The organism is Idiomarina sp. UBA3176, from assembly GCF_002364295.1.
In the GTDB taxonomy this organism is placed as follows: Bacteria; Pseudomonadota; Gammaproteobacteria; order Enterobacterales; family Alteromonadaceae; genus Idiomarina; species Idiomarina loihiensis.
Window position 1 is genome coordinate 1 of the sequence record NZ_DEXU01000023.1, and the last position, 114,586, is coordinate 114,586.

The window sequence follows — 114,586 nt, forward strand, 5'->3', positions numbered from 1 at the left end:
CCTAGATTCAACTAATAACTGCAACACTCGCTCATAGTTTGTTGCAATTGCTCTTTAAAAATTATGTCTGGTTGAATAAAACCCAGAGTTTTCCTGGGTCTTAAATTCAAACGTTGCTGATATTTATCCATCAGCTTGCTGGTTATAGTGCGTAAGTCAGCGCCTTTTGGCACATATTGACGCAATAACCCGTTCGCATTTTCGTTCGCGCCGCGCTGATAGGAAGCGTACGGATCAGCAAAATAAACGTCGGTATCCAGCTCTTTTGCAATTCGCTCATGGTCTGCGAATTCTAAACCGTTGTCGGCCGTGATGCTGTGAACCAACGCCTTAAAAGGCTGAAGCATTTCAATGGTCGCATCGGCAACGGCATCTGCTCGCTTAGTTGTGACTTTTCTCACAAGATAAAAACGGCTTTTACGCTCTAAAAGCGTAACGATAGCTCCGGTTCCGCGTTTACCAATAACGGTATCGATTTCCCAGTCGCCATAGCGTGCCCGGTCATCGATAATTGCTGGCCGGTCGTGTATCGAACGACGCCCTAAAATGCGACCGCGCTGCTTATGCAGACGCTTTCTATAGCGTCTTAACCGATGGCGAAGGTGAGTAAATAAACCACCACCGCCGTAAAAATCAGCCAGTACATAATTGTAAATCCACTCGTGACTGACTGGATAACCTAAGCGTTTGCAGATAGCTGATATCTGCTCCGGGCTCCAGTCCATCTCGAGCATAAGCTCTACGGCGTTTCGAGTATTTTCGCAAACCCTTTTAGGCTTTGGCTTAGAGCGCCGTTTTAACGTACGCTCTTGCGCCTTGTGAGGGTCATAAGACCCACACAAATTGTTATTACGTCGCAACTCTCGATGAACGGTCGAGGGAGCAATATTCAGTTTTCTAGCTATCTCTCGTTGTGAAAATTCTTCTGAGAGCAACACAGAAATCTGGTATCGTTGCCCCTCGGTCAGCTGCCGATAACTCATGTTGGAACTCACTTTTTTTGGTCGAAAAGTAAGACTACCACATGTTGGTAGCTGACCTCCTTCCGACCTATCCCATTACATGAGTGTTGCGGTTATTATCTGAATTCAGGAAGAATTATAAGTATTGAAGACGCGGCTGAGCTGCAATTAGATCATAATAATTTGATAAGTCTTGAAGCCAGACCCAAAAATCAGGAGGGAACGGGCGCTATTAATATTCGCGAGCTCGTTATCAATGCACTGCGAATGCGCCCTGATCGACTTATTGTAGGCGAGTGCCGTGGGTCGGAAGCTTTAGATATGTTACAGGCTATGAACACTGGTCACGCGGGATCTCTGAGCACGGTTCATGCGAACAGCGCTCGCGATGCTTTAAGACGTTTGGAAATTATGGTCTTGATGGGAGGAATAGAGCTTCCTATTTCTGCGTTACGACAACAAATAGCCAGTGCAGTTAATATTGTCGTTCAGATAGCGCGTCTTTCTGATGGAAGAAGATCAGTGCTTAGTATCAGTGAAGTTACGGGTATAGACGATAATGTTTTACAGCTGTCGCCACTATTTGAAAGAAGCAATATGACTCAATCATTAGTAAGCAATAAGACGTTATGTAAGTTCGCAGATGAGCAAGGTGACGATGTTCGCCAAGAGGTCTGGGAGTCACTTATGGGAGATGGATTATGTTTATCTTCGGATTAGCGCTCTTAATCGTTTGCAGTGGACTCTGCTGGCTATGGATCTTTTCGCATTTAACACCAAAACGATATCAGAAACTTGAAGAGAAACTAACGCTATCGACAGTGCGCTCTCTAGAAGAATTTTTCTTGAGAATGCCGGTAACAATTTTGGTTAGAAGTTATCTGGTAGTCACACTCTTATCGCCTCTAATCGTATGGTTTTATGTTAATAGAACCTGGGCAGTAGCGACGTTTATTCTGACTTTGTTGGCTCCGCCATTTGTTTATCGTCATTTTAAAAAGCAACGTTACATAAAAATTGAAAAACAGTTGCCCGGTATGTTGATTGGGCTCAGTAACCAGTTAAGAAGCGGTACGAGTGTCGGAGCAGCTTTGAAGAATTTAAAAGGAACGTTATTACCTCCGTTAGGACAAGAGGTGGACGAGCTATTGAGACAGGAAAAAGTGGGTAAGCCCTTAACAGATTGCCTGGAAGACTGGCAGCGTAGAGTTCCTGTTTTCCCCATTAAACTCGTGGTTCAATCTTTAGTTTTAGGTTTGAAAAGTGGAGGGCAACAGTCGGATTTATTTCTACGGTTGGCTGATAACCTCCAACAACAGCAGCACATTAAAGAGCGGCAGATAACGCTGACTTCACAAGCCAGAATGCAGGCTAAAATTCTCGTTATGATGCCAGTTGGATTGTATTTTCTTTTAAGTTCGATGAAACCAGAACATACAGCGCTTTTCACTGAGTCACGGGTTGGTATTTTTATGCTTATAGTCGCCCTTATATTGATGATTATTGGTGGATGGATGGTTAAGCGAATTATGCATCCGGAAGATGAAAAATGATTATAGTTGCCGTCTTAACATTTCTAGCTACTCTTAGTTTTTCATTTTTAGTCGTCGCGGTTTGGCAGATACTGGCGCTTGGGGAAAAGCTTGATTATGCAATATCAAAAATTTGGTCCGTGTTACCGGAAAATGTCAAAAGGTTGACTGTTCGTTATCTGGAAGTAGAGCTCCTAAAGGGAGCCGCGCGATCATTTTGCTTCTGGGTTTTTATGGCATGTGTATCTGTCTCTATCTCTCTGCTTTCTGGGGTTTGGCTTTTAAGTATTGCTTATGTTCTCTTACTACTAATGGTAATAAATAAGAGAAGACAGTTAGTTCTAAAGAATAACAAAGCGATAGTTCGCCAACTTCCTGATTTTTGTGATCTAATTTCTATGATGATTGCTTCAGGTATTCCGTTAGTTTCCGCTTTAGAAAAGGTATCTACGTCGTGTAGCGATCTTTTGCTGGCGCAGGAGATCACATCGATGCTCAGTCGGTTGCGACGAGGGACAAGTTTTGCTCAGTCAATGTATGAACTATCTGAACGGTATGATGCGAAGCAGATCCATGAGTGGAGTTCGATGCTAATAAAAGGATATCAGCAAGGAACTAGCCTAACCAAGTCGTTAAGGTTTTATGCTAACCAATTAAGACAGGATCTACTAAACTCAGCGGAGAAGAGAGCGCAAGAAGCGCCCGTAAAGCTCCTTTTTCCACTAGTAACTTGTTTTTTTCCCGTAAACTTTCTGGTTATTCTCGGGCCAGTTATTGTTCAAATAAGCCAAGGAGGGTTTGGATGACGAGTGAGAAAGAAATTATTGCATGGCCCAAGGTGAAGGCCATGAAAAAGTTTCATCAAAGGTTAATTGGCATGCTGGGCGAGCAGCAACCAACGCCAGAGATGGCCTTTTGGTTTCCATTTTGTAGGTCAATACACACTTGGGGAATGAAAGAGCCAATTGATGTTGTGGCCCTCGACAAAGGAAATCAAATTATAGAGGTTCGTCGATTCATTTGTCCCAATGAAATCGCTCGCTTTAAAGGAGCTCACGGATTAATTGAAATGGCTGCTGGAAACTTTTGGCCTTTAGAAAAATGGGTTGGAAAGAGATTAAAGTTTATAAACAAGCATGGAGAGCTAAATGAAAACAAGCATTTTGATTGCTGTATTGCTATTGAGCTTAATTAATCAAGGCTGTAGCGCGACAGTAGAAGAGAGGCAAGTTAGGGAACAGAGCCTGGATACCGCCATTAACTGGTATAAAAATGGCGATCTCTTATCAGCGGAACAGCATTTGCAATGGTTACACCGTAAGGGGTTAGGGACGGATAAAAGTTGGGCGCTACTCGGTAACATTTACTTTAGACAGTATCGTTTTAAAGCTAGCGAATCAGCTTACGGGCAATCCCTGAGACTTAATTCTTCTGATCGGAATGTGTGGTTCAATCTGGCATTACTTAATTTACGTCAGACCACCAACATTCTTATGGATGCCCGGGTTGAGCTGGATACCTTTGACGGAGAGCTCGAAAGGTTGCTCAATCAACTATTGAAACTTCAACAGGCACGCCTGAATGACGCACCTGAAGTTCCAACTAACGCACCGAATGCTTCATTATCCGAGCCTTCTGGCGTTGCCAGTCGCGCTCTTTAATGGTGTCGCGTTTGTCGTGTGACTTTTTACCCTGGGCTAAAAATATTTCCAGTTTTGCCCATGGGCCTTTCCAGTACATGGTTGTGGCAACAATGGAATAGCCCTCACGCTCTGAGGCGCCAATAAGCTTATCCAGCTCGCGGCGCTTCAGCAGCAGTTTACGGCTGCGGTCTGGCTCGCAATAAACATGGCTTGAGGCTTGGTTAAGAGGCTGAATTTCGGCACCCAAAAGGTAAGCCTCGCCATTTTTAATAATGACGTAGCTGTCGCTAATGTTGACCTTGCCAGCCCGTATGCTCTTAATTTCCCAGCCTTGCAAACTAACACCTGCCTCGAACTTGTCTTCAAGGAAGTATTCATGCCGCGCTTTTTTATTACGAGCTATGGTATTGGATGATTGTTGTGGTTTCTTTTTACTCATAGCCCCATTATACCTATGCGCACTGAAAAGAAAATTGCTTTAAGGGCTTCAAAGAGCTTCTGGTTGCGTTATTATTGCGCAGTTGATTTTAGTCGTAGGTAAAAAAATGCCGAGTATCGAGAAAAGTGCTTTAGTTTCGTACAGCGCCAAACAAATGTTCGACCTCGTTAACCACGTTGAAGCGTACCCGGAGTTTGTGCCCGGATGTGCTGCCGCGCGGGTGCTGGAGTCCTCCAGCCAACAAAAAGTGGCTGCGTTAGACATAAGCAAGGCGGGTATCAGCAAAACCTTTACTACCCGCAATACGCTGCACGAACCCGAACGTATAGATATGGATCTGGTAGACGGACCATTTAAAAAATTAACTGGTGGTTGGGTATTTACGCCACTGGCCGAAGACGCCTGTAAAGTTGAGCTTAAGCTGGACTTTGAGTTTTCCAGTCGCTTGCTGGGCATGGCCTTTGGTAAAATATTCAAAGAAGTCACGTCACGTATGGTCGATGCCTTTGTGAAAAGGGCGGAGCAGGTGTATGGAAACCAGCATGGGCAATAAATTAACCATTGAAGTGGCTTACGCTACCCCTGACAAGCAAGTGCTGTTAACCGTGCATCCGCAAGAAGGCGCAACGGTGGAAGAGTGCATACGCATGTCGGATGTGCTCGAGCAGTTTCCGGAAATTGATCTTGAACAGCAAAAAGTGGGTATCTGGAATAAGACGGTGAAATTAAATGCACAACCGCGAGACGGTGACCGCATTGAAATTTATCGTCCGCTAATTGCCGATCCAAAAGCCGTACGTAAACGTCGTGCGGAAGAAGCTAAGCAGTCCGGCCGGGCAGACCGGGTAACCGGTGGCCGACCAGACGCAAAACGTCGAGCGCAGGCTGAGGAGTCCAAGCCAGAATGAAGCTGTATATTATGCGTCACGGTGAAGCAAACTACCCCAAGGGCAGTTACTCCGATCGCGAGCGTCGCTTAACAACAAATGGCGAGCGCGAAGTTATAACCACAACCAATTGGCTCATAGACAAGCAACCGAAAGTAGACTGTGTTTACGTCAGCCCGTATTTGCGTGCTCAGCAAACGGCTTCTATTTTATTGTCGCATCTGAAAACCGGGCAGAAGCAAAATTGCGATGACATTACGCCCGATGGTCATGCCGGTTCGGTTGTTAGTTGGCTTGCTGCAGAAATTCAACAGCACGGCTACGAGAGTGTGGTGTTGGTGTCGCACATGCCGCTAGTGAGTTATTTAGTGCATGAGCTGGATGCCAGCGTGCAGCCTCCTATTTTTCCGACAGCGGGTATTGCGGTTGTCGACTTTTCGCCGGAAACCTTACGCGGCAAGTTTCAGCAACTATTAATAGCAGAGCGGTGTGCTGGCTAACTGCTAGCTCGCTACTTTTAACAGTACCAGTAAAGAGGCTGCGCCACCCCATTCCAGCGGAGCCTGATGAAACGCCCGAACATGCGGATGCTGTACCAGCCAGTGTGGCAACTGCTGCTTTAATTTACCACTGCCGTGCCCGTGCATAATGCAGCAACAGTCTATGTGTTCGCGCTCACATGCCAGTAATAACGCCGCTAACTCCTGGCGCGCCGTGGCTAACGTCATGCCGTGTAAGTCCAGTAGTAACTCGGGCGTGTAGTCTCCCCGGCGTAATTGCTTAACCAAATACCCCGACTCACCCTCCGCGGAAAAACGTACCGGGCCGTCGGCAAAGTGCGCTTCAAAATCATCGGAAAAATAATGACTGGCCGAGCGACTGGCGTCGGCAATTTGCTGGGCGCTGGGGTCTTGCGATAGCTGTCGGCGCTTCCGTAATTCAGCAATTTTTGGTGGTTCCGGCGGCAGTTTGTCCTGCTTTATGCGGGCAGCACCTTTCGCGGCTTCACGAAAAAGCTCGATATCGTCTTCAGAAAGTGATGATGACTGACGTTTGTTTGCAACCATGATTGATGAAAACCGCGCTGAATTAAGGTATCTTTAAGGCATTAAGTTTATTCAGTATAAAACATTCAGTGGTCGGGAGACAGCCTTTGCAAGTGCGTAATCTGGAACAAGCCATTCAAGAGTTAGTAAGCATTGATGACATTACCCGCTGGAGCGTAACTCAGCTCAACCAGTCTGACGTGTATTATGGTCATGGCACCGACAACCCAATTGATGAAACCCGGGCTTTATTAAGCTTCGTGCTACAGCTAACAACGGCTCAGTTAGCCGCTATGGGTCATTGCCGTATGCTCAACTCAGAGAAACAAGAATTTGTTGAGTTATTAAAGCAACGCGTTGAGCAACACATTCCGGCTGCGTATCTGACTCATCAGGCCTGGTTTGCCGGATTACCATTTTATGTCGACGAACGGGTTCTGGTGCCACGCTCTCCAATAGCCGAGCTTATTGAAAATGGCTTTCAGACTTGGTTAGTCGAAGCCCCGCACCGTGTTCTGGACTTATGCACCGGCGGTGGCTGTATTGCCATAGCCTGTGCCTATGCGTTTCCCGAAGCCGAAGTCGATGCGCTGGATATTTCCACCGAAGCGCTGGAAGTGGCTGAGTTCAACATTGAACAGCACGGTTTAACTCATAGAGTGACGCCCATTCAGTCGGACTTATTCGATGCGGTAAAAGCCGAAAAATACGATTTAATTGTTACCAATCCTCCGTATGTCGATGCCGAAGATATGACTGATTTACCACCTGAGTATCACCACGAACCGGAACTTGGGTTGGCGGCCGGCGAAGATGGCTTGATTTTGGTAGACAAAATGCTGATGCAGGCGTCGGATTTACTGAACGACGGCGGCCTGTTTGTTTGTGAGGTGGGCAATTCAATGCCGGCTTTAGCTGAAAAGTATCCGAAAACGCCGTTTATGTGGCTTGAGTTTGCCAATGGCGGCGACGGGGTATTTTTGCTGACAAAACAGCAATTAATTGAACATAAACAACGGGAAACTAAGGCCAGCTAATGCCAGGAAACAGTTTTGGTCAGTTATTCAAAATTACCACCTTTGGTGAAAGCCACGGGCCTTCGCTGGGTGCAGTTGTTGACGGTTGTCCTGCGGGGTTAGAGTTAACCGAAGCCGATTTACAGGAAGCTTTAGACCGGCGTAAGCCAGGACAAAACCGCTATACCACAGCACGTCGTGAGGCCGATCAGGTCAAGATCCTCTCCGGGGTATTTGAAGGCGTGACAACCGGCACCTCTATTGGTTTGCTGATTGAAAACACTGACCAGCGCAGCCAGGATTACTCTGACATAAAAGATACCTTCCGACCCGGCCATGCCGATTACACCTACCAACATAAGTACGGTGTACGGGATTATCGCGGTGGCGGTCGTTCTTCAGCGCGTGAAACCGCAATGCGGGTGGCGGCTGGTGCTATAGCCGATAAATTACTACGGCAGCAGGGCATACAGGTTCAGGCGGCATTAACGCAAATGGGCGATGTTGTTGCTAGTAATATTGACTGGCAGCAGGTACGCGAGAATGAACTGTTTTGCGGAGACGCCAATGCGGTTGAAGCTATGCAGGAGCTTATTCGTCAGCTGAAAAAAGAAGGCGACTCAATTGGTGCAAAAATTCGGGTGCAGGCTACTGGTGTGCCGCCGGGTTGGGGCGAACCGGTTTTTGACAGGCTGGATGCTGATTTAGCCAAAGCACTGATGAGCATTAATGCGGTAAAGGCGGTGAGTGTTGGCGATGGTTTCGAGGTGGTAAGCCAGCGTGGCAGCGAACACCGTGATGAAATGACGCCGGACGGTTTCTTATCGAACCACGCGGGCGGTGTCTTAGGCGGTATTAGCAGTGGGCAGCCAATTTTTGCTGATATCGCACTGAAACCAACCTCAAGTATTGCCATTAGCGGGCGTACAATTGACCGCTGGGGTAACGAACAAGCGATAGTGACGAAAGGCCGTCATGATCCTTGTGTTGGCATACGTGCGGTACCTATTGTTGAAGCTATGACCAGCCTGGTTTTAGCCGACCATTGGTTACGCCAGCGGGCGCATAATTTAACAGCGCAAACTGAAACGCCGGATATTAGTCGCTAGCGAATATGAGTCAGACGTCAGAACACCATTATGAGCGCTTAATTGAGATTTTTAAGCGTTGTTTCAGCGAAGATTACAACACAATACTGGTTGCCGGTGACGATGAGCCTTATTATCAGCCCTCAGCGGAAGAGGGTGAGCCACATAAGGTGGTGTTTGCTCATGGCTTTTTTGCCTCAGCGCTGCACGAGACCGCACATTGGTGTATAGCGGGTGAAGCGCGGCGCAAGTTGTTTGACTATGGCTACTGGTATGAACCTGACGGGCGCAACGAAGCCCAGCAGAAATCCTTTGAGCAGGTTGAGCAAAAGCCACAGGCTTTGGAGTGGCTGTTTTCTTTATGTTGTGGTTTTCCGTTCCAGGTAAGTGTGGATAATTTAAATGGCGTTGAAGTAGACAGGCAGGCATTTTCCTCGAAAGTGGCTGCGCAGTTAAGTCGTCTACTGGAAGAAAATACGATACCGCCACGCGCTGCAAAGTTTGCAAAAGCGCTCTGTGACGACTTTAATTGTAGCTGGCCTAATCCGCCAAACAGTTAATTTGTAATAGTAAATAAGGAGTTACCTATGTTTTTAAGAGCATTATTGGTTACCATCGCAATATTCGGTTTGAGTGCCTGTGAAACTATGGAAGGTGCGGGTGAAGATATAGAAAACGCCGGTGAAGCGATTCAAGATGAGGCTGATGACGAGTAGTAATGGAAACAAGCAGTAAACTCACCGTAGGTTTTATTATTAACCCATACGCAGGTATTGGCGGCGCCTTAGCTTTAAAGGGAAGCGATGGCGCCGACATTCGGGAAAAAGCATTAGCGGCCGGGGCTGAGAAAAAGGCCGCCAGAAGAGCTGAAACCGCATTAGAACTTTTGCAGCCATACAAACAGCTACTTCATTTTGTTACTGCCGACAATGAAATGGGAGCGAATAGTCTCGAAGCTCTGGGTTTTTCATTTGACTCGGTTTATAAAGCTGCTGAAACTCCATCCTCACCAGAAGACACCAAAAAAGCGGTGTCTGAAATTGTGACTCATAACATCGATATTCTTTTATTCGCCGGCGGTGACGGCACTGCGCGCGATATTTATCAGGTGGTTCCTGAGCAACAATTAGTTTTGGGTATACCGGCTGGCGTTAAAATTCATTCAGGCGTTTACGCTATTAGTCCAACTGGTGCCGGGCGGGTTATTGAGAAGATCCTGCAGGGTGAGTTATCCAGCATTCATAACGCCGATGTCATGGATATTGATGAAGACGCTTTCAGAAAAGGCACAGTAAAAGCCCGACGTTTTGGTGAAATGTCGGTACCGGCCGAACTTGAATATGTTCAGGCGGTAAAAATGGGCGGTAAAGAAAGCGACGAGATGGTACTGGATGATATTGCTGCTGAAGTAACAGAGCGCATTGACGACGAACTTTTAGTTATGGGGTCTGGCTCTACAGTAGAAGCTATTATGCAGTCCATGGGGCACGAGAATACTTTGCTCGGTGTCGACTTAGTCCAACAGAATAACCTGCTAGCCAGCGACGTAACCGAAAGCCGTTTATACGAAGAAGTGGCTCAGTGCGAAGCTGGAAGCGTTAAATTGGTTATAACCTTAATTGGCGGGCAGGGGCATTTATTTGGTCGTGGAAATCAGCAATTAAGTCCACGGGTTATTCGGCATATTGGTAAAGAGAACATTTGGGTGGTTGCCACTAAAACTAAGTTGCAGGCACTGAATAGCAAACCACTACGCGTCGATACCGGCGACTCGGAACTAGACCGTGAACTCTCAGGCACTATTCGGGTTATTACCGGCTACCACGACGAAGTTCTTATGCCGGTGGCAGCCGTAAATTAATTTCAGGCTTATTTAGAACTGAGTTTTCGGCATGTGCACAACTAAGCCGTCTAATTCGTCCGTTATTTCTATCTGACAGCTTAAGCGGCTATTGTCCTGCGGCTCTAAAACCATATCTATCATGTCTTCTTCCTGCTCCGATGGGGCAGGAATTTTGCTTTGCCATTCTGGCGGTATGTAACAATGGCAAGTTGCGCACGACATAACGCCGCCACATTCGCCAATAATGCCGTCAATAAAGTTTTCGACAGCGGCTTCCATAACGTTGGTTCCTGCATCGACAGTAGCTTCAAATTGGTTACCATCGGCATCAACAAAGTAAACGGTTGGCATGATAAATTCTGTGTCCTGTTAAAAAATAAAAAGTGAGCAACAAATTCTGTGGCGGTTAGGATAAAATACCTGTCCTTTAACCACAACGCTAAACTTTCAAGGTTGCTCATGCTGGAAAAGCTGTTTTCAATTAAAGCTAGTGGTAGTTCGGTTAAGTCTGAGGTTATTGGCGGGCTCACAACCTTTCTGACTATGGCTTACATTATCTTTGTTAACCCGTCCATTTTAAGTGAAACCGGTATGGATTACGGCGCCGTATTTGTCGCTACCTGTCTGGCTGCGGCTATTGGCTGTCTGGTCATGGGGCTGTGGGCAAATTATCCGGTAGCTCTGGCGCCGGGCATGGGGCTAAATGCTTTTTTCACCTACACCGTTGTTTTTAGCATGGGTTACACTTGGCAGACGGCTCTTGGAGCGGTGTTTTTTTCCGGTTGTTTATTTTTCTTGCTGTCGGCTTTGCGTGTTCGTGAATGGATAATAAGGTCCATTCCAACCACATTGCGTTTGGCTATTGCTGCGGGTATTGGGGCTTTTCTGGCGCTAATTGGTTTGCAGAACGCCAATATTATTGTTGCCAATGACGACACCATGGTGACTTTAGGCTCTTTGTCTGAGCCTTCAGTATTGCTTGCAGCCGCGGGCTTCTTTCTTATTATTGGGTTAGTTGCGCGACAAGTGCAGGGCGCGGCTTTAATCAGTATTTTGCTGGTAACCGTTATTGCCTGGGCAACCGGGCTGGTTGAATATAATGGTATTGTGTCTGCACCACCGAGCTTGCTGCCAACCTTTATGCAAATGGATTTAGCAGCGGCTTTTGATATTGGCATGTTGTCGGTTATTTTTGCTTTCTTGTTTGTAGATCTGTTTGATACGTCCGGCACTTTACTGGCAGTGGCGCAGAAAGCCGGGTTGGCAAAAGCCAATGGGGAAATGCCGCGCTTGAATAAAGCATTAATGGCAGACAGCACTGCAACCGTTGCTGGTTCCATGCTGGGTACCTCAACCACCACCAGCTATATTGAGTCAGCTGCTGGTGTGGCATCAGGTGGTAAAACCGGGCTTGCCGCGGTGGTTGTTGGTATTTTATTTTTATTGGCCATGTTCTTTGCGCCGTTGGCTGGTATGATCCCTGCTTACGCAACCGCAGGTGCAATTATTTACGTTGCGGTGCTAATGCTGTTTACGCTGAAAGACGTAGAATGGGACGACATTACTGAGGCCGCGCCGGTAACAGTGGTTTTACTGATGACGCCACTGACATTCTCGATAGCCGACGGCATTGCACTAGGGTTTATTAGTTACGTTGTGGTGAAATTACTGGGCGGACGCTATCAGGATTTAACACCAAGCGTCGTTTTCTTGGGCGCACTTTTTGTCGCTAAATTTATTTGGTTAGGGTAACGAAATTATGGGATGGCATTCAAACCGCGAGTTTTTTGTATCATGGGAAGAGTTGCACCGTGCAACGCGTGAACTAGCGCGTCGGCAATTACCGGCGGAGCAGTATAAAGGTATTATTGCGGTTAGCCGTGGTGGCTTGGTTCCGGCGGCAATTGTGTCGCGCGAGCTTAATATTCGAGTTGTCGACTGTGTTGCTGTCAGCTCATATGACCACACAGAACAGCGTGACGACTTGCAGGTAATGAAAGACGTAACGGCAACGGAAGACGGCGAAGGTTTTCTGGTCGTTGATGATTTAGTGGATACGGGCAATACACTGAAGTTTCTGCGGGAACGCTTGCCGAAAGCTAAGTTTGTGACCGTTTACGCGAAACCCAGTGGTATGGAAATGGTCGACGATTTCGTTGCCGACTTAGCCCAGGATACCTGGATCCACTTTCCGTGGGATATGCATTTACATTATATTGAGCCCTTGGCGGGTCAGGAGTCTTAAGACTCTCTCGTTAAAAAATTAAGGCAAAAAAATGGCCTGATAGCGAAAACTATCAGGCCATTTTTATTAATAACGTCAGTTAGAGTTGTTGCTGTATGAAGCTAATGCAGTCATCTAAATTGATTTTCTGCTTCTCTCCGCCTTTACGACTTTGGTACTCAACCTGGTTTTCATCAAGGTTACGCTCACCAACCACAACCTGATGAGGAATACCTATGAGCTCCATGTCGGTAAACATCACCCCAGGGCGTTCCTTACGGTCATCAAACAGCACATCAATACCTTGAGCCTTTAAGTCGGTATAAAGCTTCTCAGCGGCTTCCTGTACCCGTGCCGACTTGTGCATATTCATTGGCACTATAACAACCTGGAAAGGCGCTAAAGCTTCCGGCCAGCAAATACCGCGCTCGTCGTTATTTTGCTCTATGGCGGCAGCGACTATGCGCGAAACACCTATTCCATAGCAGCCCATGGTTAAAGTTTCGTGTTTACCGCTTTCAGACAACACACCAACTTTCATAGCGTCGCTGTATTTTTTGCCCAGCTGGAAAATATGACCAACTTCAATACCGCGAGCAATTTTTACTTTGCCCTGACCACAAGGACTCGGGTCACCGGCAACAACGTTACGAATATCGACAACGCTGAAATCAACTGTGTCACGCTTCCAATTAACACCGGTTAGCCACTGGCCGTTCTCATTTGCACCACAGGCAAAATCGGCGAGGTGAGCCGCACTGCTGTCAACTAACAGAGGCAATTTCGCGTTCACGACACCAATGTAAGGTGCTTCTACGCCGGTGGCTTTCTCTGTTTCAGTCAGTATTTCCAGCGGAGCCGCAACCTGAGCCAGTTTCTCAGCTTTTACTGTGTTCAGTTCATGGTCAGCGCGAAGAACTAGCTGAACGTATTCAGAATCCGTGTCGTCTGCTGCTTTAACAATAAAAGACTTGGTCGCCTGCTGGCTTTCTACAGACAAAGGCTGTAGTACAGCAGCGAGTTCGTCGTCTTGTACTTCATGCTTTTCTACTTTTTGATTCGGAGCAGGGCGCTCACCAGCAGGAGCCAGTGCTTCTGCCATTTCCACGTTCGCGGCGTAATCTGAAGAGTCAGAAAACGCGATGGCGTCCTCACCGGAGCTTGCCAGCACATGAAACTCATGCGAGTGGCTTCCGCCAATAGAGCCTGTATCGGCTATAACCGGACGATAATCTAAACCAAGACGCTCGAAAATACGACAGTAGGCCTTGTACATATCGTCGTATGTTTTTTGCAGCGATTCGTCGGTCAAATGGAAAGAGTAGGCGTCCTTCATCAGAAATTCGCGCGCACGCATCACGCCAAAACGAGGGCGTATTTCATCACGGAATTTGGTCTGGATTTGGAACAAGGTTAATGGCAGTTGTTTGTAGCTGCTAACTTCCTTACGTACCAGTTGACTGATAATTTCTTCGTGGGTTGGCCCCAGTAAAAAGTCACGTTGGTTGCGGTCTTTTATACGCAGTAATTCCGGGCCGTAGTCATCCCAGCGTCCTGACTCCTGCCAAAGATCGGCGGGTTGTACCATTGGCATTAAAATTTCCAATGCGTTAATGGCTTCCATTTCCTCGCGCACAACGTTTTCAACTTTGCGCAGTACACGCAAACCGGTTGGCGTCCAGGTATACAACCCAGCGGCGACTTTACGGATCATACCTGCCCGCAACATCAGCTGATGACTCACGATCTCAGCATCAGAAGGTGTCTCTTTAAGCGTTGATAATAAATATTTGCTGCTGCGCATAGTCCGGCATCTCTGCAAGTTATAGTGGTCAAAAATTAGAGCGAAGTTTAGCAGTGTCTGACGCCGCCCAAAAGCCTTTTACAGCTGTTTTAGTGAGATTTCTTCAACAAAAACGGTGTTTTGTTGTACATACCAGCGAATATTGTAGTTCAAAAGCGCTGTGCCGTAATTTCTCTGGTTTTCCTGTAACTTGTGGTAAGCGGGTCTGGGGTCCTGGCTGAGCACCTCGGTAATCAGTGTTTTAAGCTCAGGAGCGCGCTCTGACTCCCTGATAAGAGTCGACTCCGCCGCTTCCAAAAAAATCACCTCTAAGCTTTCTTCCGGTTTGTGCTGAGCAAATCCCGCACGAGCGTCACTAATGGCGTCGACGTAGGGAATATAAGGTTTTATATCGACAATAGGGGTGTTATCCACCAAGTCAGCTCCGCGAACCGTCAACACCACCTTAGGCTCGGTCTCTACTGCAACTAACTCAACCACAGATAAGCCTAATTGATTCGGCCGGAACGGGGAGCGGGTGGCAAAGACGCCTAGCTGTTCATTACCGCCAAGCCGGGGCGGGCGAACGCGCTCCTGCCACGAACTGTGCTGATGAAACTCGAAGGTTAGCCAAAGGTGAGAGAACTGTTCTATACCCTCTATGGCTTGTGCATGCTGGTAATTCCCAACGAGCTCAACCTGAGCCAATGCAGAGGGAGCCAGGCCGGGTTGCCGGGGAACACTAAACTTTTCAGGAAAAGGCGTACGAATGATAGCTATGGGTGTTAGTTGTTGCTGGCTTTTCATTCTGCCTCCGTTAGTGAATATCCAGAATTGTGGTAGCCAATTTGACCACATAGTTTGTTAATTCACTAACCTCGAAAATTAAAGATGGATTAACCCACTGATTTTATGTGACTTTTATTTTTGGCACAGGCGTTGCAAAAGCTAGTCATAAGCAACTTTTAGTGCTTTAGGGGTTAGCATGAATCGTTTTAATAACAATAGGAAAAGAAAAATGATGAAACACAAAATTTGGCCTTTAACTTTAGGTTTTATTGGTTTAGTTACAGTAAGTACAGCCGCGTTTTCTGCCGAAAGTGAACGCACGTTAACCAGTAGTTATATTGTTAGCAGTGATACAGAAATTCATTTAGACGCAACGGTGGGAACGGTTGAGTTAAGTGTAACAGAAGGCGATACGGTCGGAATTGAGCTTCGTGTAGAGTCGGATGATGACGGCTGGTTCGTCAGTGGCGGTGAGCTTGATAAAGTGATTATAAAAGGTGAACGAGACGGGAATCGCCTGGAAATTTCGGCAACACCCGATGACGATATGTCACAACATTGGATAGTGTCCGTGCCGCGCAGCCGATTGCTTGAGATAGATCTGGGTGTTGGTCAGATTGAAGGTGACGTACCATTCAACGACTTAAAAGTTGATTTAGGTGTTGGTGATGTCTCTTTGAATCTGGCCAAGGGCGACTACAAGCAAGTAGAAGCATCGGTAGGAGTTGGCGATACCAGTTTAAAGAACTTCGGCAACACTCAGGAAGACAGAATGATTGTGACATCTGAGTCGAGTTATCAGGGTAACGGCTCTGTCAGAGTTAAGGTTGAAGTTGGCGTTGGCGACGTTACCTTGAAACAAGGTTATTAATCACGCCATTGAATAGCGCGACCCACGCAGCTGACTTCACTGTAACAGATGGAGTCGGCTTCGGGTTTAAAAGAAAAGCATTGAGCGCCGATAATGGCATGAGCTTTAAATCGGGCAGCGTCTTCCCGCAGGGCTTGAACGGCATCGTTCGCCGACGCTTCTGCGCCTCTAAATTTTCGCTGGCAGCTTTCACCATTTACAATACTTATCAACTCGTATGCACGCGAGGGCTTGTTGTCACCGCGATAAACTTCAACATCACCTGAGTCGATCTGATTAAAGCCTCCTGACATCTGAGGTAAGATGCTACAGGCAGAAAGGCCGAATAATGGCGTTAATACGAATGCTATGAAACGATAGCGCAATGTCGATCCTTGCCAGTTTGAATTTTCTATAGCCTAATCAAGCTGAGCCTATTGTTCAACAAAAAGCGTAATCTCTACTCTTTATTATTGGTAGAGATTACGTTTGACTAACGCTACTTAATTAGAAATGCTTCTAATGATTTGCCATTATCGACCGCTGTTTTCATGGCTTTAGGCATGCGACCCTGACCAGTCCAGGTTTGTTTTTCGCCGTTTTCGTCGGTGTATTCGTATTTAGGAGGCTTAGGTGCCCGTTTTTTACGAGTGGTTTTAACGATAGGTTCGCCACCCAGCTCTTGCTCTAATATGTCGGACAATTCAATGCCTGCATCGGCCATCGCGCTTTTAAATTCTTCAATTTTTTTCTGCTTTGCTTGGTTCTGGCGTTGCTTTTCAGCTTCCTCTTCGCGACGCTGAGAAATTACCGAATCAAATTTAGATTTAACACTTTCCAGCTCGTTTAAATCCAGTTCTTTTAATGCTGCTTTTAAACGGCGTTCGTGACGAAGAATGTTAATGAATTCACTCATTTTTTGCTTACCTTATTTGATTGCTTAAATATTGGTTTGTTTGCATTATAGCTGTTATTACAGTTTAAGTTGAAACTTCTTTTTATTGAATAAGTACATAGAAATAGAGAAAGAGGATTAAAATCACCGTATAGCGTTACTTATTAACAATTACTTATAATTACTATCAATACTGCTCTCTTTTCACTTCATTTTTATATGACTCGTTTAAAAGTACATTTATGACTTAATAAGTCGACAAACTTATAATTTTTAGTTCCTAAAACGAAAAAACACCAAAACATTTAACATGCTTTGGTGTTTTTTGTTATTAACTTTACGAAGTGTTTACATATTAGGGTAGGTAGGTCCGCCGCCACCTTCGGGCACAACCCAGGTTATATTCTGGCTAGGATCTTTAATATCACAAGTTTTACAGTGTATGCAGTTTTGCGCATTAATTTGAAAAACTTGTTTGCCGTCTTCTTCAACCACTTCATAAACCCCGGCAGGGCAATAGCGTTGCGCAGGCTCTGCATACTTCGGTAAATTGACCTCTAATGGAATATTAGCGTCACTGAGCTTTAAATGGCAGGGTTGATCTTCTGCGTGATTGGTATTGGACAAAAATACCGATGACAGACGATCAAATGTCAGTTTATTATCTGCTTTTGGATAGTCGATTGCCGCATAGTTTTCGGCTTTACCTGTCGCTTTATAATCCGGTGTCCACTCTTTAAATTTAAAGGGTAATTTACCACCAAACCAATTTTGATCGACCATATTATAAGCGCCGCCAAGTATTGTGCCCAATTTATGCACAGCACCGCCGAAATTGCGTGAGCGATACAATTCATCAAATACCCAGGACTTTTCAAACGCCTCTTTGTAGCTGGTAATGTCGTCGTTGGCTTTACCATTTTTTAGCTGTTCAAATACACATTCAGCGGCCACCATACCCGACTTCATTGCGGTATGGTTTCCTTTGATCTTGGCAAAGTTTAAGGTGCCTGCGTTACAGCCAACCAGCAAACCTCCGGGGAAGGTCATTTTCGGTAACGAATAATAGCCACCTTTAGCAATAGCGCGTGCGCCGTAGGACACCCGCTTACCATTTTCAATGATTTGCTTAATAGCCGGGTGAGTTTTGAACCGCTGAAACTCCTGAAATGGATTCAGGTAAGGGTTAGCGTAGTTAAGATCAACAATAAGGCCTAAGTACACTTGTCCGTCTTCGGCATGATATAGATAACCGCCGCCAGTAGCATCACTGTCGGTTAGCGGCCAGCCTGCGGTGTGAACCACTTTGCCGGGCTCGTGCATGTCCTCTGGTACATCCCAAATTTCTTTAAAGCCTAGACCATAATGTTGCGGGGTGCTGTCTTTATCCAGTTCAAACCTGCTAATCAGCTCTTTGCCTAAATGACCGCGACAACCTTCTGCGAATAAGGTGTATTTAGCACGCAGTTCCATTCCCGGCATATAGCCGTCTTTTTCGCTACCGTCTTTAGCCACACCCATGTCACCGGTTTGAATACCCGCAACGCTGCCATCGTCGTTATACAGAATTTCAGAGGCCGCAAAACCAGGAAATATTTCGATGCCCAGTTGTTCGGCTTGTTCTGCCATCCAACGACACAGGTTACCCATACTGGCAATGTAATTGCCTTTATTGTGAAAGGTTTTAGGCACACTAAAGTCAGGCAGGCGACTGTGATTATTTTCGTCTTTTAGCAATAAAACATCATCGCCGGTAACTTCGGTATTGAGCGGGGCGCCGCGATCTTTCCAGTCAGGGAAAAGTTCGTTCAGGGCTCGTGGTTCGAACACCGCGCCGGATAAAATATGAGCGCCAATATCAGCGCCTTTCTCAACTACGCATATCATGAGTTCTTGCTCATTTTCCTGTGCGAGTTGGCCGAGTCGACAGGCGGTTGCCAACCCTGACGGGCCTGCACCAACTATGACGACATCAAATTCCATGCTTTCGCGTTCCACGTTAACCTCCACTATATTCAGGCTATCTGGATAGGGATAAGCCCTTTATACTGCTGTAATAGTTCAGTGATTTGCCGTGCCGGAACCGGTTTACTGAAAAGAAAGCCTTGTCCGGTACTGCATTCACGTTGTAATAAAAATTCGACTTGTTCTTCGGTTTCGATACCCTCGGCAACCAATTGCAGGTTTAAATTACGCGCCAGACTAATAATGGTCTGCGTAATGGTTGCGTCGTCTTCGTTGTGTGGTAAATCCCTGACAAAAGAGCGATCTATTTTTAACGAAGTAACCGGGAAATTCTTCAAATATGAAAGCGAAGAGTATCCCACACCAAAGTCGTCTATAGCCAGTGACATTCCCTGTTCACGCACCGAGTGCATAAAGCGGGTATGGGACTGAATATTTTCGATAAATACTTGCTCAGTTAGCTCTAGCTCTACTTTGTTTGGCGGTATTTGGGCTTCGTTCACCCGTTCCATAATGTCATCGACCAAATCAGCTAAGTGTAGCTGCTTTCCTGAGATATTGATGGCAATGCTCAATTCTTCGAAGCCAAGTTCGTGCCATTGCTTTAATTGTAGAAAGGCTTCTTCCATCACGTATTCCGATATTGGAATAATGAGACCGGTGTCTTCAGCCAGTGGAATAAACTCATCCGGAGGAATGATACTGCCATCGTCATCAACCCAGCGAACCAGAGCCTCTAGACCACTGATACGGCGGCTACCGAGCTCAACTTTAGGTTGGTAATAAACCGTTAGTTGCTGCTTGGAAACGGCGTGGCGCAGCCGTTTAACCAGTTCCAGCTTTTTGGTCAAGTCGCGGTGAATGGCTTTATCGTAAACTTTATAGGTATTGCGGCCATGTTCTTTTGCCTGATATAGCGCGGTGTCTGCGTTACGAATAAAGTATTCAGCGTTAAAATCGGCATCATCCGCGAAAGTGACACCAATAGAAGCACTGATAAAGAGCTCATAGACGTCGACGAAAAAGTGCGTGTCCAAAGCCTGGAGCATTTGCTCAGACAATTTGATAATACTTTCGCGACTATCAGGTTTTGCTATTGCCAGCAAAAACTCGTCACCACCAGCTCGTGCCAGAACACTACCTTTAGGTGCCAATTTTGTAATGCGTCGTGCAACCCGGCGTAGCAATTCGTCACCAACCGTATGGCCCAGCGCATCATTGACTTCCTTAAACCTATCTAAATCGATAAATAACAAAGCGGCTTTTTTATGCGGCGATTCGGTTTCCAGCCACTCACCCAAAATACGTTTCAAGGCGTTTCGGTTTACAAGGCCGGTAAGAGAATCATGCTCGGCAAGATAAGCCATCTGCTTTTCAATGCGCTCGCGTTCATCAATTTCACTATAAAGTTCAATATTTGAATCGGCCAGTTGCTGAGCTTTAAAACGGCTCTGGCCTAAAATATAAAGGACAAAAGTCAGCATGCTGGTTACGAGTAAACCGGCGATTAAAGCGGCTAGTGAAATTCCCCCGCGTAGTTGTTCCAGATGACCAGCGGTCGGCCAGACTGAAAGCTCCCAGCTATTTCCTACTAATTGTAGTGAATGAAAATGTGACCATTCTTCGCGTAATGAAGTATCGCCGGCAAATTGATACAGTATGTCGTTGTCACTGCGTACACTGAGTTGGAAACCTTCACTGATGTTACTGCGCACCACATTGTTAAACAGGCTTTGCAGGCTTATTACAAAACCCAGAAAGCCGTGAGTTTGATCTTGCTGCTCTACACGGACAAAAATAGCTATGTCGCTGCTAATACGGCCCAAATTCCCGGCAGGGCCCATCATTGCGTGACGGTTTCCTTCCGAAGCCTTCAGCTTTTCCAGTAATGGAGTTTTAGCAAAAGGCGTTCCCAGTAGTTCGGGTTGTTCGTTCTGAGGGTAGATAAGCTCAATATCCAGCTCATCATTGAGCCAGGTGATGCCTTGTACATTCTGATAGTACAAAGTAACGATATCGGCATTTTCCTTCCAGCGTTCCTCTATTGAAAGGTCACTACGTTCCCACTCGCGAGCTAACAATTCAGCGACGAACAAATGGGATACCAGACTTTGTCGAATGTCGCGTTGCAAGTTATAAGTTTCGGCTTCCAGGGCATCGTGGACAACTTGATTTTCCTGATAACGCAAATAGCTAAAAGCGGTAACAGTAATGACCAAACCAACAAGGGCTGCTATAACAGCCTGCCGTGATCCGTGCAGGAACATCATGGATTAACGCAACTCCTCTCTATCACGGAAGTAATCCAGTGCCTCTGGGTTTGCCAGAGCATCCGTGTTTTTCACGGGCTCGCCGTGAACCACATTACGTACCGCTAATTCGACTATCTTACCGCTTATAGTACGGGGTATGTCCTCAACCTGCAAAATTACGGCAGGTACGTGCCGCGGAGTCGCGTTGGCCCGAATGGTTTTTGCAATGGTTTGACGAAGTTCGTCGCTAAGCTCTATGCCATCTCTGAGTTTTACAAAAAGAATGACGCGCTCGTCATCTTCGTATTGCTGACCGATAGCAATACTTTCCAATACTTCCTCAACCTTTTCTACCTGACGGTAAATTTCAGCGGTGCCAATACGTACGCCGCCCGGGTTAAGAACGGCATCGGAACGGCCGTAAATAATAACGCCGTTGTTCTCGGTGAGCTCAGCAAAGTCACCATGTGCCCAGGTATTTTTAAATCTATCGAAATACGCGTTGAAGTAGCGTTCGCCATTCTCGTCGTTCCAGAAGCTTACGGGCATGCAGGGGAATGAGTTTTCACAAACCAGTTCGCCTTTTTCGCCTTTAACCGGCTTTCCGTTCTCGTCATAAACGTTAACGGCTAAACCAAGGCCCCGACATTGTAATTCGCCCCGGTAAACCGGCAGAATAGGGCAGCCAAGGGCAAAGCACGAGACAATGTCCGTACCGCCTGATATTGAGGACAGACACAGGTCTTTTTTAATGTCGCGGTAAACGTAGTCAAAGCTTTCTGGTGGTAGTACCGACCCCGTGGTTAAGATGCTGCGCAGCTTTTCCAGGTTATGGCTTTCTCCCGGTTTAACGCCTTCTTTTTCAAGCGCTGCTAAATATTTGGCGCTGGTACCAAATACGGTAATGCCTTCTTCGTCAGCCACATCCCATAAAAACTCAGGTTTAGGTGCAAAAGGTGAACCGTCGAATAAGGTCAGGGTTGCGCCCACTGCCAGTCCACTGACCAGCCAGTTCCACATCATCCAGCCACAGGTGGTGAAGTAAAACAGATTGTCGTCACGATCTAAATCGGTATGCAGACCGTGCTCTTTTAAGTGCTGCAATAAGGTACCACCCGTACCATGAACAATGCACTTAGGTACGCCCGTAGTACCTGATGAAAACATAATATAGAGCGGGTCATTAAAGTTGCGTGGAGCGAAATCTATCTGGGTCTTTTCAGCGTCGCCAAAATCACTCCATGAAAATATTTTGTCGCCTTTTATGCGATCTTTTTGTTCGCTGAAATTAACCAACACCGTGGCTTCAATGCTGGGAATTTGTTTAATGATATCGGCGGTTTTGCTCTTTATGTTGAGGTTTTTGCCGTTATAAAAATAACCATCAACAGTAATCAGAACTTTAGGTTCTATTTGACCGAAACGGTCAAGCACGCCCTGAACGCCAAAGTCTGGCGAGCAAGACGACCAGATAGCGCCGATACTGGTGGTTGCCAGCATACCAATTATGGTCTCAATGCAGTTAGGCATCATGGCGGCAACACGGTCACCGGCTTCAACTCCGCGTTGGCGTAAGCCTTCAGCAAAAGCCGCTACTTCGTGGTTGAGTTCGGCATAAGTTAACTGCTGGCGTGTGCCATTCTCACCGCGAAAAATTAGAGCAATATGGTCGTCTTTATGACGCAACAGGTTTTCGGCAAAATTCAGGCTGGCTTCAGGAAACCATTGGGCACCGGGCATTTTTTCTTTATCGGTAACTATCGTAGAGCCTTTTTCACCAATAACATCAAAGTAATCCCACACCATAGACCAGAAACTTTCGTCGTTCTCGACGGACCACTGATAAAGGTCGTGATAATTGGCCAGCGCAGCGGCTTCTTCTGTATTCACTTGTTGTAGAAAGTCTGTCATGCGGGCATTAGCAATGGTATCTGCTGACGGTTGCCATAAAGCTTCTGAAGTCATTTTAATCCCCTTATTTTGCTAATTAAGCTTTTGCCAATTCTGCTACTGCGACCTGAGAGCGGGGGCCATGCGCTAAATGCTGACAAATATCGGCTCCGGCCGCGATTAACTTGTTCAGGTCAATACCGGTTTTAATGCCCATACCATTTAACATGTAAACCACGTCTTCGGTGGCAACATTGCCACTGGCGCCTTTAGCGTATGGGCAACCACCCAGGCCAGCTACGGCCGAGTCAATGGTGGCTACACCTAGTGGCAGGCAGGCTATGATATTGGCCAAAGCTTGTCCGTAGGTATTGTGAAAATGCAGCGCCAGTTTGTCCATGGGGACTTTTTCCGCTACCGCAGCAAGCATTTCCTGAGCTTTTAACGGTGTACCGACGCCTATGGTGTCGCCCAGCGATACTTCATAACAGCCCATGTGGTATAAAGCTTCTGCAACCTTAACCACATTTTCTACCGGAACCTCACCCTGGTAAGGGCAACCCAAAACGCAGGAAACATAACCTCTGACGGGAATGCCTTTTTCTTTAGCCGCGGCAATAACTGGCTTAAAACGCTCCAGTGATTCGTCGATGCTGCAGTTAATATTTTTTTGGGCAAAGGCTTCCGATGCTGCACCGAACACTGCGACTTCGTCCATGTTGACTGCAACTGCCGCTTCAAACCCTTTCAAATTGGGCGTTAAAGCAGCGTAAGTCACTCCAGGACGACGCTTAATCTGCTCCATAACGGCAGTGCTGTCGGCCATTTGCGGCACCCATTTGGGGCTGACAAAGCTGGCACTTTCAATGTAAGAAACGCCGGCTTCTGCCAGTGCTTCAATTAAGGCAACTTTTGCATCGACAGAAACAGCTGCTTCATTTTGCAAGCCGTCACGAGGACCAACTTCGACGATTTTTATCTGTTCTGCAATTGCCATAATTACTCCTGGTTACTTCTAATAATGTCTTATTATTCGGCTTCGCTCACTGTAAGCAGTTCATCTCCGTCGCTGACCAAATCCCCCGCGGCGAAAAAGACGTCGGTGACTTCACCTTCATGGCCAGCTTTAATGGTGTACTCCATTTTCATGGCTTCCATAATGACCAGCGGTTGATCTTTCTTGACTGTATCGCCTTTTTTGACCAGTACTTCCATGATGGTCCCGTTCATTGGGGCAACGTGACCACCATGGGCCGCTTCATCCGACAGCGTATCAGTCACGCGGTGTCGATGGAAAGTCATAGGGCCGTTATCGGTGAATACGGTAATTTGCTGGTCGTCGGCACTGACATAGCGATGATAGCGCATACTACCGGCAGTCAGAGTGAGTTTGTCGTCGGTTAAAGATGCCTGCCATTGTATGCTTTCGTCATCAACTTGCTGCAGGAACTCTCCGTTAGCGGTTTCTATTAGTGAAATGGAGTAGGTTTCTTCGCCAAATTGCAGTGGAACCGTATGTGTCGCCGCTGAGTTCATTCTAAATGCATTACCACTTTGCCATGGTGAACTGCCACGCTGTTGTTGGCGCTGACAAATATCAAACAAAGCCGCTTCCGTTGCAATTTGCTGACAATTTACCGAGCTATTGGGCAGCAGCTCTTCCTGATGTTGCTGGATAAATTCGGTTGTTAGGTTTGTTTTCACAAACTCAGGATGCGAAGCCAAACGATGCAAAAAGTCGACGTTAGTCGTTAACCCAGTTAAACGATATTCACGCAAAGCCTTTTGCAGACGCAGCAGGGCACGGGTACGATCGGTGTCCCAGACAATCAGCTTAGCTATCATTGGGTCATAGAAAGCAGATATCTCATCGCCTTCTTCAATACCGGTGTCAATGCGGATGCCGTTTTCTTCTGCAGGCGTACGTAAATGCTTAATGGTACCGGTGCAAGGTAAGAAATCGTTGTCTGGGTCTTCGGCGTAAATCCGTGCCTCAAACGCGTGACCGTTTACCTGAATGTCATTTTGCGCCAGAGGTAATGGCTGACCCGAAGCGACCAGCAACTGCCATTCGACTAAATCCTGGCCGGTGATCATCTCCGTAACCGGATGCTCAACCTGTAAGCGAGTGTTCATCTCCATAAAGTAGAACTCGCCACTTTGGTCGAACAAAAACTCAACCGTACCGGCGCCAACGTAATCTATTGCCTGGGCTGCTCGAATGGCAGCTTCGCCCATTTCGGTACGTGTTTTCTCGGTTAGTGCCGGAGCAGGAGCCTCTTCAAGCACCTTCTGGTGACGGCGTTGCACTGAACAGTCGCGCTCTGCTAGATAAACGGCGTTACCGTGTTCATCGGTGAACACCTGAATCTCTACGTGGCGAGGGTTACGAATAAAACGTTCCATCAACATTTTATCATTGCCGAAAGAGGACTTAGCTTCGCGTTTGGCGGAATTCAGGGCGTCATCGAATTCGCCCATGTTTTCGACCACACGCATGCCTTTACCACCGCCGCCGTACGCCGCTTTCAGCAGTAACGGGAAACCCACTTTTTCAGCTTCTGCTTTTAGCGTTTTAATGTCCTGCTCGCTTCCGTGGTAACCCGGAACCAGAGGTACGCCGGCGTCCTGCATAATGGATTTAGCCGCGCTCTTCGAACCCATAGCAGCAATGGATGATACTGGCGGGCCAACAAAGATTATATCGTTAGCCTGACATTGGTCGGCAAAATCTTCGTTCTCTGAGAGAAAACCGTAACCAGGATGAATGGCTTCGGCATCAGTTTGTTTAGCGGCGGCGATAATTTTGTCCGCACGCAGGTAACTGTCCGTGCTCGCTGCAGGACCAATATGTACGGCCTGATCTGCCAGCTTAACGTGGCGTGAGTTACGGTCGGCATCGGAGAATACCGCTACGGTGCGAATTCCCATTTTTTTAGCTGTGGCAATAATACGACAGGCAATTTCACCACGGTTCGCAATCAATAATGTTTTGATCATAATGAGACCTGTTGTTAACTCTGTTTAAGCCAGGCGGCGGGGCGTTTTTCAAGAAACGCACTGAGTCCTTCCTGACCTTGTTCCGACACGCGAATTTCGGCAATGGCTTTAATGGTGTGTTCACGCACGTCTTTATCAATTGGACGTGAACCAACATCGCGAATCAGTTGCTTACAGGCGTCTACCGCTTGTGGACTATTGGCTAGAAGAGCTTCTAATAACTTATTCAGTGGCTCCTCGAAATCTTCTACAACTTCGTTAACCAGACCTAGCTCCTGTGCTTTGTCGGCAAAGAAGCGCTCGGCGGTGAGCATATAGCGACGCGACTGGCGCTCGCCAATAGTACGCACAACATAAGGGCTGATAACCGCAGGAATAAGCCCAATTTTGACTTCACTCAGGCAGAAGCTGCTGCGCGGCTGCGCTAGTACAATGTCACAGCAAGCGGCCAGGCCTACGGCACCGCCGAAAGCGGCTCCCTGGACTAAAGCAATGCTGGGCTTGCTGAGCAAGTCCAGACGCTCCATTAACAGCCCAAGCTCACCCGCGTCATCCACGTTTTGCTGGTAGTTTTTATCGGCCATGGAGCGCATCCATTTAAGATCCGCACCGGCAGAAAAGTTTTTACCTTCTGAGCGAAGCACCAGCACTCTCGCGCTGGCACTTTCTTCAACTTCTTTTAACGCCTGCAGCAGCTCTGCGATCATCACGTCGTCAAACGCGTTGTGAACGTCAGGCCGGTTCAATGTCAGCGTGGCAACGCCCTGGTCGTTAATATCAAGCTTGGTGTATTTTGCCATTATTAATAACCTCCGATTACATGCGGAAGACGCCGAAGCGGCTGTCTTCAATCGGTGCATTTAATGAAGCGGCAAGGCTCAATGCCAGAACTTCGCGCGTTTGTGCCGGGTCAATAATGCCATCGTCCCATAAGCGCGCTGACGCATAATAGGGGTGCCCCTGCTTATCGTACTGCTCAACAATGGGTTTTTTCAGCGCCTGTTCTTTCTCTTCACTTAAGCTTTCGCCTTTACGGGCTAAGTTGTCTTTAGTCACCTGCGCCATAACGCCTGCAGCTTGCTCACCGCCCATAACTGAGATACGGGCATTAGGCCACATGAACATCATGGTTGGGTCATAGGCGCGACCACACATGCCATAGTTACCGGCGCCGTAGCTGCCACCGATTAACACGGTAAACTTAGGTACTTTGGCACAGGAAACCGCCATCACCATTTTCGCGCCGTGCTTGGCAATGCCTTCGGCTTCGTATTTTTTACCGACCATAAAGCCGGTAATGTTTTGTAAGAACACCAGTGGAATTTTGCGCTGGGCGCAAAGCTCAATAAAGTGAGCGCCTTTTTGTGCCGATTCAGAGAACAAAATACCGTTGTTTGCGACAATGCCTACCGGGTAGCCGTCAATGCGGGCAAAGCCGGTCACCAATGTATTGCCATAATTGGCTTTAAATTCGTCAAAGTCTGAGTCATCGACAATGCGCGCAATCACTTCGTGTACATCATAAGGTTTACGCAAGTCAGTGCCGACAATGCCATACAGCTCTTTTGCGTCGTAACGCGGCGGTTTGGCTGGCTGGCGGTCGAGCTTAGTTGGTTCACCGCGGTTAAGGCGGGCTACTGAGCGACGCGCTAAGGCTAAAGCGTGTTCGTCGTTGTGAGCAAAATGATCCGCAACACCGGAGATGCGTGTGTGCACATCGGCACCGCCGAGCTCTTCGGCTGAGACTTCTTCACCTGTTGCAGCTTTAACTAACGGCGGACCCGCAAGGAAAATAGTGCCTTGCTCTTTTACAATGACGCTTTCATCGGCCATAGCCGGTACGTAAGCACCGCCTGCGGTACAAAGACCCATAACCACCGCAATTTGTGGAATGCCTTTGGCTGACATATTTGCCTGATTAAAGAAAATGCGACCAAAGTGTTCTTTGTCCGGGAATACTTCATCCTGACGGGGCAGATTAGCACCGCCAGAGTCCACCAGATAAATACAAGGCAGGTGGCAACGCTCGGCAATTTCCTGAGCGCGCAGGTGTTTTTTTACGGTTAGCGGGTAATAAGTACCGCCTTTAACGGTGGCGTCGTTGGCGATGATCATGCACTCAGTGCCTTCAACCTGACCAATACCGGCAACCACACCAGCAGAAGGAACGTAGTCTTCGTAACATTCCCAGGCCGCAAACTGACCTATTTCCAGAAACGGTGAACCCGCGTCCAGTAGTTTATTAATACGGTCGCGGGGCAATAACTTACCACGGGACAAATGGCGCTCCTGATACTTCGGACCGCCACCTTGATGAATTTTTGCCGCTTTTTCCTGCAGGTCGTTAACGACGGTCTGCATAGACTCGCTGTTAGCTGCAAATTGTGCATCGCGGGTGTTGATTTTACTGGATAAAATCGCCACGGCGTTGCCTCCTTATTATTTGGATTCAGTGAACAGTTCGCGGCCAATGAGCATACGGCGAATTTCTGACGTACCAGCACCGATTTCATAAAGCTTGGCGTCACGTAGCAGGCGTCCTGTGGGGTACTCGTTAATGTAGCCGTTACCGCCCAATAACTGAATAGCGTCCAGTGCTAGCTGAGTGGCTAATTCTGCGGCGTAAAGAATTGCTCCGGCGGCATCTTTACGAGTGGTCTCGCCACGGTCGCAAGATTGAGCCACGGCGTAAACGTAGGCACGCGCCGCATTGGTGCGAGTGTACATATCAGCAACTTTGCCCTGAATTAGCTGGAATTCGCCGATCTCTTTACCGAACTGTTTACGATCATGAATATAAGGTACGCATGTATCAAGGCAGGCCTGCATAATGCCTAAAGGACCCGCTGCAAGAACAGCGCGCTCGTAATCAAGGCCACTCATCAACACTTTAACGCCTTCGTTTAGCTCTCCCAGAATGTTTTCTTCGGGGACTTCGACGTCTTCGAAGACCAGTTCACAGGTATTTGAACCACGCATACCCAGTTTGTCGAGTTTTTGCGCCTGGCTGAATCCTGGTGTGTCTTTTTCAACGATAAAGGCCGTAATGCCCCGTGAGTTCTTCTCGGGTTCGGTTTTCGCGTAAATGACAAAGACATTAGCTTCCGGACCGTTAGTGATCCACATTTTATTACCGTTCAGAATGTACTTGTCGCCTTTCTTCTCTGCACGTAATTTCATGCTGACTACATCAGAACCGGCATTAGGTTCACTCATAGCTAAAGCACCAACGTGCTCACCGGTGCATAGTTTAGGCAAATACTTTTGTTTTTGTTCTTCGTTACCGTTGCGATGAATTTGGTTAACACAGAGGTTTGAATGGGCACCATAACTTAAGCCAACCGAGGCAGAAGCGCGGCTAATTTCTTCCATAGCAATAACATGTTCAAGGTAGCCCATGCCGGAACCACCATATTCTTCGGCAACGGTTAAGCCCAGCAGACCCATGTCGCCAAGTTTCTGCCATAAATCGCCGGGAAATTCATTTTTTTCATCAATTTCGGCGGCGCGTGGGGCTATTTCATCACGCGCGAAGGCATTAACCTGTTCACGGATCATATCGGCTGTTTCGCCGAGACCAAAGTTAAAGGTGGTATATTGACTGATCATAACGACTCCTGAGAATGAACTTCTGAAACTGACGACTGAATATTCTCGAGCTCGTCTTGGCAACGTTGCTCCAGACCACTGAGTTCGGTCAGTAACACATTAATATCTTCCATTTGTTGTTTGAGTGAGTGTTTTTTCTCACTGACCAGCTCAAGTACCTTTTCGAGCTGGGCCGCACTGCTATTATCCGCGTCGTAAAGTTCGAACAAACGACGGGTTTCGGCCAGTGAAAAACCGAGTCGTTTGCCGCGTAGAATCAGCTTTAAACGAACCCGGTCTTTGTTGGTATATATGCGCTGTTGCCCCTGGCGTCTGGGGGAAAGCAAGCCTTCGTCCTCATAAAAACGAATGCTGCGGGTGGTAATGTCAAATTCTTTTGCCAGTTCGCCAATACTGTAGGTCACTTTATTGTTCATCGGTACTTGCTTTTTGGTTGTCCTAAGATCTAAGCTTAGAGGAAGTTTACGTTAACGTAAAGTGCATTTGGAGGAAAAATGTCGAGCGATTCAATCGTTATAGTAGCGGCCAACCGTACGCCAATGGGCGGTTTTCAGGGCAGCTTAAGTGAAGTTACCGCCCCCAATTTGGGCGCAACCGCGATAAAAGCAGCGCTGAATAACAGCGGTTTAGCAGCCGATGATATTTCAGAAGTAATCATGGGCAATGTGTTACCTGCCGGTTTAGGTCAGGCACCAGCGCGTCAGGCAATGCTGCATGCGGATCTACCTCGCTCAACGGGCGCGACCACCATTAATAAAGTATGCGGCTCCGGATTGAAAGCTGCAATGATGGCGCACGATTTAATTAAAGCGGGCTCAGCAGACGTGGTACTGGCCGGTGGCATGGAAAGCATGTCGAATGCACCTTACATGCTGCCAAAAGGCCGCAGCGGTTATCGTATGGGGCACGGACAAGTGCTGGATCATATGATGCTGGACGGTTTGGAAGACGCCTACGAGCATAAAGCTATGGGGTGTTACGCACAGGACACCGCTGACGAATACGGTCTGGGTCGTGAAGCAATGGATGAGTTTGCCATTCATTCACTTACCAAAGCTCAGGCTGCTATTAAAGATGGCTTTTTTAAAGACGAAATCACCCCAGTTACATATTCTACTCGTAAAGGCGACGTCACTGTCGATACTGACGAGCAACCGGGTAAAGCGCGTCTGGACAAAATTCCTCAGTTGCGTGCGGCATTCAAAAAAGACGGCACCATTACTGCGGCTAATTCCAGTTCTATTTCTGATGGCGCAGCAGCACTTATTTTAATGCGTGAGAGCGATGCAAAGGCCAAAGGCCTGCAGCCGCTGGCGCGAGTTATGGGTCATACTACGCATTCTCAGGCGCCGTCTGAATTTACCGTTGCCCCAATTGGTGCAATGAATTCTTTGCTGAGTAAGCTGGACTGGACTAAAGACGACGTCGATTTATGGGAAATTAATGAAGCCTTTGCCATGGTTACCATGCTGGCTATTCAGCAAATGAAACTGGATCCGGCTAAAGTGAATGTGCATGGCGGAGCCTGTGCTTTAGGGCATCCTATTGGCGCAAGTGGTGCGCGGTTATTGGTTACTTTGCTGCATGCACTGAAACAAAAAGGCCAGAAACGGGGTATCACCTCACTGTGTATTGGTGGTGGTGAAGCCGTTGCTCTGGCCGTAGAAATGATCTAAAGCGTTGGTTAGCGGGCGGGTTTAAGTTTGTTAACCCGTCCTGCCAGCCATACGGCAAGAATAATAATAAGAGCGCCAATGCTTAACCGGGTATAGTCGAAAGACTGTTCCCAAAAAATGACATTAACCAAAATGCCCGCGGGAATTAACGCATTGTTCATGGTGGCCAGTTGCCCGGTATTGACTCGTTTACCGGAAAGGTTCCAACCAAGGTAACCAAGCCCGGAGGCAACAATACCGAGCCACAATAAAATGCCCCATTGAAGATTGGTGGTCGGCATTTTGGTTAAGTCGCCAAAGAATAAAACACCAAGGCCGGCGATAACACTGGCGCCAAAGAAAAAGGCGGCAAATTGCTGGCTTTGTTCTAAGGTTTTACCCGTGGGTAAACGTTTATAAGCAACTTGACCGGCGGCAAAGCACGCATTGGCTGCCTGAATTAAAAAGAAGCCGGTGATGAAATCATCGGACAAGGGTTGATAGCGAATGATGGCGGCGCCGCATACCGATACCGCAGCGGCTATCCACCATAACAGCGGCAGATGCTTGCGGTTAAGTATCAGCTCGTCAATTAGCGTTATGTAGAGTGGTGTAAAGATAGTGAACAAAAGCACTTCGGCAATGCTCAAATACAAAAACGCATGATAAAGAAACAAATACATGGCGCCAATTTGTACAGCGCCAATAACGGCCAGTTTAGCTAGTTGAGGTAGTTGCCCATTTTGTGGTGACAGATGCCTCCAGCGGAATAACGGCAAAACCGTTATTAAGGCTAAAACCATACGGATAAAGACAACAAGATAACCGTCAACCTGGCCGGCAAGATAAACGCCGATTAGCGAAAAGCTGGCGGCCCAAAGTAAAGTAATCAGAATTAAGAGGGTCACGTTAAGGCTCACTTAACTAAATTTAGCTCATCAATAGATGACAAAATAACACAATAAGAAGGTGAATTATGTCTAAGAAAGTGCCTCTGTATATAGATGGCGAATTTGTCGCCTCGAAGTCAGAACAGTGGATTCCTGTCACCAACCCGGCAACTCAGGAAGTTATCGCTCAAGTGCCAGTTGCTACTCAAAGCGAAATGGACGCAGCGGTTGAGAGTGCTCGTGAAGCTTTTAAAACCTGGAAAGAAGTGCCTGTTTCTGAGCGTGCTCGCGTAATGATGCGCTATCAGGCCTTGTTAAAAGAACATCAGGAAGAAATTGCAGAGACTCTGGCGCAAGAAACTGGTAAAACTTTTGAAGATGCCAAAGGTGATGTCTGGCGTGGTATAGAAGTGGTTGAACACGCAGCGAATATTCCTTCGTTATTAATGGGCGAGACAGTTGAAAACGTTGCTCGTAAAATTGATTCTTACAGCTACACTCAGCCATTAGGTGTTTGCGCTGGTATTACGCCGTTTAACTTTCCGGCGATGATCCCACTGTGGATGTTCCCGCTGGCCATTGCTTGTGGTAATACCTTCATTCTGAAGCCTTCCGAGCAAGATCCGTTAACGCCAACCCGTTTGGCTGAACTGTTCGAAGAAGCTGGCGCACCTAAAGGCGTACTGCAGGTATTGCACGGCAATAAAGAACAGGTCGATTTTCTGTTAGACCACCCGGACGTTCGTGCCTTGTCTTTTGTAGGCTCAGTGCCGGTTGCTGAATATATTTACCGCCGTGGTACGGAAAATGGTAAGCGTGTACAGGCTTTTGCTGGTGCGAAAAACCATTGCGTTATTATGCCTGACGCCAATAAACAGCAAGTCATCAATAATATGGTTGGCTCTTCTGTCGGTGCGGCGGGTCAACGTTGTATGGCTATTTCTGTCGCAGTATTTGTTGGCGCGGCAAAAGAGTGGATCCCTGAAATAGCGGAAGCTATTGCTAAGGTTCGTCCGGGCGCATGGAATGACGAAGGTGCCGCTTATGGCCCGGTTATTAGTCCACAAGCGAAAGAACGCGTTGAAGCTTTGATTACTCAGGGTGAGAAAGAAGGCGCTAAATTGCTGGTTGATGGTCGTAATTGCAAAGTTGACGGTCTGCCAAATGGTAACTGGGTTGGCCCAACAGTGTTCTCTAACGTAACGCCGGATATGGAAATCTATAAAACAGAAATTTTCGGTCCGGTATTGTGCGCCACAGAAGTGGACAGCCTTGAAGACGCTTTGGAATTGGTTAACAACAACCCTTACGGTAATGGTACTTCTATCTTTACCGCAAGTGGTGCCGCCGCGCGTAAATACCAGCACGAAGTTGAAGTGGGTCAGGTCGGTATCAACATTCCAATTCCGGTACCGCTGCCGTTCTTCTCATTTACTGGCTGGAAGCGTTCATTCTTTGGTGACCTTCACGCTTATGGTAAGCAGGGCGTTCGTTTCTACAGCGAAACTAAGACGGTAACGGCGCGTTGGTTTGAGAGCGACCTTGAAGATCCAGCAGGTCCGAACATGTCAATTAACCTGAGATAATAGGGGATAACGATGAATTTCGAATTGACAGAAGACCAGCAAGCCTTTGTGGATACTGCCAAAGCTTTTGCCGACAAAGAGCTGGCGCCTAATGCGGCTAAGTGGGACGAAGAGCATTATTTCCCCGTTGAAGTGTTCCGTAAAGCTGGTGAAATGGGCTTTATGGGCATGTATACGCCGGAAGAGGCTGGCGGCTTCGGAATGAGCCGTCTGGACTCAGCGCTTATTTTTGAGCAGCTGGCAGGTGGTTGTACCGCAACCACGGCCATGATGACCATTCATAACATGGTCACCTGGATGATTGGTTCTTTCGGCCAACAGTCAGTGATTGACCAGTGGGTGTCCGAGTTGGTTACCGGTGAGAAGCTTGGCTCTTACTGCCTGACCGAACCAGGCTCTGGTTCAGACGCTGCCAGCTTGCGTACCAGTGCGAAAAAAGACGGCGACGAGTACGTCTTAAATGGCTCTAAAATGTTCATCTCCGGTGCCGGTGAAACTGACGTTTTAGTGGTTATGGCTCGTACTGGCGAAGACGGACCTAAAGGCATTTCTGCCTTTGCTGTACCGGCGGACGCCAAAGGAGTTATTTACGGTAAAGCCGAAGATAAAATGGGCTGGAACGCCCAGCCAACCCGCTTAGTGACCTTTGAAGACGTTCGCATTCCGGCAGAAAACCTGCTGGGTAAAGAAGGCGAAGGCTTTAAGTTTGCCATGATGGGCTTAGACGGCGGACGCATTAACATTGCGGTATGTTCTGTGGGTACTGCGCAGGCGGCATTAAATACTGCCAAAGCTTATATGCAGGAACGTACGCAATTTGGTAAGCCCCTCGCGGCTTTTCAGGCGCTACAGTTTAAGTTAGCCGATATGGCGACTGAGCTGGTTGCAGCCCGTCAAATGGTGCGTCTGGCAGCCAGTAAAGTCGATAACAACGATGCTGATAAAACTACCTATTGTGCTATGGCAAAACAGTTTGCGACCGATGTTGGTTTTAAAGTGTGTAACGACGCACTGCAGCTGCACGGTGGTTATGGCTACATTAAAGAGTATCCGTTAGAGCGCCATGTGCGTGATGTTCGTGTGCACCAGATCCTGGAAGGCACAAACGAAGTTATGCGCATGATTATTGGACGTCGCATTCTGGCTGATAACGATCGCGAAATCTTGTAAGGAGATTCCATGCAAGACGTTGTACTTTTTGAAGAACTGAACGCCGGTGACAAAGTCATCGGCGTTGCTACGTTAAATTCCGAGAAATCATTGAATGCCCTAAGCCTGGCAATGGCTGAAAAGCTGTTACCGCAGCTGAAAAAATGGGCAGAAGATGACAAAGTTGCTTGTGTCTGGTTACAGGGTGCCGGTGAAAAAGCATTCTGTGCCGGTGGTGACATTGTGGCTATGTATAAAGCCATGCAGGCAGAGCCGGGCAAATTAGTGGAAGAAGTCGAAAACTTCTTCACCCAGGAATATCAACTGGACTACTTTATTCAGACCTTCCCTAAACCTCTTATTTGCTGGGGTGACGGCATTGTGATGGGCGGCGGTATGGGGCTAATGAATGGCGCCAGCCACCGTATTGTGACCGAACGTTCGTTACTGGCTATGCCAGAAGTGACTATTGGTTTGTACCCGGATGTTGGTGCGACCTACTTCCTTAATCGCATGCCACGAGGTTGCGGTTTGTTCTTAGGTATTACCGGCGCAACGATGAATGCGAACGATGCACTGTATCTGAACCTGGCCGATCACTTTGTTGGGCATGAGAGCAAAGAAAGCATTCTGAATAAGCTGAAAGAAGTTCAATGGGGCAATACCGAGGCTCTGAACAAACAAAAAGTGACGGACTTACTGAGTGACGTGGCAAGTAGTGACCCAACGGCATTACCCACGCCTCAGGTAGAACCGCATCAGAAGCTAATAACAGAGCTGACAACGGGCAATGATATCGGTGAAATTGTTGAACGTATTGTCAATGACGAAACTGATGATAAATGGCTAGCGCGGGCGCGTAAGAACCTGGCCAATGGTTGTCCGTTTACATCGCACCTGGTCTGGAACCAGTTGCAGCAAGGCTCTGACTTGTCTTTGGCTGACTGTTTCCGTTTAGAGCTAACCTTGTCCTGTAACTGTGCAGTTCGTGGTGACTTTGCGGAAGGTATTCGGGCACTGCTGATTGATAAAGATAAGAATCCACAATGGCAGCATAGCTCGGTAGCCGAAGTACCAGCGGAAGAGATTGATGCATTCTTTTTACCGCCCTGGGGCGAGCGAACGCATCCATTAGCCGATCTTGATAAATAAAACGAATTAACAAGAAGGAGTGCCTTTATGGCAACCGTAGGATTTATTGGACTGGGTAACATGGGTGGCCCAATGGCCAGCAATCTGGCAAAAGCCGGCCACAAGGTTAAGGCTTTTGACTTATCGGAAGAAGCACTTAAAGCGATAGTTGCTGACGGTGCACAGGCTGCGAAAACAGCAGCTGAAGCCATCGACGGAGCTGAATTTGTGGTGTCTATGCTGCCTGCAGACCGTCACGTAAAAGGCGTTTACCTTGGTGACGACGGCCTAATCAACAAGCTGAATAAAGATCAGCTCGTTATTGATTGCAGTACCATTTCTTCTGAAACCGCTATGTATGTGGGTGAACAGTTAGAGAAAGCTGGTATTGCCTTTATCGACGCTCCTGTTTCTGGCGGTGTTGGTGGCGCGAAAGCGGGTACCTTAACCTTTATTTGCGGTGGTACAGAAACTAACGTTGACCGGGCTCGTAGCGTGCTTAACGACATGGGCAAAAATGTTTTCCGCGCCGGTGATGTCGGTGCCGGACAGATTGCAAAAATCTGTAATAACATGTTGTTGTCAGTATTAATGGTGGGTACTTCTGAAGCTCTGCAATTAGGTAAGGCTAACGGGTTGGACCCGAAAGTTTTATCGGAAATTATGCTGGCAAGCTCGGGTAGTAATTGGACATTACAGGTATATAATCCGTGCCCAGGGGTAATGGACAACGTGCCTTCAAGTAACGACTACCAAGGCGGCTTTCTGGTTGACTTAATGGCTAAAGATTTAGGTCTGGCGCAACAAACCGCATTAGAAAGTGGTGCCGCAACGCCTATGGGATCACTGACTCGCAACCTTTACCACAGCTGGTCTGAGCAAGGCCATGGTCGCCAGGACTTTTCCAGTATTTTTAATTATGTGGCACCTAAGTCACAGAAGTAACCTAAGAATTGGGGAAACACATGCAAATTAAAGACAGTGTCATTGTTATTACCGGTGGTGCTCAGGGGCTGGGCCTTGCGATGGCTGAAGATTTCGCCAGACAAGGTGCCAAACTTGCGCTTATTGATATTAACGGCGACGTATTAGGTGAAGCTCAGGAGCAATGCGAAAAGCTGGGCGCAGCCAAAGTGGTTGGTTATGAAGTTGATATCACCGACGAAGAGTCGGTAGAAACCGTATTTGAGCAAATTCAGCAAGAGTTTGATGGCATTGATGTGCTGGTGAACAACGCAGGCCTATTGCGTGACGGCTTGCTGATCAAATTCAAAGACGGCGAACTGAAACAGAAAATGCCTTTACAACAGTTCCAGTCGGTACTGGATGTGAATCTCACCGGTACCTTCTTATGCGGCCGTGAAGCCGCGGCACAGATGGTAAAAGCCGGTAAGAAAGGCGTTATCATCAATATTTCCAGCGTCGCGCGTGCTGGCAACATGGGACAGACAAACTATTCCGCAACCAAAGCTGGTGTGGTTGCCATGACAGTCACCTGGGCTCGTGAATTGGGTCGTTACGGCATTCGCTGCGGTGCCATTGCGCCGGGTTTTATTGAAACTCCAATGACGGCACAGATGAAACCTGAAGCGGTTGATCGCGCGTTGTCTATGGTTCCGCTAAAACGCTGGGGCCAGCCCAATGAAATTGCCCACAGTGCGCGCTACATTATTGAAAATGACTTCTTCAGCGGCCGTGTGGTCGAAATTGACGGCGGCGTTCGGTTGTAAGTCACATTAGATAAAGTAATGATAAATAGCCGAACAAAGGGCGTCTCTGTTATAGTGGTGGTTATATACTAAACAGAGACGCTTTTTAGTTAATGGCATGCGGAAATTACCTCCCTTAAACGCACTTAAATCATTTGAAGTGGCAGCGCGTCACCTCAGTTTTACCAAAGCAGCCGAAGAGTTATTTGTGACCCAGGCGGCCGTCAGTCACCAGGTAAAAGCGTTAGAAGACTTTCTTGAGCTTAAGCTTTTTATTCGACGTAACCGCTCGCTGTTGCTGACCGAAGAAGGGCAGGAATACTACTTAGAATTACGGGATATTTTTGAGCAACTGGCGCAGGCTACCGATAAACTTCGGCTAGTGTCTGAGCGTGGGGCTTTGACCGTGTCGGTTCCGCCCAGTTTCGCTATTTTATGGTTTGTTCCGCGGCTCAGTAGTTTTCGCGAAGAACATCCGGATATGGACATTCGTATTAAAGCTGTGGATGAAATCAGTGGTTCGTTAACCGATGACGTGGATGTTGCTATTTACTATGGCGATGGCCGTTGGCCCGGCGTAAAGGCTTACCAGCTACACGAAGAGTATTTGTGGCCGGTTTGTTCGCCGTTGTTACTGAACAAAGCGAATATCAAAGAGCCGATAGATTTATTCAAGCAAACTTTGCTGCACGACGAAACCCGTAATGCCTGGAAGGACTGGTTTCAGTTGGTGGGATTACCTCAGTATAAAGGCGATAACGGACCGGTATTCAGTCATTCGAGCCTGGCTTTACAGGCGGCGGTCCACGGGCAGGGCATTGCATTAGCCAATAATGTGCTGGTGAAGTCTGAAATTGACAGTGGCCACCTGGTTCGTATTTTCCCTCAGGCTTTGCAGCGGAATAAAGCGTTTTATCTGGTTTGTCGTGACAATCAGGCGGAGATAGGTAAAATCGCGACCTTCCGTCAGTGGTTGCTAAACTTGGTTCAAAAAGAAGAGCAAGAGTTTAACCAATAATGCGTTATCAACAACAGAACCCGGAAGGAGCCTTCCGCATCGTGTTTTTGCACGGTTCAGGAGGCGGTCCCGACACAGCTTTTATGGATTTCTTTGCGGAGCAGGGCATAGCGCTTGGCGCAGAGCTTGTGCGTCCGGACTTTCCTTATTGGGAAAAGGTTCGAGAAACCGGGAAACCCCGGCCGCCGAATAAAATGCAGGCATTGCTCGATGCGATCGATGAACTATTGAGCGAATTACAGCAAGATAATAAGCCGTTAGTTTTGATGGGTAAGTCATTAGGAAGCCGGGTGATGTTGCGTTTAGCCGATAAATACGGCGCGAAAGCAGTAATTGCTTTGGGGTTTCCGTTCCATCCGCCGCAAAAACCTGAGAAGTCACGCCTTGAAGAATTAGAAATGACGCAGGCGCCCGGTCTTATTTTGCAGGGAACACGGGACCCGTTCAGTAAACCGCTTTTAAAAAGAGCGGAGCAGGGGCAAAGCGTGGAGTTGCCGCATAACTGGCAGTTGCAGTGGCTAGAGGGTGCCGATCACGGTTTTGCCGCCACAAAAGCCAAAGCGGAGAATACGCCTAAGCTTTGGCAACAGGCCGCAGATGCCATTAAGGAGTTTATTCAATGAGTCAGATATTTTTAATTGTGGCCGCCATTTTAGGCGGTACCGGCGTTATGTTGGGCGCTTTTGCTTCGCACGGTTTAAAATCGAAATTAAGCGAGAGTTTGCTGAGCGCTTTTGAGACCGGAGTCACTTATCAATTTTATCACGCGTTGGCACTGTTTGTTTTAGCGCTTTGGTTAAAGCAGTCACAGTCAGTCTGGTTTGTTGTCAGTGGTTATTTGTGGCTGGCGGGCGTGGTTTTATTTTCCGGCAGTTTGTATGCCTTAGCGCTTACCGGTGTTAAATGGTTTGGACCTATAACGCCCATTGGCGGGGTATTATTTATTGCTGGCTGGGTCAGTTTATTAGTTGGCGCAATAAAGTTAGGAGCAGGTAGTTAATGAGTGAAATTGTTAACGGCAGAGGTAGTGGCATTGTATTGCTGTGTCGTGCAGGGTTCGAAGGTGATTGCGCGGCTGAAATTCAGGATAAAACCGCGGAACTGGGTGTTTATGGTTATTGCCAGACACAACCCGAGCAAGCTTACGTTACCTATCATTGCCAGCACGAAGAAGCAGAGCATATTGCCCGTAAACTGACGCTGAAAGACCTGGTCTTTGCGCGCGAAATGTTTGCCTTGCTGGGGCCTGTTAAAGTGGCCGGTATTGAAGACCGTGCCAGCGAAGTCATTAAGGTATTAAAACCTCATCAGGAAACGTTCGGTTTAGCCGGTGAGTTACGGGTGGGAACTCCAGATACTAATGAAGCTAACCAGCTATCCAAATTCTGCCGAAAATTCAGCGTGCCGCTGCGTCAGGCGTTGCGTAAAGAAGAGCTTTTAAGTAATAAGCCGCTAGCTAAACGACCGATGCTGCATGTGTTATTCGTCAACCCGGCGCATGCCTTGGTGGGCTATTCATACAGCTATAACCAAACCTTACACAACGGTGGTATTGTGCGTTTGCGTATGTCAAAAGAGGCACCAAGCCGTTCAACGTTAAAACTGGATGAAGCCTTTCAGGTATTTGTACCTGAAAACGAACATGAAAAACGTGTTCACTCGGGCATGAAGGCGGTAGATCTTGGTGCAGCGCCGGGAGGCTGGACTTATCAGCTGGTTCGCCGCGGTATGATGGTGCAAGCGGTTGATAACGGCCCGATGGCTGAGTCCTTAATGGAAACCGGGCAGGTTAAGCACATTCAGGAAGACGGCTTTAAATTTCGTCCGAAACGCAAAAATGTTACCTGGCTGGTGTGCGATATGGTTGAAAAACCCGCACGTGTCGGCGAGCTGATGACCAGTTGGTTACTCGAAGGTGACTGTGAAGAAGCCATCTTTAACCTTAAGTTACCAATGCGTCAGCGCTATGCCGCAGTTAAAGGCTACCTGGATCAGATTAAAGAACAACTACAAACCGAGGGGACTAAGCCGTTTGAAATTCAGGCCAAGCACCTTTACCACGACCGTGAAGAAATTACCGTACACTTGCGCTGGCTGCCCCGCAGCTAGCTTTAATGGCATAGCCTGAGTTCATTCATGGCTATGCCTTTCGCCTTAAAGACGCTCAATAACTGCCTGAGTAAAATCAGTGGTACCGTGCGAACCGCCTAAATCACGAGTGGTACGGTCACCACTGGAAATCACGTCTTCTAGTGCTTTGGTGATTTTTTCGGCTTGCTCTTGCATGCCCAAGTATTCCAGCATCTGAATTGACGCTAAGATAACTGAGGTTGGGTTTGCCAGGTTTTTACCGGCAATATCCGGGGCTGAGCCGTGTACAGCTTCGAAAATGGCGCAGTCTTTACCAATGTTAGCGCCGGGTGCCATACCTAAGCCGCCGACCAAACCTGCGCACAGGTCTGACAGGATATCGCCAAACAGGTTGGTGGTAACAATAACGTCAAACTCTTCAGGGTTCATAACTAAGCGCATGCAGGCCGCATCAACAATCATTTCTGTTGATTCAATGTCCGGATACTCTTCCGCAATTTCACGCGCTACTTTTAAGAATAGACCAGAAGTGGACTTCAGAATATTGGCTTTATGCACTGCGGTGACTTTCTTACGGCCTTCGCGGCGTGCGGTTTCATAGGCGAAACGGACAATCCGCTCAGCGCCTTCACGGGTAATTTTGCTGACTGCTTCTGCTTCATTACCGTCTTCAGACACTTTTTGGCCTAAGCCGGAATACATACCTTCGGTATTTTCACGAATGGTAATAATATCAATGTTTTCGTAGCGCGCTTGGGTGCCGGTAAAAGACAAAACAGGGCGTACGTTAGCATATAGCGAAAAGTGTTTACGCAGGCTGACATTAATAGAGGTGAAGCCTTCGCCAACCGGAGTAGTCAGTGGACCTTTTAATGTAACACCGTTACGTTCAATCGCATCAAGAGTATTTTGAGGTAATAACTCTCCGGTTTTTTCCAAAGCAGTCAGACCAGCGTCGACGTATTCATATTCAAAGTCACAACCTGCTTTATCAAGAATGGCTGTTGCAGACTCGACAATATCCGGGCCGATGCCGTCACCTGGAATAACTGTGATAGTTCTACTCATGAATTGATTCCTTTAAACCGTGTTACAACAAAAACAGGAACGGTAATTCTACCATTGCCGCGCTAATACTGACTAGCAAAGCATTATTCAGCCAGTGAATATAGGTTATAACGGTGAGTAACAGTGACTTTCAAAAGCCGATTTAGCTTTAATTCGGGTCAGTTGCTCACTGTTTATTTGCAGTTGCTGACAATAAGACTTTAGCATCGATTTTACTGAACTGCTTAACGACACCTCTGGATAATAAGTGCTTAGCGTTAAATAGTGGGCTAAGAAAAATAGTGCACTTAATTTGCTGGTCTCGGCTTTATCGGGGTTTAATAAATTTTCGGTAGCCGGAGGCAATTGCCAGCGCTTAACTAATTGTCGACTGCGGCGAAAGTCACTGATATCCAGTGCAGAGCCAACCCAACTTGTGCTATAGCAGTGTTCTATTTCTCGCGGACGGGGCCACTTCGCTGATTTAAGCAGCTCTGGGTGACGAAAAAGATCGGAGCCTGAAAGTAGGGCAAGTAGCGGAGCCGGGGTTGGCAGGCTAACGCCGGTTTCTGCCGATAAGTGCTGTAGCGTTGTGGTCAGTAAGCCGAGCTTTTGCATCAATGCGTTATGCAGAGGAATTGTATTTAATGAAAATTGGTGTTGTAAAAAAGCGGTCGCAAGAATAACTGAAGCTCGTTTAGAGCCTAGCCATAAATAAGACTGTTTCAAGTCCATACGGCTGGCTTCGCTGTAGCCAATGCGTTCGCTCTGATGCACGGCGGCATGAAGGCTGCTGGCTAAAAAAGGCAGTTGGTTAATTTGCTGAATTACTGCGTTTAAGGCGCCACTGGCATTGGCGTAACGGTTTATTGCCCGTAACAGTTGTCTGGGCGTTTGTTGTGTTGTGCTTGTTTGCTCTTGTTTTAGCAACCGATGCTGAGCCAGTGCGCTCATTTGTTCCTGTGTCAGAGGTTTGTCGTTAACTTGCCAATTTTGTGTTTCGTCCGGGCTGACATAAAACGGGCTGTCCAGCTTATGTAATAGAGCCAGAACTTGGTGCTTTCCTTCATAACCTAAAAGTACCGCGGTCTGCTGGTTTTTGTGATGTGAAAACTTTTGACCAGTGAGTCTTACCGGAAGCGCATTCTGCTGATTTAAAAGCGTCCAGAAGCGATAGCGGAATTCGCTGTTCAATAAGGGGAAAAAAGCTTGAGTAGGCTCACAGCGTTGCAGCTGAACCTGAGTTAAGGCGTTAACCCAGTAGCGAAAAAAGACAATATCAGCGGATTTTAGGGTTAGAGGCTCTAAAGCCGAAAGCCACAGGGGCTGCCTTAAATGAAGTTGCTTCCAGTAGTTCGGGTCTGGGTTGAGCTTTTCACTGACGCAAGCGGCGGCCAGAATTCGGCGATAATGTGAGTGCAAAGACCATTGGTAACCGCAATGCAGCGCGTTCACACAAACCGCGAGTAACTCACTTATTAGCTGATTATTGTCCTGAGCATGTTGCTGAGCGTAAAGGGGAAGCAGTTCAGGCCAGCGGTTTTGCTGGTATTCTTCATCAATAAACTGAACCAGACGATAAAGCTGACGAACGTCGTGTTGTTTTAGTAAACTTGCCGCTTTTTCACAACACTCGGTCAGTTCTCTCATTCTCGCCTCTGATAATTCTGATAGTCACGATAAGAGTCGTTACCCCAGGCGATAAGCTTATTATCGCGAAAAACCAAAGGGGTACATTCATCTTTAGTCGTGATTCCGTCAGAAGTCACGTGATGAGTTCGATAAAACAGAACTTGCATGTCACCTTCAGATGACGCTTTCGCTTCAGTTATGTCTGGTGAGCCTAAAACTCGAATAACACTGTCTTTTGACATACCCAGATCAAATTGACCAATTTGTCTGGCGTTGTAGGTCTCTCGTTCCTGCCACTGTAAATCAGCAGGATCAGCCTGATAAAGCATCAGCACTGCTCCTACTATAGCTAGATAAGAAACAGCGCCAATGGCGAGTATGACAAAGACTTTATTTTTCATAAATCCTTCAGTCAGTAACAACCTTATAACAAGGATGATACACCGAACCTGGTAATTTCATACGCCCTTGTTCGACGAATGCTCTTAACAATACGTCCAGTCGTTTCATTAACTCTTTTTCACCGTGAATGGTAAATACGCCTTTTTCTCTAATTTGGCGAATGCCACCATCTTTCACATTGCCGGCAACAATAGCTGAGAATGCGCGGCGTAAGTCCGCTGCTAACTCTTCTTTAGGCTGTTCCGGGTGCAGGTTCAGTGACGCCACATTTTCGTGAGTCGGGTAGAACGGGCGTTGGAAGTTTTCATCAATAAACAAGGTCCAGTTAAAGTAGTAAGCGTCACCAGAATCACGGCGGTATTGTTTTACGGCTGCCATGCCTGCGTGCATGTGCTGCGCAACACCTGATGGATCAGCAATAATAATACGGTAAAAGCCGCGAGCCTCTTCACCCAGAGTTTCGACAATAAAGGTATCCAGCGCATCAAAGTAATCTTTAGACGCTTCAGGGCCCGTCAATATAACTGGTAAGCTTTGTTGTTGGTTTTTCGGGTGCATCAGTATGCCAAGAAGATACAGCAGTTCTTCAGCCGTACCCGCGCCACCTGGGAAAATAACGATGCCGTGCGCACAGCGAACAAAAGCTTCCAGGCGTTTTTCAATATCGGGCAAAATAACCAGTTCGTTAACGATAGGATTAGGTGGCTCGGCAGCGATAATGCCAGGCTCAGTAAGGCCCAGGTAACGACCACCACTAATACGCTGTTTAGCATGACCAATGGTCGCGCCTTTCATAGGGCCTTTCATGGCACCCGGACCACACCCGGTACAGATATTTAAGCCACGCAAACCCAACTGATAACCCACTTCTTTAGTGTATTTATACTCAGCTTCGTTAATCGAGTGACCACCCCAGCAAACAACCATATCGGGCTCTTGCATGGCCTGAATAGTACGGGCGTTGCGTAAAATATCGAACACCACGTGGGTTAGGGTAGCGCTGTCGGCGTCTTTCAGTTCTTCTTCTGAGTAGCGCTCTCCGGTAAAGAGAATATCGCGCAATACGGATTCCAGTAACTCACGAATACCGACAATGAGTTCGCCATCAACAAAAGCTTCCGCCGGCGGTTCAATCAACTCAATTTTAATACCGCGCTCTTTGCGGATAATATTAACGGAGAAATCTTTATACTTATCGTAAATTTCAGCGCTGCTGTCGGTATTACTTCCGGCATTTAGGACCGCGAGACAGCAGTTGCGAAATAATTTATAAAGTTGGCTGTTTGAGGATTGCTTTAAACGTTCTATTTCCAGTTGTGACAAAAGAGACATAGTGCCTCTTGGAGAAATGCTTGCTCTCATTATTTTTCCATACTCCTGTAATAACGATGACTCGGCGTCATCCTTGTGCCGGCGGTGATCCTCAGCGTTGGTTTCTATTTTGCTGTGATGACTTTGTTGCGCCCGCTATTTTTTGCTTCATAGAGCGCCTTATCGGCTCTTTCAAAAACCGCCAGCGGTGTATCTTCATTGTATTTAAATTCGGCTATTCCCGCGGAAATAGTAATGCGTATATCGTCGGTTTTAAATTTAAACGGGATATTAGCCACTTTCTCCCGCGTATTCTCGATATGTTGATAGGCACTTTGTCCATCAGAACAGAATATGATAGCAAACTCTTCGCCACCATAGCGACAAACAAAAGCTGATTCTCGTAACGATTTGCTAAGAGTACCTGCGATAACTTGTAAGGTCTTGTCGCCGGCAATGTGGCCGAAGCTATCATTAATATTCTTAAAATGATCAACATCGATAATGGCTATACTCAGCGGGGTTTCATCGTTGACCCAACGCTGGAATTCCAGGTTTAAGCGCTCATCAAAAGCAGAGCGGTTAGGCAGCTTGGTCAGGTTGTCCTGTAAGCTGCGGAACTTTTGTTTAGCCAGCTCCTGCTTGTAATGTAAAACCTGCTCTTCGGTTTCACGGAGTTTCTGCTCCATGGCCTGTGTGTTGCTATGGAAACTTTGACGTTCTTCGTCATGCAACTTTAGGTGCTGATTTAAAGTTTCACCTAAACGGTGTAGCTGCAAACCTACCGATTCTTTTAAATCGTTCAGTTCATACGCGTCAGTGACACAAGCTTTTATCTCGGAGACGCCACTTTTTAGTTGTTGGTTCAGGTGCAGTCGCTGGTCGGCAAAGTCCGCAGAATGACTTATGGTTTTACCTAATACACTTTGAACAGACTCTAAAGAAGCATTTAATTGTTGCAGAAATAGTTGTGCTGAGCGGCGTTCATCGTTGATGTTGTTAAACACCAGCCGCATAACCTTCAAGGTTATAGCTAACAAGGTTTCGTTAGTTTGCGGCTTTTGTAAAGCTACTTTTACTTGCTGCAAGGTGTCAGCAGCATTTCCCAGAAATTCGACTTCGCTGAGTAAATCAAGCAATTGACTTTGATATTGAGCTACTTGGGTTTCTGTCTGAGTACCTTGCTGCTGGTAGGAAAGTGCCAGTAATTGGTTTACTAATGGCAAATAATGAGAAACCGTCATTGTTGGTTGCTCGAATTCATTTGCTATTTTTTGTAGCTGGCTTCTGCCACTGCTATCACGTGGCTTAATAGACTGTAATGCCAGTTGGATACTTTCGTTGGTTTCTTTCAGCAGCGTTTGCATACGAACGGTATGCTGAGAAATTACCTCACCCACTTGTTGCATCATGGGCTCTAGAACCGCAGCGGACGCATTTTGCTGCAGGTGACCGCGTAATTTATGCAGTAAACCGTCTAACTCACTATCAACACCATTTAATGCCAGACAAAGGTCGTTCACAAAGTTTGAGTAACGTTGCGAATCGCGCAGATAGTCGTCTTCTATCTGTTTACGCGACTGGATGCTCTGTCGTAGCTTCTTGCTAAGGTGCTGAACCTGCTCTTGCGGTGTTTCCGGTATTGCCAATGCTCACCTACCAAATGTTGAAGTCAATACGCATAATACGAAAAATAATCCCATAAAGTCTAACCTATCTGAATTTATTTTCTATTGGTGAATTGTGGTAGTCTTTGAACAAGTTAACTAACAAATAAAGCGAAACTAACGGAGATAAACTGTGCGCAAGAGCTTATTAGCTGTTGGTGTTATGTTGGCACCTTCCATTGTATTGGCAAATACCGATTATAAAATTGATTTAACGCAACCTGAGCACCACAAAGGCGAAGTGTCTATAACCTTCCCGGCCAGTGACGCTAAGTTTCTGGATGTAAAAATGCCAGCCTGGAGAACAGGTTATTATCGCATTTTGAATCTCGCTAATGGCGTCCGTGACTTTGATGCTCAGAGCAACGGGGAAGAACTTCGCTGGGAAAAGGTCGATAAGAGCACCTGGCGCGTTTACTTACCTGAAGACAGCGGTGAAGTAACCGTTGACTACGAAATTTACGCCAATCAACTTGGGCGTCGCAGTCGGCATATCGATGATACTCATGCTTATTTAGATGCATCCGCTGTCTTTATGTATGCCGACGCCTGGCGTAATGAGCCGGTGTCCGTTTCTCTGGATGTCCCGGGCGAGTGGAAGAGTTACTCCGGTATGGAGAGAGACGGGGCACACCAGTTCTCTGCCGCAAACTGGGACGTCTTAGTTGATTCGCCCATAGAAACGGGCATTAACAAACACTATGAATTCACTCAGGATGATCGCGATTATGAAGTCGTATTCTGGGGCGAGGGTAACTACGACGCTGAAAAAACGGTCGAAGACTTACAAAAGTTGGTGACTACCGGTGACTCGATTTGGAGCAGTTATCCATTTGAGCGTTATGTTTTCATGATCCACGCGACGACTGGCGCGGGTGGTGCGACTGAGCACAAAAACTCGACGATTATCCAGCGCCCCAGATACAGCTTTGCCAGTCGCGATGATTATCTGTCGTTTATGTCCACAGCGTCACACGAGTTTGTGCATACATGGAACGTGAAGGCTTATCGTCCGGACGGGCTGGTGCCATACGATTACCAAAAAGAAAACTACACAGATTTGTTCTGGATTGCGGAAGGTTCCACCAGCTACTTCCAGAATCACTTGCTATTACAGGCAGGGATTATGGAGCCGTCTGAATATTTTGAACGAGTGGCAACGGGTATCGACCGTTATAGAGCCAAACCGGGTCGGGAGGTGATGTCAGTAGCAGAAGCCTCGTTCGAAGCCTGGATTGATCAATACGGAGACCGGGCGCATAACGATTCCGTTAATATTTATTCGGAAGGTGCTCTGGTGTCCTGGATGCTGGACAGCGAGCTGTTAAAAGCAACCGATGGGAAAGTTAGCTACCGCGACGTGCATAACGCGTTGTATCAGCGCTTCGATGCCGACGAGCAGGGCTTCACTTCAGCCGACGTGCTAACTATTTTGAAAGATTTAACCGGTGAGTCCTGGCAGGACTGGTGGCAAGAAAATGTTGAAAGTCCGGTTGCAGACATTCCGTTTGAGAGCATGCTGAAGCAGGTGGGTTTAGAGCTGGTTTACGAGCAGGGCAAGAAAGAAGACGAGGATGAATCCGAAGCTGAGAAAGTTTGGGCTGGCTGGAGTGCCAGTGAAGCCAGCGGTGGTATGGAGTTGACCCGGGTTAGTAAGGGCAGTCCCGCCTGGGAAGCGGGCTTTACGCCGGGCGATGTCATTGTTGCTTACGACGGACACACCGTAGTTGATGGTCGCTTTAAAGAAGCTTTTGCTGAATATAAAGCGGGTGATTCAATTGAAGTGACATTCTTCCGTCGCGACCAGTTGCACAAGAAAACCTTAACGGTGCAACCAACCCCTGCAACCGATGCGAAAATTGAACCATTAGACGAGCCTACGGCTGAACAGAAAGCTCGTTTTCTGCAATGGTTACAAATTCCGCACCCTAACGCTTAAAATCCGTTATTGTCGGGCCATGCGTTGCATTTGCAGCGCTGGCTCGAAGTCGGAACGAAATGGATTTATGTCCAGACCGCCACGACGTGTGTAACGGGCATAAACCGTCAACTTTTTCATTCCTAGTGCTTTCAAGTCCTGATAAATGCGCTCGACGCATTGCTCGTGGAATTCGTTATGACGTCTGAATGAGACCAGATAAGCCAGCAGCGCAGCGCGATCCAACTTCGGCCCCTGATAATGAATGTAAACCGAACCCCAATCGGGTTGATTGGTTATCAGGCAGTTCGATTTTAACAGATGACTGTGCAGTGCTTCTTCTGTTTCATGTTGTTCTGTAGCAAGCAGTGATGGCTGATAGTCGTAATGCGAAATACTGATGTTCTGATCATCTATGCAATGACCCGGGAAAGTCGCCACAGATTCACCTTCCAGCTCGGATAACTGTTTCAGCTTGACTTTAACCGGCGTTCCAGCACAAGCGGAAAGATCGGTTTCCATCAGTTGTTGCACATACTCCCAAGTGTCAAAACGCGAGTCATTGAAGCTGTTTAAATAAAGCTTAAAGGATTTGGATTCGATCAGGTTAGGGCTTTCAGCTGGCACTGCAAAATACCCCACCGCAACCTGTGGGAGTCCGTTTGCATTTAACCAGGAGATTTCATAACCGGTCCATAAATCAACACCCGAAAAAGGAAGCTTATCTTTAAGCCCTATAGGTTCCCGATTCAGTGAGCGGGGGACTGGCTGCAGCTGCTTCGGGTCATATTCATTCGGATAGTCGGTGTGCTGACCCAGTGATAAATGGTCTAGTGCGTCCTTCTTTGGCATTTAAGTCGCTCCGTAAGTACAATGGCCGTATTGTAAATTTTCTGAGGTGTAAGTACCAGATGAAGACGTTAGAAGAATCAATAGATGCACTAATGACACGCTATAAGGAAAATGTTCCTGTGCGCTATACCGAGTATGTAGAAGAGTGGAATAGCCCAATTTACGGAACTGTGATTGATGAGAATACGGTTGAGTGGACGCCGTGCCGGCAACCCGAAGCGTTAAACTTTGATGATCTTGAGAGTGCTCTGGAAATGAGTTTCCATCAGAGTATTAAAACTTTGTTTGGCCGCTGGTATGCAGGAGACCTTGCGCTTGATTATCAGGGGCACACAATTAGTTTGCTACAGACGCAGAGTGCAGAAGACGGTGAACGTTTATTAGAGAATATTACTGGTCACATTTTAATGAAGCGTCGTTTGAAACAGCCTGAAACGGTCTTTATTGGTTTAGGTAGCGAGGATGACGGCTTGTTGGTAACCATAGATAACCAAAGTGGTGCGGTTGGACTCGAATGGGTAGGTAAGGAACAACACGACGTTCTGTCTGATTCATTGGCGGCCTGGCTTGATAATTGTCAGCCTCAAGTTGAGACTGATAAAAACTCTTGATGAGAGTCTTGCCTGAATGGCGGATAAATGACTCTCGACAGAATTCCGAAAAATGGTTAAGTTGGTGTTATGAAAAACTAACAATTGGCTATTCATTATGCAGGGTCTGACAGAAAAAACGGAAAACGAAATTGATGAAGCAGGTGAAAACAGCAATGAGCATGTTCAGGGCGAGCTGGTTTACCTTGTTGCTGAAGATCTGAAATTAGCGGCCTCGCTTTTGTTCCAGACGTATTACGATGATGAATTACTGCAAAAGATTTTCCGGTCAGACAAACCTGACTACGATAAGCGTTTACGGGCGGCTATCCGCGAAGACTTAAACGCTTTCTGGGAAAGCGGACAGCCTATTATTGGTATTAGAGATGGTGGCACACTACTAGGTGTCGCGTGTCTTACCCGTCCTGGTAAAAGCTTTGGTCCCGGACGTTTCTGGCATTGGCGAATAAGCATGTTATTAACGGCTGGTTTTTTGAGTACTAAGCAGGTACTTGAAAAGGAACGCTTAATTCAGGAAGCGATGCCTGATGTGCCTTACCATATGCTGGCATTTATTGCGGTAGCACCACAGTATCAGTCGCAGGGAGTGGGGCATTTACTTGTTGAAGCTGCCAAAGCGGTTTTTGAGGAAGACCCGGAATCACAAGGGATAGCCGTTTACGTGACTCGTTCGGATTATCAGGCTTTCTTTAAAAAGCGCGGCTATCGCATTCAAGCTCAGATAGAAGTGGAAAAGCTGCCAGGTGAAGTTCTGTTCTACCAACGGCAGCCTGATTAAATTATTGCGCGGGAATTCGAAACGGCGGTAGCTCAACACCTACCAAACGCTGGTTATGAAGGGTTAAGTCGCCTTCATAACGAGTTTCGCCGTCGCTACTAAAGCCCATTTTAAAAGTACTACGCCAGCCCGGCTGGCTGCCTTTAAAAGACCAGCGCGTGTCCTCGCGACGAATATCTAAAAACTGAAGCCCCTGCTGCTTACAGTAAAATACTGCATGTTTTTGTGCGCTTTCTGACTGTTGGCGGTGTTGCCAAAACACCCATATTGCGGTTGCCAGCGCCAGTAAAACAATGACATCGAGTAAATTCATCAGCTTCCCTGAGTCTGTTGTTTTAATCGGTTTAATGCTTCATTAACCGCCGCAGACTGTTTTTGTTGAGCAATAATAGATAACAGTAACGGACGTATGTCCGGCAGGGCAATAATATCCTGGAATAAGGCATCAAACAGTGAATTATCAAGCTCTGCTATGGCGTCTAAGTAGCGCAACAAATTTTGCTCTTCGCAAAGCACGGGCCATAAACGCGCAGCAATAACAACGAGCTGATCGGCATTGGCATGTGGAACCAGCTTGTTTACTGCCTTTTTTACCCGAGGATGAGCTGAAGCGGAGGCCAGCGCACGCAAACTGTCAGTGCATAGTTGAGCATTACTGCTCTCGAGGTTTTGCAGAAGAGCGTCTCTTACCGGTGGCGTCAGGCTTTGTTGCTCAAGCGCAACCGCCAACGGCTGGCGCACCGCACTCGGATAATGAGAGAAATGCGTTGCTATGGCTTTGCTCAGTTCCGGCAATTGCTCTAACCGGGCAGCGCAGTCATGTAACCCCTGCAAGCCCATTTGTTGCCAGTCTATGCCGCTTTCAGGCTGCTTTAAATACGCTTCCGCCGTTTCAAAATGTATAGACGGCGACAACTTTTGCTGGCGCTGAACCCGGGCATGCAAAGCCGCGCGCTGTTGCTCATTCGGCGTTAATAAATACGGGTTTTGTTGCAGCTGCTTTTGCTGCTCTTCGGTCATTTCTCCGGTTATTTCATGGCCCAATGCATTGACCACATACTCCAGGTATTGATTACGTGCGGCTATATTTAAAAGACCGCGCTCGTCCAACGGAAATTGCAAAAACCAAATAAAAGGCTGTTGGTCATGTTGTTTATGCTGGAACAGTATTGCCAATTGAGCTTGCCGCGCAATGGGGTAGGGGTACGGACGCTGTTGTTGCTCAATGGCTGCAAACTCTTCTTGAGACAGCTCCGTCAGGCATCTGCCAATATCAAAAATTTTGTATTCGGCTTGGCCGGCTTGCAAAAACTCACCCAAGGTGGTGATGGTCGGTGCTGACACAGGCGCTCCCTTTTTGCTTGAATTTTAAGGCGTATTAAATCACTATGGCGCCATTATATCGGTTTATACAATGATGTGGTAACGGAGTCTGATATGGAGCAGTATCAGAAAGCCGCTCGATTGCTGGATAGAATAGAGCGTGAACTGAACAGTCTTGGCTTATGGCAGTCTCACCACCCGCCGGTGCAGGCGTTAGAGAGTCAGCAGCCTTTTGCTGTCGACACGCTGGAGTTTCATCAGTGGTTGCAGTTTATTATGCTTCCCCGAATGTGGGCCTTAGTGGATAGCAAGCGCCCTTTGCCTGAGGGTATTGCCGTTAGCCCCATGGCTGCGCATATCTACCGCAGCGAGCTGGAACAATACGAACAACTTATTGCACTGATACGTGAATTTGATGTGTTGCTCAGCGGAACTGACCCCTTGCAGGAAGATGTTTAACGGTGAGTCAGTTAGAAGTTGTTTATCTGGATGAGCACCTTGCCGTTATTAATAAGCCCAGTGGCTTATTGGTTCATCGAAGCCGTATAGCCAGCGGTGCCCGCGAGTTTGCAATGCAGATGCTGCGGAATCAACTTGGCTGCCACGTTTACCCTGTTCATCGTTTAGATCGCCCTACATCCGGTTTGTTGATCTTTGGCTTAAACAGCGATGTCGCCCGTACTCTGACAGAGCAACTGACCGCGCGCGAAGTGAGCAAAACATACCACGCTGTGGTCCGAGGCTACGTACCAGAAAACGGTACTATCGATTACGCGCTGAAAGAAGAACTGGATAAGCTTGCTGATAAAGACGCGGATCCGGATAAAGATAAGCAGCCGGCGGTAACGCATTATCAATGTTTAAAGCAGATTGAACTGCCTTATAAAGTCAGTAAAAAACATGACACCACACGGTATTCACTGGTTCAGATGCAACCGGAAACGGGGCGCAAGCATCAATTACGTAGACACATGGCACACATTAGGCATCCCATTGTTGGTGATACAAACCATGGTGATGGACGGCATAATAACTTTTTTCGCGAGCACTTTAATTGCCACCGTTTACTGCTGGCAGCGACTGGACTTAGCTTTAAACATCCGGTCAGTGGCGAGTCCATCAATTTGGAAATACCACTGCCGGATGAGTTTCACCAGCCATTTCTTAAGTAAAAGTTATTCCGCGCTACGTAGCAGGGCATTGATACCCACTTTGGCACGAGTTTTAGCATCAACCCGCTTAACAATGATGGCAGCGTAAAGGCTGTGCGTTCCGTTTGCAGAAGGCAATGAACCTGGTACAACAACGGAACCTGAAGGTACGCGACCATATAGAATGCGGTCATTTTCGCGGTCATAAATACGCGTGCTCTGGCCAATGTAAACGCCCATGGAAATCACCGCGCCTTCTTCAACAATAACGCCTTCAACAATTTCTGAGCGCGCACCAATGAAGCAGTTATCTTCAATAATAGTCGGATTAGCCTGCAATGGTTCTAAAACCCCACCGATACCAACCCCGCCGGATAAGTGAACATTTTTTCCAATTTGCGCACAAGAGCCCACGGTAGCCCAGGTATCCACCATAGTGCCTTCACCAACGTGTGCACCAATATTAACGTACGATGGCATTACGACAACGTTGCGGCCGATAAAGGCACCTTTACGAACCATCGCGGGTGGTACAACCCGCATGCCTTCGGCACGGAAACGGGCACTGTCATAGTCAGCAAATTTGGCCGGGACTTTGTCCCAGAAGCGGGTTTCTCCGCCTTCAATCAGGTCGTTGTCGTTTAAGCGAAATGACAACAGAACCGCTTTCTTAAGCCATTGATGAACAACCCATTCACCGGAAACTTTTTCTGCAACCCGTAACTCGCCGCGGTCAATCTCGTCGATAACGTAACGCACAGCTTCGCGTAGGTCGTCGTTTTCGGTTCGAGCATTGATTTGATCACGTTGTTCAAATGCATCAATGATGCGCTGTTTTATGTTTTCCATGATAAGAATTTAAAACTCCAGGTCTTTGATAATTTTTGCTTTCAATGTTTTTTTCTGTTTGTCGCTAAGGGCGGTTTGCTGCTCGGTAGTGACAATAAATAAATCTTCTGCCTGCTCGCCTATGGTGGTGATTTTTGCTGCCAGCAGGATAACGTTCTGTTGCTGCAAAATAGCGGCAAGTTTAGCAATAAGCCCCGGCCTGTCCAGTGTTACCAGTTCGAAGGTGGTACGGCCGTGGTGTTTACTGGGTATAAAGGTGACCTCAGTTGCCACCGAAAAGTTCTTCATGCGACGCGACAATGGCCGCTTAGTGCTGGGAACGGGTATCCGTTTATGCAGGACATCCAGCAATTGTTGTTTTACCTCCTCAATACGATGAGGTTCTGTTAACGGCTTGCCGTCCCGTTGCAGCACAACGAAAGTATCCATGACAAAGCCATCGCGGGTAGCCAGAATTTGTGCGTCCAGAATGTTGAGTTGCTGACTGTCCAGCACGCCCGCAACCGAGGCAAACAAATGCCCCTCTTCGTGGTGGTAGATAAACAACTCAGTTGTGCCGTAGTTGTTCTCATCCCCAATAAGAATGAGCGGCAACTGCTCGCTTGGCAGGTTCAGAATATGCTGTGAATGCCAACTGATTTGCTCTGCCGTATGGCGGAAGAAATAATCTGCGGTAAAACGCCCCCATAACGCCAGAATCTCAGCTTTTTCAAAGCCTGCGCTTAATAGTAATGCCATTGCACTGGCTTTATTTTCATTTATTTTTTGGCGAATATCCAGGGTAGGCTTATTGCTGTCCTGCTGCAGTAAGTACGAAGTGGCGTTATAAAGCTCTTCCAGTAAAGTTGCTTTCCAGTTGTTCCAAAGCGACTGGTTGGTTGCGCGAATATCTGCCACCGTAAGACAGTAAAGGTAGTCTAACCGCTCGGGCGTAGAAACTTGATTCGCAAAGTCCTGGATGACTTCGGGGTCATGGATATCCCGCTTTTGCGCGGTAACCGACATGGTTAAATGATGCCGCACCAGCCAGGCCACCAGCTCTGCGTCTTCTTCACTGTAACCGTGTTGATGGCAAAAATTACGCGCATCCATTTCGCCAAGCTCTGAATGATCGCCGCCGCGACCTTTAGCTATGTCATGGAAAATACCCGCCAGATACAGGCAATAGCGACGATCCATTTGTGCAACCAGCTTCTCGCATAGTGGAAACTGATCCTGATAATCTTCGTCGCTAAAGCGGTATAAGTTTCTCACTAAACGAAAGGTGTGTTCATCCACTGTGTAAGCGTGAAAAAGGTCAAATTGCATTTGCCCGACAATTTGTTGCCACTGCGACAGGTAGCTTGCCAGTACACTGTGGTGATGCATCAGTGCAAAGGACAAACCACAGCCTCTGGGATGCTGAATCAGCTGATTGAATAAGTCGCGGCATTCTGGGTCATGGCTTAACGGTTCGCTTAATTGGGCTCGGGCATTTCTGAGTAAACGTATGGTATTCGAGTGTATGCCCTGTATTTGCGGGTGTTCCGCAATGCAGACAAAAGCGCGGATAATATTGCAGTGATTATCAAATACATTGTCGTGGCGTGCTGTTAACAGTTTATTCGCAACCGCAAAGTCATCGCTAATATGTTCAGCGTGTTGTAAGTCCTGTGTTCCTAATATCGCCTGATGAAAAAACTGCAGAAGCATCTGGTTAAGCTCGCTGACGCGTAAGACCACTTTAAAGTAATCTTTCATCATGGTTTCAACGGATGCCTTACCGTCATTACCGTAGCCCAGACGAACAGCAACGCCTGGCTGAAAGTCAAAGAGTAAGCGGTCTTCGCGTTTACCTGCTTCCAGATGAAGGGCAAAGCGTATGCGCCATAGCCAGTTCATGCAGTCACGCAGTTCAACGAATTCATCGGCTGTCATATAACCGTACTCAACCAGGTTTTCATCTGAGTGAGTACGGAAATGACGTTTAGCAATCCAGCCTACGGTCTGAATATCACGTAGCCCTCCGGGGCTCGATTTAATATTCGGTTCCAGGTTATAAGATGTACTGTGGTATTGCTGGTGGCGCTGCTTTTGTTCATCCAGCTTGGCCTGATAGAAATCGCGGCTTGACCAGGGGAAGTCATTTAACAACTGTTGATGAAATTCATTGTAAAGCGATTCAGCTCCTGAGAGGTATCGGCTTTCAATAAGGTTTGTGGCTATCGTGATATCGTTTTCTGACTGAGCGAAGCAGTCTTCGATAGTACGTACCGAATGGCCGATATCCAGGTGCAGGTCCCATAAAAAGGTAACAAACTGTCCGAGTTTTTCAGACAACTTAGCTTCGGCTTCAGCATTTTCAGGGCCCACTAAAATGAGCAGGTCGATATCTGAACCCGGGTGCAGAGTCTCACGACCATAGCCACCCACAGCTAAAATACTTGCCGGCTCGTCTTCAAGCTGAAATTGCTGCCACAACTGGCTAATTAGCTGGTCAAAGAAGGTCGCACGGTGATGAACCAGCTCATCGATATCGGCGGTAACAAAACGTGCTGCAGACCAGTTTTGGTAACTTTCTAAAAGCGCTTTGTAGTCTTTTAGGCAAGGTTGCAGGGTTCGGTCAGGCCAGCGCCCGTGAAAGTCTTTATCTTCTTGAACGTTAGCCATAGGCTCCCCCTGCAAATGCGTTAGCTGTGCTCGATAACTCGCGCTAAGTCAGGCTCATCACTGCGCAGTGTCAGTACTTCAACACCGTTATCGGTAACTAATAATGTATGTTCCCACTGTGCACTTAAGCTGCGATCTTTAGTCAGTACGGTCCAGCCGTCTTTCATCAGTTTAGTGTGGCGCTTACCCACATTTACCATAGGTTCAATAGTGAAACACATACCGGCTTTTAGCTCTTCGCCAGTACCTGCCTCACCGTAATGCAGAATTTGTGGGTCTTCATGGAATACAGAGCCAATACCGTGACCGCAGTACTCTCTAACAATAGAATAGCCATGGCCTTCGGCGTGTTTCTGAATAACTTCAGCAAAGTCACCCAGCTTGATACCTGGCTTGACCATTTCTATGGCTTTATAAAGCGACTCCTGAGTTACCTTAATTAACCGCTCGGCCATTATTGAAGGTTTACCCACAACAAACATTTTCGAAGTGTCGCCATGGTAACCATCCAGTTTAACGGTAACGTCAATATTCATGATATCGCCGTCTTTCAGTTTTTTCGGGCCAGGAATACCATGACAGACACAATGGTTAACCGACGTACATATCGATTTAGGGAAACCGTGATAGTTTAATGGTGCTGGATAGGCGTTATGATCCGTGATGTACTTATGGCAGATATCATCCAGTTCTTCCGTGGTTACGCCGGGTTTGATGTGCTCACCAATCATTTCAAGCACACTGGCAGCGAGCTTGCCTGCGGCGCGCATTTTTTCGATTTCTTCGGGTGTCTTAATTGAGATGGTCATTCTCTTCCTGTCCATGACTGCTGGAAAAGCCGACAGTTTAACAGTGACTGATAAAATTCGCTATCTTTGAGGTGGGTCAAAGCAGAAGTTAGCGAAGGTTTTTTGTTGTGCAGGGCTCGGCTTTATGGTATAAAACGCACGCTTTTTTGGCCTTATGCCAACAAAGTACACTTGTATGTAAATTATAATCCACACATACATCGACACATAAGGCGGGGTGCTTGTCTAAGAACAGGTCGGCTTATGGGATGTATGGAGGCTTAACCCCCTAAAAAGGAAAATATTATGGCTAACGTGTCAATGCGTGACATGCTGAAAGCGGGTGTCCACTTCGGTCACCAAACTCGTTTCTGGAACCCAAAAATGAAACCTTACATTTTTGGTGCTCGTAACAAAATTCATATCATTAACCTCGAAAAAACTGTGCCTATGTTCAACGACGCGTTGAGCTATATGCAGCACGTTGCTTCTAACAAAGGCAAAATCCTGTTTGTTGGTACTAAGCGCGCAGCAGCTGAAGCGGTTAAAGAAGCAGCCATTAACTGTGGTCAGTACTATGTAAACCACCGTTGGTTAGGCGGCATGTTGACTAACTGGAAAACAGTTCGTCAATCAATCAAGCGTCTAAAAGACCTTGAAACAATGAGCCAGGACGGTACTTTCGAGAAACTGACCAAGAAAGAAGCTTTGGTTAATACTCGTGAAATGGAAAAGCTGGAAAAAGGCTTAGGCGGTATCAAAAACATGGGCGGCTTACCAGACGTTCTGTTTGTTATCGACGCAGATCACGAACACATCTCTATTAAAGAAGCAAATAACCTGGGCATTCCAGTTGTTTCTGTTGTGGATACAAACTCTAACCCTGACGGTGTGGACTACATTGTTCCAGGTAACGATGACGCAATCCGTGCGGTTCAATTATACTTGAACACTGCAGCTGAAGCGGTAAAAGAAGCACGTACAGCGCAAGTTGAAGCGAAAGACTCAGACGATTTCGTCGAAGCAACTGAATAATCGAGGAATAGAATCATGGCTATTACAGCAGCTCTAGTTAAAGAACTGCGCGAGCGCACAGGCGCTGGCATGATGGACTGCAAGAAAGCATTGCAGGAAGTCGACGGTGATATGGAAGCGGCAATTGAACTGATGCGTAAGAGCGGTCAGGCAAAAGCAGCTAAAAAAGCAGGCCGTGTTGCGGCTGAAGGCGTTATCTTAGTTAAATCTGAAGGTAATCAGGCAACTTTGGTTGAACTGAACTGTGAAACCGACTTTGTTGCTCGCGATGACAGCTTCCTGGAATTCGGTGATAAAGTTATCAACGCAGCATTTGCTAATAAAGAAAATGACGTTGAAGCATTAAAAACAACTGACATCGATGGTCAGACTGTTGAGAAAACTCGTGAAGATTTAGTGGCTAAAATTGGCGAGAACATGAACGTTCGTCGTGTTCAAACTCTTGAAGCTGGCGACGTTGTTGCGACTTATACTCACGGTGCCCGCATTGGTGTTGCTGTTGCTTTAACTGGCGGTGACGAAGATCTGGCTCGTGACCTGTGCATGCATGTTGCAGCAAGCAGCCCGCAATTCGTTAAGCCTGAAGACGTTGCAGCTGAAGTTGTAGAAAAAGAGCGTTCTATTCAGGTTGATATCGCAATGCAAAGCGGTAAGCCGAAAGAAATTGCTGAAAAAATGGTTGAAGGCCGTATGCGTAAGTTTACCGGCGAAATCAGCCTGACAGGTCAGCCTTTCGTTAAAGATCCATCAATGACTGTTGGTGAGTTATTGAAGAAAGCTGGTGCTGATGTTGTGACTTTCGTTCGCTTTGAAGTGGGTGAAGGTATTGAACGTAAAGAAGAAGATTTTGCTTCTGAAGTTCAGGCACAAGTGGCGGCAGCGAGTAAAGGCTAATAGCGTGGTCTCGACCAGCCCCATGAAATAGAAAATTATAAACCGCGTCTTGAGCGTTCAGGACGCGGTTTTTTTTAAACTAAAGGAAAGAGTAGAGGCAATGATGAGCACCCATCCGAAACCCAGTTATCGACGCATATTGTTAAAACTCAGTGGTGAAGCCCTTATGGGAGATGAGCCATTTGGTATTGACGCCAAAGTACTTGATCGTATGGCGCAGGAAATTAAAGAATTGGTTGAACTTGGGGTTCAGGTTGGTTTAGTCATTGGGGGCGGTAACTTATTCCGTGGAGAAGGCTTAGCAAAAGCGGGTATGAATCGGGTTGTGGGCGACCACATGGGCATGTTGGCCACTGTAATGAATGGCCTGGCTATGCGCGACGCTTTACACCGTGCCTTTGTTAACGCACGTTTAATGTCAGCTATTGAATTGACCGGTGTTTGTGACAGTTACAACTGGGCAGAAGCCATCAGTTTGCTAAAATCAGGACGTGTAGTGATATTTTCTGCGGGAACCGGTAATCCGTTCTTTACTACAGATTCTGCCGCTTGTTTGCGCGGTATCGAAATTGAAGCTGAAGTCGTACTTAAGGGAACCAAGGTTGACGGAGTATATTCTGATGACCCGGTGAGTAACCCGGATGCGACTTTGTATAAGCATATTAATTACGATGATATACTGGAAAAACAGTTAAAAGTAATGGATTTAGCGGCTTTTACTCTGGCGCGTGATCACGCTTTGCCTATCCGGGTGTTTAATATGAATAAGCCGGGTGCCTTACGAGCCGTGATAATGGGTGAAGAAGAAGGTACACTGATTAGCAAGAACGCAGAGTAAACGCAGTTATTGAATAAAAGGGTATAAGACAGTGATAAAAGAAACTATAGAAGACGCTAAAGATCGCATGGAAAAAAGTGTTGAGTCGCTGCGCAGTCAAATGTCAAAAGTGCGTACGGGTCGTGCTCATCCAAGCATACTGGACAGTGTTATGGTGAACTATTACGGTACTGACACGCCTCTTAAGCAGTTAGCTAATATCACCACGGAAGACTCCAGAACTCTGGCTCTGACAGTGTTTGATAAGTCAGCTTCAGCGGCAGTTGAAAAAGCCATTATTAATTCTGATTTGGGTCTGAATCCGGCCTCAGCAGGCGCAGTTATTCGTATTCCATTACCTCCGTTGACAGAAGAGCGTCGTCGCGACTTAGTTAAAATTGTTCGTGCCGAAGCTGAGAACGGGCGTATTGCGGTACGTAATATTCGTCGCGATGCAAATGGCGATATTAAAGATCTGCTGAAAGAGAAAGAAATTACTGAAGACGAAGAACGTAATGCTGAAGAAGAGATTCAAAAACTGACCGATAAATTCGTGAAGCAAATTGATGAAGCTCTGAAAGCAAAAGAAGCGGATTTGATGGAAATTTAACCATCAAACCGTCCCTACGTTGGTCTATGACGCCGTGTCAGGTATACTCGCACGGCGTTTTTTAATGTTTACGGCAGATTGAATGAAAGAATTACCGTCAATTGAGCAGTTAGTCCCCAAGCATGTTGCCATTATAATGGATGGTAACGGGCGCTGGGCGAAACAACGCGGTAAAATAAGAACCTTCGGGCATAAAGCCGGCGCGGAAGCAGTGCGCAAGGCAGTTGCTTTTGCTCGCCGTAACGGTATTGAGTCACTGACTTTGTTCGCATTCAGTAGTGAAAACTGGAAGCGTCCGGCAACTGAAGTCTCGGTATTGATGGAATTGTTTATGTCAGTACTGAAAAGCGAAATTAAAAAATTAGATGACAACGATATTCGCTTGCGCATAGTTGGTGACAAAGAGGCTTTTTCAAAGCGTTTGCAAAAGCGCATGAGTGAAGCAGAAGAGCAAACGCGCAGTAACAGCGGACTCAATCTAAACATAGCGGCGAACTACGGCGGTCAGTGGGATATTACACAAGCCAGTCGTAGATTAGCTGAGAGAGTGAAAGCGGGTGAAATAGAACCGGCGGAAATTACTGAACAGACAATAGCAGGCGAATTGATGATGGCAGACCAGCCTTTGCCGGATTTACTTATTCGTACAGGCGGTGAACATCGTATCAGTAACTTTCTTTTATGGCAGCTGGCTTATGCCGAACTGTATTTCACCTCAGTATTATGGCCTGATTTTGACGATACGGCCTTTGCTCAGGCAATTACAGATTTTGCGCAACGGGAACGCCGTTTTGGTTTAACGAGCGAACAATTAACCGTGCTAATGCAAGGCATAGAAACTCGGATAGAGGAATAACACTTGCTAAAACAACGTATTATTACAGCACTATTGCTGGTTCCGGTGGCACTGTACGGTGTTTTTATGCTGCCGTTGTGGGGCTTTGCTCTTTTCATTCAGGGGGTCCTTATGCTGGGCGCCTGGGAATGGTCTCCGCTAATGGGCGTGCGTCGCATTTCAGCGCGCATCGCTTACACCTTATTTGTCGGTGCCATAATTGGCGTGTTGTCCTGGCTGGCTCCCTACGAGCATTTGTGGGAGGGCGGTGAGCTCTCTAAACTCATCTACTACACTATTTTAGCTGGCGGTGTCTGGTGGGTCGTTGCGTTGGCAATGATCGTAAATTATCCCTCCAGCCGACGTATGTGGTCACGAACCCGAGCCATTGTCGGTGTATTTGGTTTGTTAATTTTTATTCCTACCTGGGCGGCATTAGTCACGGTTCGCTCAATTGATATTGATGAGTCGCGCTTCTTTGGTGGCTGGGTGGTTCTCTTTATTTTACTGCTGGTTTGGGCTGCTGATGTTGGTGCGTATTTTGCCGGCGTGCGTTATGGCCGTAATAAGATGATGCCAGCGGTAAGCCCGGGTAAAACAATGGAAGGCCTTTGTGGTGGTGTGACCTTAGCTTTTGTAGTGATGATGGTTGTGGCGCACTGGACTAAAGTGCCTGCCGATCAGTTTACCGGTTATTACTTAACCGGATTGTTTACTGTGGTTGCTTCAGTATTTGGTGATTTAAACGAAAGCATGTTTAAGCGTAGTGCAGGGGTTAAGGACAGCGGTTCAATTTTACCCGGGCACGGGGGAATTCTTGACCGTATTGACAGTCTTACCGCTGCAGTGCCTATTTTCACCTTAGCTTATCTGGAGTTTTTGCATTAAACCTATGCGTCGAATAACAGTTTTGGGAGCAACCGGCTCTATTGGTCAAAACACATTGAACGTTGTCTCACGGCATCCGGATGACTTTCAGGTTTTTGCCTTAACAGCCCATAGCCAGATTAGTGCTATGGCTGAGCTTTGTGTAAAGCATAATCCGCAATACGCGGTTATGGGTTCATACAATGCTGCTGCTGAGCTTAAAGCACTTCTCGGTCAACAGACTTCAACTCAGGTTATGTATGGAGATCAGGCTTTAGCTGAGGTCAGTTCGGACGCTGAGGTGGATGTGGTTATGGCGGCTATAGTCGGTGCGGCCGGACTATCACCGACACTAGCTGCGATTGACGCAGGTAAAGATGTACTGTTAGCCAATAAAGAAGCTCTGGTTATGAGCGGTCAGTTGTTTATTGATCATGCTCAACGTTCCGGCGCTAGAATTATTCCGGTCGACAGCGAACACAACGCTATTTTTCAGTGTTTACCCCAGGCTGCGCAGCAACAGGTTGGTACTATGGCGTTAGCGGAGCATGGCATTCAGTATTTACTGTTAACCGGCTCCGGCGGTCCGTTTCGCGATATACCTCTTGAGGAGTTGCCGCAACAAACCCCTGGTGCGGCATGCAATCACCCAAATTGGTCCATGGGTCGGAAAATTTCAGTGGATTCCGCCACCATGCTGAACAAGGGGCTGGAATACATTGAAGCCCGCTGGTTATTCAATTGTTCGCGTGACCAACTGAAAGTTGTTATTCACCCGCAGAGCGTTATTCATTCTATGGTGCAATACACCGACGGTTCCGTACTTGCTCAAATGGGTGAACCGGACATGCGCACGCCTATAGCCCATTCGTTGGGTTATCCAGAGCGTTTAGAAAGCGGTGTTGCGGGCTTAGATTTTACTCAAATAGCCGAACTGACCTTTAAGCAGCCCGAAGCACAACGTTATCCGTGTTTACAGTTGGCGATAGAAGCATGTTGGGAAGGGCAGTGGGCCACTACTGCTTTAAACGCGGCGAACGAAGTTGCCGTTGCTGCATTTTTACAAGAACAGGTTGGTTTTACTGATATTGCAAAAGTTTGTGATTCGGTATTGCAGTCAATACAAGCTGATGAGGCCGATAGCTTAGAGACGCTGTTAGCCATAGATAAACAAGCGCGTTTAGCAGCCAATAAATGGTTGCAGGAGTACGCACAGTGATAGACGCAATTTGGTATTTCTTTTCCTTCGTTGTAACTCTCGGTATTTTAGTTGCTTTTCACGAGTTTGGGCACTTTTGGGTTGCGCGCCGCTGCGGTGTAAAAGTGTTAACTTTCTCGGTAGGTTTTGGCAGGGCTATATGGAAACGTGAAGGCAAAGAAGGCACGGTTTATCAACTGGGGATTATTCCCCTTGGTGGCTACGTTCGCATGCTGGACGAACGTATTGATGATGTCAGCGAGGAAGAGCGAGATGTTAGCTTTAACGCGCAATCAGTATATAAACGTTTTGCGATAGTTGCTGCCGGTCCAATCGCGAACTTTGTTTTAGCGGTCGCTGTTTTATGGTTGATGTTTGGCATTGGTGTTCCCACGGTGAAACCGGTTATCGGCGATGTAAAAGCCGACTCTGTTGCAGCCGAAGCTCAGCTTGAAAGAGGTAGCGAAATTCTCTCAGTTGATAATGTTGAAGCCTATGACTGGCAACAGGTTCAGCTGGGGCTTATGTCGGCAATTGGCGACGATGAAACAGTACTCACATTAAGAACGCCGGACGGTGATGAAGTAAAACGCACACTGAATTTAAGTGGCTGGCAGTTTGATCCGGAAACGGAATCGACCTTTGGCAGTTTGGGAATTGAGGTTTATCAACCTGCTGTTTATACCGAACTTAGCCAGGTAGAAAGTGGCTCCCCAGCCGAGGCCGGCGGATTAAAAGAAGGTGACACAATCACCCGAATTGGTGATGAAAGTGTCGAAAGTTGGACTGAAATACGTAAAATAATCGCTGAATCGGCGGGACAGGACGTTTTATTTACGGTTCAGAGGAATCAGGTTGAGCAGCAAATTTCTGTTCAAATAGGGGAACGGGAAAGCCAAAATGGTGTCATAGGCTACCTTGGCGTAGTTCCGGTAACAGAGCCTTTGCCAGATGATTACGTTTTCACGCATCAATATGGTTTTTTTAGCGGCTTAGCGAAAGGCGCAGAAAAAACTTGGGAATTGATGGTTGTTAGCGTGAAAATGATAGGTAAACTGCTGACCGGAGATGTTTCTGTAAAGAACCTGGCAGGGCCTTTAAGTATTGCCGAAGGTGCTGGAGTTAGTGCCAGCAATGGGTTCGTTTATTTTTTAAGTTTTTTGGCGCTGTTAAGTGTCAATTTAGGGATAATTAATTTATTACCTTTACCGGTATTAGACGGCGGTCATTTGATGTTTTACAGCATTGAATGGGTGCGCGGTAAGCCGGTATCCGAAAGAGTGCAAGACGTTTGCTATAGGATTGGTGGGGTGCTGGTATTCGCGTTGATGGCGTTAGCAATATCAAATGACATCGCCCGTTTCGCATTCTGAGTCACGAATTAACAATAAGTAGCTAGTGATAATGACGTTTAAAAAGCTGTTAGTGAGTGCCATGATTGCAGGTGCAGTAGCACCAGCCTACGCACAAGATGAATTTGTTGTCGAAGATATTGAAGTAAAAGGATTACAACGTGTCGCTTTAGGTGCTGCGTTAACCTACATACCTGTGAGAGTCGGTGACGAAGTTAGCGAGTTGCAAATTCGCAGCGCTATTCGCTCACTTTATTCTTCTACTCATTTCGACTATATCGATGCGCGCAGAAGTGAAGACACTTTGATCTTCACTGTTAGTGAACGGCCAACCATTGCCGAAATCACCTTTGAAGGTAACAGCGATATTAAAGACGAGCAGCTTCAGGAAAGCTTAGTTGATAATAATATTGTTACTGGTGAACCTTTAGACAGAACCACTATTTCTGGCATTGAAAAAGGTCTGGAAGACTTTTATCACAGTGTGGGTAAATATAATGCGTCGGTGGAAGTTCAGGTTGTGGACTTGCCACGTAACCGTGTTGAGTTACGCATGAACTTTGAAGAAGGTGATGCGGCGGAAATTGCGCAAATTAATATTGTGGGCAATAAAGCTTTCGCTGATGAGCTATTACTGGATACTTTTGAACTTCGGGATAGCCTTCCATGGTGGAACTTTATAGGCGAAAAGCGTTACCAGAAACAACAATTAAGCGGTGACCTGGAAACCTTAGAGTCATTTTATCGTGACCGCGGCTATTTGCGCTTCCGGGTAGAGTCTGTACAGGTCTCTATGACGCCGGATCGCGAAGGCATTTATATCACTATAAATGTCAGTGAAGGTGATAAATATAAAATTAGCGAGACCGATGTCATTGGTGATTTAAAAGGCCATGACGAGTTGGTTGGAAAAATTGCTAAAATTGAGAAAGGCACGCTCTATAACGCGGCACAGGTTACTTATATTGAAGACATGATCAGCCGCTTTTATGGTCGCTATGGTTATGCGTATCCAGAAGTTAGAGCTATCCCTGAGCACGATGATGAAGATAAAACGGTTAAAATTACCTTTTCGATAAACCCAGGAAAACGCGTCTACGTTCGTCATATTAATTTTGAAGGCAATGGCGCGACCAAAGACCGGGTGTTACGCCGTGAAATGCGTCAACTTGAAGGCGCATGGTTGTCTGACAGCAACATTGAGCAAGGTAAAGTTCGTCTTGAGCGTCTGGGCTATTTCGAAACCGTAGAAACGTCCACTGAACGGGTTGAAGGCCGGGATGATCAGGTAGATGTGACTTATAAGGTTAAAGAGCAACCTTCAGGTTCCTTTAATGCGGGTATTGGTTACGGAGACTACTCAGGTCTGCAACTTAACGCAGGTGTTCAGCAAAACAACTTTTTAGGTACGGGTACCCGAGTCGGGTTCAATATCAGTACCAGTCGTTTTAATAAAAACGTCAGTGTGTCGTATTCCGACCCTTATTTCACTATGAATGGTGTTGGACTCTCAGGTCAGATTTATATGAGCGAGTTTGACGCAGGTAATGCACAAAACCTCGTTAACTATAATCAGAAAACCTATGGGTTATCCACGGGACTTAGCTTTCCAATAGATGAAATTAACCGCTTAAACTTTGGCGTGGGTTATAAAAATCAGGAAGTGAGTGTTAATTCGCAGAACCAGAGTATCGAGCAAATCCAGCAGTTTTACCGCTCTTATCTGGATGACCAGAATCCGGAGCGACCAATCAGTTTCGATATTTATGAATTAAATGCCGGTTGGTCTCGGGTGACGCTTAATCGTGGAACATTCCCGACTAGTGGATCCTCGCAGCGTGCTAGTGCCGAAATTTCGGCGCCATTTAGTGACGTAAAGTATTTTCGTTTAAACTATGAGTACAAGCACTATTATCCGTTAAGTCGTGACCAGCAGTGGTCATTTCTCACCAGACTGAATTTAGGTTATGGTAACGGTTACGGTGAAGACGATGCTGGAAATGATTACCTCTTACCGTTCTGGGAATACTTCCGTATTGGTGGCCAGGGCGATTTACGCGGTTTTGAACCGAATACTGTCGGTCCGAGAGCTGTTTATGTTGTACCTGAGTCGGTCAACTCTGAGGGTATTCCGGATTTCACCGGGTTGCCAACACCGAACTACAGTTCGGAAACGGGTAACCAACAGTTGTTTGTACAAAATAACTATTCTTTAGGCGGTAACGCTAAAGTCTCTGGTGGACTGGAACTGATTGTACCGACACCTTTTGTTGACGAAGGTATGCGTAATAGCATACGAACTAGTGTCTTTGTTGATTTTGGTATGGTTTGGGATACTGAATTCGACTACGATAGATACAAGGACTTGGAAAATACTAGTCCACAACCGTTAACTGACTATAGCTCACCGGGAGATTTCCGCGCATCGGCTGGTGTGTCTGTGCAATGGATATCTCCAATGGGTCCATTAACTTTCTCGTTAGGTCGGGCTTTAAAAGAAGTTGAGGGTGATGAAACCCAAGTGTTCTCATTTAATATCGGAACTACATTCTGATAATAATAATTACATAATAGTTACAAAAAATTTGAAGGAGTTTTACCTTGAAAAAGTTAATTAAATCTACAGCTGCAGCAGTTGCTGTTTCAACAGCGCTTTTTGCTGGTGCTGCACAGGCACAGCAAAAAATTGGTGTTGTCGATATGATGGAAGTATTCCAGCAGTTACCACAACGTGAGCAAATTTCCGAACAGCTGCAAACAGAGTTTCAGGATCGCTTTGAGGAAATGCGTCAGCTTGAACAGAAAGTTCAGGAACTGCGTCAAAAGCAAGAACGCGATGCATCAATCATGTCAGCTTCTGAGAAAACTCAGCTAGAGCGAGATCTTGAGCAGACTATCTCTGAAGCGCAGCTGAAAAGCAAAGCATTGCAAGAGGACACTCGTCGTCGTCAAAATGAAGAACGTAACAAGTTGCTTGGAAAAGTTCAGGACGCGATTACTGCTGTTGCAGAAGCTAAAGACTATGACATGGTTCTTGAAAGTAACGCGGTTACTTACATGAAAGCCGATAATGACTTGTCTGGTGCTGTTGTCGAGAAAATGACTTCAGGTAACTAATTTATGTCTGAGTACACATTGCAGCAGTTGGCTGACCATGTTGGTGGGGAGGTGCGAGGCAATTCGCAGCTCCCCATTTTGCGCGTGGCGACCTTGCAGTCTGCTACTGGTGACGCTATCGCTTTTTTGGCGAATAGCCGTTACAAAAGTCAGTTAGAAACAACCTCCGCCGGCGCTGTTATTGTCTCTGAAAAAGACGATAGCGATGCGATAGATAATGCAATCCGGGTAGTTAACCCTTATGCGGCTTTTGCGCGAATTGCTCAACTATTAGACACCACTCCAAAGCCAGCTCATGGTATCGCAGAGTCTGCGAAAATTGCACCGTCAGCTACTATCGGTAAGAACGTTAGCATTGGTGAATATACGGTGATTGACGAAGGCGCTATAATTGGTGATAACACCAGTATTGGCCCGCATTGCTATATTGGCCCGGAAACGCAAATTGGCGCTGGGTGCACACTTTGGTCAGGCGTTAAAATCTATCACCGTTGTGTTATTGGCGATGATTGCCTGTTTCATTCTGGCTCAATTATTGGTGCTGATGGTTTTGGTTGGGCTCCTGATAATGGCAAGTGGCTAAAAATCCCTCAGCTAGGCCGCGTTGTTATTAAAGACAATGTTGAAATTGGTGCCAGCACAACGGTCGATCGCGGAGCTCTGGACGACACGGTTATTTCGTCGGGCTGTATTATTGATAATCAATGTCAAATTGCGCATAACGTATTCATTGATGAAGATACGGCTATCGCAGGCTGTACTGTACTAGCAGGCAGTTGCCGCATTGGTAAGCGTTGTATGATTGGTGGGGCTTCGGCTATTAACGGTCATATCAGTGTGTGTGACGACGTGCAAATTATGGGATTTGCTATGGTGATAAAAGAAATCACCGAGCCAGGTGTTTATGCGTCAGGTATTCCTGCCAGTGGGCATCGTGAATGGCGACGTAATGGAGCGAGATTCCGTCAGCTGGATGATCTTTTTAAGCGTGTCAAAGAGTTAGAAAAACAAGCTGACGATAATAACTGAGTAAGGTGAAAGATTTGAAAATTACGGAATCAGGTTTTGATATTCAGGGCGTACTAGATTTACTGCCTCATCGTTATCCGTTTTTATTAATAGACAGAGTTATAGAAACAAACTCTAAAGACTCGTTACACGCGATAAAAAACGTGACTTTTAACGAGCCCATGTTCAATGGACATTTTCCGGCAAAGCCTATTTTCCCGGGAGTGTTGTTGCTTGAAGCTATAGCTCAGGCCTGTGGCTTATTAGGTTTTAAAATTACAGAAAGCAAAAAGAATGCAAACGATTTGTACCTTTTTGCCGGTATTGATAATGCCCGCTTTAAACGTCAGGTTATCCCGGGGGACACTGTTGATTTCTTTGTTACCTTCGAAAAAGAACGCCGTGGTATCTGGAAATTTACTGGTCGCGCGGAAGTTGACGGTGACGTTGCCTGTACTGCTGAAATTATTTGTGCAAGAAGAGAAGTTTAAGTGATTCACGAAACCGCAATTATCGACCCCAGCGCCAAACTCGGTACGAACGTTAGTGTCGGTCCTTGGACGGTTATTGGCCCCGATGTTGTTATCGGCGACAACTGCGATATCCGTTCACACGTTGTTTTAAAAGGCCCAACAACCATTGGTAAGAACAATACCATTTATCAATTTGCGTCGGTTGGTGAAGACTGCCAGGATAAAAAATACGACGGCGAACCGACTGAGCTTGAGATTGGCGACAACAACGTTATCCGCGAGTCGGTAACGATTCACCGTGGCACGGTGCAGGATAACTCGTTAACTAAAATTGGCGATAATAACCTGTTTATGGCCTACGTACATGTTGCGCATGATTGTGTCATAGGTAATGACAATATCTTTGCTAATCAGGTTACTCTGGCTGGCCATGTTCACGTAGGCGACTGGGTTATTCTGGGTGGCATGAGTGGTGTGCATCAATTTTGTCATATTGGTTCTCACTCTTTTGCCGCGGTTAACTCTATTATCGTTCAGGATATTCCTCCTTTTGTGATGGCGCAGGGTCATAACGCCAAACCCCGAACAATCAATTCCGAGGGTTTAAAGCGTCGCGGCTATACGCCCGAACAAATTCAAAATGTCCGTCGTGCCTATAAAATTTTGTATCGTTCCAGCCTGACTGTAGACGAAGCCCTGGAAGGTATTTCAGCATTAAATGAACCGGTATTGGATGGTTTTAAAGCTTTTGTTGAAAACAGTTCACGAGGCATTATTCGTCCGTAATGAGCCGCAATCAGCCGCCTAAAATAGCTATTGTTGCCGGTGAGCACTCGGGTGATCTTCTAGGCGCCGGGCTAATGCAGGCCATTGCCAAACGTCACCCCAATGCAACTTTTATTGGAGTCGGCGGGCCTTTAATGGCAGAACGGGGAATGGACTCGTTCTTTGCCATGGATGACTTGGCCGTTATGGGCATTGCTGAGGTCTTTCAGCAACTTCCTAAGCTGTTAAAACACAGAAAGAACCTGGTCAACTATCTCATTTCTGAGCAACCGGATGTGATGATAGGCATTGATGCTCCTGACTTTAATCTGACGGTTGAAGCTCGCCTTAAAAAAGCCGGTATCTCTACCATTCATTACGTCAGTCCATCTGTCTGGGCATGGCGAGAAGGGCGTATTAAAGGCATAAAAAAAGCAGTTGATCACGTACTGTGCTTATTGCCTTTTGAAAAAGATTTCTACGATAAACATCAATTGCCTGCAACTTTTGTTGGTCATCCGTTGGCAGATGATATTCCTATGCAATGGCAACAAACAGAAGCACGTAATGAGCTGGAACTTGAACCTGCTGTTACGTATCTGGCTATTTTACCTGGAAGTCGTAAGGGTGAGATTGCCCGTATGGCGCCGGTATTTTTGAAAGTAGCGAACAAACTAGCAGAAAGATACCCAGAACTTCGCTTTGTTGCGCCTATGATAAGCGAAGCTCGCGCCGCACAATTTCGGGAACTAGTTGACCAATACAGTCCCGAACTGAATATTGTGTTACCTGTTGGTGAAAGTCGAAAAGTTATGGCCGCAGCCAATTATTTACTGCTAACGTCAGGAACCGTTGCGCTTGAAGCCTTGCTGATAAAACGCCCTATGGTAGTAGCTTATCGTTTTCATTGGTTATCTTATCAAATCATTAAACGTTTATTTCACGCGCCTTTTTTCTCCTTACCTAACCTCTTAGCGGGTAAAGAAATTGTGCCGGAACTGGCTCAATCTGATGCTTCGGAAGAGGCAATCGAAGAAGCGCTAGTTCAGTTAATTGAGCAAGACAACCAGCCCTTATTGGAGCAATTCACAAATATTCACCAGCAATTACAGGTATCGGCGAGCGAAAAAGCTGCTGACGTGGTTGAACCCTTTCTATAGTTCTATTTTTTAGAAAAATAAATAGAAAATAATGCGCTAATAATTCCAAAAAATAGACTCTATTATAAAGCTATACCAACTTAAGGAGTTTATAATGGGTTTATTAGTTGATGGTCAATGGCACGACAAATGGTATGACACCAAAAAACACGGTGGGCGCTTTGTTCGTAGCGAATCACAGTTTCGTAATACCGTAGCGCAGGGCACTGAGTTTGAGCCTGAATCAGGGCGTTATCACCTTTACGTTTCTTACGCCTGTCCGTGGGCTCACCGGGCGCTTATCTTCCGTATATTAAAAGGTCTGGAAAGTCATATTGATGTTTCCGTTGTGCACCCGCTGATGCTGGAGAATGGCTGGGAGTTTTCAGACGCGCCGCTTAACGAGCCATTGTATGATGCCGACTTCCTTTATCAGCTGTATTTAAAAGCTGACCCGGAATACACCGGGCGAGTAACCGTTCCAGTACTGTGGGATAAGAAAAATCAGACCATAGTGAACAATGAATCGGCCGAAATTATCCGTATTTTCAATTCAGCGTTTAACGAGCTGACCGGGAATACATCGGACTTCTTTCCCGCAGGTAAGCAAAAGCAGATAGAAGAAGTTAATGAGTGGGTTTACAACGACATTAACAACGGTGTTTACCGTAGTGGCTTCGCGACCACGCAGCAGGCGTATGAAGAAGCGTACGAATCGCTATTTGCTGCCTTAGACAAAGTAGAGAACATTCTTAGTCAGAGCCGTTATTTAGCTGGTGACGTATTAACCGAGGCTGACTGGCGTTTATTTACTACTCTGGTCCGTTTCGATGCGGTTTATTTCGGGCACTTTAAAACCAACAAGAAGCGCATTGTCGATTACCCTAATATGTGGAATTACCTATTGGAGCTATACCAGCATCCCGGGGTAGAAGAGACCGTCGTGATGGACCACATTAAGACGCATTACTATGCCAGCCATAAAACCATTAATCCGACACAAATAGTGCCGAAGGGACCGGAAATCGATTTTCACCAGGCACATAACAGGGGTAGCAAGGGGAGTAGCCAGTCATGAGTGTTATTTTAGCCAAACACCGGGGAATGCCGGCGCAGGATGGCGCGGGAGTTAAACTCACTCGTATTATTAATCAGCCGGGGCTAAAACATCAGGACCCGTTTTTAATGCTGGATGAGTTTCGTTCCGATAACCCGGACGATTATATTGCGGGTTTTCCGCCCCATCCACACCGCGGTTTTTGTACGCTGACCTATATGTTAGCGGGCACTATGGAACATAAAGACTCTGTTGGTAATAGCGGTGAAGTTGATGCTGGCGGTGTGCAGTGGATGAAGGCGGCGAAAGGTATTATTCACGCCGAAATGCCGAAGCAAGTTGAAGGCCTTATGTGGGGTTTTCAGCTCTGGGTAAACTTGCCGGGCAATGAAAAAATGAGTGAACCTGAGTGGCACGACTATCCGGCAGCCAGCATTCCTGAAGTGAAAAATGGTGATGCCCTGATCCGAATTATTTCAGGGAAATACCAGCAGCAGGAGGGTCCAGTAAATGCGCCGGGACGAGACTTTCTAATGCTCGATGTTCACTTAGAAAGTGACAGCTTCAGTTTGCCGTCACAAGGGCAAAAACGACGCTTGGCTTATGTTTATCAGGGTGAGCTGACAGTGAATGGGGAGGGGGCAAAAGAGGGCGAGTTGATCTTGCTTGATCCTGCTGAAACCTTAGATTTTTCCGCTACTGAACATGCGCGCTTTATCTTGTTGGCCGCTAAACCTATTGAAGAACCGATTGCTCAATACGGTCCTTTTGTCATGAATTCGTCGGATCAGATTGAGCAGGCTATTAAGGATTATCAATCAGGTCAGTTAGCCGCTAACCAAAAGCTGAGCTAGCGCAGTTCCAACCCTTCAGTTTGCTCCAGTAACCGCTCATAGCGGTTACTGTGGCTACTGGATAATTGCAGCCCCTCTAAGACTTTAAAGCAATTATCGCATTCTTTCTTAAGCCGAACTCGCTCTCCACCTGGAGTTTCTTCAACATAACGGACGGCCGCCTGAATAAAGTTAAGTGCAGCACCACTATTCATTGGCGCGGCCTCCATGGCGTTACGAAACAGCTCCAGTGCACGAATATAGTTGCCTTGCTGATAAGCATCTAAGCCCGCCTTATGAACTTCAAAGAAGTTATCCTGCTGTTTTTGAGCTGCAGCTAAGCGTGCCTGTAAAATTTTAGTGGTATAACTGTCAAGAGTCGGGTTTTCATCCTGATTCGCTGCTAGCGCATTCGCTTTTTCATACTCCCCGACATCCAGTAAAATGGCGATAACGTCAGGTAGTAAGTCTTTATTGATAGGCTGGTTGTGCGCCAGTTTTTCGCCAACAACCTCGTTTAAGCGTTGCTGAGCTTCGCGTAAACGACCATTAAATGAATCAATACGCGATAATAAAATGGATTCCAAATCCTCAAACGAAATATCGGCATGCAACAGATGCTCGTCATAGCGGGCTCGTTGTAGCTCCATTGTTGCTTCTGTCTGATACTTACTGATTTGCTGCGGTGTATCGCTATTTTCGGCCGCATCTAAAATGCTGCGTAAATAGTTACATAAGTGATGTGCGTTACGAAAAACCGATTTACGAGCTATTTGCAAAACGTTGTTCATGGCTTGCTTGGCAATGTCAAAGTCGCCGTTGTCGCGGGCAATATGGGCCAGTTTGGTTTGCCTTTCAATTGAAAATGGCGCCATGGTGATGGCATCACGGGCGCTTTCCAAAGCGTCTTCCAGCTGCTGTTGTTGAAGGTAACATTCGGTTTTCAGGTCATAAGCTTCAACAGCATTAGGCATGCGCTTAATTAAATGATTAAGAATATTCAGGGCTTCTTCGGGAGAGTTTTGTAATAACCGCGTTTCAGCCAGTTTTAGAAAGACCCAACTGTGAGAGTTTTCCTCAAGTAGTTCTTTAATTGCCGTTTCCGCTTTATCTAATTGACCGGTTTTGTTGTACAACTCAATTTGCAGTTTGCGGCAGTAATTACTGTAGCGGCTGTTAGATTGAATATGTTTCTGGCAGGCACCAATACAGGTTTCATAATCATGATTTGTCAGCGCCTTGAATACGTCTTTTAACCACATGCGGCGTTTATAGGCTCGCACCAGGCGGGAGCGCAACACTCTATGTGAAAACGGTTTCATCAAATAATCATCGGGTTGAAGTTCCAGTGCGCTGAGAACCATAGGACGGGTGTTGTCGCCGGTAATAATAAAGAACAGAGTATGCTCTTTCATTAGCCCTCGAACTTGCAGTTCCTCTAAAACCTGACGACCATTGCGACCACGCCCAAGGTTATAGTCTACCAACAGAATATCGTGCGGGTTTTTAATGTAAGCGGCAATACCTGCTTCGCCGGTGGTCTTGACTTGTACGTCCTGCGCCCCCAAGTTTAACAGCAAGCCTTTGAGCATGACCTGAAAGGGCTTCTGGTCATCTATTAATAATACGCGTTTATTATTGAGCTCTAAGGTTTTGTCCATTTGCGTCAAACAGTATCCTGATCTTATTCATACCGACAGCATACTGGCTAATTTCAATAATGTTAAGCGGCAACAGAGGCTGATATGAAAGCAATTGCTATTTCCGAACAAAAAGTACACTGGAAGAACCATCCTGAGCTGGACGAGCCACAGGCTAATGAAGTTCAGCTGCGGGTACTGAGCGCCGGGCTTAATCGTGCCGACTTAATGCAAATAGCAGGGAAATACCCACCACCTAAAGGTGCCTCAACTATTCCTGGACTAGAAGTCTGTGGGGTTATAGAAAAAGTAGGTAGCGAAGTCAATGGCTGGCAAACCGGGCAACGTGTCAGCGCGTTATTGGCTGGCGGCGGTTTTGCTGAACAAGTGAATGTTTCTGCTGAACAAATACTGGAGGTGCCTGAAAGCTGGAGTAATGCAGAAGCTGCGGGTTGGCTGGAAACTTTTGCTACGGCCTATCTTAATGTCTATCAATTAGCTGACTTAAAACCCGGAGAGCGGGTATTAGCTCATGCGGGTGCCAGCGGTGTGGGTTCGTCACTGATCCAGTTGTGCCGGGAAAGTGGTAATGAGCTTACCGCCGTAGTGGGTAGTGGAGAGAAATCGGAGTTTTGCCTGAAACTGGGTGCGAAGAATGCGATAAACCGGCACAAACAGAACATTGTTGAAGAAGTTAAAGCTCTTGGCGAAGTCGACGTCATTCTGAATCCTGTCGCTGGTGAGTCTATAGCAAAAGACCAGCAGTATCTGGCACAGGATGGCCGTATTATTTTAATTGGTTTAATGGCTGGCGTGACTGGCGAAGTTGATTTCGGACGTATGCTGATGAAGCGCCAAAAGCTGATTGGCTCAACTCTGCGAGCATTATCACCGGAACGCAAAGGAAAAATTTTACAGGGTTTGTGGCGTGATTTTGGCGATAAGTTTAAAAGCAGCACCATAAAACCTATCATCGATGAGGTTTTTGCCGCTGACGATATTCAGCAAGCACTGGATTATGTTGCAGATAATAAAACTCAGGGTAAGGTGGTTATAACGCTTTCGGAAGAGTAATTCAGGCTGATAGCCAACTGCCGGTGCAGTAAAGAAATGGTGGAGGGGGCAGGATTCGAACCTGCGAAGGCTGAGCCGTCAGATTTACAGTCTGATCCCTTTGGCCACTCGGGAACCCCTCCACTCAAGAGGCGCGTATAATAACAGTCTTAGCTTAGCTGTAAAGAGAAAACTTAAACTTTTAGGACTTTGGCCGATACAGAAGTATCTGTAACCGATTATCCAGAGTCTTAATGAGTCAAGTTTCAGCTGTACAGAATAGTGCTGTCGAAAACCAGGCCGCTCATTTCTTTGAGCAACACGCGAGCGAAGCAGTTAATCACGGCTTCGCGGGCGAGTTTGCTTATTGGGTGTCTGCCTTGGGTGACGACCCGGTTATTTCTGAGCGCCCTGCGCAAGTTAACTGGCAAAGAACCATTGGTGCCGGCAGAACGCGGCCTTTAGATGTAAAGCCAGGCATGGTGCTGGCTAGTGGTGTCTATGCAACAGTTAGTCAGTTGTCAGACTTTAAACTACAGGACGCAACTCATCCTCAGCCGCTTATTCCCGATGCAACGCCTGATCGTTTGCCCCTGGAGCTTCTTCACAACCTGGACTGGCGGGTTCGCCAGCGGCTGGAAAAGAAGAAGCAGCCGCAAACGGACGAAAAAAACGAGTACAAATATAAAGGGCCCGCTGGCCTATACGATGTTCTGCAGAAACTAGGCATTACTCATTAGCGCTTAACTTGATTCTTTTCGGAGAGTTTTGCACAAGCAGTTTCAGCCGCTCTCGCTATGCGGCATAATAGCATTATCATTTCGCTAATTTCCAAAAACCATGAAGCAACTCCGCCCAGAGGACGAAGATCGTATTGATGCTTTTACTGAGCACCTCTGGCTGCATCATGGCTCCAGCAATAATACTCAAGCCGCGTACCGCAGTGACTTACGCCGTTATTGTGAATATTTGCTATCGCTTAAAAAATCCTTAATGGACACTGATGAAGTGGTGCTGCAGGACTACCTGTTGTGGCGGCGTATGCAAGGCTTATCGCCACGAAGCACCTCGCGATTTTTAAGTTCGACGAAGAAATTCTTCCAGTTTGCTGTAAAACAGCAGTGGGTGGCAGTAGACCCAACAGCGCGCCTGAAACGCCCTAAGTTACCGCAAAGCATCCCACATTCGTTAAGCGAAGAGGATGTGATTTCTTTATTGGAACAACCGGATACAGAAACTCCCATTGGTCTGCGTGACCGGACTATGCTGGAAGTTCTCTATGCCACCGGATTACGGGTAACCGAACTTATTCGTCTGCAATATGATCAGTTGAGCCGCCAGCAAGGCTTAGTTCGGGTTATCGGCAAAGGCAATAAGGAACGCTTAGTGCCTTTAGGGGAAGACGCGCTGGAGTGGCTGGACAATTATTTAAAGCATGGACGTCCGGCAATAACGGATAAAAGCAGCCCCTGGATATTTGTTACGCAACGTGGCTCGTTATTAACACGTCAGGCATTTTGGTACAGATTAAAGCATTACGCCGAAGAAGCCGGCATTTACGCACATTTGTCGCCGCACACTTTACGCCATGCTTTTGCCACGCATTTGCTGAACCATGGCGCCGACTTACGTGTCTTACAGCTACTGTTAGGTCACAGTGATTTATCTACCACACAAATTTATACCCAGGTTGCACGTGAACGTCTGCAGGCCTTACATGCTCAGCATCACCCGCGAGGCTAATTGCATTTTGGCTGGTAACAGGGTAGGGTTCGGACAGTTAATTTAAGAGGTATTTATGCGCAATTTAATGTCTGTAGTTGGATTAGTAGGGCTGGTCGGCGCAAGTTTCAGTGCGCCGGCTATTAGTGCGGAACAAAGTGAAGTCGACACCCGGCACCTGAATAAAATTGGTATTGAAGTGTTGTCCACAGAGCCCGGTGAAATTGACGGCTATGTCCGTGCGGTGACTAATCAGGGCATGTTTTATGTGTCAGATGACGGTGAACGGCTTATTAGCGGCAATGTGTTTGATATAACCGGGAGTGAACCGGAAAATTTAAGTGAAGCCGGCATGGCTAAAGTTCGCCTGAAAATGCTAAAAGGCTTTGCTGACGATATGATCGTGTACCCGGCTGAGGACGAGAAATATCAGGTAACGGTTTTTACTGACACTACCTGCGGTTATTGTCAGCGCCTGCACGAAAACATGGACAGCTATCACGCACAAGGCATTACCATAAAATACCTGGCCTTTCCCCGTGGTGGTATGAGTAGCAAAGGCGGGAAGCAGTTACAAACCGTTTGGTGTGCGGATGACAAAAAAGGGGCCATTACCGCCTTTAAAGAAGACGAAAATTACAGTGGCGACTCAAGCTGTTCCAATCCGGTTGCTGAGCACTACCAACTGGGCAAATCTTTTGGGGTAAGCGGTACGCCCGCTATCGTTCTGCCCGACGGTCGCTTAGTACCGGGGGCGTTACCTGCATCACGCTTAATTGCTGAAATTAAAAAAGGTGAGTCACAGTAATTCATGAGTGATTATGAAATACGTCGTTATCAACTGGTTGACGATGACTTTTTGCCGCAACAAATGCCACCTTTGTTGCGGCAAATTTATGCCCGCCGGGGTGTCCGTCGTGCTGACGAATTATCTTTGAAAGCTTCCGGTTTACTGCATTTCTCTTCGTTAAGAGACATCGGGAAAGCCGTTGAACTGCTGCAAAATGCGTTAAAAAATCAAGAAAAAGTTTGTATTTGCGGTGATTTTGATGCCGACGGTGCAACCAGTTCGGCATTAATGGTGTCGGCCTTGCAGGCCTTTGGTCTACAGCAGGTGGGGTATCGCGTACCAAACCGAATGACTGACGGCTACGGACTTTCTGTTGCCATGGTAGAACAACTAGCTGTCGAGAATGTGCAGTTAATTGTGACTGTCGATAACGGCATTGCAGCGCATGACGCTATTGTACTTGCTCGTGAAAAAGGCATACAAGTGCTGGTTACTGACCACCATTTACCACCTGAAGAACTGCCTCCGGCTAACGCGATAGTGAACCCGAATCAGCACGGCTGTGAGTTTTCCAGCAAAAATTTAGCGGGTGTGGGTGTGGCGTTTTACGTCCTGCTGGCGTTGCGTTCAGCGTTACGTGAACAAGGCGTTGAACCGTTACCTAACCTGGCTGACTGGCTGGATCTTGTTGCTCTTGGCACCGTAGCGGATGTTGTACCGCTGGATTATAACAATCGCGTATTAGTGCAGCAGGGGATAGCCCGTATTCGTAAAGGCATGAGCCGACCCGGAATTAAAGCGTTGCTGGAAGTTGCCAACCGTGATGCCAGTCAGCTGGCCGCCAGTGATTTAGGGTTTGCCCTTGGTCCGCGAATTAATGCTGCTGGCCGCTTAGACGATATCGGGCTGGGAATAGAGTGCTTATTAGCGGGTGAGACCCGGGCGCAGCAGTTAGCGCAGCAACTTAACGATTTAAACCAGCAACGTAAATCGATTGAAACGGAAATGCGCGAGCACGCCGAAAGCGCTGTTGCAAAGCTGTGTTTTGATCAAGGGCAGGTGCCTGATTTAGTCACCTTGTATCAGCCGGACTGGCATGCCGGGGTTATCGGTATTGTCGCGGGTAGAGTAAAAGAGCAAGTGAACCGACCGGTGATTGCGCTTGCCAACGATGACGATGAATTCCTAAAAGGCTCCGCACGTTCGGTTAGTGGTCTGCATATGCGGGATTTACTGGAACGTGTTCATAGTCTGCAGCCGGGCATTATGGAACGTTTCGGTGGACATGCTATGGCCGCCGGCTTAACCATGAAGAAAGAAAATCTGACGCGCTTTTCCGAACTGGCGGAGCAAGTTGCGTCGGAGTGGCTGTCAGAAGAACAGAAGCAGCGGGTATTCTGGTCTGATGGCGAACTCACAACAACACAACTCTCGCTGGACAGTGTGAATACGCTGCAAAGTGCCGGCCCCTGGGGACAGCAGTTTCCCGAACCTATGTTTGACGGCCAGTTTGAATTGGTGGATCAGCGCATTGTCGGAGAGCGACATCTAAAATTGGTGGTGCGTCATCCGCAAGGCGAATTATTAGATGCGATTGCCTTTAACGTCGATACACAACAATGGCCGGCGCGGCAGGCCTCCGTTGTTGAACTTTTATACAAGCCACAGCTTAATCACTTCCGCGGACGCACAAACGTTCAGTTGTTGGTGGAGCAAATCCGCGCAATACGTTAAACTACGCCCCTTTTAGAATTAACAGAATTAGGTAGTCGCATGTTTGAAACTAACGCAACCTACAACAACATCAAAGAAATGCGTGAGCGTAGTAATTCGCTTAGGGGGTATCTTTGACTACGATGCTAAGTTAGAGCGTCTGGAAGAAGTTACTCGTGAGATGGAACAGCCCAATGTGTGGGATGATCCACCCAAGGCGCAAGCTTTAGGTAAAGAGCGTGCGGCATTAGAGCAAGTGGTACAAACCCTGGATAAACTTCAGCAGGGGCTGGATGATGTCGAGGGTCTTGTTGATCTTGCGGTAGAAGCAGAAGACGAAGACACTTTTAACGAAGCTCATGAAGAGCTGTCCGGTTTAGTGAAACAGCTGGAAGCTTTAGAGTTTCGTCGTATGTTTTCAAAAGACAACGACTCGGCAGACTGCTACCTGGATATTCAGTCAGGCTCCGGCGGAACCGAAGCTCAGGACTGGGCTAATATGTTGCTACGCATGTATTTGCGCTGGGCAGAAGCGCATGACTTTAAAGCGGAAATTACTGAGCTGTCAGAAGGCGATGTCGCTGGTATAAAATCGGCCACGGTACGTGTGGTCGGAGAATACGCCTACGGCTGGCTGCGTACTGAAACCGGTGTGCACCGTTTAGTACGTAAATCCCCCTTCGACTCAGGTAATCGCCGCCATACATCGTTCGCGTCGGTTTTTGTTTACCCGGAAGTAGATGACGACATTGATATTGAGATTGATCCGTCTGACCTGCGGGTGGATACCTATCGGGCATCGGGTGCCGGTGGTCAGCACGTTAACCGTACCGATTCTGCGGTTCGTTTAACGCACGAACCAACAGGCATTGTGGTGCAATGTCAGAGTGACCGTTCGCAGCACAAGAACCGCGACTCAGCAATGAAACAGCTGAAAGCGAAATTGTACGAATTTGAATTACAGAAACAGAACGAAGAGAAACAGGCATTAGAAGACTCAAAAGCTGATATCGGCTGGGGCAGTCAAATTCGCTCTTATGTTCTGGACGATGCGCGTATCAAAGATTTACGTACGGGTATCGAAAACCGTAATACCCAGGCTGTGCTTGATGGCGCACTTGACCCGTTTATTGAAGCCAGCTTGAAAAGCGGGCTGTAAGTTTAATTTAAGTATCCCGACAGAGGAAAATCGATAATGACTGATAAATCGCAGGCACCTGAAGTAGACGTAAACGAACAGATCGCGCAGCGAAAGGCGAAACTGTCGGCGCTTCGCGATAAGGGTATCGCATTCCCGAACGATTTCCGTCGGGACTCGTTAGCTGCTGACTTACACGCTGAATACGATAATCTGAGCAAAGAAGAGCTGGCGGAAAAAGGCATTCGCGTGAAAGTTGCCGGCCGTATGATGACCCGCCGTATTATGGGGAAAGCCAGTTTCGCAACCATCCAGGATATGAGCGGCAAAATTCAACTGTATGTTGCCCGCGACAATCTGCCTGAAGGTTATTACAACACGGAATTTAAAAAATGGGATTTAGGCGATATTCTCGGCGCCTCTGGCACCTTGTTTATTACCGGAACCGGTGAGTTAAGCGTGCAAGTTGACGAAGTACGTTTGCTGACTAAAGCACTGCGTCCTTTGCCGGATAAATTCCATGGCTTGTCAGATCAGGAAATGCGCTATCGTCAGCGTTATCTGGACCTGATTACCAACGAAGAGTCTCGCAGTACTTTCATGGCTCGCTCTAAAATCATTGACTATATTCGTCGTTTTTTAAGTGACCGTCAGTTTCTGGAAGTTGAAACTCCTATGATGCAGGCGATTCCGGGCGGCGCCGCAGCTCGTCCTTTCAGCACGCACCATAACGCACTGGATATGGAACTGTTTTTACGTATTGCACCAGAACTTTACCTGAAACGTTTAGTCGTTGGTGGTTTTGAGAAGGTGTTCGAAATTAACCGTAATTTCCGTAATGAAGGCCTGTCAACGCGCCACAACCCTGAGTTCACTATGTTGGAGTTCTACTGGGCGTACGCGGATTATCACGACTTAATGGATTTAACCGAGCAGATGTTACGTGGTGCGGCTGAGTCGGTCTTAGGCTCTGCTCAGTTTACCAGCCAGGGCGTGGATTATGATTTCGGTAAGCCGTTTGAGCGCATGACAGTGTTGGAAGCTATTGTTAAGTACATGCCGGAAGTGAGCCTTGAGCAGCTTAATGACATGAATACAGCAACTGAAATTGCCGAGCAGGTTGGTGTCAGTGTTAAGCCGTCATGGGGCTTAGGTAAAGTTCAGATCGAAATTTTTGAGACTGTTGCTGAGCATCGTTTAATTCAGCCTACCTTTATTACTGCGTACCCGGCTGAAGTTTCACCGTTGGCTCGTCGTCACGACGACAATCCGTTTGTGACTGATCGTTTTGAATTTTTTGCCGGTGGTCGTGAGTTGGCGAATGGTTTCTCGGAGCTTAACGATGCTGAAGATCAGGCTGAACGTTTTCGCGAGCAAGTTGAACAGAAAGAAGCGGGCGATGATGAAGCCATGTTCTACGACGAAGATTATGTCACCGCACTGGAACACGGTATGCCGCCAACAGCCGGTCAGGGCATTGGTATTGACCGTCTGGTAATGTTGCTAACGGATTCTGCGTCTATTCGCGACGTATTATTGTTCCCGCATATGCGCCCAAAAGCGGATTAATTACCTCTCTGAAACAAAAAAACCCGGCTTATTAGCCGGGTTTCTTTTATCAAAAACAGCGCTTAGTGATCTTCGCCGTCAGTGTGAACGTGACCGTGCTCAAGTTCTTGCTCAGTCGCTTCACGAACTTCAATAACTTCTACGTCAAAGTTCAGGTTAACACCGGCCAGTGGGTGGTTACCGTCAACAGTCACTTCGTCGTCTTTTACTTCAACGATAACAACAGACTGTTCGCCTTGATCCGTGCTGGCACGGAACTGCATGCCAGGCTGTACTTCGTTTTCGCCGAACAGGTTACGTGGTACAGTCTGGATTAAGCCGTCATGACGTTCGCCATAAGCTTCTTCTGGTTTAACTTCTGCAGTGAAGCTATCGCCAACTTTTTTGCCTTCCAGTGCATTTTCCAGACCAGGAATCAGCATGCCACGACCGTGGATGAAGTTCAGTGGGCTGCCATCTTTAGACTGGTCCAGCGTCTGGCCATCTTCCGTTTTAACGGCATAGTTGATAGCCACGACTTTGTTTGGTGCAATGGTTTCGCTCATAAATTTAACCTAATTGATAAGGCAGTGAGTGTATTTCCAGAAGACTTGCGTCGTCATCCCGGACTCGTATAGCCGTGTCAGTGTCTATGTCACTGGGTAAAACAGCTAATAAGTCCACTTGGGTGTCGGTGCGGTTCACTGCCATAATGACCGTACCTGCACGACGCCAGTTCTCGCCAATGGCTTTCTCTAATTGCGTACCAGCAGTAACTTGAGCCGTTACTTTACCGGATAAGCGAAAGAGCGCCCGTTTCTGTTTGCCCAAATATTTCATCCGGGCAATAGTCTCCTGGCCGATATAACATCCTTTGTCAAAACTGATTCCATCCCACACCTGCAAATTCATCATTTGCGGGACAAACGCCTGGATGTTCTCAGACGTAAGTTGTGGACGAACCCGTTCAATTTCCAACGCATCCCAGTAAGGTTGCGGATAATCCGTAGAAATTGGCTGTTGGCTGAGTAACAGATATTGGTCGGGACTGGTCCCAACCTGCATTACCCGGCCATCAAATTCTGCTGCAACGCTGGCTGCTTTGCTACCGAAAACACCGGCTATGCTCCAGTCGTCGCTTACATCTTCAATAGTGACTTTACTAAAGACACCGAATTTCTTTAATTGTGCCAAAGAGCCTTCAATTGCACTGCGATGCATAATTAAAAAAACGGCGTCGTCTTCGCGATAAAGCCAGAAGATGCTAAACGCTTTTCCGGTTTGATCGCAATGTGCGCCATATAAGCAATTATCCTGGTCGAGTTTGCGTAAATCACATGTCAGCTGACCCTGTAAAAAACTGTCAGCATCTTCGCCAGAAACCGAGAGGATACCATAGTCCGTCAGTTGAACGGAAAGGTGATCCTGATTTGCGTCAGTAAAATGCTGCGTTAACTCAACCACAATGACTCCTTATTAAATGGCTTACGTGGTAATATTAGGGCACATTATCGAATTACAAGGGCAATTGCTGCGGAGATTTTATGTTGCCGTTAAAACAGTCAGAAGAAGCACTAAAAGACAAGCGTCGTTTACGTTGGGCGTGCCGCCGGGGCATGCTGGAGCTGGATGTATTATTTGAACCTTTTGTTGATCAGGCTTACGACGAACTAAGTGAAGAACAAAAAGCGGTATTTCGCCGTTTAATTACCTGCGATGACCCGGATCTTTTTGCCTGGTTTATGGGTCACCAGAAGTGTGAAGACGAAGAACTTGCTGAAATGATTCGGTTTATGTTGTCACGCGTTAAGGTATAGACTCGGGCGGTGAACCCTGACAGTTATTTTCGTTTACAGCGACCTATGCGCGTGTTGTCTGTGTCAGCGTGCGGACGTTACTGGTGGTGGCTGGGTGAACGTTGTCAATTATTCAGCAAAGCACTGGTCGTAGGCGGTATGTTGGTTTTACTGCCGCTTGCCTATAAAACAGAAAAAGGTCAGGAAAAGCGGCACTGGCTCCGGGTTTGGTGGTTTCAGTTGTCAAAGGCGCAGCAGATAAAACTGCGGCGCCAGTTACAACAGTTGTCAGAGCCTTAACTTTTCGGTGTCAGCACCGTAGGCTGAGGATCCGGCAATGTGTCAGGGTAGTCGAGAGTATAATGTAAGCCGCGACTTTCTTTACGACTAATAGCGCTTCGTACAATAAGCTCTGATACCTGCACTAAGTTACGTAACTCCAGTAAATTGTTACTCACGCGGAAGTTCGAGTAATACTCGTGAATTTCGCGCTGTAGCAACTGAATTCGGTGAAGGGCCCGTTCCAGACGCTTGGTGGTACGCACAATGCCAACGTAGTCCCACATGAACAGTCGTAGCTCATGCCAGTTATGTTGAATTATAACTTCCTCGTCGGAATTGCCTACCTGACTTTCATCCCAACCGGGAATATGATTTAAGGCCTTCTGATGAGGGCGTTTAGATAAAATATCTTTAGCCGCCGCACGGGCGAAAACCAGACATTCCAGCAGCGAGTTGCTAGCCATGCGATTGGCTCCGTGCAGACCTGTGCAGGCAACCTCACCAACAGCATACAAGTTGGGTAAATCGGTCGCTGCGTTCATATCGGTTTTAACACCGCCACAGGTGTAATGGGCCGCAGGAACAACCGGCATCGGCTGTTTGCTGATATCAATACCCAGCGACAAGCATTTTTCCATAATGGTAGGGAAGTGATGCTGAATAAAGTCTTTCGGTTTATGAGAAATATCCAGATACATGCAGTCAGCACCCAAACGCTTCATTTCAAAGTCGATAGCGCGGGCAACCACGTCGCGCGGAGCCAATTCAGCAGACTCATGAAAGTCCGGCATAAAACGAGTTCCGTCGGGCCGTTTCAGCAAAGCGCCTTCGCCACGCAAGGCTTCGCTTAATAGAAAACTCTGCGCGTTGGGGTGAAATAAACAGGTTGGATGGAACTGATTAAATTCCATATTGGCCACACTGCAGCCTGCGCGCCAGGCCATGGCAATACCGTCGCCGCTGGCAATATCTGGGTTACTGGTATACTGATATACCTTACTTGCACCGCCCGTAGCCAATACCACACAGCCTGCCGCAACGGTTTCCACTTGTTCTTTCTGACGGCTCCAGACATAAGCTCCATAGCAACCGTCAGGTTTACCGATACGAGAACCCGTGATCAAATCGACCGCGTTGTATCGTTCCAGCACCTGAATATTTGGATGCTCCATTGCTTTTTTCTGCAATGTTGTCTGTACCGCTTTGCCGGTGGCATCTGCTGCGTGCAGAATGCGACGATGACTGTGACCGCCTTCACGGTTCAGGTGGTACGCTGGGTTGCTGTCTTTAGACTCAACTTGATCAAAGCCTACTCCGGCATCAATCAGCCATTGCAGACTTGCGCGCGCGTTTTCTGTGGTAAACTTAACGGCTTCGGGATCGCAAAGGCCGGCACCGGCAATTAAGGTATCCTCGATGTGACTCTCAATACTGTCGTTTTCGTCGAATACTGCGGCAATGCCGCCTTGCGCGTAAAAGGTTGAGCCTTCAGTCAGCGGGCCTTTACTTAGTACCGTAACGTTTAAGTTATCGGCCAACTGTAAAGCGGTAGTTAATCCCGCGGCTCCCGAACCAATAATCAGTACATCGCATTGATAATTTGCAACAGGTTCCATAAAGTACTCAATGTGAATTTTGAACGATTTTACGCATTTGACGATATTTTTGCGAACTTTTTACATGCGGCTCTGTCACAGTCAGTAAGAAACAGGACGGGCCGCCAGTTCCAGCAGTTCCTGGGTTAAGGGAGAACAGGCTCGGATGAGCGAACAGGTGAGTGACCAACAGCTGGTCGAAAGAGTACAACAAGGTGATAACCGAGCTTTTGATCTGCTGGTAAAAAAGTATCAGCATAAAGTCATGAGTTTGATATCGCGTTATGTCAAACAACAGGGCGACGTAGCTGATGTTGCACAGGAAGCGTTTATAAAAGCGTATCGGGCGTTACCGAACTTCCGTGGCGACAGTGCCTTTTATACCTGGCTGTACCGAATTGCGGTGAATACGGCGAAAAATTATTTAGTTTCGCAAGGTAGAAAACCGCCCGCATCTGACATTGATGCAGAAGACGCAGAGTTTTATGAAGGAGCCGGTGCGCTAAGAGACAGCGCCTCTCCGGAAAGACAAATGCTCTCTGATGAGATTCGAGATGTGGTATTAAAAACAATTGATGAGTTGCCGGATGATTTACGCCGGGCAATTACATTAAGGGAAATTGAAGGTCTCGGTTACGAGGAAATTGCGCTAGAAATGGATTGTCCTATAGGTACTGTCCGCTCTCGCATCTTTCGCGCTCGGGAAGCAATAGATAATCAACTCCGACCGTTGCTGGAACGGTAAACTAACAGAGGGGCATCTATGTCTCGGAATAAATCAGAATCAACATCCGCGTTGTTTGATGAACAACTCATCAATGCCGATGAAATTGAAGCACTGTTGCAAGATGAACAGGCGCAGCAGGAGTGGCACCGTTACAGTGTTATTCGCGCGGCAATAAAAGGTGACTTAAACTCGGATATCAGCCTTGATATTAGCGAGCGTGTTCGTGTTAGCGTAAGCCAGGAGTCCAATGTCGTTAAGCCAGGTTTTGGTCGCTCTAAGAGCCAGAATAAAGCGGCTTCACGTTGGTTCCAGCCTTTCGCTAAAGTTGCCGTTGCAGCAAGTGTGGCCGTGGTTGCGGTGATGACAGTGCAAACTTATCAGCAACCCGCGACACCCGATGGTAGCAGCGCAGAACCTACTCTTCTGACCAGCCCTATTGGTGGTGGCCGTGAGCCGGTGAGTTTGAACCGTGTTGAGCCAATGTCGCAAATCAGTGACCAGCAAAGACGCCGTCAGGTTCAGTCATACCTGATTGATCATCAACAACAATTGATGTTGCAGCAAAAAACAGAGCAAACAGAAAAAGATGAGCAGTCAGAGCAGGAGCTCAACAAAGGTAATTAAGGCTATGATAACTCGGTTGTATCGGTCTATTTTATGTGGCGCTGTTTTATTCGCCGGCACCTTCTCGGTAAGCGCACAGCAGACTAACGAACAAGCAGAAAGTGGCGCTGACTGGTTCAACCGTATGGCAGAAGCTTTAACTGAACTGAATTTTGAGGCTTCTTTAGTTCATGTACATGGTGATCAGATTGAGCCTTATCAGTGGCTACAGGGCAACGATCCGGAGACAGGAAGTACCGAGCTGTTAATTCAAATGAATGGTCCGGACTTTCGCATCTTAAGAGTGAATAACAAGGTTGCCCACTTTAATACCTCATCCAGTAATTACGCGCTAGAGTCCGATACTATTACTGCTATCTTTCCGGCCGCATTTTCTCAACCCTTTGAGCGTCTTAGCCATAGTTATCAAGTTATGGTGGGTGGTGGCGCACGGGTTTTAGGTCGTAATGCCCAGCATATTCGTATTTTAAGCCGCGATAATCAGCGTTACAGCTATGCACTATGGATTGACCGCAAGCACGGTATGCCGCTTAAAATGATCATGATGAATCAGTCCGGCGATGTTGTGGAGCAAATGCAATTAACCAGTTTATCGGTTCGTGATACCGCTCCCGAAATAACCAAAGAAATAAGCAATATTGAAATGCCACCGCTGTTAAAAGATCTTCGGGTACAAAGTGCAACAAATTACAGTGTTGGGCCGCGGTGGGCACCGCGCGGATTCAAATTGTTAAGCCAGCAAAGCCATACTCTCGTTGTTGATGCAACGCCGGTTGACCATTATTTGTTTTCTGATGGTCTTGCTGAGTACTCGGTTTATGTGGCTGAGCTAACAGAAGGTATGGAAACCGATCTCGCTCTATCTTCTTCACACACTTTGTTCTCAAAGCGTTATAATAACTTTCTTGTGACAGTGGTGGGTCAGGTACCTTTAACCATGGCTCAACGCATAGCGGCGGAAGTTAAATAATGAAAGAAGTAGCAGAAGTAACCGCGGTTGATGGCAACCGCGTAACCGTTACCACTCAGTTAAAAACGGCCTGTTCGGGTTGCGCGCAGGTATCTAACTGTGGCGCTGGCATTTTAAGTAAAGTTTTTGCCGACCGAAATGCGCAGTTTACTGTGGTTACCGAACAAACGTTTAGTCCCGGCGACCAGGTGCAATTAGAAGTACCGGAAACCGCAGTAACACGTTTTGCTCTACTACTCTACGGTTTACCTATACTGACACTGTTGCTATTAGCTGTGCTACTGGAAAACACAGGCACGTTACCCGAAGGTTTTGTTATTTTATTGTCCTTTGCTGGCTTTGCTTTTACCTTCTGGGGACTAAAACGCTGGTTCCGTAAACGTGACATTCAAGTCAATGCAATGGTCAAACTGGAAACCGTCGCGGCTGAAGTTCAGCACTGAAACCCCTGAACTGTCATAAAGTCCTTTGTTCTTGCCGCTAACATGAGTATGATCGGGACTAATTTTTTAAGTTCCAGAATTCAGTTTTACAGAGGTATCATCAATGCCGAATAGGGCGTTCAAGCAAAGTAATATTCGTAACTTCTCGATCATCGCTCACATTGACCACGGTAAATCCACCTTGTCCGACCGCTTGATCCAGCATTGCGGTGGACTGACTGACCGTGAGATGGCTGAGCAAGTACTCGATTCCATGGATTTGGAGCGTGAGCGGGGTATTACGATTAAAGCGCAGAGCGTAACCCTTTATTACACGGCTAAAGATGGTGAAACCTATCAGTTAAACTTCATCGATACTCCAGGGCATGTTGACTTCTCTTATGAAGTCTCGCGTTCGTTGGCGGGTTGTGAAGGCGCACTGCTGGTTGTTGATGCAGCTCAGGGTGTTGAAGCGCAGACTTTGGCAAACTGTTATACCGCTATAGAAATGGACTTAGAAGTTGTTCCGGTGTTGAACAAAATTGACCTGCCGCAGGCCGATGCAATGGGCGTGGCGCAGGAAATAGAAGATATTGTCGGCATTGAAGCTGTGGATGCGGTTCAGTGTTCGGCTAAAACTGGTTTAGGTATTGACGACGTACTTGAGCGCATTGTCCGGCAAATACCGCCGCCTAAGGGCGAACCAGAAGAGCCATTACAGGCACTGATTATTGACTCCTGGTTTGATAATTATCAGGGGGTTGTTTCTTTGGTTCGCGTCCGCAACGGAACGTTGCGTGCCGGCGAGAAAATGACAGTAATGTCTACTGGTCAGTCGTATCAAATTGATAAAGTTGGTTATTTTGACCCGAAACCTCACGAAACCGGTATTTTACACACTGGTGAGGTGGGCTATGTTATTTCGGGTATTAAAGACATTCTGGGCGCACCGGTCGGTGATACTCTAACCAATACGAAGAGCCCGGCAAAAGAGCCGGTACCGGGCTTTAAAAAAGTCAAACCTCAGGTTTACGCAGGTATGTTCCCAATTAGCTCAGAGGACTATGAGTCGTTCCGGGATGCTTTGGGGAAATTGTCGTTAAATGACGCGTCGCTTTTTTATGAGCCGGAGAACTCTGCGGCACTTGGCTTTGGCTTTCGTTGTGGTTTCCTTGGCATGCTGCACATGGAAATTATTCAGGAACGCTTAGAGCGTGAGTACGACATAGACCTGATTACCACTGCACCGACGGTTGTTTACGAAGTTGAAAAAACCGATGGCAGCATAGTCAAAGTGGACAACCCGGTGAACTTGCCAGCGGTTAACGATATTGAAACCATTTACGAACCTATTGTGGAAGCCAATATTCTGGTTCCGCAAGAGTTTCTGGGTAATGTGATTACCTTGTGCGTTGATAAGCGCGGCGTACAAACGGCTATGGCTTACCATGGTAAACAAGTTGCGGTAACTTACGAGCTGCCCATGGCAGAAGTGGTTATGGATTTCTTCGACCGGTTAAAATCGACCAGTCGTGGTTATGCTTCACTGGATTATCAGTTCAAGAAATTTGAACCTGCGGACATGGTTCGTGTCGATATACTGATTAACGGCGACCGGGTAGATGCGCTGGCAATGATCACTCACCGTGATCACGCTGAAGGGCGCGGCCGCATGTTAGTTGATAAAATGCGTGAGTTAATTCCACGACAAATGTTTGATATTGCCATTCAGGCGACCATTGGCAACCATGTTATTGCGCGCTCGACGGTCAAGCAGTTGCGTAAAAACGTAACAGCGAAGTGTTATGGCGGCGACATTAGTCGTAAGAAGAAGCTTTTACAAAAACAAAAAGAGGGTAAAAAGCGCATGAAGAACCTGGGTAACGTAGAAGTACCTCAGGAAGCCTTTCTTGCGGTTTTAAAAGTAGGCAAATAGGAAATGGCCAATTATTTTTCAATTATCTTAACCGTTATTACCGTTCTGTCCGGGTTGTTATGGCTTTACGATGCGCGAGTACTGAAGCCAAAGCGTAAAGCGGTTATTGCTGAGGTTGAGACCAAAACAACCAAGGCTTTAACCGAACAGCAAATTGACACACTGGCACCTCAGCCTAAACTTATGGAGCTGAGCGAGTCTATTTTTCCAGTGATTGCTTTAGTACTGGTGGTTCGTACATTGTTATACGAGCCATTTCAGATACCGTCAGGCTCAATGATGCCAACCTTACTAAAGGGCGACTTTATTCTGGTAGAAAAGTTTTCCTACGGTATTAAAGATCCGCTTTTTCAAAAGACGTTGGTGGATACCTCGTTGCCTGAACGCGGCGATATCGCCGTATTTAAATATCCGGAAGAACCGAGCATAGATTACATAAAACGCGTTATTGGCTTGCCTGGCGACCGTATTATTTACCGAAACAAGTCACTTTATATTCAGCCTGCGTGTGCCGTTGGCGAGAAAGACTGTGAAGAAATGAAGGTGGTATCCACCTCATTAAAAGAAGATGGTGAGTATTTCTCTGGTTCGTCACCTTTACGCACTTATGAAGAACAGTTAGGCGATGTAAGCCACGAAATTCTTATCGACCCACGTGTTGCGCCACGGACTATGTCGTATTTTAATCAGCCGGGCACACAGAAAGACGAGTGGGTGGTGCCGGAAGGCCAGTATTTTGCTATGGGTGATAACCGCGATAATTCTCGTGACAGCCGCTATTGGGGCTTTGTTGACGAAGAGTTGCTGGTTGGCAGAGCGGTATTCATCTGGATGAGTTTTGAAATGGATCGCAGTAGCGATAGTTGGTTGCCGTCGTGGGTTCCTACGGGAGTTCGATTTGAAAGGCTAGGGAGTATTGAGTGAGTTTGCCCAAACCACCTTTAACGGAACTGGAAAAAATTGTTGGTTATAGCTTTGAACAGCAGGGTTTATTGCATCAGGCAATGACCCACCGTAGTGCTTCATCAACGCACAATGAACGCCTGGAGTTTTTGGGCGATTCTATTTTAGGTCTGGTGATAGCTGAAGCTTTGTATCAAAAATTCCCCAAAGTAGCAGAAGGCGATTTAAGCCGCATGCGCGCTGCCATAGTTTGTGGTCGTTCTTTGGCGAAGCTTGGAAAAAAAATGGGACTGGGCGATTTTTTGTCGCTGGGTCAGGGCGAGCTAAAAAGCGGCGGTTATCGTCGCGAGTCCATTCTTGCCGATGCAGTAGAAGCCATTATTGGTGCCATTTATCTGGACAGTGACATGGATACCATTCGACAGGTCATTCTTAACTGGTTCGAACCCCAGTTAACCTTGATTGAACCTGGTACCAGCCAGAAAGATCCGAAAACACGCTTGCAGGAGTTACTGCAGGCGCGTCAGAAGCCTTTACCTGAGTACGACGTGGTCGCTACGCAAGGGCAGGCGCATAATCAACAATTTACCGTAAACTGTTCTGTAGAAGGTATCGAAAGCCCTTTTAAAGGCACAGGTACCAGCCGCCGTAAAGCCGAACAGGCTGCAGCAACGGCCGCATTAGAACATTTGCAGGAGAGCGCATGACGCTGGATATAGAACTGGACGAGAATAAACACAGCGGCTTTGTCGCCATTGTTGGTCGTCCGAATGTGGGGAAATCCACACTGATTAACCGGTTGCTGGGGCAGAAAATCAGCATTACCTCGAATAAACCTCAGACCACCCGTCATCGTATTTTAGGCGTAGATACCGACGATGGCTGTCAGGCTATTTATGTCGACACGCCGGGTATGCACAAACAGGAACCTCGTGCGATAAACCGCGTGATGAACCAGACTGCATCCTCCGCCTTGAAAGACGTGGACCTAGTGCTTTTTGTGGTTGAAAACCTAAAGTGGTTAGAAGACGACAAAATGGTGCTGGAGAAAATTCAGCGCAGTAAAGTGCCAGTAGTGTTATTGGTTAATAAAGTTGACCAATTGAAAGACAAAGAGCGCTTATTACCGCATTTGCAGTGGCTGAATGAACAGCATAAGTTTGATGCCATTCTGCCCATATCGGCAACACACGGCGACAATGTTGACGAGCTGAGAAAAATTGTTCGCTCGCATTTGCAGCCAGGCTACCACTATTATCCTGAAGACTACGTAACCGACCGTTCTGTACGCTTTATGGCGGCAGAAATTGTGCGCGAAAAGCTTATGCGCTTTACCGGTGACGAACTGCCGTATGAAACCACAGTGGAAATTGAGCAGTTTGGTCAGTCTGAAAAAGGCACCACTCATATTCATGCCTTAATACTGGTTGAACGCGAAGCGCAGAAGCGGATGATTATCGGGCAAGGCGGTAGCAAACTGAAAACCATAGGCACCGAAGCCCGGCGCGATCTAGAAAAACTGCTGGACAACAAAGTCATGATGAAACTTTGGGTTAAGGTAAAATCTGGCTGGTCGGACGACGAACGAGCGTTAAAAAGTCTGGGCTACCGGGAAGATTAATCGGTGGCGCAGCGAGCACTGGTGTTGCATCGTTGGGACTATCAGGAAACCAGTCTTATTCTGGATCTGTTCACTGAAGATAAAGGACGGGTCCGGGTGGTGGCAAAAGGCGCTAAGCGCCCGAAAAGCCCCTGGCGCGGTTTAGCACAACCTTTTATGCCACTGTTGGCCGAGTTTCAGGGGCGCAGCGACTTAAAAACCTTAACCTTGCTGGAACCGCAGCAAACAACTCAAAAGCTGCTGTTGCAGGGTGATAAACTCTACAGTGGCTTTTACCTCAACGAGTTAATTCAACGGCTGGTGCCTACAGAAGCTGAAGCCCCCGAGCTTTTTGAAAGCTACTTGTCAGCCTTACAAAACATGACCAACAGCGAGCGCGTAGAGCCAGCTTTGCGTCAGTTTGAATGGCAGTTATTACAGCATTTGGGAGCGGCGTTTGACTGGCATTATGACGCCGACACCGGTAATGTGCTGTCCGGCTCGAAGTGGTGCTATTTTATTCCCGATCATGGCTTTGTGACCCAAGCCAGAGACAATCAACAACGAGCGTATTCGGTGGCGGATATTCAAAAACTGGCTGCGTGGGACGTTGACGACGAAAACCGCTTAAGACTGCTAAAATATATTATGCGTGACGCCTTAGCGGTTTACTTAGGTGATAAACCGCTGCGCAGTCGTGAATTGTTTCGGGGCACTAAGCGTCAGTGAATTACGAAGAACTAGCCGAAAGCGAGAGGAGCTGAATAATGAAAGGTTTACGCCTGGGCGTTAACATTGACCATGTGGCCACGTTGCGTAACGCACGTGGAGTTCGTTATCCCGACCCGGTAGCTGCGGCTGCTATTGCCGAACAAGCTGGTGCCGACGGCATTACCATTCATTTGCGTGAAGACCGCCGCCACATTACTGACCGCGACGTTGCTATGCTGAAGCAGACACTGAACGTTCCCATGAATCTGGAAATGGCGGTTACCGAGGAAATGCTCGATATAGCGATAAAAACGCAACCTACCTACAGTTGTCTGGTACCGGAAAAACGCCAGGAACTGACTACCGAAGGTGGCCTGAATGTTGCCGGTCAGTTAGAAACCATCACCGATGCCACTCGTCGCTTAAGTGACGCAGGTATTCAGGTATCGTTGTTTATCGACGCTGACCATGAGCAAATAGACGCCGCTAAAAAAGCCGGTGCGCCCATTGTGGAATTGCACACCGGGCAATACGCCGAGGCCGAAACTGAAGAGCAGCGTACCGTTGAACTGGCACGCTTAATGGAAGCGTCAGAATACGCGCATTCTATTGGTTTGCAGGTGAATGTAGGTCACGGTCTGCACTATCACAACACATTAGAGGTGGCGGAAATTCCACAAGTTTGTGAACTGAACATTGGTCATTCGATTATTGCCCGTGCGGTATTGGTTGGCTTGGATCAGGCTGTGCGCGATATGCGCAATATTTTAGATAAGGCACGCTAATGGCAATTTGGGGCTTAGGTACTGACATTGTTGAAGTAGCCCGTATAGAGCAGTCTTTAGCGCGTGGTAACAGTTTAGTGAAACGCGTGTTAACGCCAAAAGAACAGGAAGAAATGACAGCCTCGGTTGATGAAGCCGCTTTTCTGGCCAAACGTTTTGCTGCTAAAGAAGCCTGTTCCAAAGCCTTTGGCCGGGGTATTTCCGCCGGACTGTCGTTTCAGCATATGCAGGTAGTGCATAATGAATACGGTAAACCCGAGTGGCATTTCACCGAAACCGCGGCACAATGGGTAAAAGAGCAGGGCATCAGCGGTAGTCATTTATCCATTAGTGACGAAAAGCACTACGCGGTAGCAACGGTTATTTTAGAAACAGACTAGAAATAAATTAGGTAAAACAAAACCAACATGGCGCAATTTTTTAAGCCGCAGAAGCGCAATAAGTCCGTAAGTAAAACCCTAAAAGGTCAGGTGTCAGCACTTGACCATCAGGCGCGTGCGGTTGTCCGTGCAGCTGTAAAAGGTCAGTCTACCCGTTTTATCATGGGCGCCTTGCCGGGCGAAGTTATAGAGTACAAAACTGCCGGAAAACACAGTGGTCATTTAGAGCGCATTCTGGAACCCAGTAGCGACCGTCGTGAAGCTCCTTGCCAGTATTATGCTAGCTGTGGAGGCTGCGACTTTCAGCACATAGACGAGCAAAAACAACTGGCTCATAAACGGCAAGTGGTGGAAGAGCTGTTTCAGAAGTTCGGCGTATTTAATCCCCAAACCAGCAGTTTGCCGTGGCAGGAACCTCTTGTCAGCGAACCGATGCGTTACCGTCGCAGAGTGAGGCTGGCAACGCGCTGGTTGGGCAAAGAGCAAAAGCTGCTGATTGGTTTCAGAGAAGCGCAAAGCCACCATATTGTGCCCATAGAAGATTGCCTGGTAGCCGATGAAATTCTGCTGCAATGCGTAAATACCCTATACCCGTTATTAAATACATCGACTGTTGCCAGCAAGCTGGGCCATATTGAAGCAATAAACACCAACACGCCCATTATTTTGCTGCGTATCACGGAAGCGCTGCCGGGTGATGCTATGCAGGCGTTGCAGGAGTGGCAAACGGTCAATAAAACCAATATTTGGTTACAGAGCGAGAATGATCTGCAGCCTTTAGCCGGTGCTGCAATGCCTTTTGATACTAGCATCGACGGCGACAAGCTGTATTTTCAGCCGGGTGACTTCCTACAAGTTAACGGCGGTATTAACCAGCGCATGGTGCAACAGGCTATGGACTGGCTGAAGCCAGAAAAAACACAGCGCGTGTATGACTTTTTCGCCGGTATTGGTAACTTCAGTCTGCCGTTGGCGCGCCGGGCAAAGTCGGTACTGGCGGTAGAAGGTGTTTACCGTATGGCCGAGCAGACGCGCATTAACGCCGAAAGCAACGGTATGGATAACCTGAGTTCACTTAGCGCTGACTTAAACGAAATAACTGCTTCAGACTTAGGCGAACCCGCTGATTTGTGGTGTTTAGATCCTGCCAGACCGGGAGCTGAAGGTGTGGTGAAGTTGCTGCATAAGCTGAAGCCCGAACACAGACCACAACGCATTTTGTATGTTTCCTGCGCACCGGATACTTTGGCGCGGGATATTGCCGGCATGCTAACCGAAAGCAAGGGCTGTAATTACCGCATAATTGGCCTGAGTACAGTTGACATGTTTCCGCAAACGCATCACATTGAAACTATGGTTTGTCTGGAGAGAGCGTCGTAAATCATGGTCCATGTACGCAGTACCCACGTGGATGACCCCAAATACAAAGACAGTGAACAGCACTGGCTGAACGCTGTGAGTGATCCTGAGCCGTTAGAAAGTACTTTTCAGCAACTGAAGCAGCAGTTTCCTGAGGAAGCTGAAGCCTTGCTGAAAGGCCAGGAAATGGTCGAAATACTGGCACCGCTAAAGCTGGATGCAGAATCCTTGCTGGCGGCGTTATACGTGCCATTGCTGGAGGCAGGCAAGCTCGATTTAGACAAAATCACCGGTAAACAGTCGAAAACCCTGATTGTGCTGCTGCGTAACGTACAGCAAATGCAAAGTATAGATGACTTACAACACTTCCAACACGGTCAGCCAGACGGCAGCCAGATAGACAATGTGAGACGCATGTTACTGTCTATGGTGGAAGATGTGCGCGCGGTGCTGATAAAACTGGCCGAACGCATTTGCTACCTGCGCGAAGTGAAGAAAACCGACGAAGAAACCCGGGTACTGGCCGCTAAAGAGTGCGCGGAAATATACGCGCCGCTGGCTAACCGGTTAGGCATAGGGCAGCTGAAGTGGGAACTGGAGGACATTTCTTTCCGTTACCTGCATCCTAAAACCTACAAAACCATTGCTCAGCGTTTAGATGAGCGCCGTACCGACCGCGAACTCTACATAGATAACTTTGTGTCAGGTTTGCAGGAGTCACTGAAGCAGCAGGGTATTGATGCCGATGTCTATGGTCGCCCCAAACATATTTATTCTATTTGGCGCAAAATGCAGAAAAAGCATCTGCAGTTTGACCAGCTGTTCGACATTCGCGCCGTACGTATTCTGACGCATAACCTGAAAGACTGTTACGCCGCACTAGGCGTTGTGCATTCCAGTTGGCGCCATATTGCGTCCGAGTTTGACGACTACGTGGCAACGCCTAAACCGAACGGCTACCAGTCCATACATACCGTGGTTATTGGTCCTGAACACAAGAACGTTGAAATTCAGATACGCTCGCACGACATGCACGACGACGCCGAGTTGGGCGTGGCCGCTCACTGGATGTACAAAGAGGGCGCAGCCGCCGGTAAACGCCACGGTTTTGAAGACAAAATAGCCTGGCTGCGTAAGCTACTGGCCTGGCACGAAGACATGGCCGGCAGCGAAACGCTGGTAGATGAAATTCGCTCGCAGGTGTTTGAAGACCGTGTGTACGTGTTTACCCCGAAGGGCGAGGTGGTCGATTTGCCCATGGGCTCAACCCCGCTCGATTTTGCTTACTACATTCACAGTCAGGTAGGGCATAAGTGCATTGGCGCTAAAATCGACAGCCGCATTGTGCCTTTTACTTACCAGTTGCAAAACGGTGACCGGGTTGAAATTCTGACTCAGAAAAACGCCCAACCACGGCGCGACTGGTTAAATCCGCAACTGGGTTACCTGCATTCGTCACGGGCACGAGCCAAGGTTCACACCTACTTCAAAAAAGAAGACCGGGAAAAGAACCTGCAGGCCGGTAAAGAGTTACTGGAAAACGAACTGCAGAAGTATCAACTGCATGTGCAGGATGCCAACAAAGCGGTCGAGCGCTTTAACGTGCCGACGTTGGACGATTTGTTAGCCGCTATTGGCGCTGGCGACGTTCGCTTGCACCAGGTGGTGAACTTCCTGAAACCGCAGGAAACCGAAGCCGACAAAGTAGAGCGCTTAACTAAGCGTCGTAAAGCCAAGCAGTCACCAAAAACGCCGAAGTCGGACGTAACGGTAGAAGGCATCGGTAACCTGATGATGCACTTTGCTAACTGCTGCGAGCCGCTGCCGGGTGAGCCCATTACTGGGTTTATTACTCAGGGGCGTGGCGTATCCGTACACCACAGCGACTGCGATCAATTGAAGCATTTATTGCATCAGCACCCCGAGCGCGGTATTGAAGTGTCCTGGTCGGGGCATTCCAAACAGGAATACCGGGCAAGCCTGCGTGTGTCGGCTTTAGATCGTAACGGTTTGTTACATGACATTACCAGCGTGCTGTCGAATGAAAAGGCGGCGGTGGCGCAAATGGACAGCGAGAGCGATGCGCAGTCACAGTCGGCGACAGTAGTGTTAACTCTGACCGTAAAAGACAGCGACGCGCTCAGCCGCATTACAGACAGACTGCGCCAGGTTCATGGTGTTGAGCAAGTTCAGCGCATTACTTTAAAGCTTTAGTTGAAACAATAGAGGTACCTCAGTGAAAGGCATGCAACAACTGCAACAGGTTATGACTCAGTTACGCAACCCAGAAAGCGGCTGCCCCTGGGACTTAAAGCAGAACATGACCTCGTTAATTCCTTACACCATAGAGGAAACCTACGAAGTTGTGGATGCCATTCAGTCGGGTAACTGGCAGTCGATAAAAGATGAGCTGGGCGATTTACTGTTTCAGGTGGTGTTTTATGCTCAATTAGCGCGCGAAGAGCAGCAATTTGAGCTGGATGATATAGCTGTACATACCGCTGAAAAGTTGATAAACCGCCACCCGCATGTGTTCGGCACCGATGCGCAGCGCAATCTGTCTGACGCCGAAATTAAAGCCCAGTGGGAGCAGATAAAGCAGCAGGAACGTACAAAGAAAAATGCCAAAGGCTCTGTGTTTGACGACATACCCAGCCAACTGCCCAGTATTCTAAAAGCCGCCAAACTGCAAAAGCGTGCCGCGTCAGTAGGTTTTGACTGGACCGAAGCCGAACCGGTTTACGCCAAAGTTGATGAAGAGATTCAGGAAGTAAAAGAAGCCACCGACCAGGACCATATTGAAGAAGAAATTGGTGACTTATTGTTTGCCGTAGTTAACCTGGCCCGCCACAAACAAGTAAACCCCGAAGCCGCGCTGCAACGCGCTAACGACAAATTCAAAAGCCGTTTTCAGCATATAGAGCGAAGCCTGAGCGAGCAGGGTAAACACCCAACTGACTGCAACCTCGAGGAACTCGAAGCGCTCTGGCTGCAAGCTAAGAAGGCGTAAGGGCAAGCCTGCGATCGGAAATGCGGCTGAACCAGCGGTTCGGGTATTTCTATATTGAGTAAAAAAGTCTTACTACCCAGCCGGATACATATAAGCCGAGACCAAAAATTGTATGTGTTATTAAGCTCTGTAGTCGGGCAGAGGCTGGGTGTTGTGTTTTGGACGCTGCAATACCTGCTCCCATACCTGGCTGCATAATGAGAAAAGGGGCTAAAACGGTAGCTATACCGACTAGTAGTGCCGGGGTAATTGTCGGATTGTGAAGCCACGACTCTCCCCAAATAGTAATGAGTAACGCAGCAAAAATAGCGCCTATTATATAGTGCGCCGTCCATCCTATAAAATGCTCCCCGGTTACCTTACGGGACTTCGCAATGGCGTTATGTCTGAATTGACCGTGAGTCATGTGGGTAATCCAGCGCCCAACCATTCCATAGTTTGGAAGAGGGATACCAAGCAGCGATTTACGCACGATACTCCACAAATCCATCACTGCAGTTGCTCCAAACCCGATTAATACTATAACTAGAAAATTGCTCATAATTATCTCCTTTGTTCGTCTTGATTTTGAACCAATGACAGCGTACAACTTAAAGTTAACTTTAGGTCAAGAGGAATTTATGGATATTGCTAAGGTTGCCAAACTTTCTGGAGTTCCAGCTTCTACTTTGCGCTTCTATGAGGAGAAAGGACTGATCACTTCTGTCGGGCGGCAAGGGTTGCGTAGGGTTTTTAACGCGAACATACTCGATCAATTGGCATTGATCGCTCTTGGGCGGGCGGCAGGTTTTTCACTTGATGAAATTGCACGCATGATCGGCTCAAAGGGAAAACCCAATATAGATAGAGAGTTATTAGCGAATAAGGCCGATGAACTGGATAGAACGATTCAAAAGTTAACAGGAATGCGCGACGGCCTTCGACATGCTGCCGCTTGTTCCGCGCCAAGCCATATGGAGTGCCCGAAATTTCGTCGTCTGCTTGGATTAGCGGCAGATGGGGCATGGTCTAAATAACCGTTTCGCCAAAATAACAACCAACTTTCCGGTTCTTGCCTATCTTATCGGTGTTCACTGAAAATTAATTTCCTAAACCAAGATTGAAACTTTACTGCATAACCATAGTCAGTTATTTGCAGGAGTTACATTTTTTCAACAATATAAGATGTAATTCTACATTTGGTTTTTACAATTAGGATTCATTGTGAATAAAATAAAAATAATTTTACTAGCCAGCATTCTAACTCTGGCAACGGCATGCAGTAACATTCCACTTAGCACCATGATAAAACTGATGGATCTAAATCCTTTAGAGACTGATCCGAAGCAGTTGGTTGTTGCGGTAAAGGCCCCGGAAGGCGTTGACGTGCGCGATGGCGACGTGGTTATTGATTTTGATTTTCGAACTGACGATCCTGAATACAGTTTTAGTCATAATTTTCCGGTAATAATTAATGATGACTACCTCGTTCCTGATAACTTAAAAGAAGATATTGAGGACAACGAGAAAATAACGATCATGCAGTTATCAAAACAAGACGCACAGACAATGTATGAAGGGCAGAAAGCTGTAAAAGAGTATCGTAGTAAGAATGAGGCCGGAGGAGCTGGCAGTATGAACGTGAGACTAGTCTCTGCCTGCCGTGGCGATAACTTCTCATGGAGTAATTCAGAGTTGGATGTTTATTTAAAGACTCAAGACGATGAAGATTTTTTCTTGTTCCTTGAGGACATGGATATCACTAAATTAGACGGCGATATTCAGCGCAATATTAATGCTATTCCTAATTGTGGGGAGGCCGAGTAGGTGATCTGGATGTGTTCAAGAGTTATGAGTTAATGGGGAGGGTTAATGAACAGTATGGTTAAAAAGCCATGGTTTAAAATAGCTTTTATTGAGATTCTGGTTTGCTGTTTTCCGTTAGGAGTTTTTACCTTTATAAGCTTGGCGAAACGTGATTTTTCTTTGATGTTTTCGAGTTTTATTTTATTGATGATACTTTTCGCTGGCTATATTTTGTTTAAGAATTATCAGTTCGTGAGTCCATCAAGAAAATGAAATGGTTTACTTAGTTGGATTTATGGAGAAAACAGAATGACAAAAAGAGATATCTCAAAATTGATAAATAAACATAGCGTAAAACCAGCCATTGCCGTTATTTTACTAGTAGTTGCAAGCCAAATTCTAAACGGCTATCTTTTTGAAGGTGCTCCTGTTTCACCGATATTGATAGCGTTTTTCTCTATAGGTGCTTGTTTGTACACTTTTCAGAAAGTACTCGTAGAGCTATTTGTTAAAGAGAGCTTGTCTGAAAATACTGAGTCCCAGTAGTTGAATATAATGACCCTGTCAGTAAGAGGGAATGTCGTTAGACAGTTCCTTGCTGAATGGGTGACCAGAGTCACAAAATGAAAAGAGGCTTTTTATCAGCATTACGAGTTTATTGCGCGAGACGGCGAAAACCTCGGGAAAGGTATGTGTCGCTTTGTTCGAAAGTAGTCGATTTAACGAAAATACACATTCGGGTATTACGCTAACTCCGCTGCGGAGTATCGCCACGAGTATATGCAAGTTGTGATTTTAGCATTGACCGCGGCATTGCCTTGTTGGCTAGCCGCATCAGGCTTCCTGTGGCTAGTCAGGGAAGTAGTACCCAAAGTGGTGCTGTTTTCAGTTTATTTTGTGACACTGTGTCTGTGTGCTTTTTACCTTTTTACCAACTTGTACGCCTTTGTCATGTGGTTACTTGATAAATAAGCTTTGTGAAAAATGCTATGAAAACGGAAACTGTTACTTATTTAAAAGAAAATGCGAATTCGCTTCAGGTAGTTAAGCTGAGCGCTAACTACCCAAGGCTGTATCCAGCACAAACATCAGCACGAAACCCAGAATCAGACCATTCGTTGCAGACATTTCGTGGCCTTGTTTGTGTGACTCGGGAATCATTTCATGACTGATGACGAATAACATAGCACCCGCGGCCATAGCCAGCCCCCAGGGCAGCACAGCTGAGTTGCTTAATGCAATGGCGCCAATAACAGCCATTAATGGCTCCACCAAACCGGATAACATCCCGACACCAATTGCTATCTTACGGCTATAACCTGCGGCCAATAGAGCCATGGCTACGACAAAGCCCTCAGGTATGTCTTGCACAGAAATACCGGTTGCCAGAGTGGACGCTCCGACTGTGTCATCGCCGGCGTAAGCTACGCCTATTGCCAACCCTTCAGGAATATTGTGCAGAATAATTGCAAAAACAAACAACCAACTGCGTTTCAATATCAGTGCCTGGCGTCCTTCAGTGCCTTTAATAAAGTGCTCATGTGGGACACTGCGCTCCAGAGCCATCATTAAAAAAGAGCCCAAAAGTATAGCCGCAGACACTTTTAGCGGCGCATGCCAAGCGGTTTGTGTCGCTACTTCAAATAGATCTAACGCCGGTACAATGAGAGAAAAAATGCTGGCTGCCAGCATAACTCCGCCGCCAAACCCCAATATTGCAGCATGTAAACGAGTTGATAATCCACGAGAGAAAAGAGCGGGAAGGGTACCCGCAGCCGTGGCTCCAGCCGCTACCATTCCGGCATAAAACGCGTAGCGTACATGGTCCTGATTCTGCATTAACAGAATGAGCTGATATAAACCATAGCCAGCGCCCAAAACCAGGACGAACCAACCGACTAGCTTGCTTCCAAGACGCCAACCCGGTTGAAATAATTCCATTACCTTCATTCATGTTCCTCAAAACGCCTGGCAACTTCCGGCCAGTGAACCACTTCATAAAATGCTGCAATATAGTCTGCACGTTTGTTCTGATACTTTAAATAGTAAGCGTGTTCCCAAACATCCAGCCCGAGTATGGGAGTCAGTCCATCCATTAATGGACTATCTTGATTCGCTGTACTGGTTATTTCAAGTTGTCCGTTGGCATTAAGCACTAACCAGGCCCAGCCGCTACCAAACCGACTGACCGCAGCCTGAGTGAATTGTTCCTGAAAGGCCTTAAAGCCGCCAATGTCGGTCTCTATGGCTTTAGCCAGATTGCCTGTTGGTTCGCCGCCACCGTCAGGCGACATTACCTCCCAGAACAATGAGTGGTTAGCATGGCCACCACCATGATTACGCACAGCAGACTGCATATTACTAGGTATACTCTCAATTTGTCGTAACAGTTCAGATAAGTCCCATTTTTCGTAACGGGTTTCGGCCAGTGCCTGGTTCAGACCGTTGACATAGGTCTGGTGATGTCGCTGATGGTGAATTTCCATTGTCATGGCATCGACATGAGGCTCAAGTGCATCGTAGTTGTAGGGTAACGCAGGTAATTTAAAGCACATAGTTTACTCCTGATTAATTTGAAGTTAACGGTAATCATTATCATTTAATTAAATTGCAAGGCATGCTGATGAGTAACGCAGGAGGTTATTATGGAACTGATACAGAATTGGAAAATGTTACAGCGTATGGGGAATTATGAGTTTGAGCAGGGACAATGGCAAAATGCCAATCATTACTACATGAATAGTATTCTTCTGTTACGAGGACATTTGAGTGATATCCTGAAAAACCAGCATGAGCAGGCTGGCGAGGTTATTATTTGCTTGTCAATTGCGGTGCAGAATCTGTCTGAGACATATAATCGTCAAAATCGCGTGAATTGCTGCGTTTCTCTGTTAAGTCGGGCATTACACAATTTTCAGCAGTTACAGAATACGCTTTCGTCAGATCATCCGGCCGCTATAGCTATGCTTCGCGAAGGCTGCAAGTTGCGACAACTCATGTTTACGTACAAGGAAACAGAGGAACAAACTATGCCTATGAATGGGACTACCGTTGCTGGATATGATACATCAGCGTATTCGCGGCTACATTAATGTAGCCGCAGGTATAGGATTTTGTTAGCACAGTACAATAAACTTTAGCTATGTCCGATGTCGGACGGCCAAGCTTAAAAGACTCCGGTTAAAAAGCCGCTTTAAAAATAGTAACAATGTCTTCGTGACTGGGTTGAATTGGATTAGTCAGGCCACAAGCGTCTTTCATGGCATTGTCTGCCAATGTATTAAAGTCCTCTTCTTTTGCCCCTAATTCTTCCAAACCAGCCGGAATATTGACGCTTTGAGATAGTTTTACAATGGCGGCAATAGCAGCGTCAGCCCCTTCTTTTTCTGTTAATCCCTGTACTTCTGCGCCCAGTGCTTTACCAATGTCTTTCAGGCGCGGTGCGACAACCTGACTGTTGTAGCGTTGCACATGAGGCAATAAAACCGCGTTGCAGACGCCGTGCGGCAAGTCGTAGAATCCGCCGAGTTGGTGCGCCATGGCATGTACATAACCCAGGGACGCATTGTTAAACGCCATACCCGCCAGAAACTGTGCGTAAGCCATTTGCTCACGAGCTTCCATATTCGCTCCGTTATGAACCGCTTCGTGCAGATTGTCCCGGATAATCTCTATGGCTTTTATGGCACAGGCATCGGTAATCGGCGTAGCGTCGGTAGATACATAGGCTTCAACGGCATGGGTCAGCGCATCCATGCCTGTTGCTGCAGTCAAGCTGGCAGGCATACCGACCATTAACCTTGGGTCGTTAACCGACAGAATTGGTGTCACATTTTGGTCGACAATTGCCATTTTAATATGGCGTTCCGGATCGGTAATGATGCAAAAGCGGGTCATTTCGGACGCTGTGCCTGCGGTGGTATTAATACTAATGAGTGGCAGTTGTGGCTTTTTCGAGACATCAACGCCTTCATAGTCACTAATATGCCCGCCATTAGTGGCAACCAGGGCTATACCTTTGGCGCAGTCGTGAGCTGAACCTCCACCTAGTGAAATAACACAATCGCATTGATGTTTCTGCAGAACATCTAACCCGGCTTTCACGTTCGTTACTGTCGGGTTGGGTTGTACGCCATCGTAAATTAGGCTGTCTATTCCATGCTCTTTGAGCAGGGCTTCGATTTCGGCAGTAACGCCCAGTTTGGTCATGCCGGGGTCGGTGACTATCAAGGCTTGTTTAAATCCATAGTTGTCCATTTGCGTAGCCGCATCTTTAAGGGCGTTCTCGCCAATAATATTGACCGCTGGAATATAAAAAGTACTGCTCATGGCATTAGCCTTTTCTGTCAGTGAATTTATATTCTATTATTGTGTTCCTTTGTTTCGCCGAATAGCTTGATCTGAATCAATAATTTGGCGTAAAGATAAAATCAGCACACCAGAGAGTCTGCATATAGCCCCGCTATCATACGTAGTAGCAGGGCTATATCGATTTTTTAGATCATGAAAGGGCAATACCTTAGAAGTCCCAGCGCACACTGGCACTGATATTACGTGGTTCGCCATAAGAGCCGTAGTTGTACACGCCGACACTTTCAAAGTAATTCTTATCAAAAAGGTTGTTAATATTTAATGACGCAGTAAGGCTGTCAGAGATCTGATAGCGGGCAAACAGGTCGGCAACCGTATAACTTTCCTGGCGGGGGATTTCACCATTGGGGCCCACACCTTGGTTTCTTGAAGGGAATACTTCACTTTGCCAGCGAAGCCCACCACCGAGAGTAAGCTCCGGCAAATTCTCTGCAAAGCTATAAGAACTGGTTATTCTTACCATGTCTTCAGGCGCTTGTCGGCTGACTTTTTCGCCGTCATTGTTGCGGGCTACCCGATGTGTATAACCGGCGTAAACTTGAAGTCCGGTCATAAGTTCACCTGAGAGTTCAGCTTCATAACCTTTGGTTTCTACGCCGTCTTCAGCTTTATAACGCTGTTCTGGTTGGCCAGCGACAATCACTTCAATATCCGGAACCGCAACATTTCGCTGCTTAACCTGGAATACTGCAGTAGAGAAGTTCAGTCGCTGATTAAAGAATTCACCTTTAAGACCTATTTCATAGTTTTCGCCGTGCACAGGGTCAAGCAAATTACCATACCGGTCTTTTTGAGTTTGAATATTGTAGATATCGGTCATGCTTGCATAGGTAGAGAAATGGTCATTAATATCGTAAACAATGCCTGCGTATGGGGTAATAACACCGGAGTCAGATTCATCCACCGCGGTGACAGGGGAGCTCATAGCCTCAGGAGTGTAATTGTACTCTTCATGCGACCATGAACTGGTGCGAAGTCCTACAATTAGTGACAAAGGCTCCGCTAGGTCAAATTGCGCACCACTGTAAAATCCGCTTTGCTTAGTTTCCCAGCCCCAGATGTAGTCAGATTCCGATGCAAATTCTGGTTCAGGGACAGAATCCCATTCGTAAAAGCTCCATGGCTCAATTGCTGACAGTGCAGGTCGTCTGCTTCGGTCATTTTCTTCAAGGTTACTGTTCCAGCCAATAACCATTTGGTGCTGTCGACCTAATAGCTCGAATGGGCCGCTCAGCCTGAAGTCTAAGGTATACTGGTTCCAGTCACCCGTGGTTGAACTTGGGCTGGCTCCCAGTCCCAGTCCGGTATCCTGCTCTAGGAAACCGGTCACGTACATTCTTTTGTCGTCGTAGTGTCCGTCAATATGGCTGGCGTAGAAATCAAATTGCCAAAAGTTGGCAAAACGATGCTCCAGTGAGGCAAAAGTAATGTTGCGATTACGATCCCGGTAGGTCCAGTCACTTCCGGTATTGCTGGAGCGGGGGAGATCAGTGCGTGTTCCATCGTCATAATACATCGGAACCGGTTCGCCATAGCTGATACCGTCGGCGTGATGCTTTTGGTAATCGATGCCGAAGTTGGCCTGGGTATAAGGGGTTAAATCGGCTTCCAGAATGCCGTAAAGAACCGTTTTATCGCGTTCTACGCTATTTATATAGGAACCACTGTCCTGATAGGCACCCACGAAGCGTCCGCGCAACTTATCATCGAAACCAAGACTTGAAGAGATATCGGCTTCGGTGCGGGTTAAATCCCAGCGCCCGGCTTTTACGTTAATGGAAGAGCGCAGCTCTTCAGTTGGCTTTTTACGAATTAAATTGATAGCGGCAGAGGGGTTGCCCGCCCCCTGGAGTAAACCTGCAGCGCCCCGAATCACTTCTACACGCTCATAAACGGCCATGTCAGAGAGAAAGTCGCCTTCAACACCACCGTAAGCACCGCGCACATTAGCACCGTCAAATTGCACGTTATCAATAGAGAACCCGCGTGCGGTCGGAAAAATGCGATCTGTTTCGGCTCGGTTGACGTTAATGCCGGTGGTGTATCGGAGTGCCTGAGCAATTTCTGTTATTGCTAAATCGTCAATCTGCTGTTGGGTAATTACGGTCATTGACTGCGGGGTTTCTCTAAGTGAGAGGTTAAGCCCGGTGGAATAATTCATAACACGTGTTGTGTAAGAGTTTTTAATTTCAATTCTTTCCATTTCTTCGCTTTTGCTGCTTTCGTCCTGAGCGTAAGACGGCAAAGCAGCTGAGGCTGCGCCTATGCCCAGTAATACCGCTAAGTGAAGAGGGGATTTTTTTAAATGCTGAGTTATCACCTTTATATCCTCGCCTGTGTAAAGTGTAGAGAGGTTACTATAATGTTAATGATAACTATTATCAATTGTATTTAAGGTGAGCTATTGCCGCTATGGCTTTATTTAATGAGATGATGTTTACTTCGGTAATCGCATGCGCCGCTTTTTTGCTTTAACTGAGAGACCGTTATGGTATTTATCTTTTATGCATTCGCAATTTTGTCTCTGGCAGTGAGCGCTGCTGCCGTATATATGACGCTTATCCAGTCGTTTCCTGTTCAGTGGTCGTATTACCATTACTTTATTCGAAAGCCTTTTACCTGGGCTGTGCTGGTTGCTGGTGTTATCGGTACTTTGCTAATGAGCTGGCAAATTGACGAGCTGCCTTTATGGACGTTTCCTCCTCTTATCCTAATGGCGTTGGCCGTTGTATTAGCGCATCGAATGCATCAGGAGAATGCGTTTAAAGCGGTTGATTTCCCCGCCATGGCAGATGAGCCGCTGAAGCTTTCTCTTCAGGACAACATGGAGCTGGCTGTTATTGAGTATAATGGTGTTACTAAGGCGTACCCGCTGGACTATGTAATACATCACCACATTATTAATGACCGTTTCGAGGACAAACTGGTGGCGTTAACTTACTGCGCCATGTGCCACAGTATTATTCCTTTCGATGTCACCGATATTGGCCCTTTATTTGTCGGCTCGTTTAAAAACGCGAATATGATTGTGGCTGACAAGAAAACTAAAACCTTTTTTCAGCAAGCCAGTTGTGAATCGGTTATTGGCAAGTTACACCCGTATACACTAACAATGATCCCGTTTCAGGTTTTAACCTGGAGTGAGGTGAAAAAGCTAAACCCTTGCCCTGAAGTAGTAAAAGTAACGAAACAGGACTTTAAAGCGTTTGAGCTTCCCGTTAAAGGGCTTTGGAAAAAGGTTATAGCGAATGGTTTGACCCCAGGACTGTCATCAAAAAACCGGGATAATACCTTTTCGCCCCGAACGCATGTGGTGGGCATTACCGATAAAATCGCTAACCCGCAGGTTATGTACCTTAAAGACGAGTTACTAAAGCAGGGCGTGGTTAACAACGAAGAGTTAGGTGTTGTGCTTGTCGCTGTGAACGGCTCAGTTCTTGGTTTTAAAAGCTCAGTCGAGGAAAAGCCGGTGAGCATTGAACCCGGTGCTAACAGCACGCTTTGCGACACTAAAAGCGGAACGGTATGGGATGTTCGCGGTAAGTTTATAAAAGGCGAAATAGAATCGAACCTGGTTCCTGTAGCTATTTCCGATGAATATTGGTTCTCCTGGAAGCTGTTTCACCCCGGCAGTAAGCTGGTGCATTGCAAATAAGCACCAGCAAATACCGGAAATTTAGCGATTCATCGGTATGTGGAATACGATGACTCTCTTAACGAAAAACGATACCGCCATCAATTAACGGAGCCTGACCCGTCATGTAGTCAGAATCGGGGCCAGCCAGATAAGATACAAAACTTGCTACATCCTCTGGTGTTTGCGCGCGGCCAAGAGCAATGCCATCAACATACTTTTTATATGTCTCGCCTACGGGCGCATCAGTAAGTTCAGCAAAGCGTTTGTCAATTTCAACCCACATATCGGTGCCAACGACTCCGGGGCAGTAGGCGTTTACCGTAATACCCTGGCTTGCATATTCCAGGGCTGCGGCTTGAGTTAACGCGCGCACGGCAAACTTAGTTGATGAGTAAACACCCAATAATGCAAAACCGTTATGACCCGCGATAGAGGAGGCATTGATAATTTTGCCTTTTTGTTTGCGCTCAATAAACTTCTTCGCTGCTGCCTGAATGCCCCAAAGGGTACCATCAACATTAATTTTCTGAATTTTATCTAATTCTTCTTGAGTGACATCCGCAATCGCCTGAACTTGTGCAATACCGGCGTTGTTCACCATGATGTCGAAACCACCAAGCGTTTTTTCAGCGTGATCAATGGCAGCGTAAACCTGCTCCCGGTCACTTACATCAGCTTTGAATGTTGTTGCTTTCCGGTTTAATGCTTCTACTTCTCGGGAGACTTCATTCATCTTGTCTTCGTTTAGGTCCACAATGGCAATGTCGGCACCATCTTTTGCCAATCGCAAAGCTATAGCGCGCCCAATTCCCTGACCAGCTCCAGTCACTAAAGCTACTTTATTTTGTATAGACATAACGTACTCCTATTTGAAGATTGCACTTCAATTAGAGTACATACGCGGCGGTTAAGTTTCGCAAATGCAGATCAAAAAGTGAGGATTTTCATTACGACATAACCAAGGACATCACTTCCGCAACTGCTTTGTCATCTAAGTCCATTTGATCAACCGTTTCGCCGAGTTGGAGCATGGCCTGGCTAAGTGCGGTATTATAGCTACTGATTTCCTTTTGCAGAGCGTCTATTCGAGCCTTGCGTTCTTCATCGCTCAGGGCACTATCGTTCATAACGTCCCGCAGTTCCTGCTGTTTCTCCTTAAGCTTTTCTCTGTACTCCGCTATCCGTTTTAGTAAGTCTTTTAGCCCTGTGGGAAGGCTACTTTCGTCAATTTTTTCCTTCTTAGAAAGCAGGGAACTTTCCCCTTTTTCAGAGGCAGAGGTAAGTTCTTTAACCAAAGGTGACAGGTCAACATAAAAACTGGCGCTGCTACTGGTTTTGTCGCTCGCAGGTTGGCTATTCGTTGTGGTGTTGAGCGGCTTAGTACTAACCGAAGGCACACTGGAAGAGGCGGTCTTCGTGTATAAAGAGATGGGCATGGCACTCTCTCCAGAAGGTTAAAGGCTATTTCCGTAGGTTTGCCTTAGTATCGGCAACGTTTGCGAATACTTGAGTTCGTCCTTGGAAATAGCCTTTAGCTTACAACTCGCGCCTATATTGTTTAGCGTTTGAGTTTATAGGCAATCACATAATCGCCAATAGTGGTGCCAATAGAGCCGTGACCACCGGCTACCTGAACCACCATTTGTTCACCCTGACTGTTCAGATAGGTCATTGGTGTGGCTTGTCCGCCAGCTGGCAAACGAGCACGCCAAAGTTCTTCACCGGTGGATAAGTCATAAGCGCGCAGGTAGTTATCGACAGCGGCTGCCATAAAGACCACACCACCTTCGGTGATGATAGGGCCACCAATACCGGGGACGCCCATTTTAATTGGCAGCGGGAGCGGTGTCAGGTCACGAACAGTACCGTTTTTATGCTTATACACGGTTTCGCCCGTTTTCAGGTCAACACCGGCCACGTAGCCCCATGGTGGCTGCTGACAGGGGACGCCGGCAGGAGAAAGCAAAGGTTTCATATCCACCGCATAAGGCGCGCCTTCGTTTGAGTTCAGACCTTGTTCTCCCTGGTTGGCCGGACCCATGTCGGAGCCGTCTTTTTTAACCAGCGTTTGTGTGAAGGCCAGGTATAAAGGCATACCGAACATAACCTGACGTTTTGGGTCTACTGCAATGCTGCCCCAGTTGAAGACCCCGAAGTTACCCGGATACACCAATGTACCTTGTTCTGATGGCGGTGTGTACTGGCCTTCATAGCGTAGAGACTTAAACTGAATACGGCACATCATCTGATCCAGCGGCGTCGCTCCCCACATGTCTTTTTCAGTCATGGTGGGTGGACGGAAGGTTAGCGCTGAAATTGGCTGTGTTGGCGAGGCATTATCTGGAGCCACCGTTCCCTGAGGTGCTGATTTTTCGGTAATAGGGAAGATAGGTTCGCCGGTTTCGCGGTTCAGCACATACACATCGCCTTGCTTAGTGGGTACCACAAGAGCTGGTTGTCTTCCGCTTACGGTGTCTAAGTCGAGCAATACCGGCTGGGCAGGGGTATCCATGTCCCACAGGTCATGATGAACAAATTGTTGTACCCACTCTACCTGTCCGGTTTCAAGGCTTAGCGCAACCACAGAGCTGGAATATTTCTCTTCATTTTCAGAGCGGTACCAACCCAGCTGATCGGGTGTGCGGTTCCCCATAGGAAAGTAAATAAGACCCAGCTCTTCATCGGCACTGGCTACCGACCAGCTGTTAGGGGAACTGGTAGTGTAAACTTCATCTTCGGCAATAGGAGCGGTTTCATCCGGGTTACCGGAATCCCAGTTCCATACCAGCTCGCCAGTTTTTACGTCATAGGCACGAATAACGCCGGAAGGTGAGTTTTTATCGTAGTTGTCGTTTACGGAGCCTGCAACCACCACTACGCCATTGGCTACAACTGGCGGCGACGTAGAGTAATAATAACCGGCTTGTTTGAAGGGCATATTGTGGGTTAAATCCAGTTCACCGTTATCGGCAAAGTTTGCACAACGTGCGCCGCTGGTTGGGTCAATCGCAATTAAGCGGGCATCAGAAGTTGGCAAAAAGAGTTCGGCGTCACACTGAACTGGTGCCAGAGTTTCGGCTGCTATATCCAGCTTTTCAGCAGACGGTGCTTCACCGGAGCTGGGTGGCAAATAGGACACGCCGCGACAGGTCTGATGCTGGCGCTGGCTTTCCGGTGGTACTTTGGCGTCAAATACCCAGCGTTTAGAGCCGTTGTCGGCATCCAGTGCCACTAACCAATTGTGCGGTGTACACAAATAGAGTGTATCGCCAATTTTCAATGGCGTTGCTTCATAGGTGGTTTCACCGACGTCTTTAGGCCCTTTCATGTCGCCGGTGCGGTAACGCCAGGCTTCTTCCAACTGCCCCACATTTTCGGTGGTGATTTTATCCAGTGGCGAATAACGCTGACCCATATTCGTCCGGCCATAAGCGTACCAACTGCCTTCCGGAGAGTTGCCCAGTTTAGGTGACTCGCTGTCTACTTGAGTATCCAATTTGCCGGATAAGTCATGCGGGTTCGCGAAAAGGCTGCCCAGTGTCATTAACGCGAGAACGGCCCAAACGGGGAGCAATACTTTGCGCCTGCCATTGTCTGCCACTTTGGAAAGTAGCAAAGGTATGGCAAGCACCAAAAATAAACCTATGCGGGGTGCTAATGCCCACCAGTCATACCCAGATTCCCATAATGACCACAGCATGGTGAGGATCAGGAATACAGCGAACAAAGTGCGGGTTAACGGATGCCGTTTGTAACCAAGCCAGGCATTAAATAGTAAAATCACGCCTGCTAGAGCGTAATAGAAGCTGCCACCCAATGTAAGCAGGTAAATACCGCCTACTGTTAAGGCGAGGCCAAGAAGTGCAATTAGAATAGCGAATAAAATCATAGCAATGATTCCATATGTTGAAATGCATACAGATGTGAGCGATATTCTAGCAGATGGAATACCAAGTCACCGCTGAATTTGAAGGAACAGTATGAACATTACAAGGAAGAACTTAAGCGAGGCGGCAGATAAAAACATTATATCTACTTCGCAAGCCGACGCTCTTTTTGAGTTTTTTAAAGAGCAACATCAGGACAAGCCTCAGTTTACGTTCAATCATGTGCTGTATTATCTGGGCGGGCTGATTGCTATTGGCGCAATGACGCTGTTCATGAACCTG

The 114,586-nt window shown here is 47.1% G+C and carries 117 protein-coding genes and 1 tRNA gene (1 of these 118 cut by a window edge); 76 read left to right on the forward strand and 42 right to left on the reverse strand.

Features of this window, described 5'->3' with window-relative positions; translation table 11 throughout:
- Nucleotides 1-11: 11 nt before the first annotated feature.
- Nucleotides 12-983, reverse strand: a complete 972-nt coding sequence (locus B2U97_RS09515) for an IS30 family transposase (RefSeq protein WP_286822782.1) — start codon at nt 981-983, stop codon at nt 12-14.
- Nucleotides 984-1,145: 162 nt separating this feature from the next.
- Between B2U97_RS09515 and B2U97_RS09520 the strand changes: the two genes are divergently transcribed.
- The 5 genes from B2U97_RS09520 to B2U97_RS09540 are packed head-to-tail and all read left to right on the forward strand — an operon-like array spanning nt 1,146 to nt 4,155.
- Nucleotides 1,146-1,682: an ATPase, T2SS/T4P/T4SS family gene (locus B2U97_RS09520; protein ID WP_414653530.1), complete on the forward strand. Its 537-nt coding sequence runs from the start codon at nt 1,146-1,148 to the stop codon at nt 1,680-1,682.
- Nucleotides 1,664-2,515 (forward strand): type II secretion system F family protein, encoded by an 852-nt coding sequence (locus tag B2U97_RS09525; RefSeq protein WP_110012572.1) that lies wholly within the window; start codon nt 1,664-1,666, stop codon nt 2,513-2,515. Before B2U97_RS09520 ends, B2U97_RS09525 begins: the two co-directional genes overlap by 19 nt.
- Nucleotides 2,512-3,300, forward strand: coding sequence for a type II secretion system F family protein (locus B2U97_RS09530; protein WP_272989413.1), 789 nt, complete (start codon nt 2,512-2,514; stop codon nt 3,298-3,300). The genes B2U97_RS09525 and B2U97_RS09530 overlap by 4 nt, the downstream gene beginning before the upstream one ends.
- Complete coding sequence (locus B2U97_RS09535; RefSeq protein ID WP_011234151.1) at nt 3,297-3,689, forward strand: DUF192 domain-containing protein; 393 nt, start codon at nt 3,297-3,299, stop codon at nt 3,687-3,689. Before B2U97_RS09530 ends, B2U97_RS09535 begins: the two co-directional genes overlap by 4 nt.
- A complete protein-coding gene (locus B2U97_RS09540; RefSeq protein WP_011234150.1) occupies nt 3,643-4,155 on the forward strand; it encodes a hypothetical protein in 513 nt (170 codons plus the stop codon). Before B2U97_RS09535 ends, B2U97_RS09540 begins: the two co-directional genes overlap by 47 nt.
- Here B2U97_RS09540 and smpB read toward each other — a convergent pair.
- On the reverse strand, nt 4,097-4,576 hold the full coding sequence (gene smpB / locus B2U97_RS09545; protein ID WP_034820895.1) for an SsrA-binding protein SmpB: 480 nt from the start codon (nt 4,574-4,576) through the stop codon (nt 4,097-4,099). The two genes, B2U97_RS09540 and smpB, sit on opposite strands and share 59 nt — an antisense overlap.
- A 106-nt stretch (nt 4,577-4,682) precedes the next feature.
- Here smpB and B2U97_RS09550 point away from each other — a divergent pair, with 106 nt between their 5' ends.
- The 3 genes from B2U97_RS09550 to sixA are packed head-to-tail and all read left to right on the forward strand — an operon-like array spanning nt 4,683 to nt 5,963.
- A complete protein-coding gene (locus tag B2U97_RS09550; protein ID WP_011234148.1) occupies nt 4,683-5,129 on the forward strand; it encodes a type II toxin-antitoxin system RatA family toxin in 447 nt (148 codons plus the stop codon).
- Nucleotides 5,107-5,484 carry an RnfH family protein gene (locus tag B2U97_RS09555; RefSeq protein WP_011234147.1) on the forward strand — a complete coding sequence of 126 codons (378 nt, stop codon included), beginning with the start codon at nt 5,107-5,109 and terminating at the stop codon, nt 5,482-5,484. The genes B2U97_RS09550 and B2U97_RS09555 overlap by 23 nt, the downstream gene beginning before the upstream one ends.
- On the forward strand, nt 5,481-5,963 hold the full coding sequence (gene sixA, locus B2U97_RS09560; protein ID WP_011234146.1) for a phosphohistidine phosphatase SixA: 483 nt from the start codon (nt 5,481-5,483) through the stop codon (nt 5,961-5,963). The genes B2U97_RS09555 and sixA overlap by 4 nt, the downstream gene beginning before the upstream one ends.
- Nucleotides 5,964-5,966: 3 nt before the next feature.
- Here the strand turns inward: sixA and smrB are convergent, their stop codons facing one another.
- The gene (gene smrB, locus B2U97_RS09565) at nt 5,967-6,530 is read right to left on the reverse strand and encodes an endonuclease SmrB (protein ID WP_011234145.1); all 564 of its coding nucleotides are present in this window, start codon (nt 6,528-6,530) and stop codon (nt 5,967-5,969) included.
- Between the two features lie 86 nt (nt 6,531-6,616).
- Between smrB and prmB the strand changes: the two genes are divergently transcribed.
- Genes prmB through B2U97_RS09590 form a run of 5 tightly spaced genes read left to right on the forward strand, consistent with a single transcriptional unit; the run spans nt 6,617 to nt 10,474 of the window.
- On the forward strand, nt 6,617-7,546 hold the full coding sequence (gene prmB / locus B2U97_RS09570; protein WP_011234144.1) for a 50S ribosomal protein L3 N(5)-glutamine methyltransferase: 930 nt from the start codon (nt 6,617-6,619) through the stop codon (nt 7,544-7,546).
- Entirely contained in the window at nt 7,546-8,634 is a 1,089-nt protein-coding gene (aroC, locus tag B2U97_RS09575) for a chorismate synthase (protein WP_011234143.1), read from the forward strand. Before prmB ends, aroC begins: the two co-directional genes overlap by 1 nt.
- Before the next feature lie 5 nt (nt 8,635-8,639).
- Nucleotides 8,640-9,173, forward strand: a complete 534-nt coding sequence (locus B2U97_RS09580) for an elongation factor P hydroxylase (protein ID WP_011234142.1) — start codon at nt 8,640-8,642, stop codon at nt 9,171-9,173.
- A 27-nt stretch (nt 9,174-9,200) separates the two neighbouring features.
- Complete coding sequence (locus tag B2U97_RS09585) at nt 9,201-9,329, forward strand: entericidin A/B family lipoprotein (protein WP_011234141.1); 129 nt, start codon at nt 9,201-9,203, stop codon at nt 9,327-9,329.
- 2 nt (nt 9,330-9,331) lie between these two features.
- A complete protein-coding gene (locus B2U97_RS09590; protein WP_273025294.1) occupies nt 9,332-10,474 on the forward strand; it encodes an ATP-NAD kinase family protein in 1,143 nt (380 codons plus the stop codon).
- A gap of 12 nt (nt 10,475-10,486) precedes the next feature.
- Here the strand turns inward: B2U97_RS09590 and B2U97_RS09595 are convergent, their stop codons facing one another.
- Nucleotides 10,487-10,807, reverse strand: coding sequence for a 2Fe-2S iron-sulfur cluster-binding protein (locus B2U97_RS09595; RefSeq protein WP_011234139.1), 321 nt, complete (start codon nt 10,805-10,807; stop codon nt 10,487-10,489).
- A 108-nt stretch (nt 10,808-10,915) separates the two neighbouring features.
- Here B2U97_RS09595 and B2U97_RS09600 point away from each other — a divergent pair, with 108 nt between their 5' ends.
- Both B2U97_RS09600 and gpt read left to right on the forward strand, forming a co-directional pair.
- Complete coding sequence (locus B2U97_RS09600) at nt 10,916-12,208, forward strand: NCS2 family permease (protein WP_273025296.1); 1,293 nt, start codon at nt 10,916-10,918, stop codon at nt 12,206-12,208.
- Nucleotides 12,209-12,215: 7 nt separating this feature from the next.
- On the forward strand, nt 12,216-12,701 hold the full coding sequence (gene gpt / locus B2U97_RS09605) for a xanthine phosphoribosyltransferase (RefSeq protein ID WP_034820335.1): 486 nt from the start codon (nt 12,216-12,218) through the stop codon (nt 12,699-12,701).
- A 79-nt stretch (nt 12,702-12,780) separates the two neighbouring features.
- Here gpt and B2U97_RS09610 read toward each other — a convergent pair whose 3' ends face one another.
- Nucleotides 12,781-14,484, reverse strand: coding sequence for a proline--tRNA ligase (locus B2U97_RS09610; protein WP_272989392.1), 1,704 nt, complete (start codon nt 14,482-14,484; stop codon nt 12,781-12,783).
- Nucleotides 14,485-14,562: 78 nt separating this feature from the next.
- Nucleotides 14,563-15,270, reverse strand: a complete 708-nt coding sequence (tsaA, locus tag B2U97_RS09615; RefSeq protein WP_011234136.1) for a tRNA (N6-threonylcarbamoyladenosine(37)-N6)-methyltransferase TrmO — start codon at nt 15,268-15,270, stop codon at nt 14,563-14,565.
- Between the two features lie 211 nt (nt 15,271-15,481).
- Here tsaA and B2U97_RS09620 point away from each other — a divergent pair, with 211 nt between their 5' ends.
- Nucleotides 15,482-16,123 carry a hypothetical protein gene (locus B2U97_RS09620; RefSeq protein WP_011234135.1) on the forward strand — a complete coding sequence of 214 codons (642 nt, stop codon included), beginning with the start codon at nt 15,482-15,484 and terminating at the stop codon, nt 16,121-16,123.
- Here B2U97_RS09620 and rcsF read toward each other — a convergent pair.
- The 11 genes from rcsF to B2U97_RS09675 all read right to left on the reverse strand — a co-directional run bounded on the left by rcsF (nt 16,120) and on the right by B2U97_RS09675 (nt 30,129).
- Nucleotides 16,120-16,488 carry an Rcs stress response system protein RcsF gene (rcsF, locus tag B2U97_RS09625; protein ID WP_227016305.1) on the reverse strand — a complete coding sequence of 123 codons (369 nt, stop codon included), beginning with the start codon at nt 16,486-16,488 and terminating at the stop codon, nt 16,120-16,122. The genes B2U97_RS09620 and rcsF overlap by 4 nt on opposite strands.
- 113 nt (nt 16,489-16,601) lie before the next feature.
- Nucleotides 16,602-17,018 carry an H-NS family nucleoid-associated regulatory protein gene (locus B2U97_RS09630; RefSeq protein ID WP_286823581.1) on the reverse strand — a complete coding sequence of 139 codons (417 nt, stop codon included), beginning with the start codon at nt 17,016-17,018 and terminating at the stop codon, nt 16,602-16,604.
- A gap of 327 nt (nt 17,019-17,345) precedes the next feature.
- On the reverse strand, nt 17,346-18,995 hold the full coding sequence (locus tag B2U97_RS09635) for an electron transfer flavoprotein-ubiquinone oxidoreductase (protein WP_286823582.1): 1,650 nt from the start codon (nt 18,993-18,995) through the stop codon (nt 17,346-17,348).
- 17 nt (nt 18,996-19,012) lie between these two features.
- The gene (locus B2U97_RS09640) at nt 19,013-21,232 is read right to left on the reverse strand and encodes a putative bifunctional diguanylate cyclase/phosphodiesterase (protein ID WP_286823583.1); all 2,220 of its coding nucleotides are present in this window, start codon (nt 21,230-21,232) and stop codon (nt 19,013-19,015) included.
- A gap of 3 nt (nt 21,233-21,235) precedes the next feature.
- Entirely contained in the window at nt 21,236-23,179 is a 1,944-nt protein-coding gene (locus tag B2U97_RS09645) for an acetoacetate--CoA ligase (RefSeq protein WP_011234130.1), read from the reverse strand.
- A 22-nt stretch (nt 23,180-23,201) separates the two neighbouring features.
- Nucleotides 23,202-24,101 (reverse strand): hydroxymethylglutaryl-CoA lyase, encoded by a 900-nt coding sequence (locus B2U97_RS09650; RefSeq protein ID WP_286823584.1) that lies wholly within the window; start codon nt 24,099-24,101, stop codon nt 23,202-23,204.
- Between the two features lie 32 nt (nt 24,102-24,133).
- Entirely contained in the window at nt 24,134-26,104 is a 1,971-nt protein-coding gene (locus B2U97_RS09655; protein WP_273024658.1) for an acetyl/propionyl/methylcrotonyl-CoA carboxylase subunit alpha, read from the reverse strand.
- 14 nt (nt 26,105-26,118) lie between these two features.
- A complete protein-coding gene (locus tag B2U97_RS09660) occupies nt 26,119-26,904 on the reverse strand; it encodes an enoyl-CoA hydratase-related protein (RefSeq protein ID WP_153849016.1) in 786 nt (261 codons plus the stop codon).
- Between the two features lie 16 nt (nt 26,905-26,920).
- Nucleotides 26,921-28,528 (reverse strand): carboxyl transferase domain-containing protein, encoded by a 1,608-nt coding sequence (locus tag B2U97_RS09665; protein ID WP_011234126.1) that lies wholly within the window; start codon nt 28,526-28,528, stop codon nt 26,921-26,923.
- A 15-nt stretch (nt 28,529-28,543) separates the two neighbouring features.
- Nucleotides 28,544-29,713, reverse strand: coding sequence for an isovaleryl-CoA dehydrogenase (locus B2U97_RS09670; protein WP_011234125.1), 1,170 nt, complete (start codon nt 29,711-29,713; stop codon nt 28,544-28,546).
- Nucleotides 29,710-30,129, reverse strand: coding sequence for a MerR family transcriptional regulator (locus B2U97_RS09675; RefSeq protein ID WP_011234124.1), 420 nt, complete (start codon nt 30,127-30,129; stop codon nt 29,710-29,712). Before B2U97_RS09675 ends, B2U97_RS09670 begins: the two co-directional genes overlap by 4 nt.
- Before the next feature lie 78 nt (nt 30,130-30,207).
- Here B2U97_RS09675 and B2U97_RS09680 point away from each other — a divergent pair, with 78 nt between their 5' ends.
- The gene (locus B2U97_RS09680; RefSeq protein ID WP_011234123.1) at nt 30,208-31,389 is read left to right on the forward strand and encodes an acetyl-CoA C-acyltransferase; all 1,182 of its coding nucleotides are present in this window, start codon (nt 30,208-30,210) and stop codon (nt 31,387-31,389) included.
- Between the two features lie 8 nt (nt 31,390-31,397).
- Here the strand turns inward: B2U97_RS09680 and B2U97_RS09685 are convergent, their stop codons facing one another.
- Entirely contained in the window at nt 31,398-32,276 is an 879-nt protein-coding gene (locus B2U97_RS09685) for an EamA family transporter (RefSeq protein WP_011234122.1), read from the reverse strand.
- Nucleotides 32,277-32,344: 68 nt separating this feature from the next.
- Here B2U97_RS09685 and B2U97_RS09690 point away from each other — a divergent pair, with 68 nt between their 5' ends.
- The 9 genes from B2U97_RS09690 to rlmM all read left to right on the forward strand — a co-directional run bounded on the left by B2U97_RS09690 (nt 32,345) and on the right by rlmM (nt 40,960).
- Entirely contained in the window at nt 32,345-33,844 is a 1,500-nt protein-coding gene (locus B2U97_RS09690) for a CoA-acylating methylmalonate-semialdehyde dehydrogenase (RefSeq protein WP_011234121.1), read from the forward strand.
- Nucleotides 33,845-33,856: 12 nt separating this feature from the next.
- Nucleotides 33,857-35,014, forward strand: a complete 1,158-nt coding sequence (locus B2U97_RS09695; RefSeq protein WP_011234120.1) for an acyl-CoA dehydrogenase family protein — start codon at nt 33,857-33,859, stop codon at nt 35,012-35,014.
- A 9-nt stretch (nt 35,015-35,023) separates the two neighbouring features.
- Complete coding sequence (locus tag B2U97_RS09700) at nt 35,024-36,145, forward strand: enoyl-CoA hydratase/isomerase family protein (RefSeq protein WP_110012548.1); 1,122 nt, start codon at nt 35,024-35,026, stop codon at nt 36,143-36,145.
- A 27-nt stretch (nt 36,146-36,172) separates the two neighbouring features.
- Complete coding sequence (mmsB, locus tag B2U97_RS09705) at nt 36,173-37,069, forward strand: 3-hydroxyisobutyrate dehydrogenase (RefSeq protein WP_011234118.1); 897 nt, start codon at nt 36,173-36,175, stop codon at nt 37,067-37,069.
- Nucleotides 37,070-37,089: 20 nt separating this feature from the next.
- Nucleotides 37,090-37,854 carry an SDR family oxidoreductase gene (locus B2U97_RS09710; protein WP_011234117.1) on the forward strand — a complete coding sequence of 255 codons (765 nt, stop codon included), beginning with the start codon at nt 37,090-37,092 and terminating at the stop codon, nt 37,852-37,854.
- Nucleotides 37,855-37,951: 97 nt separating this feature from the next.
- Nucleotides 37,952-38,851, forward strand: a complete 900-nt coding sequence (locus tag B2U97_RS09715; protein ID WP_011234116.1) for a transcriptional regulator GcvA — start codon at nt 37,952-37,954, stop codon at nt 38,849-38,851.
- Entirely contained in the window at nt 38,851-39,474 is a 624-nt protein-coding gene (locus tag B2U97_RS09720; RefSeq protein WP_011234115.1) for an alpha/beta fold hydrolase, read from the forward strand. The genes B2U97_RS09715 and B2U97_RS09720 overlap by 1 nt, the downstream gene beginning before the upstream one ends.
- Nucleotides 39,471-39,851 (forward strand): DUF423 domain-containing protein, encoded by a 381-nt coding sequence (locus tag B2U97_RS09725; protein WP_011234114.1) that lies wholly within the window; start codon nt 39,471-39,473, stop codon nt 39,849-39,851. The genes B2U97_RS09720 and B2U97_RS09725 overlap by 4 nt, the downstream gene beginning before the upstream one ends.
- Entirely contained in the window at nt 39,851-40,960 is a 1,110-nt protein-coding gene (gene rlmM / locus B2U97_RS09730; RefSeq protein ID WP_011234113.1) for a 23S rRNA (cytidine(2498)-2'-O)-methyltransferase RlmM, read from the forward strand. Before B2U97_RS09725 ends, rlmM begins: the two co-directional genes overlap by 1 nt.
- Nucleotides 40,961-41,005: 45 nt before the next feature.
- Here the strand turns inward: rlmM and B2U97_RS09735 are convergent, their stop codons facing one another.
- From B2U97_RS09735 to B2U97_RS09755, 5 genes are all read right to left on the reverse strand, one after another.
- On the reverse strand, nt 41,006-42,010 hold the full coding sequence (locus B2U97_RS09735) for an isocitrate dehydrogenase (RefSeq protein WP_011234112.1): 1,005 nt from the start codon (nt 42,008-42,010) through the stop codon (nt 41,006-41,008).
- A 105-nt stretch (nt 42,011-42,115) separates the two neighbouring features.
- A complete protein-coding gene (locus B2U97_RS09740) occupies nt 42,116-43,639 on the reverse strand; it encodes a hypothetical protein (RefSeq protein WP_011234111.1) in 1,524 nt (507 codons plus the stop codon).
- Nucleotides 43,636-44,022, reverse strand: coding sequence for a DUF3192 domain-containing protein (locus B2U97_RS09745; RefSeq protein ID WP_011234110.1), 387 nt, complete (start codon nt 44,020-44,022; stop codon nt 43,636-43,638). Before B2U97_RS09745 ends, B2U97_RS09740 begins: the two co-directional genes overlap by 4 nt.
- A 7-nt stretch (nt 44,023-44,029) precedes the next feature.
- Entirely contained in the window at nt 44,030-45,385 is a 1,356-nt protein-coding gene (ppnN, locus tag B2U97_RS09750; protein WP_011234109.1) for a nucleotide 5'-monophosphate nucleosidase PpnN, read from the reverse strand.
- Between the two features lie 74 nt (nt 45,386-45,459).
- Nucleotides 45,460-46,983, reverse strand: a complete 1,524-nt coding sequence (locus B2U97_RS09755) for a GGDEF domain-containing protein (protein WP_011234108.1) — start codon at nt 46,981-46,983, stop codon at nt 45,460-45,462.
- Between the two features lie 151 nt (nt 46,984-47,134).
- On the opposite strand from B2U97_RS09755, the gene B2U97_RS09760 reads away from it, so the two are divergent.
- On the forward strand, nt 47,135-48,940 hold the full coding sequence (locus tag B2U97_RS09760) for a M61 family metallopeptidase (protein ID WP_011234107.1): 1,806 nt from the start codon (nt 47,135-47,137) through the stop codon (nt 48,938-48,940).
- Nucleotides 48,941-48,946: 6 nt separating this feature from the next.
- Here the strand turns inward: B2U97_RS09760 and queF are convergent, their stop codons facing one another.
- Nucleotides 48,947-49,771: an NADPH-dependent 7-cyano-7-deazaguanine reductase QueF gene (gene queF, locus B2U97_RS09765; protein ID WP_011234106.1), complete on the reverse strand. Its 825-nt coding sequence runs from the start codon at nt 49,769-49,771 to the stop codon at nt 48,947-48,949.
- Nucleotides 49,772-49,830: 59 nt separating this feature from the next.
- Here queF and syd point away from each other — a divergent pair, with 59 nt between their 5' ends.
- On the forward strand, nt 49,831-50,382 hold the full coding sequence (gene syd, locus B2U97_RS09770) for a SecY-interacting protein (protein WP_011234105.1): 552 nt from the start codon (nt 49,831-49,833) through the stop codon (nt 50,380-50,382).
- 97 nt (nt 50,383-50,479) lie between these two features.
- Nucleotides 50,480-51,160 (forward strand): GNAT family N-acetyltransferase, encoded by a 681-nt coding sequence (locus B2U97_RS09775; RefSeq protein WP_011234104.1) that lies wholly within the window; start codon nt 50,480-50,482, stop codon nt 51,158-51,160.
- Between the two features lies 1 nt (nt 51,161).
- Here the strand turns inward: B2U97_RS09775 and B2U97_RS09780 are convergent, their stop codons facing one another.
- A complete protein-coding gene (locus B2U97_RS09780) occupies nt 51,162-51,473 on the reverse strand; it encodes a DUF3301 domain-containing protein (protein ID WP_011234103.1) in 312 nt (103 codons plus the stop codon).
- On the reverse strand, nt 51,473-52,504 hold the full coding sequence (locus tag B2U97_RS09785) for a DUF3549 family protein (protein ID WP_011234102.1): 1,032 nt from the start codon (nt 52,502-52,504) through the stop codon (nt 51,473-51,475). The genes B2U97_RS09780 and B2U97_RS09785 overlap by 1 nt, the downstream gene beginning before the upstream one ends.
- Before the next feature lie 93 nt (nt 52,505-52,597).
- Between B2U97_RS09785 and B2U97_RS09790 the strand changes: the two genes are divergently transcribed.
- Complete coding sequence (locus tag B2U97_RS09790; RefSeq protein ID WP_011234101.1) at nt 52,598-52,942, forward strand: YqcC family protein; 345 nt, start codon at nt 52,598-52,600, stop codon at nt 52,940-52,942.
- A 2-nt stretch (nt 52,943-52,944) separates the two neighbouring features.
- Complete coding sequence (gene truC / locus B2U97_RS09795) at nt 52,945-53,655, forward strand: tRNA pseudouridine(65) synthase TruC (protein ID WP_011234100.1); 711 nt, start codon at nt 52,945-52,947, stop codon at nt 53,653-53,655.
- Nucleotides 53,656-53,658: 3 nt separating this feature from the next.
- Here truC and dapD read toward each other — a convergent pair whose 3' ends face one another.
- Genes dapD through map form a run of 3 tightly spaced genes read right to left on the reverse strand, consistent with a single transcriptional unit; the run spans nt 53,659 to nt 57,941 of the window.
- A complete protein-coding gene (gene dapD, locus B2U97_RS09800) occupies nt 53,659-54,483 on the reverse strand; it encodes a 2,3,4,5-tetrahydropyridine-2,6-dicarboxylate N-succinyltransferase (RefSeq protein WP_011234099.1) in 825 nt (274 codons plus the stop codon).
- Between the two features lie 9 nt (nt 54,484-54,492).
- Nucleotides 54,493-57,132, reverse strand: coding sequence for a [protein-PII] uridylyltransferase (gene glnD, locus B2U97_RS09805; RefSeq protein ID WP_011234098.1), 2,640 nt, complete (start codon nt 57,130-57,132; stop codon nt 54,493-54,495).
- A 20-nt stretch (nt 57,133-57,152) separates the two neighbouring features.
- Entirely contained in the window at nt 57,153-57,941 is a 789-nt protein-coding gene (gene map, locus B2U97_RS09810) for a type I methionyl aminopeptidase (protein WP_011234097.1), read from the reverse strand.
- Between the two features lie 285 nt (nt 57,942-58,226).
- Here map and rpsB point away from each other — a divergent pair, with 285 nt between their 5' ends.
- The 16 genes from rpsB (at nt 58,227) to B2U97_RS09890 (ending at nt 73,941) form a co-directional block, all read left to right on the forward strand.
- The gene (gene rpsB / locus B2U97_RS09815; RefSeq protein ID WP_011234096.1) at nt 58,227-58,955 is read left to right on the forward strand and encodes a 30S ribosomal protein S2; all 729 of its coding nucleotides are present in this window, start codon (nt 58,227-58,229) and stop codon (nt 58,953-58,955) included.
- 15 nt (nt 58,956-58,970) lie between these two features.
- Nucleotides 58,971-59,849 carry a translation elongation factor Ts gene (tsf, locus tag B2U97_RS09820; protein ID WP_011234095.1) on the forward strand — a complete coding sequence of 293 codons (879 nt, stop codon included), beginning with the start codon at nt 58,971-58,973 and terminating at the stop codon, nt 59,847-59,849.
- Between the two features lie 103 nt (nt 59,850-59,952).
- Complete coding sequence (pyrH, locus tag B2U97_RS09825; protein ID WP_016341299.1) at nt 59,953-60,687, forward strand: UMP kinase; 735 nt, start codon at nt 59,953-59,955, stop codon at nt 60,685-60,687.
- 31 nt (nt 60,688-60,718) lie between these two features.
- Nucleotides 60,719-61,276 carry a ribosome recycling factor gene (gene frr, locus B2U97_RS09830; RefSeq protein WP_011234093.1) on the forward strand — a complete coding sequence of 186 codons (558 nt, stop codon included), beginning with the start codon at nt 60,719-60,721 and terminating at the stop codon, nt 61,274-61,276.
- 82 nt (nt 61,277-61,358) lie between these two features.
- Nucleotides 61,359-62,132, forward strand: a complete 774-nt coding sequence (gene uppS / locus B2U97_RS09835; protein WP_011234092.1) for a polyprenyl diphosphate synthase — start codon at nt 61,359-61,361, stop codon at nt 62,130-62,132.
- A 3-nt stretch (nt 62,133-62,135) separates the two neighbouring features.
- Nucleotides 62,136-62,999, forward strand: a complete 864-nt coding sequence (locus B2U97_RS09840) for a phosphatidate cytidylyltransferase (protein ID WP_011234091.1) — start codon at nt 62,136-62,138, stop codon at nt 62,997-62,999.
- A gap of 4 nt (nt 63,000-63,003) precedes the next feature.
- Nucleotides 63,004-64,197 carry a 1-deoxy-D-xylulose-5-phosphate reductoisomerase gene (gene ispC, locus B2U97_RS09845; RefSeq protein WP_011234090.1) on the forward strand — a complete coding sequence of 398 codons (1,194 nt, stop codon included), beginning with the start codon at nt 63,004-63,006 and terminating at the stop codon, nt 64,195-64,197.
- Complete coding sequence (gene rseP, locus B2U97_RS09850; protein WP_011234089.1) at nt 64,194-65,549, forward strand: sigma E protease regulator RseP; 1,356 nt, start codon at nt 64,194-64,196, stop codon at nt 65,547-65,549. Before ispC ends, rseP begins: the two co-directional genes overlap by 4 nt.
- 31 nt (nt 65,550-65,580) lie before the next feature.
- Nucleotides 65,581-68,082, forward strand: a complete 2,502-nt coding sequence (bamA, locus tag B2U97_RS09855) for an outer membrane protein assembly factor BamA (protein ID WP_011234088.1) — start codon at nt 65,581-65,583, stop codon at nt 68,080-68,082.
- Nucleotides 68,083-68,129: 47 nt separating this feature from the next.
- On the forward strand, nt 68,130-68,645 hold the full coding sequence (locus tag B2U97_RS09860) for an OmpH family outer membrane protein (protein WP_011234087.1): 516 nt from the start codon (nt 68,130-68,132) through the stop codon (nt 68,643-68,645).
- A 3-nt stretch (nt 68,646-68,648) separates the two neighbouring features.
- Nucleotides 68,649-69,674, forward strand: a complete 1,026-nt coding sequence (gene lpxD, locus B2U97_RS09865) for a UDP-3-O-(3-hydroxymyristoyl)glucosamine N-acyltransferase (protein WP_110012532.1) — start codon at nt 68,649-68,651, stop codon at nt 69,672-69,674.
- A gap of 14 nt (nt 69,675-69,688) precedes the next feature.
- Nucleotides 69,689-70,144, forward strand: a complete 456-nt coding sequence (fabZ, locus tag B2U97_RS09870) for a 3-hydroxyacyl-ACP dehydratase FabZ (RefSeq protein WP_011234085.1) — start codon at nt 69,689-69,691, stop codon at nt 70,142-70,144.
- Nucleotides 70,145-70,912, forward strand: a complete 768-nt coding sequence (gene lpxA, locus B2U97_RS09875; protein WP_011234084.1) for an acyl-ACP--UDP-N-acetylglucosamine O-acyltransferase — start codon at nt 70,145-70,147, stop codon at nt 70,910-70,912. It begins immediately after the preceding gene.
- Nucleotides 70,912-72,051, forward strand: coding sequence for a lipid-A-disaccharide synthase (gene lpxB, locus B2U97_RS09880; RefSeq protein WP_273024682.1), 1,140 nt, complete (start codon nt 70,912-70,914; stop codon nt 72,049-72,051). The genes lpxA and lpxB overlap by 1 nt, the downstream gene beginning before the upstream one ends.
- A gap of 94 nt (nt 72,052-72,145) precedes the next feature.
- Nucleotides 72,146-73,108, forward strand: coding sequence for a glutathione S-transferase family protein (locus B2U97_RS09885; RefSeq protein WP_153849029.1), 963 nt, complete (start codon nt 72,146-72,148; stop codon nt 73,106-73,108).
- Entirely contained in the window at nt 73,105-73,941 is an 837-nt protein-coding gene (locus B2U97_RS09890) for a pirin family protein (RefSeq protein ID WP_153849030.1), read from the forward strand. The genes B2U97_RS09885 and B2U97_RS09890 overlap by 4 nt, the downstream gene beginning before the upstream one ends.
- Here the strand turns inward: B2U97_RS09890 and B2U97_RS09895 are convergent.
- Nucleotides 73,938-75,581 (reverse strand): tetratricopeptide repeat-containing response regulator, encoded by a 1,644-nt coding sequence (locus B2U97_RS09895; RefSeq protein ID WP_153849031.1) that lies wholly within the window; start codon nt 75,579-75,581, stop codon nt 73,938-73,940. The two genes, B2U97_RS09890 and B2U97_RS09895, sit on opposite strands and share 4 nt — an antisense overlap.
- Nucleotides 75,582-75,665: 84 nt before the next feature.
- On the opposite strand from B2U97_RS09895, the gene B2U97_RS09900 reads away from it, so the two are divergent.
- Nucleotides 75,666-76,634, forward strand: coding sequence for an NAD(P)H-quinone oxidoreductase (locus B2U97_RS09900; protein WP_011234079.1), 969 nt, complete (start codon nt 75,666-75,668; stop codon nt 76,632-76,634).
- Nucleotides 76,635-76,671: 37 nt separating this feature from the next.
- On the opposite strand, the gene B2U97_RS09905 is transcribed toward B2U97_RS09900, so the two are convergent.
- Nucleotides 76,672-76,756: transfer RNA gene (locus B2U97_RS09905), tRNA-Tyr, on the reverse strand.
- A gap of 111 nt (nt 76,757-76,867) precedes the next feature.
- On the opposite strand from B2U97_RS09905, the gene B2U97_RS09910 reads away from it, so the two are divergent.
- The 6 genes from B2U97_RS09910 to lysS all read left to right on the forward strand — a co-directional run bounded on the left by B2U97_RS09910 (nt 76,868) and on the right by lysS (nt 83,545).
- Nucleotides 76,868-77,353: a VC2046/SO_2500 family protein gene (locus B2U97_RS09910; RefSeq protein ID WP_011234078.1), complete on the forward strand. Its 486-nt coding sequence runs from the start codon at nt 76,868-76,870 to the stop codon at nt 77,351-77,353.
- A gap of 100 nt (nt 77,354-77,453) precedes the next feature.
- Entirely contained in the window at nt 77,454-78,356 is a 903-nt protein-coding gene (gene xerD / locus B2U97_RS09915; RefSeq protein WP_011234077.1) for a site-specific tyrosine recombinase XerD, read from the forward strand.
- Between the two features lie 55 nt (nt 78,357-78,411).
- The gene (gene dsbC, locus B2U97_RS09920; RefSeq protein ID WP_011234076.1) at nt 78,412-79,143 is read left to right on the forward strand and encodes a bifunctional protein-disulfide isomerase/oxidoreductase DsbC; all 732 of its coding nucleotides are present in this window, start codon (nt 78,412-78,414) and stop codon (nt 79,141-79,143) included.
- Nucleotides 79,144-79,146: 3 nt separating this feature from the next.
- Entirely contained in the window at nt 79,147-80,859 is a 1,713-nt protein-coding gene (gene recJ / locus B2U97_RS09925) for a single-stranded-DNA-specific exonuclease RecJ (protein WP_153849032.1), read from the forward strand.
- Between the two features lie 39 nt (nt 80,860-80,898).
- Nucleotides 80,899-81,997, forward strand: a protein-coding gene (prfB, locus tag B2U97_RS09930) for a peptide chain release factor 2 (RefSeq protein ID WP_110012522.1) whose coding sequence is annotated in 2 segments (ribosomal slippage) — nt 80,899-80,973 and nt 80,975-81,997 — 1,098 coding nt in all. Because the reading frame shifts where the segments join, the coding sequence is not laid out codon by codon here.
- A 36-nt stretch (nt 81,998-82,033) separates the two neighbouring features.
- Nucleotides 82,034-83,545: a lysine--tRNA ligase gene (gene lysS, locus B2U97_RS09935; RefSeq protein WP_011234073.1), complete on the forward strand. Its 1,512-nt coding sequence runs from the start codon at nt 82,034-82,036 to the stop codon at nt 83,543-83,545.
- Nucleotides 83,546-83,607: 62 nt separating this feature from the next.
- Here the strand turns inward: lysS and slyD are convergent, their stop codons facing one another.
- Both slyD and B2U97_RS09945 read right to left on the reverse strand, forming a co-directional pair.
- Complete coding sequence (gene slyD / locus B2U97_RS09940) at nt 83,608-84,090, reverse strand: peptidylprolyl isomerase (protein WP_034820491.1); 483 nt, start codon at nt 84,088-84,090, stop codon at nt 83,608-83,610.
- Between the two features lie 4 nt (nt 84,091-84,094).
- Nucleotides 84,095-84,988: a YgfZ/GcvT domain-containing protein gene (locus tag B2U97_RS09945; protein ID WP_011234071.1), complete on the reverse strand. Its 894-nt coding sequence runs from the start codon at nt 84,986-84,988 to the stop codon at nt 84,095-84,097.
- An 80-nt stretch (nt 84,989-85,068) separates the two neighbouring features.
- Here B2U97_RS09945 and B2U97_RS09950 point away from each other — a divergent pair, with 80 nt between their 5' ends.
- On the forward strand, nt 85,069-85,341 hold the full coding sequence (locus tag B2U97_RS09950; protein WP_011234070.1) for a succinate dehydrogenase assembly factor 2: 273 nt from the start codon (nt 85,069-85,071) through the stop codon (nt 85,339-85,341).
- Between the two features lie 45 nt (nt 85,342-85,386).
- Nucleotides 85,387-85,620, forward strand: coding sequence for a hypothetical protein (locus B2U97_RS09955; protein ID WP_153849033.1), 234 nt, complete (start codon nt 85,387-85,389; stop codon nt 85,618-85,620).
- On the opposite strand, the gene nadB is transcribed toward B2U97_RS09955, so the two are convergent.
- Nucleotides 85,617-87,218: an L-aspartate oxidase gene (nadB, locus tag B2U97_RS09960; protein ID WP_011234068.1), complete on the reverse strand. Its 1,602-nt coding sequence runs from the start codon at nt 87,216-87,218 to the stop codon at nt 85,617-85,619. The two genes, B2U97_RS09955 and nadB, sit on opposite strands and share 4 nt — an antisense overlap.
- Nucleotides 87,219-87,363: 145 nt before the next feature.
- On the opposite strand from nadB, the gene rpoE reads away from it, so the two are divergent.
- The 14 genes from rpoE (at nt 87,364) to mazG (ending at nt 100,624) form a co-directional block, all read left to right on the forward strand.
- The gene (gene rpoE / locus B2U97_RS09965) at nt 87,364-87,942 is read left to right on the forward strand and encodes an RNA polymerase sigma factor RpoE (RefSeq protein WP_011234067.1); all 579 of its coding nucleotides are present in this window, start codon (nt 87,364-87,366) and stop codon (nt 87,940-87,942) included.
- An 18-nt stretch (nt 87,943-87,960) separates the two neighbouring features.
- Entirely contained in the window at nt 87,961-88,548 is a 588-nt protein-coding gene (locus tag B2U97_RS09970; RefSeq protein ID WP_286824096.1) for a sigma-E factor negative regulatory protein, read from the forward strand.
- Nucleotides 88,549-88,552: 4 nt separating this feature from the next.
- Nucleotides 88,553-89,518: a MucB/RseB C-terminal domain-containing protein gene (locus B2U97_RS09975; protein ID WP_011234065.1), complete on the forward strand. Its 966-nt coding sequence runs from the start codon at nt 88,553-88,555 to the stop codon at nt 89,516-89,518.
- Nucleotides 89,518-89,961 (forward strand): SoxR reducing system RseC family protein, encoded by a 444-nt coding sequence (locus B2U97_RS09980; protein ID WP_011234064.1) that lies wholly within the window; start codon nt 89,518-89,520, stop codon nt 89,959-89,961. The genes B2U97_RS09975 and B2U97_RS09980 overlap by 1 nt, the downstream gene beginning before the upstream one ends.
- A gap of 103 nt (nt 89,962-90,064) precedes the next feature.
- Nucleotides 90,065-91,876 carry a translation elongation factor 4 gene (gene lepA / locus B2U97_RS09985; protein ID WP_011234063.1) on the forward strand — a complete coding sequence of 604 codons (1,812 nt, stop codon included), beginning with the start codon at nt 90,065-90,067 and terminating at the stop codon, nt 91,874-91,876.
- 3 nt (nt 91,877-91,879) lie between these two features.
- On the forward strand, nt 91,880-92,800 hold the full coding sequence (gene lepB, locus B2U97_RS09990) for a signal peptidase I (RefSeq protein ID WP_011234062.1): 921 nt from the start codon (nt 91,880-91,882) through the stop codon (nt 92,798-92,800).
- Nucleotides 92,797-93,486 carry a ribonuclease III gene (gene rnc / locus B2U97_RS09995; RefSeq protein ID WP_011234061.1) on the forward strand — a complete coding sequence of 230 codons (690 nt, stop codon included), beginning with the start codon at nt 92,797-92,799 and terminating at the stop codon, nt 93,484-93,486. Before lepB ends, rnc begins: the two co-directional genes overlap by 4 nt.
- Nucleotides 93,483-94,400 (forward strand): GTPase Era, encoded by a 918-nt coding sequence (gene era, locus B2U97_RS10000; RefSeq protein WP_011234060.1) that lies wholly within the window; start codon nt 93,483-93,485, stop codon nt 94,398-94,400. Before rnc ends, era begins: the two co-directional genes overlap by 4 nt.
- A gap of 3 nt (nt 94,401-94,403) precedes the next feature.
- A complete protein-coding gene (gene recO, locus B2U97_RS10005) occupies nt 94,404-95,108 on the forward strand; it encodes a DNA repair protein RecO (RefSeq protein ID WP_286824097.1) in 705 nt (234 codons plus the stop codon).
- A 38-nt stretch (nt 95,109-95,146) separates the two neighbouring features.
- A complete protein-coding gene (pdxJ, locus tag B2U97_RS10010; protein WP_011234058.1) occupies nt 95,147-95,875 on the forward strand; it encodes a pyridoxine 5'-phosphate synthase in 729 nt (242 codons plus the stop codon).
- Nucleotides 95,875-96,255 (forward strand): holo-ACP synthase, encoded by a 381-nt coding sequence (gene acpS / locus B2U97_RS10015; RefSeq protein WP_011234057.1) that lies wholly within the window; start codon nt 95,875-95,877, stop codon nt 96,253-96,255. Before pdxJ ends, acpS begins: the two co-directional genes overlap by 1 nt.
- Nucleotides 96,256-96,282: 27 nt before the next feature.
- Nucleotides 96,283-97,635 (forward strand): 23S rRNA (uracil(1939)-C(5))-methyltransferase RlmD, encoded by a 1,353-nt coding sequence (gene rlmD / locus B2U97_RS10020; RefSeq protein WP_286824098.1) that lies wholly within the window; start codon nt 96,283-96,285, stop codon nt 97,633-97,635.
- Nucleotides 97,636-97,638: 3 nt separating this feature from the next.
- A complete protein-coding gene (gene relA / locus B2U97_RS10025; protein ID WP_286824099.1) occupies nt 97,639-99,828 on the forward strand; it encodes a GTP diphosphokinase in 2,190 nt (729 codons plus the stop codon).
- A 22-nt stretch (nt 99,829-99,850) separates the two neighbouring features.
- A complete protein-coding gene (gene mazG / locus B2U97_RS10030; RefSeq protein ID WP_114981453.1) occupies nt 99,851-100,624 on the forward strand; it encodes a nucleoside triphosphate pyrophosphohydrolase in 774 nt (257 codons plus the stop codon).
- A gap of 49 nt (nt 100,625-100,673) precedes the next feature.
- Here mazG and B2U97_RS10035 read toward each other — a convergent pair whose 3' ends face one another.
- Nucleotides 100,674-101,165 (reverse strand): DUF2938 domain-containing protein, encoded by a 492-nt coding sequence (locus B2U97_RS10035; RefSeq protein ID WP_011234053.1) that lies wholly within the window; start codon nt 101,163-101,165, stop codon nt 100,674-100,676.
- 79 nt (nt 101,166-101,244) lie between these two features.
- On the opposite strand from B2U97_RS10035, the gene B2U97_RS10040 reads away from it, so the two are divergent.
- The 3 genes from B2U97_RS10040 (at nt 101,245) to B2U97_RS10050 (ending at nt 102,955) form a co-directional block, all read left to right on the forward strand.
- Entirely contained in the window at nt 101,245-101,640 is a 396-nt protein-coding gene (locus B2U97_RS10040) for a helix-turn-helix domain-containing protein (protein WP_011234052.1), read from the forward strand.
- Nucleotides 101,641-101,827: 187 nt separating this feature from the next.
- Nucleotides 101,828-102,430 (forward strand): hypothetical protein, encoded by a 603-nt coding sequence (locus B2U97_RS10045; RefSeq protein ID WP_016341296.1) that lies wholly within the window; start codon nt 101,828-101,830, stop codon nt 102,428-102,430.
- Between the two features lie 288 nt (nt 102,431-102,718).
- Entirely contained in the window at nt 102,719-102,955 is a 237-nt protein-coding gene (locus B2U97_RS10050; RefSeq protein ID WP_016341294.1) for a hypothetical protein, read from the forward strand.
- A gap of 510 nt (nt 102,956-103,465) precedes the next feature.
- On the opposite strand, the gene B2U97_RS10055 is transcribed toward B2U97_RS10050, so the two are convergent.
- Entirely contained in the window at nt 103,466-104,359 is an 894-nt protein-coding gene (locus B2U97_RS10055) for a ZIP family metal transporter (RefSeq protein ID WP_286830503.1), read from the reverse strand.
- On the reverse strand, nt 104,356-104,964 hold the full coding sequence (locus B2U97_RS10060) for a superoxide dismutase (protein WP_286823083.1): 609 nt from the start codon (nt 104,962-104,964) through the stop codon (nt 104,356-104,358). The genes B2U97_RS10055 and B2U97_RS10060 overlap by 4 nt, the downstream gene beginning before the upstream one ends.
- 90 nt (nt 104,965-105,054) lie before the next feature.
- Between B2U97_RS10060 and B2U97_RS10065 the strand changes: the two genes are divergently transcribed.
- Nucleotides 105,055-105,501 carry a hypothetical protein gene (locus B2U97_RS10065; RefSeq protein WP_034820539.1) on the forward strand — a complete coding sequence of 149 codons (447 nt, stop codon included), beginning with the start codon at nt 105,055-105,057 and terminating at the stop codon, nt 105,499-105,501.
- Between the two features lie 88 nt (nt 105,502-105,589).
- Here B2U97_RS10065 and yiaY read toward each other — a convergent pair whose 3' ends face one another.
- On the reverse strand, nt 105,590-106,738 hold the full coding sequence (gene yiaY, locus B2U97_RS10070) for an L-threonine dehydrogenase (protein ID WP_011234047.1): 1,149 nt from the start codon (nt 106,736-106,738) through the stop codon (nt 105,590-105,592).
- A gap of 190 nt (nt 106,739-106,928) precedes the next feature.
- Nucleotides 106,929-109,100, reverse strand: a complete 2,172-nt coding sequence (locus B2U97_RS10075; RefSeq protein ID WP_286823080.1) for a TonB-dependent siderophore receptor — start codon at nt 109,098-109,100, stop codon at nt 106,929-106,931.
- 168 nt (nt 109,101-109,268) lie between these two features.
- Between B2U97_RS10075 and B2U97_RS10080 the strand changes: the two genes are divergently transcribed.
- Nucleotides 109,269-110,435, forward strand: coding sequence for a DUF3179 domain-containing (seleno)protein (locus B2U97_RS10080; protein ID WP_272989924.1), 1,167 nt, complete (start codon nt 109,269-109,271; stop codon nt 110,433-110,435).
- Between the two features lie 58 nt (nt 110,436-110,493).
- Here B2U97_RS10080 and B2U97_RS10085 read toward each other — a convergent pair whose 3' ends face one another.
- The 3 genes from B2U97_RS10085 to B2U97_RS10095 all read right to left on the reverse strand — a co-directional run bounded on the left by B2U97_RS10085 (nt 110,494) and on the right by B2U97_RS10095 (nt 114,306).
- Nucleotides 110,494-111,273, reverse strand: a complete 780-nt coding sequence (locus tag B2U97_RS10085; protein ID WP_011234043.1) for an acetoin reductase — start codon at nt 111,271-111,273, stop codon at nt 110,494-110,496.
- A gap of 91 nt (nt 111,274-111,364) precedes the next feature.
- Nucleotides 111,365-111,853 (reverse strand): hypothetical protein, encoded by a 489-nt coding sequence (locus B2U97_RS10090; protein ID WP_011234042.1) that lies wholly within the window; start codon nt 111,851-111,853, stop codon nt 111,365-111,367.
- Between the two features lie 122 nt (nt 111,854-111,975).
- A complete protein-coding gene (locus B2U97_RS10095; RefSeq protein WP_114981449.1) occupies nt 111,976-114,306 on the reverse strand; it encodes a glucose/quinate/shikimate family membrane-bound PQQ-dependent dehydrogenase in 2,331 nt (776 codons plus the stop codon).
- Between the two features lie 91 nt (nt 114,307-114,397).
- Between B2U97_RS10095 and B2U97_RS10100 the strand changes: the two genes are divergently transcribed.
- On the forward strand, nt 114,398-114,586 hold the start of the coding sequence (locus B2U97_RS10100; protein ID WP_114981447.1) for a DUF2157 domain-containing protein. It continues 840 nt past the right edge of the window; only the first 189 of its 1,029 coding nucleotides appear in the window; it begins with the start codon at nt 114,398-114,400; its stop codon lies beyond the right edge, outside the window.

Coding starts and splice junctions, on each gene's coding strand:
- ppnN (WP_011234109.1), bottom strand. CDS start 45,385: ATGAGAGCAAGCATTTCTCCAAGAGGCACTATGTCTCTTTTGTCACAA.
- slyD (WP_034820491.1), bottom strand. CDS start 84,090: ATGAGCGAAACCATTGCACCAAACAAAGTCGTGGCTATCAACTATGCC.
- B2U97_RS09585 (WP_011234141.1), top strand. CDS start 9,201: ATGTTTTTAAGAGCATTATTGGTTACCATCGCAATATTCGGTTTGAGT.
- B2U97_RS09650 (WP_286823584.1), bottom strand. CDS start 24,101: ATGGCAATTGCAGAACAGATAAAAATCGTCGAAGTTGGTCCTCGTGAC.
- B2U97_RS09695 (WP_011234120.1), top strand. CDS start 33,857: ATGAATTTCGAATTGACAGAAGACCAGCAAGCCTTTGTGGATACTGCC.
- B2U97_RS10035 (WP_011234053.1), bottom strand. CDS start 101,165: ATGAGCAATTTTCTAGTTATAGTATTAATCGGGTTTGGAGCAACTGCA.
- B2U97_RS09580 (WP_011234142.1), top strand. CDS start 8,640: ATGAGTCAGACGTCAGAACACCATTATGAGCGCTTAATTGAGATTTTT.
- B2U97_RS09540 (WP_011234150.1), top strand. CDS start 3,643: ATGAAAACAAGCATTTTGATTGCTGTATTGCTATTGAGCTTAATTAAT.
- xerD (WP_011234077.1), top strand. CDS start 77,454: ATGAAGCAACTCCGCCCAGAGGACGAAGATCGTATTGATGCTTTTACT.
- ispC (WP_011234090.1), top strand. CDS start 63,004: ATGCGTCGAATAACAGTTTTGGGAGCAACCGGCTCTATTGGTCAAAAC.
- B2U97_RS09885 (WP_153849029.1), top strand. CDS start 72,146: ATGGGTTTATTAGTTGATGGTCAATGGCACGACAAATGGTATGACACC.
- B2U97_RS09980 (WP_011234064.1), top strand. CDS start 89,518: ATGAAAGAAGTAGCAGAAGTAACCGCGGTTGATGGCAACCGCGTAACC.
- syd (WP_011234105.1), top strand. CDS start 49,831: ATGAAGACGTTAGAAGAATCAATAGATGCACTAATGACACGCTATAAG.
- B2U97_RS09515 (WP_286822782.1), bottom strand. CDS start 983: ATGAGTTATCGGCAGCTGACCGAGGGGCAACGATACCAGATTTCTGTG.
- B2U97_RS09715 (WP_011234116.1), top strand. CDS start 37,952: ATGCGGAAATTACCTCCCTTAAACGCACTTAAATCATTTGAAGTGGCA.
- B2U97_RS09595 (WP_011234139.1), bottom strand. CDS start 10,807: ATGCCAACCGTTTACTTTGTTGATGCCGATGGTAACCAATTTGAAGCT.
- lpxD (WP_110012532.1), top strand. CDS start 68,649: ATGTCTGAGTACACATTGCAGCAGTTGGCTGACCATGTTGGTGGGGAG.
- tsaA (WP_011234136.1), bottom strand. CDS start 15,270: ATGAAAAGCCAGCAACAACTAACACCCATAGCTATCATTCGTACGCCT.
- bamA (WP_011234088.1), top strand. CDS start 65,581: ATGACGTTTAAAAAGCTGTTAGTGAGTGCCATGATTGCAGGTGCAGTA.
- sixA (WP_011234146.1), top strand. CDS start 5,481: ATGAAGCTGTATATTATGCGTCACGGTGAAGCAAACTACCCCAAGGGC.
- B2U97_RS10095 (WP_114981449.1), bottom strand. CDS start 114,306: ATGATTTTATTCGCTATTCTAATTGCACTTCTTGGCCTCGCCTTAACA.
- B2U97_RS09735 (WP_011234112.1), bottom strand. CDS start 42,010: ATGAGTAGAACTATCACAGTTATTCCAGGTGACGGCATCGGCCCGGAT.
- smrB (WP_011234145.1), bottom strand. CDS start 6,530: ATGGTTGCAAACAAACGTCAGTCATCATCACTTTCTGAAGACGATATC.
- B2U97_RS09900 (WP_011234079.1), top strand. CDS start 75,666: ATGAAAGCAATTGCTATTTCCGAACAAAAAGTACACTGGAAGAACCAT.
- relA (WP_286824099.1), top strand. CDS start 97,639: ATGGTCCATGTACGCAGTACCCACGTGGATGACCCCAAATACAAAGAC.
- gpt (WP_034820335.1), top strand. CDS start 12,216: ATGGGATGGCATTCAAACCGCGAGTTTTTTGTATCATGGGAAGAGTTG.
- rlmD (WP_286824098.1), top strand. CDS start 96,283: ATGGCGCAATTTTTTAAGCCGCAGAAGCGCAATAAGTCCGTAAGTAAA.
- B2U97_RS09720 (WP_011234115.1), top strand. CDS start 38,851: ATGCGTTATCAACAACAGAACCCGGAAGGAGCCTTCCGCATCGTGTTT.
- B2U97_RS09555 (WP_011234147.1), top strand. CDS start 5,107: ATGGAAACCAGCATGGGCAATAAATTAACCATTGAAGTGGCTTACGCT.
- pyrH (WP_016341299.1), top strand. CDS start 59,953: ATGAGCACCCATCCGAAACCCAGTTATCGACGCATATTGTTAAAACTC.
- era (WP_011234060.1), top strand. CDS start 93,483: ATGACGCTGGATATAGAACTGGACGAGAATAAACACAGCGGCTTTGTC.
- B2U97_RS09590 (WP_273025294.1), top strand. CDS start 9,332: ATGGAAACAAGCAGTAAACTCACCGTAGGTTTTATTATTAACCCATAC.
- B2U97_RS09620 (WP_011234135.1), top strand. CDS start 15,482: ATGATGAAACACAAAATTTGGCCTTTAACTTTAGGTTTTATTGGTTTA.
- tsf (WP_011234095.1), top strand. CDS start 58,971: ATGGCTATTACAGCAGCTCTAGTTAAAGAACTGCGCGAGCGCACAGGC.
- map (WP_011234097.1), bottom strand. CDS start 57,941: ATGACCATCTCAATTAAGACACCCGAAGAAATCGAAAAAATGCGCGCC.
- B2U97_RS09660 (WP_153849016.1), bottom strand. CDS start 26,904: ATGGCAAAATACACCAAGCTTGATATTAACGACCAGGGCGTTGCCACG.
- B2U97_RS09745 (WP_011234110.1), bottom strand. CDS start 44,022: ATGAAAAATAAAGTCTTTGTCATACTCGCCATTGGCGCTGTTTCTTAT.
- lysS (WP_011234073.1), top strand. CDS start 82,034: ATGACTGATAAATCGCAGGCACCTGAAGTAGACGTAAACGAACAGATC.
- B2U97_RS09675 (WP_011234124.1), bottom strand. CDS start 30,129: ATGAACAATAAAGTGACCTACAGTATTGGCGAACTGGCAAAAGAATTT.
- lepA (WP_011234063.1), top strand. CDS start 90,065: ATGCCGAATAGGGCGTTCAAGCAAAGTAATATTCGTAACTTCTCGATC.
- B2U97_RS09690 (WP_011234121.1), top strand. CDS start 32,345: ATGTCTAAGAAAGTGCCTCTGTATATAGATGGCGAATTTGTCGCCTCG.
- B2U97_RS09975 (WP_011234065.1), top strand. CDS start 88,553: ATGATAACTCGGTTGTATCGGTCTATTTTATGTGGCGCTGTTTTATTC.
- B2U97_RS10085 (WP_011234043.1), bottom strand. CDS start 111,273: ATGTCTATACAAAATAAAGTAGCTTTAGTGACTGGAGCTGGTCAGGGA.
- B2U97_RS09640 (WP_286823583.1), bottom strand. CDS start 21,232: ATGATGTTCCTGCACGGATCACGGCAGGCTGTTATAGCAGCCCTTGTT.
- B2U97_RS09910 (WP_011234078.1), top strand. CDS start 76,868: ATGAGTCAAGTTTCAGCTGTACAGAATAGTGCTGTCGAAAACCAGGCC.
- B2U97_RS10055 (WP_286830503.1), bottom strand. CDS start 104,359: ATGAAGGTAATGGAATTATTTCAACCGGGTTGGCGTCTTGGAAGCAAG.
- B2U97_RS09600 (WP_273025296.1), top strand. CDS start 10,916: ATGCTGGAAAAGCTGTTTTCAATTAAAGCTAGTGGTAGTTCGGTTAAG.
- rpsB (WP_011234096.1), top strand. CDS start 58,227: ATGGCTAACGTGTCAATGCGTGACATGCTGAAAGCGGGTGTCCACTTC.
- smpB (WP_034820895.1), bottom strand. CDS start 4,576: ATGAGTAAAAAGAAACCACAACAATCATCCAATACCATAGCTCGTAAT.
- B2U97_RS09890 (WP_153849030.1), top strand. CDS start 73,105: ATGAGTGTTATTTTAGCCAAACACCGGGGAATGCCGGCGCAGGATGGC.
- acpS (WP_011234057.1), top strand. CDS start 95,875: ATGGCAATTTGGGGCTTAGGTACTGACATTGTTGAAGTAGCCCGTATA.
- rlmM (WP_011234113.1), top strand. CDS start 39,851: ATGAGTGAAATTGTTAACGGCAGAGGTAGTGGCATTGTATTGCTGTGT.
- B2U97_RS09950 (WP_011234070.1), top strand. CDS start 85,069: ATGTTGCCGTTAAAACAGTCAGAAGAAGCACTAAAAGACAAGCGTCGT.
- yiaY (WP_011234047.1), bottom strand. CDS start 106,738: ATGAGCAGTACTTTTTATATTCCAGCGGTCAATATTATTGGCGAGAAC.
- B2U97_RS09525 (WP_110012572.1), top strand. CDS start 1,664: ATGTTTATCTTCGGATTAGCGCTCTTAATCGTTTGCAGTGGACTCTGC.
- aroC (WP_011234143.1), top strand. CDS start 7,546: ATGCCAGGAAACAGTTTTGGTCAGTTATTCAAAATTACCACCTTTGGT.
- B2U97_RS10060 (WP_286823083.1), bottom strand. CDS start 104,964: ATGTGCTTTAAATTACCTGCGTTACCCTACAACTACGATGCACTTGAG.
- B2U97_RS09780 (WP_011234103.1), bottom strand. CDS start 51,473: ATGAATTTACTCGATGTCATTGTTTTACTGGCGCTGGCAACCGCAATA.
- B2U97_RS09655 (WP_273024658.1), bottom strand. CDS start 26,104: ATGATCAAAACATTATTGATTGCGAACCGTGGTGAAATTGCCTGTCGT.
- B2U97_RS09535 (WP_011234151.1), top strand. CDS start 3,297: ATGACGAGTGAGAAAGAAATTATTGCATGGCCCAAGGTGAAGGCCATG.
- dsbC (WP_011234076.1), top strand. CDS start 78,412: ATGCGCAATTTAATGTCTGTAGTTGGATTAGTAGGGCTGGTCGGCGCA.
- glnD (WP_011234098.1), bottom strand. CDS start 57,132: ATGGCTAACGTTCAAGAAGATAAAGACTTTCACGGGCGCTGGCCTGAC.
- B2U97_RS10065 (WP_034820539.1), top strand. CDS start 105,055: ATGGAACTGATACAGAATTGGAAAATGTTACAGCGTATGGGGAATTAT.
- B2U97_RS09970 (WP_286824096.1), top strand. CDS start 87,961: ATGTCTCGGAATAAATCAGAATCAACATCCGCGTTGTTTGATGAACAA.
- B2U97_RS10050 (WP_016341294.1), top strand. CDS start 102,719: ATGACAAAAAGAGATATCTCAAAATTGATAAATAAACATAGCGTAAAA.
- nadB (WP_011234068.1), bottom strand. CDS start 87,218: ATGGAACCTGTTGCAAATTATCAATGCGATGTACTGATTATTGGTTCG.
- B2U97_RS09740 (WP_011234111.1), bottom strand. CDS start 43,639: ATGAGAGAACTGACCGAGTGTTGTGAAAAAGCGGCAAGTTTACTAAAA.
- B2U97_RS09530 (WP_272989413.1), top strand. CDS start 2,512: ATGATTATAGTTGCCGTCTTAACATTTCTAGCTACTCTTAGTTTTTCA.
- B2U97_RS10090 (WP_011234042.1), bottom strand. CDS start 111,853: ATGCCCATCTCTTTATACACGAAGACCGCCTCTTCCAGTGTGCCTTCG.
- rpoE (WP_011234067.1), top strand. CDS start 87,364: ATGAGCGAACAGGTGAGTGACCAACAGCTGGTCGAAAGAGTACAACAA.
- B2U97_RS09710 (WP_011234117.1), top strand. CDS start 37,090: ATGCAAATTAAAGACAGTGTCATTGTTATTACCGGTGGTGCTCAGGGG.
- B2U97_RS09645 (WP_011234130.1), bottom strand. CDS start 23,179: ATGACTTCAGAAGCTTTATGGCAACCGTCAGCAGATACCATTGCTAAT.
- lepB (WP_011234062.1), top strand. CDS start 91,880: ATGGCCAATTATTTTTCAATTATCTTAACCGTTATTACCGTTCTGTCC.
- B2U97_RS09550 (WP_011234148.1), top strand. CDS start 4,683: ATGCCGAGTATCGAGAAAAGTGCTTTAGTTTCGTACAGCGCCAAACAA.
- lpxB (WP_273024682.1), top strand. CDS start 70,912: ATGAGCCGCAATCAGCCGCCTAAAATAGCTATTGTTGCCGGTGAGCAC.
- B2U97_RS09680 (WP_011234123.1), top strand. CDS start 30,208: ATGTCGAGCGATTCAATCGTTATAGTAGCGGCCAACCGTACGCCAATG.
- recJ (WP_153849032.1), top strand. CDS start 79,147: ATGAGTGATTATGAAATACGTCGTTATCAACTGGTTGACGATGACTTT.
- pdxJ (WP_011234058.1), top strand. CDS start 95,147: ATGAAAGGTTTACGCCTGGGCGTTAACATTGACCATGTGGCCACGTTG.
- B2U97_RS09670 (WP_011234125.1), bottom strand. CDS start 29,713: ATGATCAGTCAATATACCACCTTTAACTTTGGTCTCGGCGAAACAGCC.
- dapD (WP_011234099.1), bottom strand. CDS start 54,483: ATGGAAAACATAAAACAGCGCATCATTGATGCATTTGAACAACGTGAT.
- uppS (WP_011234092.1), top strand. CDS start 61,359: ATGAAAGAATTACCGTCAATTGAGCAGTTAGTCCCCAAGCATGTTGCC.
- B2U97_RS10080 (WP_272989924.1), top strand. CDS start 109,269: ATGGTATTTATCTTTTATGCATTCGCAATTTTGTCTCTGGCAGTGAGC.
- B2U97_RS09725 (WP_011234114.1), top strand. CDS start 39,471: ATGAGTCAGATATTTTTAATTGTGGCCGCCATTTTAGGCGGTACCGGC.
- queF (WP_011234106.1), bottom strand. CDS start 49,771: ATGCCAAAGAAGGACGCACTAGACCATTTATCACTGGGTCAGCACACC.
- B2U97_RS09895 (WP_153849031.1), bottom strand. CDS start 75,581: ATGGACAAAACCTTAGAGCTCAATAATAAACGCGTATTATTAATAGAT.
- B2U97_RS09775 (WP_011234104.1), top strand. CDS start 50,480: ATGCAGGGTCTGACAGAAAAAACGGAAAACGAAATTGATGAAGCAGGT.
- B2U97_RS09630 (WP_286823581.1), bottom strand. CDS start 17,018: ATGAGTGAATTCATTAACATTCTTCGTCACGAACGCCGTTTAAAAGCA.
- mmsB (WP_011234118.1), top strand. CDS start 36,173: ATGGCAACCGTAGGATTTATTGGACTGGGTAACATGGGTGGCCCAATG.
- B2U97_RS09790 (WP_011234101.1), top strand. CDS start 52,598: ATGGAGCAGTATCAGAAAGCCGCTCGATTGCTGGATAGAATAGAGCGT.
- B2U97_RS09610 (WP_272989392.1), bottom strand. CDS start 14,484: ATGCGCAGCAGCAAATATTTATTATCAACGCTTAAAGAGACACCTTCT.
- B2U97_RS10040 (WP_011234052.1), top strand. CDS start 101,245: ATGGATATTGCTAAGGTTGCCAAACTTTCTGGAGTTCCAGCTTCTACT.
- B2U97_RS09955 (WP_153849033.1), top strand. CDS start 85,387: ATGCGCGTGTTGTCTGTGTCAGCGTGCGGACGTTACTGGTGGTGGCTG.
- B2U97_RS09700 (WP_110012548.1), top strand. CDS start 35,024: ATGCAAGACGTTGTACTTTTTGAAGAACTGAACGCCGGTGACAAAGTC.